This window comes from Virgibacillus sediminis (assembly GCF_042643265.1).
GTDB lineage: Bacteria > Bacillota > Bacilli > Bacillales > Amphibacillaceae > Virgibacillus_O > Virgibacillus_O sediminis.
The window spans coordinates 1-115,343 of sequence record NZ_JBHRRZ010000015.1 but is presented as its reverse complement, the minus strand read 5'-3'; the positions used below and the strand labels follow the sequence as shown (position 1 = coordinate 115,343).

The 115,343-nt window shown below is 43.5% G+C and carries 121 protein-coding genes, 1 other RNA gene, 1 pseudogene, 1 riboswitch and 3 other annotated features; of the genes and pseudogenes, 106 read left to right on the top strand and 17 right to left on the bottom strand.

Annotation, left to right across the window (positions count from 1 at the left end; translation table 11 throughout):
• Window positions 1-18: 18 nt before the first annotated feature.
• Window positions 19-86: a sequence feature (ribosomal protein L21 leader region), on the top strand.
• A 13-nt stretch (window positions 87-99) separates the two neighbouring features.
• The 16 genes and pseudogenes from rplU (at window position 100) to yajC (ending at window position 12,042) form a co-directional block, all read left to right on the top strand.
• On the top strand, window positions 100-408 hold the full coding sequence (gene rplU / locus ACFODW_RS09005) for a 50S ribosomal protein L21 (RefSeq protein ID WP_390305508.1): 309 nt from the start codon (window positions 100-102) through the stop codon (window positions 406-408).
• A gap of 12 nt (window positions 409-420) precedes the next feature.
• Window positions 421-750 (top strand): ribosomal-processing cysteine protease Prp, encoded by a 330-nt coding sequence (locus ACFODW_RS09000; protein WP_390305506.1) that lies wholly within the window; start codon window positions 421-423, stop codon window positions 748-750.
• Window positions 751-763: 13 nt separating this feature from the next.
• Window positions 764-1,054, top strand: coding sequence for a 50S ribosomal protein L27 (gene rpmA / locus ACFODW_RS08995; protein ID WP_390305503.1), 291 nt, complete (start codon window positions 764-766; stop codon window positions 1,052-1,054).
• Between the two features lie 191 nt (window positions 1,055-1,245).
• On the top strand, window positions 1,246-1,773 hold the full coding sequence (locus tag ACFODW_RS08990) for a Spo0B domain-containing protein (RefSeq protein ID WP_390305501.1): 528 nt from the start codon (window positions 1,246-1,248) through the stop codon (window positions 1,771-1,773).
• A gap of 11 nt (window positions 1,774-1,784) precedes the next feature.
• Window positions 1,785-3,065 carry a GTPase ObgE gene (obgE, locus tag ACFODW_RS08985; protein ID WP_390305499.1) on the top strand — a complete coding sequence of 427 codons (1,281 nt, stop codon included), beginning with the start codon at window positions 1,785-1,787 and terminating at the stop codon, window positions 3,063-3,065.
• 47 nt (window positions 3,066-3,112) lie between these two features.
• A complete protein-coding gene (gene pheA, locus ACFODW_RS08980; RefSeq protein WP_390305497.1) occupies window positions 3,113-3,967 on the top strand; it encodes a prephenate dehydratase in 855 nt (284 codons plus the stop codon).
• 126 nt (window positions 3,968-4,093) lie between these two features.
• Window positions 4,094-4,238: pseudogene (safA, locus tag ACFODW_RS18335) on the top strand (SafA/ExsA family spore coat assembly protein); the annotation flags it as partial.
• A 1,111-nt stretch (window positions 4,239-5,349) separates the two neighbouring features.
• Entirely contained in the window at window positions 5,350-6,090 is a 741-nt protein-coding gene (nadE, locus tag ACFODW_RS08970; RefSeq protein ID WP_390305493.1) for an NAD(+) synthase, read from the top strand.
• 101 nt (window positions 6,091-6,191) lie between these two features.
• Window positions 6,192-6,752, top strand: a complete 561-nt coding sequence (locus ACFODW_RS08965; protein WP_390305491.1) for a YhcN/YlaJ family sporulation lipoprotein — start codon at window positions 6,192-6,194, stop codon at window positions 6,750-6,752.
• A 64-nt stretch (window positions 6,753-6,816) separates the two neighbouring features.
• Entirely contained in the window at window positions 6,817-7,548 is a 732-nt protein-coding gene (locus tag ACFODW_RS08960; protein WP_390305489.1) for a YebC/PmpR family DNA-binding transcriptional regulator, read from the top strand.
• A 176-nt stretch (window positions 7,549-7,724) separates the two neighbouring features.
• Window positions 7,725-8,333, top strand: coding sequence for a Holliday junction branch migration protein RuvA (ruvA, locus tag ACFODW_RS08955; protein WP_390305487.1), 609 nt, complete (start codon window positions 7,725-7,727; stop codon window positions 8,331-8,333).
• Window positions 8,334-8,346: 13 nt separating this feature from the next.
• Window positions 8,347-9,351, top strand: coding sequence for a Holliday junction branch migration DNA helicase RuvB (gene ruvB / locus ACFODW_RS08950; protein ID WP_390305485.1), 1,005 nt, complete (start codon window positions 8,347-8,349; stop codon window positions 9,349-9,351).
• Window positions 9,348-9,545 (top strand): DUF2905 domain-containing protein, encoded by a 198-nt coding sequence (locus tag ACFODW_RS08945; protein WP_390305483.1) that lies wholly within the window; start codon window positions 9,348-9,350, stop codon window positions 9,543-9,545. The genes ruvB and ACFODW_RS08945 overlap by 4 nt, the downstream gene beginning before the upstream one ends.
• Window positions 9,546-9,566: 21 nt before the next feature.
• Window positions 9,567-10,595 carry a tRNA preQ1(34) S-adenosylmethionine ribosyltransferase-isomerase QueA gene (queA, locus tag ACFODW_RS08940; protein ID WP_390305481.1) on the top strand — a complete coding sequence of 343 codons (1,029 nt, stop codon included), beginning with the start codon at window positions 9,567-9,569 and terminating at the stop codon, window positions 10,593-10,595.
• A gap of 16 nt (window positions 10,596-10,611) precedes the next feature.
• Window positions 10,612-11,751 carry a tRNA guanosine(34) transglycosylase Tgt gene (gene tgt / locus ACFODW_RS08935; RefSeq protein ID WP_390305479.1) on the top strand — a complete coding sequence of 380 codons (1,140 nt, stop codon included), beginning with the start codon at window positions 10,612-10,614 and terminating at the stop codon, window positions 11,749-11,751.
• 33 nt (window positions 11,752-11,784) lie between these two features.
• Window positions 11,785-12,042 (top strand): preprotein translocase subunit YajC, encoded by a 258-nt coding sequence (gene yajC / locus ACFODW_RS08930; RefSeq protein ID WP_390305477.1) that lies wholly within the window; start codon window positions 11,785-11,787, stop codon window positions 12,040-12,042.
• Between the two features lie 97 nt (window positions 12,043-12,139).
• On the opposite strand, the gene ACFODW_RS08925 is transcribed toward yajC, so the two are convergent.
• Window positions 12,140-12,517, bottom strand: coding sequence for a TIGR04086 family membrane protein (locus ACFODW_RS08925; RefSeq protein ID WP_390305475.1), 378 nt, complete (start codon window positions 12,515-12,517; stop codon window positions 12,140-12,142).
• A 130-nt stretch (window positions 12,518-12,647) separates the two neighbouring features.
• On the opposite strand from ACFODW_RS08925, the gene ACFODW_RS08920 reads away from it, so the two are divergent.
• Window positions 12,648-13,943, top strand: a complete 1,296-nt coding sequence (locus tag ACFODW_RS08920) for an ArsB/NhaD family transporter (RefSeq protein ID WP_390305473.1) — start codon at window positions 12,648-12,650, stop codon at window positions 13,941-13,943.
• A 117-nt stretch (window positions 13,944-14,060) separates the two neighbouring features.
• On the opposite strand, the gene spoVB is transcribed toward ACFODW_RS08920, so the two are convergent.
• Complete coding sequence (gene spoVB, locus ACFODW_RS08915) at window positions 14,061-15,611, bottom strand: stage V sporulation protein B (RefSeq protein WP_390305988.1); 1,551 nt, start codon at window positions 15,609-15,611, stop codon at window positions 14,061-14,063.
• 118 nt (window positions 15,612-15,729) lie between these two features.
• On the opposite strand from spoVB, the gene ACFODW_RS08910 reads away from it, so the two are divergent.
• From ACFODW_RS08910 to ssrS, 11 genes are all read left to right on the top strand, one after another.
• A complete protein-coding gene (locus ACFODW_RS08910) occupies window positions 15,730-16,029 on the top strand; it encodes a post-transcriptional regulator (RefSeq protein WP_390305470.1) in 300 nt (99 codons plus the stop codon).
• Window positions 16,030-16,079: 50 nt separating this feature from the next.
• Window positions 16,080-18,335 (top strand): protein translocase subunit SecDF, encoded by a 2,256-nt coding sequence (gene secDF / locus ACFODW_RS08905; protein WP_390305468.1) that lies wholly within the window; start codon window positions 16,080-16,082, stop codon window positions 18,333-18,335.
• A gap of 113 nt (window positions 18,336-18,448) precedes the next feature.
• Window positions 18,449-18,787 (top strand): LapA family protein, encoded by a 339-nt coding sequence (locus tag ACFODW_RS08900; protein ID WP_390305466.1) that lies wholly within the window; start codon window positions 18,449-18,451, stop codon window positions 18,785-18,787.
• Between the two features lie 61 nt (window positions 18,788-18,848).
• Window positions 18,849-21,164: a single-stranded-DNA-specific exonuclease RecJ gene (gene recJ / locus ACFODW_RS08895; protein ID WP_390305464.1), complete on the top strand. Its 2,316-nt coding sequence runs from the start codon at window positions 18,849-18,851 to the stop codon at window positions 21,162-21,164.
• Complete coding sequence (locus ACFODW_RS08890; protein ID WP_390305462.1) at window positions 21,154-21,666, top strand: adenine phosphoribosyltransferase; 513 nt, start codon at window positions 21,154-21,156, stop codon at window positions 21,664-21,666. The genes recJ and ACFODW_RS08890 overlap by 11 nt, the downstream gene beginning before the upstream one ends.
• A 168-nt stretch (window positions 21,667-21,834) precedes the next feature.
• On the top strand, window positions 21,835-24,036 hold the full coding sequence (locus ACFODW_RS08885; RefSeq protein WP_390305460.1) for a RelA/SpoT family protein: 2,202 nt from the start codon (window positions 21,835-21,837) through the stop codon (window positions 24,034-24,036).
• Window positions 24,037-24,073: 37 nt separating this feature from the next.
• Window positions 24,074-24,523, top strand: a complete 450-nt coding sequence (gene dtd / locus ACFODW_RS08880) for a D-aminoacyl-tRNA deacylase (protein ID WP_390305457.1) — start codon at window positions 24,074-24,076, stop codon at window positions 24,521-24,523.
• Between the two features lie 208 nt (window positions 24,524-24,731).
• On the top strand, window positions 24,732-24,905 hold the full coding sequence (locus ACFODW_RS08875; RefSeq protein ID WP_390305454.1) for a hypothetical protein: 174 nt from the start codon (window positions 24,732-24,734) through the stop codon (window positions 24,903-24,905).
• A gap of 63 nt (window positions 24,906-24,968) precedes the next feature.
• Window positions 24,969-25,187, top strand: a binding site (T-box leader).
• 55 nt (window positions 25,188-25,242) lie between these two features.
• Complete coding sequence (hisS, locus tag ACFODW_RS08870; RefSeq protein ID WP_390305452.1) at window positions 25,243-26,532, top strand: histidine--tRNA ligase; 1,290 nt, start codon at window positions 25,243-25,245, stop codon at window positions 26,530-26,532.
• Window positions 26,525-28,297, top strand: coding sequence for an aspartate--tRNA ligase (gene aspS, locus ACFODW_RS08865; protein ID WP_390305450.1), 1,773 nt, complete (start codon window positions 26,525-26,527; stop codon window positions 28,295-28,297). Before hisS ends, aspS begins: the two co-directional genes overlap by 8 nt.
• A gap of 99 nt (window positions 28,298-28,396) precedes the next feature.
• A non-coding RNA gene (ssrS, locus tag ACFODW_RS08860) (6S RNA) lies at window positions 28,397-28,582 on the top strand.
• A gap of 56 nt (window positions 28,583-28,638) precedes the next feature.
• On the opposite strand, the gene ACFODW_RS08855 is transcribed toward ssrS, so the two are convergent.
• Together ACFODW_RS08855 and ACFODW_RS08850 are read right to left on the bottom strand one after the other, a co-directional pair.
• The gene (locus ACFODW_RS08855; RefSeq protein WP_390305448.1) at window positions 28,639-29,298 is read right to left on the bottom strand and encodes an RsfA family transcriptional regulator; all 660 of its coding nucleotides are present in this window, start codon (window positions 29,296-29,298) and stop codon (window positions 28,639-28,641) included.
• Window positions 29,299-29,386: 88 nt separating this feature from the next.
• Window positions 29,387-30,661, bottom strand: a complete 1,275-nt coding sequence (locus tag ACFODW_RS08850; protein ID WP_390305446.1) for a replication-associated recombination protein A — start codon at window positions 30,659-30,661, stop codon at window positions 29,387-29,389.
• A gap of 170 nt (window positions 30,662-30,831) precedes the next feature.
• On the opposite strand from ACFODW_RS08850, the gene cymR reads away from it, so the two are divergent.
• From cymR to mtnN, 17 genes are all read left to right on the top strand, one after another.
• Window positions 30,832-31,251, top strand: coding sequence for a cysteine metabolism transcriptional regulator CymR (gene cymR, locus ACFODW_RS08845; RefSeq protein WP_390305444.1), 420 nt, complete (start codon window positions 30,832-30,834; stop codon window positions 31,249-31,251).
• Between the two features lie 22 nt (window positions 31,252-31,273).
• Window positions 31,274-32,419: a cysteine desulfurase family protein gene (locus tag ACFODW_RS08840; protein WP_390305442.1), complete on the top strand. Its 1,146-nt coding sequence runs from the start codon at window positions 31,274-31,276 to the stop codon at window positions 32,417-32,419.
• A gap of 15 nt (window positions 32,420-32,434) precedes the next feature.
• Window positions 32,435-33,547, top strand: coding sequence for a tRNA 2-thiouridine(34) synthase MnmA (gene mnmA / locus ACFODW_RS08835; protein WP_390305440.1), 1,113 nt, complete (start codon window positions 32,435-32,437; stop codon window positions 33,545-33,547).
• 11 nt (window positions 33,548-33,558) lie between these two features.
• On the top strand, window positions 33,559-34,221 hold the full coding sequence (locus ACFODW_RS08830) for a tetratricopeptide repeat protein (protein WP_390305437.1): 663 nt from the start codon (window positions 33,559-33,561) through the stop codon (window positions 34,219-34,221).
• A gap of 20 nt (window positions 34,222-34,241) precedes the next feature.
• Window positions 34,242-36,560 carry an SF1B family DNA helicase RecD2 gene (gene recD2 / locus ACFODW_RS08825; RefSeq protein WP_390305435.1) on the top strand — a complete coding sequence of 773 codons (2,319 nt, stop codon included), beginning with the start codon at window positions 34,242-34,244 and terminating at the stop codon, window positions 36,558-36,560.
• A 63-nt stretch (window positions 36,561-36,623) separates the two neighbouring features.
• Window positions 36,624-36,809 carry a hypothetical protein gene (locus ACFODW_RS08820; RefSeq protein ID WP_390305433.1) on the top strand — a complete coding sequence of 62 codons (186 nt, stop codon included), beginning with the start codon at window positions 36,624-36,626 and terminating at the stop codon, window positions 36,807-36,809.
• Between the two features lie 76 nt (window positions 36,810-36,885).
• Window positions 36,886-37,953, top strand: coding sequence for an AI-2E family transporter (locus ACFODW_RS08815; RefSeq protein ID WP_390305431.1), 1,068 nt, complete (start codon window positions 36,886-36,888; stop codon window positions 37,951-37,953).
• Window positions 37,954-38,005: 52 nt separating this feature from the next.
• Window positions 38,006-38,216: a binding site (T-box leader), on the top strand.
• A 51-nt stretch (window positions 38,217-38,267) separates the two neighbouring features.
• Window positions 38,268-40,907, top strand: coding sequence for an alanine--tRNA ligase (alaS, locus tag ACFODW_RS08810; RefSeq protein ID WP_390305429.1), 2,640 nt, complete (start codon window positions 38,268-38,270; stop codon window positions 40,905-40,907).
• A gap of 159 nt (window positions 40,908-41,066) precedes the next feature.
• A complete protein-coding gene (locus ACFODW_RS08805; RefSeq protein ID WP_390305427.1) occupies window positions 41,067-41,336 on the top strand; it encodes an IreB family regulatory phosphoprotein in 270 nt (89 codons plus the stop codon).
• Window positions 41,333-41,746, top strand: a complete 414-nt coding sequence (gene ruvX, locus ACFODW_RS08800; protein WP_390305425.1) for a Holliday junction resolvase RuvX — start codon at window positions 41,333-41,335, stop codon at window positions 41,744-41,746. The genes ACFODW_RS08805 and ruvX overlap by 4 nt, the downstream gene beginning before the upstream one ends.
• A 14-nt stretch (window positions 41,747-41,760) precedes the next feature.
• Window positions 41,761-42,048: a DUF1292 domain-containing protein gene (locus ACFODW_RS08795; protein WP_390305422.1), complete on the top strand. Its 288-nt coding sequence runs from the start codon at window positions 41,761-41,763 to the stop codon at window positions 42,046-42,048.
• 269 nt (window positions 42,049-42,317) lie between these two features.
• Entirely contained in the window at window positions 42,318-43,436 is a 1,119-nt protein-coding gene (gene mltG / locus ACFODW_RS08790; protein ID WP_390305420.1) for an endolytic transglycosylase MltG, read from the top strand.
• 69 nt (window positions 43,437-43,505) lie between these two features.
• Complete coding sequence (locus ACFODW_RS08785; protein ID WP_390305417.1) at window positions 43,506-44,144, top strand: O-methyltransferase; 639 nt, start codon at window positions 43,506-43,508, stop codon at window positions 44,142-44,144.
• Between the two features lie 18 nt (window positions 44,145-44,162).
• Complete coding sequence (gene udk, locus ACFODW_RS08780; protein WP_390305415.1) at window positions 44,163-44,798, top strand: uridine kinase; 636 nt, start codon at window positions 44,163-44,165, stop codon at window positions 44,796-44,798.
• 132 nt (window positions 44,799-44,930) lie between these two features.
• Window positions 44,931-45,407, top strand: a complete 477-nt coding sequence (gene greA / locus ACFODW_RS08775; RefSeq protein WP_390305413.1) for a transcription elongation factor GreA — start codon at window positions 44,931-44,933, stop codon at window positions 45,405-45,407.
• Window positions 45,408-45,627: 220 nt separating this feature from the next.
• Window positions 45,628-46,311, top strand: a complete 684-nt coding sequence (locus tag ACFODW_RS08770) for a YrrS family protein (protein ID WP_390305411.1) — start codon at window positions 45,628-45,630, stop codon at window positions 46,309-46,311.
• A gap of 27 nt (window positions 46,312-46,338) precedes the next feature.
• Window positions 46,339-47,034, top strand: coding sequence for a 5'-methylthioadenosine/S-adenosylhomocysteine nucleosidase (mtnN, locus tag ACFODW_RS08765; RefSeq protein WP_390305409.1), 696 nt, complete (start codon window positions 46,339-46,341; stop codon window positions 47,032-47,034).
• A gap of 46 nt (window positions 47,035-47,080) precedes the next feature.
• Here the strand turns inward: mtnN and sigK are convergent, their stop codons facing one another.
• The 8 genes from sigK to sda form a co-directional block, all read right to left on the bottom strand.
• Window positions 47,081-47,785: an RNA polymerase sporulation sigma factor SigK gene (gene sigK / locus ACFODW_RS08760; protein WP_390305407.1), complete on the bottom strand. Its 705-nt coding sequence runs from the start codon at window positions 47,783-47,785 to the stop codon at window positions 47,081-47,083.
• Between the two features lie 128 nt (window positions 47,786-47,913).
• On the bottom strand, window positions 47,914-48,288 hold the full coding sequence (gene mnhG / locus ACFODW_RS08755) for a monovalent cation/H(+) antiporter subunit G (RefSeq protein WP_390305405.1): 375 nt from the start codon (window positions 48,286-48,288) through the stop codon (window positions 47,914-47,916).
• Window positions 48,269-48,580 carry a monovalent cation/H+ antiporter complex subunit F gene (locus ACFODW_RS08750; RefSeq protein ID WP_390305403.1) on the bottom strand — a complete coding sequence of 104 codons (312 nt, stop codon included), beginning with the start codon at window positions 48,578-48,580 and terminating at the stop codon, window positions 48,269-48,271. Before ACFODW_RS08750 ends, mnhG begins: the two co-directional genes overlap by 20 nt.
• Complete coding sequence (locus ACFODW_RS08745; protein WP_390305401.1) at window positions 48,577-49,053, bottom strand: Na+/H+ antiporter subunit E; 477 nt, start codon at window positions 49,051-49,053, stop codon at window positions 48,577-48,579. The genes ACFODW_RS08750 and ACFODW_RS08745 overlap by 4 nt, the downstream gene beginning before the upstream one ends.
• 7 nt (window positions 49,054-49,060) lie before the next feature.
• A complete protein-coding gene (locus tag ACFODW_RS08740; protein ID WP_390305399.1) occupies window positions 49,061-50,542 on the bottom strand; it encodes a Na+/H+ antiporter subunit D in 1,482 nt (493 codons plus the stop codon).
• Window positions 50,535-50,873 (bottom strand): Na(+)/H(+) antiporter subunit C, encoded by a 339-nt coding sequence (locus tag ACFODW_RS08735; protein WP_390305397.1) that lies wholly within the window; start codon window positions 50,871-50,873, stop codon window positions 50,535-50,537. The genes ACFODW_RS08740 and ACFODW_RS08735 overlap by 8 nt, the downstream gene beginning before the upstream one ends.
• Window positions 50,873-53,194 (bottom strand): Na+/H+ antiporter subunit A, encoded by a 2,322-nt coding sequence (locus ACFODW_RS08730; RefSeq protein WP_390305395.1) that lies wholly within the window; start codon window positions 53,192-53,194, stop codon window positions 50,873-50,875. The genes ACFODW_RS08735 and ACFODW_RS08730 overlap by 1 nt, the downstream gene beginning before the upstream one ends.
• Window positions 53,195-53,461: 267 nt before the next feature.
• Window positions 53,462-53,614, bottom strand: coding sequence for a sporulation histidine kinase inhibitor Sda (gene sda, locus ACFODW_RS08725; RefSeq protein WP_390305393.1), 153 nt, complete (start codon window positions 53,612-53,614; stop codon window positions 53,462-53,464).
• A gap of 407 nt (window positions 53,615-54,021) precedes the next feature.
• Between sda and ACFODW_RS08720 the strand changes: the two genes are divergently transcribed.
• From ACFODW_RS08720 to ACFODW_RS08670, 11 genes are all read left to right on the top strand, one after another.
• A complete protein-coding gene (locus ACFODW_RS08720; RefSeq protein ID WP_390305391.1) occupies window positions 54,022-54,537 on the top strand; it encodes a YqeG family HAD IIIA-type phosphatase in 516 nt (171 codons plus the stop codon).
• A gap of 2 nt (window positions 54,538-54,539) precedes the next feature.
• Window positions 54,540-55,640, top strand: a complete 1,101-nt coding sequence (yqeH, locus tag ACFODW_RS08715; RefSeq protein WP_390305389.1) for a ribosome biogenesis GTPase YqeH — start codon at window positions 54,540-54,542, stop codon at window positions 55,638-55,640.
• Window positions 55,641-55,651: 11 nt separating this feature from the next.
• Complete coding sequence (gene aroE / locus ACFODW_RS08710) at window positions 55,652-56,488, top strand: shikimate dehydrogenase (protein WP_390305387.1); 837 nt, start codon at window positions 55,652-55,654, stop codon at window positions 56,486-56,488.
• A 4-nt stretch (window positions 56,489-56,492) separates the two neighbouring features.
• Window positions 56,493-56,783: a ribosome assembly RNA-binding protein YhbY gene (gene yhbY, locus ACFODW_RS08705; RefSeq protein ID WP_390305385.1), complete on the top strand. Its 291-nt coding sequence runs from the start codon at window positions 56,493-56,495 to the stop codon at window positions 56,781-56,783.
• Between the two features lie 10 nt (window positions 56,784-56,793).
• Window positions 56,794-57,363, top strand: a complete 570-nt coding sequence (locus ACFODW_RS08700) for a nicotinate-nucleotide adenylyltransferase (RefSeq protein ID WP_390305383.1) — start codon at window positions 56,794-56,796, stop codon at window positions 57,361-57,363.
• Window positions 57,350-57,922 (top strand): bis(5'-nucleosyl)-tetraphosphatase (symmetrical) YqeK, encoded by a 573-nt coding sequence (gene yqeK, locus ACFODW_RS08695; protein WP_390305380.1) that lies wholly within the window; start codon window positions 57,350-57,352, stop codon window positions 57,920-57,922. Before ACFODW_RS08700 ends, yqeK begins: the two co-directional genes overlap by 14 nt.
• Window positions 57,923-57,925: 3 nt before the next feature.
• The gene (gene rsfS / locus ACFODW_RS08690) at window positions 57,926-58,282 is read left to right on the top strand and encodes a ribosome silencing factor (RefSeq protein WP_390305378.1); all 357 of its coding nucleotides are present in this window, start codon (window positions 57,926-57,928) and stop codon (window positions 58,280-58,282) included.
• A gap of 3 nt (window positions 58,283-58,285) precedes the next feature.
• Complete coding sequence (locus ACFODW_RS08685; RefSeq protein WP_390305375.1) at window positions 58,286-59,038, top strand: class I SAM-dependent DNA methyltransferase; 753 nt, start codon at window positions 58,286-58,288, stop codon at window positions 59,036-59,038.
• Window positions 59,039-59,138: 100 nt separating this feature from the next.
• Window positions 59,139-59,726: a helix-hairpin-helix domain-containing protein gene (locus ACFODW_RS08680; protein WP_390305373.1), complete on the top strand. Its 588-nt coding sequence runs from the start codon at window positions 59,139-59,141 to the stop codon at window positions 59,724-59,726.
• 61 nt (window positions 59,727-59,787) lie between these two features.
• Window positions 59,788-60,345 carry a ComE operon protein 2 gene (locus ACFODW_RS08675; RefSeq protein ID WP_390305371.1) on the top strand — a complete coding sequence of 186 codons (558 nt, stop codon included), beginning with the start codon at window positions 59,788-59,790 and terminating at the stop codon, window positions 60,343-60,345.
• 18 nt (window positions 60,346-60,363) lie between these two features.
• A complete protein-coding gene (locus tag ACFODW_RS08670; RefSeq protein ID WP_390305369.1) occupies window positions 60,364-62,637 on the top strand; it encodes a DNA internalization-related competence protein ComEC/Rec2 in 2,274 nt (757 codons plus the stop codon).
• Window positions 62,638-62,726: 89 nt separating this feature from the next.
• On the opposite strand, the gene ACFODW_RS08665 is transcribed toward ACFODW_RS08670, so the two are convergent.
• Window positions 62,727-62,861, bottom strand: coding sequence for a YqzM family protein (locus ACFODW_RS08665; RefSeq protein ID WP_390305367.1), 135 nt, complete (start codon window positions 62,859-62,861; stop codon window positions 62,727-62,729).
• A 337-nt stretch (window positions 62,862-63,198) separates the two neighbouring features.
• Here ACFODW_RS08665 and holA point away from each other — a divergent pair, with 337 nt between their 5' ends.
• Window positions 63,199-64,227, top strand: coding sequence for a DNA polymerase III subunit delta (gene holA, locus ACFODW_RS08660; protein WP_390305365.1), 1,029 nt, complete (start codon window positions 63,199-63,201; stop codon window positions 64,225-64,227).
• A 34-nt stretch (window positions 64,228-64,261) separates the two neighbouring features.
• On the opposite strand, the gene rpsT is transcribed toward holA, so the two are convergent.
• Window positions 64,262-64,528, bottom strand: a complete 267-nt coding sequence (gene rpsT / locus ACFODW_RS08655) for a 30S ribosomal protein S20 (RefSeq protein WP_390305362.1) — start codon at window positions 64,526-64,528, stop codon at window positions 64,262-64,264.
• A gap of 217 nt (window positions 64,529-64,745) precedes the next feature.
• Between rpsT and gpr the strand changes: the two genes are divergently transcribed.
• From gpr to ACFODW_RS08470, 37 genes are all read left to right on the top strand, one after another.
• Window positions 64,746-65,846 carry a GPR endopeptidase gene (gene gpr, locus ACFODW_RS08650; RefSeq protein ID WP_390305359.1) on the top strand — a complete coding sequence of 367 codons (1,101 nt, stop codon included), beginning with the start codon at window positions 64,746-64,748 and terminating at the stop codon, window positions 65,844-65,846.
• Between the two features lie 105 nt (window positions 65,847-65,951).
• Entirely contained in the window at window positions 65,952-67,121 is a 1,170-nt protein-coding gene (gene spoIIP, locus ACFODW_RS08645) for a stage II sporulation protein P (RefSeq protein ID WP_390305357.1), read from the top strand.
• Between the two features lie 9 nt (window positions 67,122-67,130).
• Window positions 67,131-67,445, top strand: coding sequence for a hypothetical protein (locus tag ACFODW_RS08640; protein WP_390305355.1), 315 nt, complete (start codon window positions 67,131-67,133; stop codon window positions 67,443-67,445).
• Between the two features lie 162 nt (window positions 67,446-67,607).
• On the top strand, window positions 67,608-69,422 hold the full coding sequence (lepA, locus tag ACFODW_RS08635; RefSeq protein ID WP_390305353.1) for a translation elongation factor 4: 1,815 nt from the start codon (window positions 67,608-67,610) through the stop codon (window positions 69,420-69,422).
• Between the two features lie 116 nt (window positions 69,423-69,538).
• Window positions 69,539-70,702, top strand: a complete 1,164-nt coding sequence (gene hemW, locus ACFODW_RS08630) for a radical SAM family heme chaperone HemW (RefSeq protein ID WP_449366080.1) — start codon at window positions 69,539-69,541, stop codon at window positions 70,700-70,702.
• A 76-nt stretch (window positions 70,703-70,778) separates the two neighbouring features.
• On the top strand, window positions 70,779-71,810 hold the full coding sequence (hrcA, locus tag ACFODW_RS08625) for a heat-inducible transcriptional repressor HrcA (RefSeq protein WP_390305350.1): 1,032 nt from the start codon (window positions 70,779-70,781) through the stop codon (window positions 71,808-71,810).
• Window positions 71,811-71,914: 104 nt separating this feature from the next.
• The gene (gene grpE / locus ACFODW_RS08620; RefSeq protein ID WP_390305346.1) at window positions 71,915-72,505 is read left to right on the top strand and encodes a nucleotide exchange factor GrpE; all 591 of its coding nucleotides are present in this window, start codon (window positions 71,915-71,917) and stop codon (window positions 72,503-72,505) included.
• Between the two features lie 30 nt (window positions 72,506-72,535).
• Window positions 72,536-74,365, top strand: a complete 1,830-nt coding sequence (dnaK, locus tag ACFODW_RS08615; protein ID WP_390305344.1) for a molecular chaperone DnaK — start codon at window positions 72,536-72,538, stop codon at window positions 74,363-74,365.
• Between the two features lie 134 nt (window positions 74,366-74,499).
• Window positions 74,500-75,621 (top strand): molecular chaperone DnaJ, encoded by a 1,122-nt coding sequence (gene dnaJ / locus ACFODW_RS08610; protein WP_390305342.1) that lies wholly within the window; start codon window positions 74,500-74,502, stop codon window positions 75,619-75,621.
• Between the two features lie 66 nt (window positions 75,622-75,687).
• Window positions 75,688-76,632: a 50S ribosomal protein L11 methyltransferase gene (gene prmA, locus ACFODW_RS08605; protein WP_390305338.1), complete on the top strand. Its 945-nt coding sequence runs from the start codon at window positions 75,688-75,690 to the stop codon at window positions 76,630-76,632.
• 19 nt (window positions 76,633-76,651) lie between these two features.
• Window positions 76,652-77,410, top strand: a complete 759-nt coding sequence (locus tag ACFODW_RS08600) for a 16S rRNA (uracil(1498)-N(3))-methyltransferase (RefSeq protein ID WP_390305335.1) — start codon at window positions 76,652-76,654, stop codon at window positions 77,408-77,410.
• Complete coding sequence (mtaB, locus tag ACFODW_RS08595) at window positions 77,410-78,753, top strand: tRNA (N(6)-L-threonylcarbamoyladenosine(37)-C(2))-methylthiotransferase MtaB (protein ID WP_390305333.1); 1,344 nt, start codon at window positions 77,410-77,412, stop codon at window positions 78,751-78,753. Before ACFODW_RS08600 ends, mtaB begins: the two co-directional genes overlap by 1 nt.
• Before the next feature lie 152 nt (window positions 78,754-78,905).
• Window positions 78,906-79,577 (top strand): deoxyribose-phosphate aldolase, encoded by a 672-nt coding sequence (gene deoC, locus ACFODW_RS08590; protein ID WP_390305330.1) that lies wholly within the window; start codon window positions 78,906-78,908, stop codon window positions 79,575-79,577.
• Between the two features lie 148 nt (window positions 79,578-79,725).
• Window positions 79,726-79,899, top strand: coding sequence for a 30S ribosomal protein S21 (gene rpsU, locus ACFODW_RS08585; RefSeq protein WP_163970042.1), 174 nt, complete (start codon window positions 79,726-79,728; stop codon window positions 79,897-79,899).
• An 18-nt stretch (window positions 79,900-79,917) separates the two neighbouring features.
• Window positions 79,918-80,364, top strand: coding sequence for a GatB/YqeY domain-containing protein (locus ACFODW_RS08580; protein ID WP_390305327.1), 447 nt, complete (start codon window positions 79,918-79,920; stop codon window positions 80,362-80,364).
• Window positions 80,365-80,630: 266 nt separating this feature from the next.
• Complete coding sequence (locus ACFODW_RS08575; RefSeq protein ID WP_390305983.1) at window positions 80,631-81,914, top strand: NfeD family protein; 1,284 nt, start codon at window positions 80,631-80,633, stop codon at window positions 81,912-81,914.
• Between the two features lie 32 nt (window positions 81,915-81,946).
• Window positions 81,947-82,939, top strand: a complete 993-nt coding sequence (gene floA / locus ACFODW_RS08570) for a flotillin-like protein FloA (RefSeq protein ID WP_390305325.1) — start codon at window positions 81,947-81,949, stop codon at window positions 82,937-82,939.
• 29 nt (window positions 82,940-82,968) lie between these two features.
• Window positions 82,969-83,457 (top strand): hypothetical protein, encoded by a 489-nt coding sequence (locus tag ACFODW_RS08565; protein WP_390305323.1) that lies wholly within the window; start codon window positions 82,969-82,971, stop codon window positions 83,455-83,457.
• A 106-nt stretch (window positions 83,458-83,563) separates the two neighbouring features.
• The gene (gene yqfC / locus ACFODW_RS08560) at window positions 83,564-83,845 is read left to right on the top strand and encodes a sporulation protein YqfC (RefSeq protein WP_390305320.1); all 282 of its coding nucleotides are present in this window, start codon (window positions 83,564-83,566) and stop codon (window positions 83,843-83,845) included.
• 23 nt (window positions 83,846-83,868) lie between these two features.
• On the top strand, window positions 83,869-85,110 hold the full coding sequence (gene yqfD, locus ACFODW_RS08555; protein WP_390305317.1) for a sporulation protein YqfD: 1,242 nt from the start codon (window positions 83,869-83,871) through the stop codon (window positions 85,108-85,110).
• A gap of 38 nt (window positions 85,111-85,148) precedes the next feature.
• A complete protein-coding gene (locus ACFODW_RS08550; RefSeq protein WP_390305315.1) occupies window positions 85,149-86,108 on the top strand; it encodes a PhoH family protein in 960 nt (319 codons plus the stop codon).
• A gap of 234 nt (window positions 86,109-86,342) precedes the next feature.
• On the top strand, window positions 86,343-86,807 hold the full coding sequence (gene ybeY / locus ACFODW_RS08545) for an rRNA maturation RNase YbeY (protein WP_390305313.1): 465 nt from the start codon (window positions 86,343-86,345) through the stop codon (window positions 86,805-86,807).
• Window positions 86,785-87,162, top strand: a complete 378-nt coding sequence (locus tag ACFODW_RS08540) for a diacylglycerol kinase family protein (protein ID WP_390305311.1) — start codon at window positions 86,785-86,787, stop codon at window positions 87,160-87,162. The genes ybeY and ACFODW_RS08540 overlap by 23 nt, the downstream gene beginning before the upstream one ends.
• Before the next feature lie 163 nt (window positions 87,163-87,325).
• On the top strand, window positions 87,326-88,228 hold the full coding sequence (era, locus tag ACFODW_RS08535; protein WP_390305309.1) for a GTPase Era: 903 nt from the start codon (window positions 87,326-87,328) through the stop codon (window positions 88,226-88,228).
• A gap of 92 nt (window positions 88,229-88,320) precedes the next feature.
• The gene (locus tag ACFODW_RS08530) at window positions 88,321-88,464 is read left to right on the top strand and encodes a YqzL family protein (protein WP_390305306.1); all 144 of its coding nucleotides are present in this window, start codon (window positions 88,321-88,323) and stop codon (window positions 88,462-88,464) included.
• Window positions 88,465-88,533: 69 nt separating this feature from the next.
• Window positions 88,534-89,277 (top strand): DNA repair protein RecO, encoded by a 744-nt coding sequence (gene recO / locus ACFODW_RS08525; protein WP_390305981.1) that lies wholly within the window; start codon window positions 88,534-88,536, stop codon window positions 89,275-89,277.
• Between the two features lie 288 nt (window positions 89,278-89,565).
• Window positions 89,566-90,450 (top strand): glycine--tRNA ligase subunit alpha, encoded by an 885-nt coding sequence (glyQ, locus tag ACFODW_RS08520; protein ID WP_390305304.1) that lies wholly within the window; start codon window positions 89,566-89,568, stop codon window positions 90,448-90,450.
• Window positions 90,451-92,535, top strand: coding sequence for a glycine--tRNA ligase subunit beta (gene glyS, locus ACFODW_RS08515; protein ID WP_390305302.1), 2,085 nt, complete (start codon window positions 90,451-90,453; stop codon window positions 92,533-92,535).
• A gap of 85 nt (window positions 92,536-92,620) precedes the next feature.
• A complete protein-coding gene (locus tag ACFODW_RS08510; RefSeq protein ID WP_390305298.1) occupies window positions 92,621-93,250 on the top strand; it encodes a helix-turn-helix transcriptional regulator in 630 nt (209 codons plus the stop codon).
• Window positions 93,251-93,262: 12 nt separating this feature from the next.
• The gene (locus ACFODW_RS08505) at window positions 93,263-94,069 is read left to right on the top strand and encodes a pyruvate, water dikinase regulatory protein (RefSeq protein ID WP_390305294.1); all 807 of its coding nucleotides are present in this window, start codon (window positions 93,263-93,265) and stop codon (window positions 94,067-94,069) included.
• Between the two features lie 429 nt (window positions 94,070-94,498).
• The gene (gene dnaG / locus ACFODW_RS08500) at window positions 94,499-96,319 is read left to right on the top strand and encodes a DNA primase (protein WP_390305291.1); all 1,821 of its coding nucleotides are present in this window, start codon (window positions 94,499-94,501) and stop codon (window positions 96,317-96,319) included.
• 31 nt (window positions 96,320-96,350) lie between these two features.
• Entirely contained in the window at window positions 96,351-97,472 is a 1,122-nt protein-coding gene (gene rpoD, locus ACFODW_RS08495; protein WP_390305287.1) for an RNA polymerase sigma factor RpoD, read from the top strand.
• Between the two features lie 352 nt (window positions 97,473-97,824).
• A complete protein-coding gene (gene cccA / locus ACFODW_RS08490; protein ID WP_390305284.1) occupies window positions 97,825-98,217 on the top strand; it encodes a cytochrome c550 in 393 nt (130 codons plus the stop codon).
• A 217-nt stretch (window positions 98,218-98,434) separates the two neighbouring features.
• On the top strand, window positions 98,435-99,142 hold the full coding sequence (locus ACFODW_RS08485; RefSeq protein ID WP_390305282.1) for a tRNA (adenine(22)-N(1))-methyltransferase: 708 nt from the start codon (window positions 98,435-98,437) through the stop codon (window positions 99,140-99,142).
• On the top strand, window positions 99,139-100,242 hold the full coding sequence (locus ACFODW_RS08480) for a Nif3-like dinuclear metal center hexameric protein (protein WP_390305279.1): 1,104 nt from the start codon (window positions 99,139-99,141) through the stop codon (window positions 100,240-100,242). The genes ACFODW_RS08485 and ACFODW_RS08480 overlap by 4 nt, the downstream gene beginning before the upstream one ends.
• A 37-nt stretch (window positions 100,243-100,279) precedes the next feature.
• Complete coding sequence (locus ACFODW_RS08475; protein ID WP_390305277.1) at window positions 100,280-101,593, top strand: DEAD/DEAH box helicase; 1,314 nt, start codon at window positions 100,280-100,282, stop codon at window positions 101,591-101,593.
• A gap of 24 nt (window positions 101,594-101,617) precedes the next feature.
• On the top strand, window positions 101,618-102,511 hold the full coding sequence (locus ACFODW_RS08470) for a deoxyribonuclease IV (RefSeq protein ID WP_390305271.1): 894 nt from the start codon (window positions 101,618-101,620) through the stop codon (window positions 102,509-102,511).
• Between the two features lie 37 nt (window positions 102,512-102,548).
• On the opposite strand, the gene ACFODW_RS08465 is transcribed toward ACFODW_RS08470, so the two are convergent.
• Window positions 102,549-102,836: a DUF2624 domain-containing protein gene (locus ACFODW_RS08465; protein ID WP_390305268.1), complete on the bottom strand. Its 288-nt coding sequence runs from the start codon at window positions 102,834-102,836 to the stop codon at window positions 102,549-102,551.
• A 156-nt stretch (window positions 102,837-102,992) separates the two neighbouring features.
• Between ACFODW_RS08465 and ACFODW_RS08460 the strand changes: the two genes are divergently transcribed.
• Window positions 102,993-103,373: a hypothetical protein gene (locus ACFODW_RS08460; protein ID WP_390305265.1), complete on the top strand. Its 381-nt coding sequence runs from the start codon at window positions 102,993-102,995 to the stop codon at window positions 103,371-103,373.
• A 34-nt stretch (window positions 103,374-103,407) separates the two neighbouring features.
• On the opposite strand, the gene ACFODW_RS08455 is transcribed toward ACFODW_RS08460, so the two are convergent.
• Window positions 103,408-103,737 carry a hypothetical protein gene (locus ACFODW_RS08455; RefSeq protein ID WP_390305263.1) on the bottom strand — a complete coding sequence of 110 codons (330 nt, stop codon included), beginning with the start codon at window positions 103,735-103,737 and terminating at the stop codon, window positions 103,408-103,410.
• A 63-nt stretch (window positions 103,738-103,800) separates the two neighbouring features.
• On the opposite strand from ACFODW_RS08455, the gene ACFODW_RS08450 reads away from it, so the two are divergent.
• A complete protein-coding gene (locus ACFODW_RS08450; RefSeq protein ID WP_390305262.1) occupies window positions 103,801-104,433 on the top strand; it encodes an NfeD family protein in 633 nt (210 codons plus the stop codon).
• A 346-nt stretch (window positions 104,434-104,779) separates the two neighbouring features.
• Complete coding sequence (locus tag ACFODW_RS08445) at window positions 104,780-106,402, top strand: Na/Pi cotransporter family protein (protein WP_390305260.1); 1,623 nt, start codon at window positions 104,780-104,782, stop codon at window positions 106,400-106,402.
• Window positions 106,403-106,947: 545 nt separating this feature from the next.
• Here the strand turns inward: ACFODW_RS08445 and ACFODW_RS08440 are convergent.
• Window positions 106,948-107,964, bottom strand: a complete 1,017-nt coding sequence (locus ACFODW_RS08440; RefSeq protein WP_390305258.1) for a DUF3231 family protein — start codon at window positions 107,962-107,964, stop codon at window positions 106,948-106,950.
• A gap of 200 nt (window positions 107,965-108,164) precedes the next feature.
• Window positions 108,165-108,274, top strand: a riboswitch (TPP riboswitch).
• Window positions 108,275-108,359: 85 nt separating this feature from the next.
• Between ACFODW_RS08440 and tenI the strand changes: the two genes are divergently transcribed.
• From tenI to ACFODW_RS08395, 9 genes are all read left to right on the top strand, one after another.
• Window positions 108,360-109,013 carry a thiazole tautomerase TenI gene (gene tenI / locus ACFODW_RS08435; protein WP_390305255.1) on the top strand — a complete coding sequence of 218 codons (654 nt, stop codon included), beginning with the start codon at window positions 108,360-108,362 and terminating at the stop codon, window positions 109,011-109,013.
• Window positions 108,997-110,118, top strand: a complete 1,122-nt coding sequence (gene thiO / locus ACFODW_RS08430; RefSeq protein ID WP_390305253.1) for a glycine oxidase ThiO — start codon at window positions 108,997-108,999, stop codon at window positions 110,116-110,118. The genes tenI and thiO overlap by 17 nt, the downstream gene beginning before the upstream one ends.
• Window positions 110,115-110,318, top strand: coding sequence for a sulfur carrier protein ThiS (thiS, locus tag ACFODW_RS08425; RefSeq protein WP_390305251.1), 204 nt, complete (start codon window positions 110,115-110,117; stop codon window positions 110,316-110,318). Before thiO ends, thiS begins: the two co-directional genes overlap by 4 nt.
• Before the next feature lies 1 nt (window position 110,319).
• Window positions 110,320-111,084, top strand: coding sequence for a thiazole synthase (locus tag ACFODW_RS08420; protein ID WP_390305249.1), 765 nt, complete (start codon window positions 110,320-110,322; stop codon window positions 111,082-111,084).
• Window positions 111,084-112,100, top strand: coding sequence for a thiazole biosynthesis adenylyltransferase ThiF (locus tag ACFODW_RS08415; RefSeq protein ID WP_390305246.1), 1,017 nt, complete (start codon window positions 111,084-111,086; stop codon window positions 112,098-112,100). Before ACFODW_RS08420 ends, ACFODW_RS08415 begins: the two co-directional genes overlap by 1 nt.
• Window positions 112,101-112,199: 99 nt before the next feature.
• On the top strand, window positions 112,200-113,525 hold the full coding sequence (locus ACFODW_RS08410) for a PTS galactitol transporter subunit IIC (protein ID WP_449366163.1): 1,326 nt from the start codon (window positions 112,200-112,202) through the stop codon (window positions 113,523-113,525).
• A complete protein-coding gene (locus ACFODW_RS08405) occupies window positions 113,522-113,800 on the top strand; it encodes a PTS sugar transporter subunit IIB (RefSeq protein WP_390305242.1) in 279 nt (92 codons plus the stop codon). Before ACFODW_RS08410 ends, ACFODW_RS08405 begins: the two co-directional genes overlap by 4 nt.
• A 123-nt stretch (window positions 113,801-113,923) precedes the next feature.
• On the top strand, window positions 113,924-114,484 hold the full coding sequence (locus ACFODW_RS08400; protein WP_390305240.1) for a helix-turn-helix domain-containing protein: 561 nt from the start codon (window positions 113,924-113,926) through the stop codon (window positions 114,482-114,484).
• A complete protein-coding gene (locus ACFODW_RS08395) occupies window positions 114,385-115,314 on the top strand; it encodes an IS3 family transposase (RefSeq protein ID WP_390305979.1) in 930 nt (309 codons plus the stop codon). Before ACFODW_RS08400 ends, ACFODW_RS08395 begins: the two co-directional genes overlap by 100 nt.
• Window positions 115,315-115,343 lie beyond the last annotated feature (29 nt).

The window sequence follows — 115,343 nt, the reverse complement described above, 5'->3', positions numbered from 1 at the left end:
ACGTTATTCATCGTAGCACCAGTGCTACAACCGCTCAGAACAGGTTTAAACTTTCGGGTGCCTGTATGGCGAGTCTGAGTTATCTAAGGAGGTGCAGGTATGTACGCAATTATTGAAACAGGCGGAAAACAAGTTAAAGTAGAAGAAGGCCAAGAAATCTTTGTGGAAAAAGTTGCAGCAGAAGCAGATGAAGCTGTAACCTTTGATAAAGTTCTTTTTGTAGGCGGAGATGATGTTAAGGTTGGTGCCCCATACGTGGATGGCGCTACTGTAACTGCTAAAGTTGCTAAACATGGCCGTCAAAAGAAGGTCACTGTTTTCAAATACAAGCCAAAGAAAAACTATCACCGCAAACAGGGTCATCGTCAGCCTTATACGAAACTAGTAATTGATAAAATCAATCTGTAAGGATTTTAATTTATGATCCAAGTAACTGTATTCCGGTCAAATAACCAAATCGAATCATTTGAGTTATCGGGACATGCTGATTCCGGCCCGTATGGCTATGACTTGGTGTGTGCTGGGGTTTCTGCTGTTTCTATTGGAGCAGTAAATGCAGTGATGGAATTATGTGAAACAGATCTCGAAATTGAACAGGGCGGTGAAGGGGGATACCTCCATGTGGAGATTCCCCGCTCCCTTAAAGGAGAAAAAAGGGAAAAAGCCATGCTTTTATTCGAAGGTATGCTGGTCTCATTAAAATCCATTGAGGCTGAATATGGCCAATTTATCAGATTAGAAAATAAATAAGGAGGTGGAACTTATGCTACGTCTTGATTTGCAGTTTTTCTCTCAGAAAAAAGGTGCAGGTAGTACCAAAAACGGCCGTGATTCCGAAGCTAAACGTCTTGGATCCAAGCGTGCAGATGGACAGTTTGTAACTGGCGGATCCATTCTATACCGTCAGCGCGGAACCAAAGTTTATCCTGGTGAAAACGTAGGCCGCGGCGGAGATGATACTCTTTTTGCCAAAATGGACGGCGTTGTAAAATTTGAACGCTATGGCCGTGACCGTAAAAAGGTAAGTGTCTACCCGGTTGCACAAGAAGCATAATCGTTGATAAAAGCTCCAGCCATTTTGGCTGGAGCTTTTATTATATAAGTGCTTATAGAAGATGGCTATCTTGAGGTTATACATGATACATATGTACGAAAACTTCCTTAAACCGAGACCTGTTAAGAAGGTATGAAATCTTTCAACTTTTCTGTTATACTTTTTCTTAGATAATTGGGGGGAAATGTAAAATGGAGGAGAAAGAAGTCATAAACGTCCTACAGCATTATCGTCATGACTTAATGAATAATCTTCAGGTCGTACAGGGATATCTAACAATGGGGAGACAGGACAAAGTGGAGAAAAAGGTAGGGGAAATGCTTCGTCAATATGGGGAAGAAAGCAAACTGATGGGGTTGAAGGCCCCAGGCTTCACACTTTGGGTTCTCCGCTTTAACCACATTTACAATAATCTCAGGTTAAAATATCGGGTAAAGACAGAAAATAAAAATCTGGCCAGTATTGATAGGGAAGTTACTGAACTATGCAGGAAAACGGTTGAATGGCTAGAAGAAGCTTGTGATGAAACCCAGATGTATGACATAATACTGGAAGTGACCGAAAGCGAGCAATCCCCTGAACTCAAGGTGAAAATCCTGCTTGCCGGGGGGAATTCTGTTCAACTGGACGAACGGGGAAAACATCAAGATAAAAGACTGAGCATCAGTAAAACAGCGAATGGAATTCAATGTGAATTGTTTGTTCCATTTAATATATGAGGTGAACAATTATGTTTGTAGATCAGGTCAGTGTGTATGTGAAAGCTGGGGACGGAGGTAACGGCCTTGTAGCGTACAGAAGAGAAAAGTATGTCCCGAAAGGCGGTCCCGCCGGCGGGGACGGAGGTAACGGTGCAGATATCATTTTTAAAGTGGATGAAGGTTTGAATACGTTGATGGACTTTCGTTATAACCGCCACTTTAAAGGAAAGCGCGGGGAAAATGGAATGAGCAAAAACCAGCATGGAAAGAATTCTGCCCCCCTCGTGATTCCTGTTCCTCCAGGTACCACAGTTATTGACGAGGATACAGAAGAGGTTATAGCAGATTTGACAACCCATGAACAGAAAGCGGTTATCGCTAAGGGGGGCAGAGGAGGAAGAGGCAATTCCCGCTTTGCCAGCCCAAAGAATCCTGCACCCGAATATGCGGAGAACGGAGAACCCGGACAGGAACGCAATATCAAGGTGGAATTGAAGCTATTGGCAGATGTTGGGCTAGTCGGCTTTCCAAGTGTCGGCAAATCTACATTCTTGTCGGTTGTCAGCGCAGCAAAGCCAAAAATCGCTGATTATCATTTCACCACTCTTTCCCCAAATTTAGGGGTGGTCGATACGGGCGATCAGCGCAGCTTTGTCATGGCTGACCTGCCGGGCCTTATTGAAGGTGCCCATGAAGGCGTAGGTCTCGGCCATCAGTTCCTGCGTCATGTGGAACGGACGAGGGTCATTGTACACGTCATAGACATGGCGAGTACGGAGGGGCGCGACCCTTATGATGATTACCGTAAAATCAATGAAGAATTAAAAGAGTATGATGAGAAGCTGATGAATCGGCCGCAGATTATTGCTGCGAACAAAATGGACATGCCAGGGGCGGAAGAAAATCTCCAATCATTCCAAGAAAAGCTGGAAGAAGATTTTCCTGTGTATCGAATCTCCGCAATCACTAAAGAGGGGCTTCGTGACATTCTTTACGCTATTGCAGATACATTGGAACGAATTCCTAAGACAGACCCAGAAGTAGAAGACAGTGAGGAAACGGTGATCTACCGATATCAGAAAGAAGAAACCCCATTCCAGATAACGCGTGACCCGGACGGTGCGTTTGTTTTATCCGGAAATAAAATTGAAAAGCTGTTTAAGATGACAGACTTTAACAGGGATGAGGCTGTCCAGCGCTTCTCACGCCAAATGAGGGGAATGGGTGTGGATGAAGCGCTTAGGGAACGCGGTGCCAAAGACGGAGATACGATAAGATTGATGGATTTTGAATTTGAATTTATTGAGTAGATAAAATCCAATGAAACTGAAAGCTGCAGTAAGGGAGAGGCTGAACTTTGACAAAGACGATAGGATATTTAGGACCTAAGGGCACATTTACAAAAATGGCAGTAGATTCGATATTTAATGGGGAGGATAAGCGGGACTTTGATACAATTCCCGCCTGTATGGATGCAGTAGAATCAGGTGAAATAGATATCGCTGTGGTGCCTCTTGAAAATGCTATTGAGGGAACCGTGCAATTAACAGTGGACTATCTGGTCCATCAAGTGAGATTGCCGGTGGTTGCTGAAGTAGTTGTTCCTATACAGCAACATCTCCTCGTACGTGAAGATTTTGACGGTGGGCTGATGGATATTAGGGAGGTTCACTCCCATACACAGGCTATTGCGCAGTGCCATCAATTTATCCATAAGGAGCTCGCCAACGCAGAGGTGCAATTTGCCTCCTCTACCGCTAAGGCCGCAGAGATCATCAGCACCAGTGATTCGCCGATAGCTGCTATTGCAAACAGGATGGCGGCGAAAGAATATGGGCTGCAGATCATGTCAGAAAACATCCATGATTATCCTAATAATCACACCAGATTCGTAGTGCTGACCAAGAATGAAGATGGTATTTCCATCAAGCATCCAGTAAAGACGGATAGGACTACTCTACTAATTACCTTGCCGAGTGACCAAGCCGGCGCACTTCACCAGGTGTTATCAGCTTTTGCGTGGAGAAAAATGAATCTATCTAAGATTGAATCCCGACCCATGAAGACCGGGCTGGGGAATTACTTTTTCATTATCGATGTAGATCAGCCATATGATGATGTCTTGTTCCCAGGGGTAGAAGCGGAACTGCAAGCATTAGGATGTAAAGTAACCGTGTTAGGTACATATCCGGTTTACCAGGTAGAAATGTAAAAAAATCGTTCCTCCTTGAATAAAGGATGGAGCGATTTTTATATGGATAATCAACTTTTCTCTTTTTCTGCATATGTTGGTATAGAGTAATTAGCCCAGTTTCAGAAATGAGAGGAGTTTTTTGTCTTGAAAATACACATTGTACAAAAAGGGGATACATTATGGGAAATTGCCCAACAATATGGGGTAGACTTTGAACAGTTAAAGGATATGAACTCCCAGCTTTCTAGCCCAGATATGATTATGCCGGGAATGAAAATTAAAATACCAGGCACTTCCAAAGCAGTGAAAAAGGACAATCAGCAACTGAAAGAAACCCAAAAAAAGGAAGTTGAGAAACCAAAGGCTCCTAAGCCTCCAAAGCCACAGCTGCAGCCGGCAAAACAGAAACAGGAGAAGCAGCCTGAGCAGGCTGAAAAGAGCGAGCCGCAGAAACTACCAAAGCACCCATATAAAGACATTTCGGTTAAGCCCTTTCCTGTCCTTAAGGAAGACGACGTGGAAAAGCCGAAAAAAGTAACGCCACAGATGCCCGTTCAGCCTCTGCCTAAGAAAGAGGAGAAGCCTATGGTTGAATTTGACATCAATAAATACACATCCGTAGAGTTTCCTGAAATGCCAAAAGTCCCGGAAACAAAGGTTGAAAAGCAACAAAAAGAATTTAAAATGCCAGAACATAAGGTTAAGGGGGCAATGGATTATCCGGCATCTCCTATTCAGCAGCCGATGCCTATGTGCTGCTATATAGTTCATCCCTGCCATCCACCGATGCCGTTTTCTGTGATGGGCAGCCTACCGGAGGGTTTTAATCCCGAACAGCCGCACCATGCTCATTTTCTGCCACAATATCCAATGGGTCCGGTGAGTATGGGAAATCCACAGTTCCCAATGGAGCCAATGAATATGAAGTTTCCTCATCAATTGCAGGGATCAATGGGGAATGCTTCCCAAAAGAAGGGCTGCGGTTGTCATGGGCCATCTTCACTTCCGCCAACACACTCCTTCCCATATAGAAGCGAATTGCCTGAAAGCCAGTTGTGGCCCGCACCCGATTCCATGCCGGCTCCCGGGGTGTATCCTGGCGTACCGATGCCAAAGGAGCCCCCACATCCGTTCCCTGTTCCTCCAGCACATCCGGAATATCAGCAGAATAACCAAGAAGAGCGCCATAAGAAGGATGCAGAGAAAAAGGAAGAATAGCTTTCTGAGACGATTAATTTTCGTCTCTTTTTTTTTGTCTGAACCGTAATGTTTCAATAAGGTAGGTTAAGGATATAGTTTTAAATAAGCAGGGAAGTGTAAGTCGGATTTATGAAATAGAATGAATTTGTTGTAGAATTAACTCAAGAGATGTAGATTAAAGCAGAAGAGGAGATGTTATCATGGAAAAACAAGTTAATGAGATTGTGGATTGGCTGCGCCAGCAAGCAAAAGATGCAGGGTTAAAAGGCATGGTGGTAGGAGTGAGCGGAGGGCTTGATTCAGCCGTAGTAGCACACTTGATTAAACGAGCATTTCCGGAGAATTCTCTGGGTGTGAAAATGCCCATACAAACAAGCAGTTCCAATTTGGATGATGCGGACCAAGTAATCGAGAGCTGTGGAATAGATTCAATCACTGTGGATTTGACAGAGACACATGAAGTAATGTACACCCAAATCAGAGACAGGATTAAGGAGAAAAAAGAGTTCAGTGAGGAGAATGACCAACTTGCTGGAGCAAATTTGCGTGCAAGATTGCGTATGAGCACCCTTTATACCATTGCAGCAAACTACAATTATCTTGTGGTCGGAACGGATAATGCTGCAGAATGGTATACCGGATATTTCACAAAATATGGAGATGGCGGTGTAGATCTTCTTCCGCTGGTAGAATTCACCAAAGGAGAAGTAAGAGAAATGGCTGCATTCCTCGGCGTGCCTGATCATATTGTCAATAAGGTGCCAAGTGCAGACCTTTGGGAAGATCAGACAGATGAGGCAGAGATGGGCACTACGTACGCGACAATAGACGCATATTTAAAAGGGGAAAAGGTATCAGAAAAAGATAAGGAGATCATTGAAAGTCTTCATCGTAAATCTGCGCATAAACGCGACGATCTTCCTCAATTCCACCGCGGCTGATCGACGAGCGAAGGGGAAATAGGGATGTATTGGAAACTCCATTTTTCTCTTATAATATAACCTTCCTTATCCAAACTAAAGGTTAAGGGAGGTTTTTTATTATGAAAAAAATAATTTTATATACAATTGTATCATATATGGGATTCTTGGCAGGCTGTACTGGAGGAGACGATGTAAACGAGAATCAGAATGCAGAAGGGCTGAACAATCAACCAATCCATTATGATACACAGGGAGAAGACAGGCAGGCGAGTGAGGAAGAGCAGGAATCAATTGGAGAAGAAGGACCGAAAGGGTATCCGCAGAAATATCAGGATCGCGCTAATTCTTCTGAGTATGAACATGGATATTCCGATCCCTATACAAATGAAGATACGGAAGAAATTGCAGAAAACTTGGAAGAACTGGATGATGTTGTCCAAGCCCAGGTGGAAGAAACTAATGACAGATTAATTATCGGGCTGCAGTTAAAAGAACATACAGATCCGGACAGACCGGATGATATTGAAGAACAGGTTAAAGCATTAGTACCTCCAACTGACAAGGAGATCTTCGTCTTTACGGACAAGATATATTGGGACCGTATGAAGAATCTGGACAGTCGTGGAAGAAGTGGGGAAGATATTAATGATTTATTCGAAGATTTTCCGCCACAAGACTAAACCTTTAATTCCGCTTTAATTTTTGGTATAGTAAAAAAGGAAATTCAGAGAGAGGAGAATGTCCATGGCTGGTCATTCTAAGTGGAAGAATATACAAAGAAGAAAGAATGCTCAGGATGCAAAAAAAGGAAAAGTATTCATGAGGCATGCAAAGGATATTTATATTGCGGCTAAACAGGGCGGGGGAGATCCTGACACCAATCCGGCACTAAGGACTGCCATTGAGAAGGCCAAAGCAGATAATATGCCTAATGATAATATCGATCGGAACATTAAAAAAGCCACAGGGACCCTGGATGGGGCAAGTTATGAGGAGATCACGTATGAGGGGTATGGGCCTGGCGGAGTCGCTGTAATTGTTAATGTACTCACAGATAACAAGAATAGAACAGCGGCTGAAGTAAGGCATGCTTTCAAGAAAAACAATGGAAATCTTGGTGAAAATGGCAGTGTTTCCTTCATGTTTGATCGTAAGGGATATATCGTCATCCTTAATGAAGAGGGGCAAGTTGATGAAGATGAACTTACCCTTGAAGCACTCGAAGCAGGAGCGGAAGATATTATAGCGGAAGAGGGCGCATTTGAGATATATACCGAACCGGAAAGCTTCCAGGAAGTCGTAGAACACCTTCAGAGCAGCGGGTATGAAATCGAGGACAGTGAAGTGACTCTTTTCCCTCAGACATACAGCCAGCCCAGCGAAAAAGATGCAGAAAACATGAACAAACTGATTGAACAGTTAGAAGAGAGTGAGGATGTCCAAGATATCCATCATAATCTTGAGGAGTCCAATTAAATTGAACGGACCAGATGGCTTCTATCTCCCTAGAGGGGATAGAAGTTTTTTACACTGCCTGAGATGAAATATTGGCGGCCCATCAGTCAACAACAGAATTCGCTAAGGGGCTGATTAAGTTTTCTTATACCCCTGTGTATGATAAAATGGTTGAAGATGGCAAAGGAGTAAGGATAATGATTGCATATATAAAGGGGAAGCTTACCCATATTCTGGATGAGTCGGTGATTGTCGATGTCCAAGGGGTTGGTTATGAACTAATCTGTGCCAACCCATTTGCATTTCAAGAGTCGCTGGAAGAAGAAGTACAAATAGATACATACCATCATGTCCGGGAAGATGCCCAGGTATTATACGGATTTAAAAATAGAGGAGAAAAATATCTATTCACCAAGCTCATTTCTGTGTCTGGTATAGGGCCAAAAGGTGCTTTGGGAATCTTGGCTACTGTCGATACTGCAGCGTTTGCTGCGGCGATTGAGAGGGAGGATGATAAATTCCTGACCGGCTTCCCGGGTGTCGGAAAGAAGACAGCCAGACAGATAATTCTCGATCTTAAAGGGAAGCTAATCGACTTGGCTGCCCAATCGGATGCTCAAGGCGAGGAATTTGAACATGTTAAGCCAGCGGACAATGATTCTCTAGTAGAAGCATGGGAAGCACTGAAGGCTCTTGGTTATTCAGAGAAGGAGTTAAGAAGCATCCGTCCGGACCTGCAGAAGGAGGATGCAGGTACTGATGAGCTGATAAGGAAGGCCCTTTCCTTACTGATGAAAAATGCATAAAGGGGGGAGAATAATGGAAGAACGCATGGTGACAGGTGAATTGCATGACAATGAAACAACCATTGAACTAAGTCTTCGGCCCGAAAGGCTTGGGCAATATATTGGACAGAGGAATGCCAAAGAAAACCTCCATATATTTATTCAGGCGGCTAAAATGAGGGAAGAACCTTTAGACCATGTGTTGCTGTATGGACCTCCAGGTTTGGGAAAGACTACGTTGGCAGGAATCATTGCAAATGAAATGGGAGTTCAGTTCCGGACCACCTCCGGCCCTGCAGTTGAAAGGGCCGGCGACCTTGCTGCCATTCTTTCCTCTCTGGAGCCCGGCGATGTGTTGTTTATTGATGAAATTCATCGACTCCCCAAAACGGTGGAAGAGGTATTATACCCGGCAATGGAGGACTTTTTCCTCGACATTGTAATAGGAACAGGGCCGAGCGCCCGTTCCGTCCGTATTGATCTTCCACCTTTCACCTTGGTTGGTGCTACGACAAGGGCTGGATTGCTTTCAGCACCGCTTAGGGACCGCTTCGGCGTATTAAGCAGGCTGGAGTTTTATGAAAAAGAAGATTTATGTTCTATCGTGGAACGGACAGCAGATATTTTTGAGACGAGAATATCCAAGGAGGCAGCGATGGAAGTGGCCCGCCGTTCTAGAGGCACCCCTCGGATTGCCAACAGAATGTTGAAAAGGATCCGTGATCTCTCCCAAGTAAAGGGAGAAAAGGAAATTACATTGGAAACAACCGGCCGCGCATTAGACATGCTGCAAGTGGATAAGGAGGGGCTCGATCATATCGACCATAAGCTCCTTAAAGGAATTATAGATGGTTTCCGCGGAGGGCCGGTCGGCCTTGATACAATAGCAGCAACGATTGGAGAAGAATCACAGACGATTGAGGACGTTTATGAGCCTTACCTGCTTCAGATAGGTTTCATCCAGCGTACCCCACGGGGGAGAGTGGCTACGGCCAAAGCATATCAGCATTTTGGGATGAAGGCAGAGGATAATCAATGAACGTAAGCAAGTTTTTCATTGTCATGGGGATCATATTTCTGCTGATCGGCATAATCTGGTCTGTTGTCGGAAAGCTACCAGGGGATATCAGCTTCAAACGCGGCAACTTTTCCTTCCACTTTCCAATTATGACCTCTATCGTGGTAAGCATCATACTTTCCTTGATATTTTTCATCATAGGAAGATTCCGCTAACACAGAACAAGGAGTAAAGCCATGAATATAGAAGATTTTGATTTTAATCTACCAGAAGAATTAATAGCTCAAACCCCACTGAAGGACCGTACTGCTTCCCGCCTGCTTGTACTTGACAGACATACGAGAAGGACGGAGCATAAACACTTTGCTGATATTAAACAATACCTCAGGGAAGGGGACTGTCTTGTATTGAACGATACCAAGGTGCTCCCAGCCCGGCTCTACGGCATCAAGGAAGATACGGGGGCGAAAGTGGAAATCCTCCTGCTTCATCAGCAGGAAGGGGATACATGGGAAGTCCTTGCCAAGCCGGCAAAGAAAATAAAATCTGGCACCCGCTTGATATTTGGCGATGGGGCTCTGAAAGCAGAATGTACCGGAACAAAGGAACATGGCGGCAGGATCCTTCAATTTTCCTATGAAGGAATTTTTTACGAAGTGCTTGATCAGCTTGGTGAAATGCCGCTTCCGCCTTATATCAAGGAACAACTTCCTGAAAAGGAAAGATACCAGACAGTGTATGCCAAAGAAGAAGGCTCGGCCGCAGCTCCGACTGCAGGCCTGCATTTTACTAATGAACTTCTACAAGAAATCAAAGAAATGGGAGTAGAAATCGCCTTTATCACTTTGCATGTAGGACTCGGCACCTTCCGACCAGTAAGTGTGGATGATATTCAGGAACATAAAATGCATGCGGAATTCTACCATATGTCACAGGAAACAGCAGATCAGCTCTCTAACGTACGGAAAAATAACGGGAGAATCATTTCCGTCGGCACCACCTCCACCAGGACGCTAGAGACAATTGTTCGGGATAGTGGAGGGGATTTCCGGGAGGCGAGCGGATGGACGGATATTTTTATCTATCCTCCATATGAGTTCCAGGCAATAGATGGCCTCATTACTAATTTCCACTTGCCTAAGTCCACACTGATCATGCTGGTAAGTGCGTTGACTGATAAAGAAACCATTCTAAAGGCATATAATGAAGCTGTAGAAGAAAGATATCGATTCTTCAGTTTTGGGGATGCCATGCTAATACTTTAATAAAAGGACGAAGGTTATGACAGCTATCACATATGAATTTATCAAAACATGCAAACAGACAGGTGCACGACTAGGGCGAGTTCATACTCCTCATGGATCATTTGACACTCCGACCTTTATGCCGGTGGGTACACTTGCTACAGTTAAAACGATGAGCCCCGAGGAACTGAAGGAAATGGATGCCCGTATTATCCTTTCCAACACATATCACCTATGGCTTCGACCGGGCCATGACATTATCCGGGAGGCCGGAGGGCTTCATAATTTTATGAACTGGGATGGGGCGATCCTCACCGATTCAGGAGGTTTTCAGGTATTCAGTCTTAGTGATATGCGTAAAATCAAGGAAGAGGGTGTCCATTTTCGCAATCACTTGAGTGGTGAGAGAATGTTCCTCTCTCCAGAAAAAGCTATGGAAATTCAGAATGCCCTCGGTTCGGATATTATGATGGCTTTTGATGAATGCCCTCCTTATCCGGCCACCTTTGAATATATGAAGTCGTCAGTCGAGAGGACTTCACGCTGGGCGGAAAGATGTCTGGAAGCCCACCAGCGGCCGGAGGACCAGGGGCTGTTTGGAATCATTCAGGGTGGAGAGTTTGAAGAACTTAGAAAACAGAGTGCAAGAGATCTCGTATCCATGGACTTTCCGGGGTATGCGATCGGAGGGCTATCTGTTGGCGAACCAAAGGACGTAATGAATAGGACGCTGGAGTTCACCACGCCGTGGATGCCGGAGGATAAGCCACGGTATCTAATGGGTGTTGGGTCGCCGGATTCATTGATTGACGGCTCCATCCGTGGAATTGATATGTTTGACTGTGTTCTACCGACCAGAATTGCTCGGAACGGTACGTGTATGACTTCCAATGGCCGACTCGTGGTAAGGAATGCGGCTTATGCACGCGATTTTCGCCCGATTGATGAAAATTGTGACTGTCATGTTTGTAAAAATTACTCGAGAGCATATATACGTCATTTGGTTAAATGCAACGAAACTTTCGGTTTTAGACTAACTACTTATCATAACCTGCATTTTCTGGTAAAATTGATGGAGCAAGTCAGAGCTGCTATTAGTGAAGATCGACTTGGTGACTTCAAGGAAGAATTCTTTGAACAATATGGTTTTAATAAACCGGATGCAAAGAACTTTTAAGCGAGGATAATAGAAGGAAGGAGGGGAAAGAATATGGAAATGTTAATTTCCCTATCACCGATTATTCTGATGTTTGTCATTTTTTATTTCCTGCTGATCCGCCCACAACAGAAAAGGCAGAAGCAGGTAAGACAGATGCAGAATGATCTGCAAAAGGGTGATACCGTCATCACTATTGGAGGATTTCACGGGACGATTCATGCATTGGATGAGAACAGCGTCGTTCTTACAACAGAAAATGGAACAAAGATGACGTATGACCGTTCAGCCATTCGTGAAGTTAAAAAATAAAAGCCTTTTTTAATGTAAGTAATGTGTATGGAATACATACAAGCAATGTAAGAAGGACAATACCCTTGTATTGTCCTTCTTTGTGTTTCAAGTGGGTCTATTCATTTTCCGGTTTGGCGATATTGACACCCAATATACCTCCAATAAGGGCGGCAAGTACATAACCTCCATGATGAAGTGCCTGCTCCAGAGTGAATCCTTGGCTATATCCCAGATATTGGAGAAGAAAAGTGAAGAGGGTAAAGCCTGCTCCTGTGATCCCTCCTATGATCCATCCCTTCTCCTTCCCTTTAACTCCAGCTGCTAGGCCTCCCAGAAAAAGTGAAATAAGGCCAATAACCAAGGTTACCCATGTAAGAGACGGTTCATTGAAAGTTGTAAATCTCAATAACAAAGCAATCAGTACACTTGCAACAAGGATAAGTCCGAAAATAACAGTCCAACCGTACAGCAAAGCGGTAAATTGTTTGCCCACGAGAATCTCCCCCTTTGTCCACCTATTCTGATTGTATTCACGAAATTAAAAAAATAGACGAAAAATAAAGTTTGTCCTTTCTGCATATATATTATTGGTATGTATTTTCGACCATGGAAGGGATGAGAGGATGGACATTGTTTTTGCAGCGGTAATCTTCCTTGTCAGTTATTTTTTTATTATGACGGATAAGGTGAACCGTGCAGTGGTGGCACTTGCTGGGGGAGTGCTTCTGCTCCTGACAGGCATATATACAGCTGAAGAAATGTTTATCAGCCATATTGATTGGAATACAGTGGCACTGTTATTTTCGATGATGGTCCTAATATCCATTACGGATAAAACAGGTTTGTTCAGTTATATTGCCATCCGGCTTGCACAGCATGTCAGAGGTTCACCCATTCCCCTCTTAATCGGAGCAAGCATCCTCACTGCAATCGGCTCTGCATTGCTTGACAACGTAACAACCGTATTAATATTTGTGCCGATTATACTTAGAGTTACAAGAATGCTGAAGCTTCCGGCTTTTCCATATTTGGTTGCCATTATATTCAGTTCCAATATTGGTGGATCAGCAACGCTGATAGGTGACCCGCCGAATATAATGATTGGACAGGCGGTAGAACATTTGACATTCCTGTCATTTATCCAACACCTTGCCCCATTGGCGTTTCTATTATTTCTTGTCATGCTTGTGTTTCTCAGGCTGCTCTTCCAAGATCTACTGAAGAAAGGGCAAGGAGATGTTAGTGAATTGATGAAGATAAATGCTGAGGCATATCTGATCAAATCGCCGATGTTGTATCAATCGGTTGCGGTCCTGCTCATGACTCTTAGCGGCTTCCTTCTCCACAGCTTCCTCCATATTGAACTGACTGTTGTGGCTATAAGCGGTGCGGTGCTATTGCTTCTGCTGACGGAGAAGGAAATTGATGCAGAACAAGTGTTTGAGAAAGTGGAGTGGGTCACCTTGTTTTTCTTTATTGGTCTATTTATGCTGGTGGGCGGCCTGGAAGAGGTGGGCTTGATTGATCGGATGGCAGAAACAATTGTTGCTTCCACGGAAGGGAACTACACCCGGACGGCGTTATTGATATTGTGGGTATCCGGGCTTTTGTCGGGAATTGTGGATAATATTCCATTCGTAGCGGCAATGATACCTGTTATACATGAATTTCAGCATTTTGGGATGACTAATCTCGACCCAATTTGGTGGGCACTTGCCCTGGGGGCGTGTCTAGGAGGGAATGCAACTTTAATTGGAGCATCTGCAAATGTGGTAGTGGCCGGTATGGCCGAAGGAGCCCGGCAGAAAATACCCTTCCTTCGTTTCATGCTTTATGGTGTTCCATTTGTCATCCTATCCTTAATAATTACCACGGCTTATATCTATCTCCGCTATTTACTGCCTTTGGCAGGGAATTAAAAAATGCCGCTATCCTCAGGATAGGCGGCATTTTTTAATGAGTAAGAAAGTGAAAAAACCTTAAGCTTCCTTTCATCTCCATAAGCAAATTGTAACCGCGGAAACACTGGAAGGTATTTAGATCCATTTTTGGAAAAGAGGGATCTGTTTCAATTCCTCTCTAGTAATGAAGCGCAGAAGGATAAGAAAAACGATATAGCATCCAGACAGGGCCACCAATAAAAGAATGAATAATGGAATACTTGGTATATCATGTGTATACATGGACTTAAGCAGGCTTCCGGTGCTCCATGTCAGTAAAATCAATGTCACCATCTTTGAGATATCCAGCAAAGGGATGGAGAATTGTACTGCTTTACGAAGCGTGGCCAGATGCAGGAAAGTTACAAGGATTACACCCACCGACATGGCAATGGCCACTCCCTTGATGCCGAATTCGGGATTGGAAGCAAGTAAAAATAACGTGATGAATTTAAATATAGCGCCGATCAGACTATTCCACATTGCAGGCTGAGCTAAATCCATTGCCTGCAGGGCGGCGTGCAAGGGAGCCTGGATATAAAGCAGCAGATAAAAAGGCGCCATCAATAAGAGCAGATACCCGGCATTTCCAGTGCCATACATATACGTCAGGATGGTTTCACTGAATAAGGTAAGAACAATGGTAGCAATCGCTCCGGAAGCAAAGGAAATCCGTATGGATTGGTGGATGCGATAATGAATAAGCCTGGTTTGATTTTTGGCTGCGGCTTCTGATATAGATGGTACGAGAGCGATAGATAAGGAATGGGTGATGAAAGTCGGCAGAAAGAGAAGCGGAAGTACATATCCGGTCAGTTCTCCATACTGCTTCGTTACCATGGTGCTTGATATTCCTGCTATTGCCATACTTTGGGCTACAATGATAGGCTCCAGAAAATTGGAGAAAGAGCCGATCATCCGGCTGCCTGTGCTAGGAAGGGAAATGGAAAATAACTCTCTGACAGTATCCCCGCTTGCTCTTACATAGGAGAGAAAGTTTGTCCGCAGCTTGATCAGTTTTTTTCTTTTGAAAGTATGCAGCATATACATGAGCGAAACGAATTCACCTAGGATAACACTGAACATAGCTCCAGCCGCAGCGAATTCCACGCCATAAGGAAGAAGCAGATTCACAAAGAATGCAACACATAAAATCCTTACGATCTGTTCAATAACCTGTGCATAGCTCTGAGGCTTCATGTTCTGCTTTCCCTGGAAGTATCCTCTGAGGACAGAAGAAATAGCTACTATAGGGACAATAGGGCTGATCGCAAGCAGGGGGTACATCGTCCTTTGGTCTGTGAGCAGGTGTGATGCAACAAATGGTGCAGCCAGAATCAGGCCGACCGTAAAGAAGATACTGGAGATGGACGTGATCAATAGGGAAACAAGCAGGATTTTTTTTACTTTGACCGAATCGTTTACAGCCTCAGCTTCAGCCACCCTTTTCGAAATAGCTACAGGTAGGCCGAACTGCGTCAGGGTAATAACAAGAAACAGGGTTGGAAGTGCCATCATGTAAAGCCCTACTCCTTCTTCACCCATTAGCCGCGCTACAACGATACGGTTTATAAAGCCTAGGAATCTAGTGATCATCCCCGCAGCAATCAAGATTAGCGCACCTTGCAAAAATGTTTGTTTGGTCATTGCCTGAAGACCTGCCTTCTCAAATAATGGAATTTCAGATACAATGATATATATGCTCAAGAGTAGGCCAAGCATGACAAGAAGCAAATGAATATCCACCTGGGAGGAGGTAGGTCGTTTGGAAGTCATTCAAAAGGCAAGTGAATGGAAAGAAATGGTTGACCCAGCGCTTGAAAGCAAAGCCGGTGAATTTCACTTGATGGGATATGAAAAGGCGACAGGAGAAGATATTTGGAAATGCCTTGTGCAGAAAGTATGGAAGAGAGATCCCGACATGAGGTTATATGAGGTGGTGTCGGATATTTTTCATCTAAGTACGAATATATATTTAAGTTATTTGACTGTAAATGCATATAAAGATGATGATTTGATGGCATCTATTGCTGCGTTGACCGGTGAAGATGCACGTGAGAATTAGATGAATACATAGCTTGTTTGTCCGAACAATCAGAGGGAGGAAATAGTCAGATGAAAAGCAGAGGCAGAATTGTTGCCTTTTTTCTGATTGTCCTTGTATTTGCGGGAACAATCGGAACGACGGTTTCAGGAATCACCAAAGATATTAACTTAGGACTTGATCTTCAGGGAGGATTCGAGGTTCTATACGAAATAGAGCCGATGGAGGAAGATCAGGAGATTACGAGAAGTTTGATGGAAGGGACAGTGTCCACCCTCAATGACCGGGTCAACCGTCTTGGCATCAGTGAAGCGGTAATCAATATTGAAGGGGAAGACCGGATACGAGTACAACTAGCCGGTGTCGAGAATCAATCAGAGGCAAGGGATATGCTGTCAACTTCTGCACAGCTTTCCTTTCGAGACGTCCATGACAATAAACTGCTTGATGGCTCGGATATTCGAGAAGGGAGTGCCAGCCAGGACTTCGACCCCCAAACCAATGCACCTATGGTAACATTACAGCTGAATGATGCCTCCAAGTTTGCGGAAGTAACGGAACAGATCAGCCAGATGCCTTTTCCGGACAACCGCCTTGTAATATGGATGGATTATCAGGAAGGGGACTCCTATAAAGAGGAAGTAACAAAAGAAGATCCAAAATATGTTTCTGCTCCGACAGTCGATGAGGTAATAAATTCCTCCAATGTGCAGATCAATGGAGACTTTACAGTGGAGTCCGCCCAGCAGATGGCAGATATCATTAATTCAGGTTCACTGCCTGTAAAAATGAATGAAATATATTCTACCTCTGTCGGCGCCCAGTTTGGGGAACAGGCTTTGAATAAGACTGTTTTCGCAGCCTTTGTCGGCATAGGGCTGATTTTCCTGTTTATCATTAGTGTCTACCGTTTCCCAGGGCTCATGGCTGCAATTAATTTGAGCATCTATATTTATCTAGTTCTGCTTGTCTTCAATCTGCTGAATGGTGTGCTTACCCTGCCGGGGATTGCAGCACTTATTCTCGGAGTTGGTATGGCCGTGGATGCAAATGTTATTACATTTGAGCGTATTAAAGAAGAATTAAGGGCTGGTAAGTCAGTGATGGCATCCTTTAAGGCGGGAGCTAAAAACTCCTTGTCGACCATTGTAGACGCCAATATCACGACATTACTGGCAGCCGCCATCCTGTTTATTTTCGGGACAAGCTCGGTAAAAGGGTTTGCAACCATGTTGATTATCAGTATTGTACTGAGTTTCCTTACATCCGTATTTGGAACGAGGCTTTTGCTCGGGCTGTGGGTGAAATCCCGTTTCCTGAAGAACAAACAGAGTTGGTTCGGGGTTAAGGATAAAGATATAAAGGATATTGCAGATGACCAAGAGGAAGAGCCTCTATTTATGGGGCGTGAGTGGAATGTAGTAGACCATAGAAAAAAATTCTTCCTGGTATCAATCTTTATGATTATCTTGGGAACCGTGTCCTTCCTCTTGTTCCAATTGAATCCCGGTATTGATTTTACCAGTGGATCACGTGTAGAAGTAGTGGCAGAGGATAGTCTTACTACTGAGGAAGTAGAAGAAGGCCTGGAAGAGCTTGGCATGGAAGCCCAAGCCATTGTCTTGTCAGGTGAGAACAACGAAATTGCTGTTGCCCGGTTCGATACGGTCCTAAGCGAGGACGAAGTTGCGGAAGTTCAGCAATACTTTGAAGGTGAATACGGCATCCAGCCAAGTGTCAGTGTCGTGTCGCCAATCGTGGGGCAAGAGCTGGTGAAGAATGCTATATATGCGGTAGCGATTGCTTCCGTAGGCATGATTATCTATGTAGCGATAAGGTTTGAACTGATTTTCGCCATTACAGCTATACTTACCCTGCTGCATAATGTTTTCTTCATGCTGGCAGTATTCAGCTTTACGCGACTGGAATTCGATGTTACCATCGTGGCAGCTATTCTGACGATTGTCGGTTATTCTATCAATGATACAATTGTTATCTTTGACCGGATCAGGGAAAATCTGCGTAATGAGAAAAAGGTTAAATCTTTCAAAAAGCTTTCAGCTATTGTCAACAAGAGTCTGGTACAGTCGTTCACCCGGAGTATAAATACAACCGTCACCACCATGATTGCAATACTTGCCTTCTTGTTCTTAGGTGCCCAGCCAATAACAGGTTTTGCTATTGCATTGGCGGTTGGATTGTTTGCCGGCTCCTATTCTTCCCTCTTTATAGCAGCCCAATTGTGGCTTGTCTGGAGGGGAAGGAATATTAAAGACAAACCAGTCGACTTTACGAAGAAGAAGCGGGTGGAAGGCCCTCAAGTGTAATTTAATTATGGAAAACCTCTGCTCTAAAGGGAGCAGAGGTTTTTTGGTGTTTTTTTATAATAGAAAAGGGTAGTTTAGGTAATAAGGAAAATATAAGAATGGGAGGTTTCCAATTGAAAGGACAGACATATGTAATTTTGGCAATTATTCTATTGTTCTTCGTGGCTCTATTCGCGGTAGTAAATGTGGAGCCGGTCGAAGTGAATTATATTTTCTGGAGCGGAGAATCTCCCCTTGTACTGATTATTCTTTTCTCGGTGCTTATGGGGGGAATAATAACTGCAGCCGTAGGAGCAAGAAAAATTCTTCAACTCCAAAGGGAAGTGAAAAATCTTCGGCGCCAGAATAACCAGGTTCAAGAGGGGGAGACCCAAGTTAAACCTGACCAAACGCAAGAGCCTGGTGATGTTGAAGAGCGCGATGAATCCACCAAATCAAAAAATACGTTCTAATTAAATCTTGATTGTTCCCCTGGCTTACTATGTGTATAATAGATAAGTCAGGGGTGAACTTATGTTACAAAGCAAGGCTAATTGGAAAATAAAAGAACTTCAGGGCGATATGGATTTGTGGATGGATGATACATTGGACATATCACCCGTTGTCAGGGAATTGCTGCTTCAAAGAGGGATCACCACAGCGGAAGAAGCTGCAATTTTTTTGTCGCCCGATGTAAAGAATTTACATAACCCATCAGACCTTGATTCCATTACAGAGGCATGTGCCCGGGTCTACCGTGCGGTGGAAAATCAGGAAAGAATCCTGGTATACGGTGACTATGATGCGGATGGAGTAAGTTCCACCGCGGTAATGCTAAAGGCATTGAGAGAAATAGGGGCTGACTGTGATTTCTATATACCAAACCGCTTTACAGAAGGTTATGGGCCGAATGAAAATGCATTTAAAGAAGCATACAAAGAAGGATTCCAACTAATTATAACAGTCGATAATGGTATTGCAGGCGTTCATGAAGCTGAAATAATGAAACAACTGGGAGTAGATCTAATCGTTACCGATCATCATGAAGTGCAGGCTGAGCTTCCAGATGCATATGCCATCCTGCACCCTAAGTGTTCTCCCTCCTATCCATTCCAGGAATTGGCAGGAGTTGGAGTCGCCTTTAAATTTGCTGAACAGCTGCTTGGTTATTTCCCCGAAAACCTGCTCGAGTTTGTGGCGCTTGGCACCATAGCGGACCTGGTGCCGCTTGTCAATGAGAATAGGATTCTCGTTTACCATGGTCTGCGTCAATTATCCGTTACGTCGAACCCGGGACTCAGGGCATTGAAACATGTCTGCAAAATAGAAGGCAATGTTACCGAGGAAGATGTGGGATTTTTGATTGCACCACGGGTTAATGCAGTAGGCAGGCTGCAGAATGCAGATCTTGCGGTACAGCTTTTGATGACAGAAGACGATCTAGAAGCTGCCAAGATAGCAGAAGAAATTGACCAGATAAACCAGGAAAGGCAAAAAATAGTGAATAAGATTGCTAAAGAAGCAGAAAAGATGGCAGATCGAAATAGCGGCGTCCTTGTTGTAGCAAAAGAAGGATGGAATGAGGGAGTTCTTGGTATTGTGGCTTCGAAGCTTGTCCGAAAGTTTGACCGTCCTGCTATTGTCCTTGCTGTCAAACCAGAAACTGGCGAAGTCAAGGGGTCGGCAAGGAGTATTCCAGCTTTTGATTTGTTTAAAAATTGCATGGAAATCAGGGGATATTTCACCCACTTCGGTGGTCATGCCCAGGCTGCCGGGATGACACTACCAACAGAGAATCTGCCAATTATTCGAAAGGAGCTGGACAGGCTGATTGCCGAACAGCTTACTGAAGACGACTTTAAACAGGAAATTGAGATCAGCCGGGAACTGACATTACCCGAGATCAGTGAAGAATTGGTAACTGAAGTATCAAGGCTGGCCCCATTTGGAATGAAAAACCCCAAACCTGTCTTCCAAATAAAAGAAGTACCAGCAGATGCAAGGCAGATTGGGGGCGGAAAAGACCATCTTAAGCTCCAATTTAAAAGGGAAAAATATCTATTGGAAACCATAGGGTTTGGCATGGGAAACCTATTTCCTCACATATCACCGGGCACACCAGTAACCGTTGCAGGGGAACTTGGCATCAACGAGTGGAACGGAAACAGGAAGGTCCAACTAGTTATGAGGGATATGAAGATTGAGGAAAGGCAATTATTTGATTATCGTGGGAAACGAAGGAAGGAAATGCTTCCATTCATGGAGGACAGAAAGAATCTGGCTGTTGGAACGAGTGGAAGCCTTCTGCCCCCAGAAGTTGAAGAAATTACTTACCAAGCGAACATGGATGAACTTCCGGATGCAGACGTCCTGTATATCTTCCAGCTCCCGGAAAATTTGGAACAACTGAAAGAAATTGTCCGTACGGTAAAGCCGGATGATATTTATGCTTGCTATCACATAGAAGACAGCATGTATCTCTCATCCTTTCCTACACGCGAAGATTTTAAATGGTTTTATGGTCTCATCCTCAAAAAGAAGATCATTCATCTGGAGGATGACATCCCTGCCATAACTCGAGTAAAAAGCTGGACCAAAGAACGTATACTGTTTATGTCAAAAGTGTTTTTTGAGCTGGGGTTTGTTAAAATGGAAAAAGGACTGATTGAAGCGGTGCCTAACCCCGAAAAGAAAGATCTAAAGGAATCTTCTGCCTATCAGAACAGGCTGGAACGCAGCAATATAGAGAAGATCCTATATTACTCAAATCTTGAGGACTTGAAAAGATGGTTTGAACATTGTATGGATGACGTGGGAAGACCTAAGGAGGAACAGACTTATGGATTATAAAAAATATGTGAAGATTGTGGAAGACTGGCCAAAAGAAGGAATCAAATTTAAGGATATAACTCCATTGATGGCCGACGGAGAGGCATTTAAATCGGCTGTTGATGAGATTGTAGAATATTCCCGGGAAAAAGATATTGATATTGTAGTAGGGCCGGAAGCACGCGGGTTTATCATTGGATGCCCTGTATCATATTCGCTGGGAGTTGGTTTCGCACCTGTCCGGAAGGAAGGTAAATTGCCACGGGAAGTCATAAAAACGGATTACGGGCTGGAATATGGAAACAACGTACTTACTATTCATAAGGATGCAATTAAGCCTGGGCAGCGTGTGCTTATTACTGATGACTTGCTTGCAACAGGCGGTACCATTGAGGCGACCATCAAGCTGGTTGAGGAACTTGGTGGCGTTGTTGCCGGTTGCGCATTCATCATTGAATTGAGCTACTTGAATGGTATGGAGAAACTTGAAGGATACGATGTATTAAAACTAATGAGCTATTAAAAATAAAAACAGAGGTCTGGTAATGCTCTTGGCATTTCCAGGCCTTTTGTCGATTAATTGTACAATTTGTCAAACTTTCAATGCTTTTTCATACATTTCTCCCATGTTTTTTGATAGTATTAGGAAGTATATACCTGAATATATTCAGACAGCGAATAAGGTGATTAAATGGCAAAAGATAATATTTTAACAATAGAAGAAGTTATTGGCCGGGCTGGGGAATTCCTGGGCAAGGAGGAAACACGTCTGATTGAACGTGCCTATGACTACGCAGCGGAGGCGCATAAAGAGCAGTACCGTAAATCCGGGGAGCCGTATATCATCCATCCGGTACAGGTTGCAGGAATTCTTGTGGATCTGGAGATGGATGCAGAAACAATTGCCGGAGGACTGCTGCACGATGTCTTAGAAGACACCAGTGTCACCTTTACTATGCTTGAAGAAGAGTTTAACGAGGAAGTTGCCATGCTGGTGGATGGAGTAACCAAGCTGGGGAAAATTAAATACAAATCCCGTGAAGCGATTCAGGCGGAGAATCACCGTAAGATGTTTGTAGCGATGGCCAAGGATATTCGTGTCATATTGATCAAGCTTGCGGACCGCTTGCATAATATGCGGACGTTGAAACATCTGAAACCGGAGAAGCAGAGAAGGATTTCAAATGAAACCTTGGAGATTTTTGCACCACTTGCCCATCGGCTGGGGATTTCAACCATCAAATGGGAATTGGAAGATACTGCCCTTAGATATTTGAATCCGCAGCAATATTACAGAATTGTACAATTGATGAAACAAAAAAGAGAACAGCGGGAGTCCTATATTGAAGGAGTCATGAAAGAAGTCGACACCCAGCTCAAGGATCTTAACATTGAGGCCGATATGTCCGGCAGGCCGAAGCATCTTTACAGTATCTATCAAAAAATGGTGAAGCAAAATAAACAGTTTAATGAAATTTATGACCTTCTCGCAGTCAGAATAATCGTAGACAGCATCAAGGACTGCTATGCAGTACTCGGGATCATCCATACATGCTGGAAGCCTATGCCAGGGCGATTCAAGGATTATATAGCAATGCCAAAGCAAAATCTTTACCAATCCCTCCATACCACGGTCATCGGCCCCAAAGGCGACCCATTGGAAGTACAGATTCGCACAAAGGAAATGCATGAGATTGCAGAATACGGAATAGCTGCACACTGGGCTTATAAAGAAGGCAGACAGTTAAGCAATGGGAAAAAATCATTTGAGGAAAAACTGACATGGTTCAGGGAAATTCTTGAATGGCAGTCAGAAACAAATGATGCTGAGGAGTTCATGGAATCATTGAAAGTTGACCTTTTCTCCGATATGGTCTATGTGTTCACACCAAAAGGAGATGTCATTGAACTGCCTTCCGGTTCAATCCCTCTTGACTTTGCCTATAAAATCCATACAGAAATAGGTAACAAGACAATTGGTGCGAAAGTGAACGGGAAGATGGAGCCGCTGGACTATAAGTTGAAAAATGGCGATATTGTCGAGGTCATGACTTCCAAGCATTCATATGGTCCGTCTCAGGATTGGCTGAAGATTACTCAAACTTCTCAGGCGAAGAACAAAATCAAGCAATTCTTCAAGAAACAGAAGCGGGAAGAAAATATTCTAAAAGGGAAGGAAGCTGTAGAACATGAGATTCAAGAACTCTCCTTCCATCCTAAAGATGTACTGACACAGGAAAATATTGACCGCGTCTGTGAGAAGTTTAATTTCTCAAATGAGGATGACATGTACGCGGCGGTAGGTTACCAAGGAATAACAGCTGCAGTGATTGCAACCAGGTTGACAGACAAAATAAGGGCGACACGGCAGAAAGAACAGGACCTGGCCCAGACAATTGAAGAAGTCAATACAGATTTCAAGAAGAAGAAAGCACCAAAAGGAGATTCGGGGGTCCGAGTGGAAGGAGTGGACAACCTGCTCGTCCGTTTGGCCAAATGCTGCAACCCTGTGCCAGGTGATGCCATTGTCGGTTATATTACAAAGGGAAGAGGTGTATCTGTACACCGCGCTGACTGTCCTAATGTACAGACGGAGGAAGCGAAGCAACGCTATATGCACGTAGAATGGGAAGGAGCACAGCCGGAGAAGAAACAATATCATGTTGATTTGGAGATATCGGGCTATGACCGGCGCGGATTATTAAACGAAGTCCTTCAAGCAGTAAATGAGACGAAGACCAATATCACTCATGTTAACGGCAGGTCTGACCGCAATAAGATGGCAATCATCCAGATCACCATTCTGATTCATAATACAAGCCATCTAAGAAAGATTGTGGAACGTATTAAGCAGATAAAGGACGTATATACCGTAACAAGAACTATTCATTAGCTAGAGAATCATGCATAGAAGTAAAGGAGCAGCGGTAATGAAGGCAGTTATACAGCGTGCAACGAATGCAAGTGTTTCTGTAGAAAATAGGAAAGTGGGGGAAATCGGGGCCGGACTGGTCATCCTTCTTGGCGTCACCCACGATGATACTCTGGAGGACGCGAAGTATCTGGCCAATAAGGCAGTCAATCTGAGAATTTTTGAAGATGATTCTGGAAAAATGAATCTGTCCCTGAAAGATGTCTCAGGAAGTATTTTATCCATTTCCCAATTCACCCTTTATGGGGATGCCAGAAAAGGCAGAAGGCCGAACTTTATGCAGGCTGCCAAGCCGGAGATGGCGAATGATTTATATGAGAGGTTCAACGAATTTGTCCGCGATGAGAATATCGACGTAGAAACAGGAGAGTTTGGGGCAATGATGGATGTTCAGCTGACAAATAATGGACCGGTAACATTGATACTGGACAGTAAGGAGCAACGCTAGGTGACGGGCAGAGTGTCTTGATGCGCTTCTTTTAAAACCGGCTTTGCAGGGTTGCCGGGTATGCCTTTCTATAGCATCTGTCCAGCTTGCTGGAAACTGGATTCTAATCCTTCTCGGTAATCGATCCGCCGGAACTCTTTTCAGTCGTAATTATAAAATGCCGGGTTGTAGGCAAAGATAAAAAAAACGACAATGGAGGGGATTTCCGGTGAGAATAAATGAAAAACATGGAACTACCATACATGGTGCGGATGTAGCCGGGATTAATTTTCACCGATTCATGGAATTGGAGAATTATGCAAATCATATGGAAATTGCTGAAGAGTTTGGTATATCGTTGGGCGAAGTGCACAAGCTGAAGAAAAAGATAAGTCGCTCTTGACATTCCATCAGGTAAAGATTAACATAATAGTCATTCCAAGCTACTTTTAGATAATATATAAAACGAACACCAATGAAGGAAAGAGTAGTCAATATCCCCTGATAAGAGAGGAAATGCCAGAGGCTGGAAGCATTTCTGCAGCGGGCTTGATGAAAGACATTCCGGAGGATCCATATTGAACCTTTAGTAAATATGGACGTTTTGCAGGCGTTAACTGTGAACGAGCGGATGCTGATGCAGCATCAACTAGGGTGGCAACGCGGGTTAACTCTCGTCCCTTTTATATTAAAGGGACGAGAGTTTTTTATATTCACTAGAGAATCAGGAGGTAGGAAGAATGGCGATAAAAGCACCACGAGGCACCGTGGACATATTACCAGGGGATGCCGAAAAATGGCAGTTCGTCGAATCTAAAATAAAAGAAGTGTGCGACCGGTATCATTTCAATGAAATACGCACTCCTCTCTTTGAACATACAGAAGTGTTTCAGCGGGGAGTTGGTGATACTACCGATATTGTACAAAAAGAGATGTATACATTTGAAGACAGGGGGGGGAGAAGCCTTACCCTTAGGCCGGAGGGTACTGCGTCGGTAGTTCGAGCGTTTGTACAGAACAAATTATTCGGCAACCCTAATCAGCCAGTGAAACTATATTACTTTGCACAAATGTTCCGGTATGAGCGCCCCCAGAAAGGCAGAATGCGCCAGTTGAATCAATTTGGTGTAGAAGTGCTTGGCAGCGACGACCCTGCAGTAGATGCAGAAGTTATTGATTTGGCGATGAGCTGCTATCAGAGTCTAGGACTGAAGTCATTGAAATTGGTGATAAATTCACTTGGAGATAAAGAAAGTCGGGAAAATCACCGCAGAGCGCTTGTAGAGCACTTCACCCCACATAAAGAGGAACTTTGCGGGGATTGTCAGAGCCGGCTGGAAAAGAACCCTCTAAGAGTTCTCGACTGCAAGAAGGACCGCGATCATCCGGCAATGGCAACAGCACCATCTATCCTGGATTATCTGAACAGGGAATCAGAGGATTATTTCAATCAGGTTAAATCATATTTAACAGCGATGGGGATTGAGTATGAAGTAGATAAAAATCTTGTCCGAGGATTGGACTATTATAACCACACTGCATTTGAAATAATGAGTGAAGCTGAAGGTTTCGGTGCAATCACTACCCTTGCCGGCGGGGGCAGATATAATGGGCTTGTCGAAGAGCTGGATGGCCCGTCAACACCCGGAATAGGCTTTGGTATGGGCTTGGAGCGGCTGCTGATGGCATTGGAGGCTGAGAATATAGAAATGCCAATTGATCATCAATTAGACTGCTTCCTAGTAGCAGTTGGTGCAGAAGCTGAAAAAGAATCAGTACGGATACTGCATGAACTTAGGAACAGCGGGATCCAGATTGATAAAGACTATCAGAAACGGAAAATGAAGGCGCAATTTAAAGCGGCAGACCGCAATGCAGCCAAGTTTGTGCTTGTGCTAGGAGAAGATGAATTGCAAAAAGGTGTTATTAATGTTAAATCGATGGAAACTGGTGAGCAGGCTGAATTACCGCTAACCGAGCTTACCGGGCGCCTACAGAAGATACTTAAAGGAGGAAATATCAGTGAGTAATCGGGTTATGGCCGGCACTCTCCGGCAGACACATATAGACCAGCAGGTTTTACTAAAGGGCTGGGTACAGACACGCAGGGATTTAGGCGGATTGATTTTCATCGATTTGAGGGACAGGTCGGGCATCGTGCAAATTGTATTTAATCCGGAAAGTTCCCTTGAAGCATTAAAGGTTGCCGAGACAATACGTACGGAATATGTCCTGGAGGTTAGAGGGACAGTGGTCCAGCGAGAAGAATCGACGATCAACCCTCTACTGGAGACGGGAAACATCGAGGTTGTTGTGTCAGATATCAACATTCTCAATATTTCAAAGACACCGCCGTTCCCCATCAAGGATGAAACAGATGTAGCCGAAGATCTCCGTCTCAAATACCGTTATATAGATCTCAGAAGAAAAGAATTACAGGAAACATTTAAACTACGCCATCGTACAACTCAAGCAATCAGGGATTATCTGAACAAAGATGGCTTTTTAGAAATGGAGACACCGATCCTTACGAAAAGCACCCCAGAGGGGGCGAGGGATTATTTGGTTCCCAGCAGGGTACACCCAGGCGAATTTTATGCATTACCTCAATCTCCTCAGCTTTTCAAGCAGCTAATCATGATGGGCGGGTTTGAAAAGTACTATCAGATAGCACGGTGTTTCCGGGATGAAGATCTGCGTGCTGACCGGCAGCCTGAGTTCACCCAGGTTGATATAGAGACCTCCTTCTTGACCAGTGATGAAATCATGGAAATGACAGAGAAGATGATGCAGTATGTGGTAAAGGAAGTGAAAGGGATTGATATTTCCCTGCCGCTTAAGAGGATGCCATATGATGAAGCAATGGAGCGTTATGGATCAGATAAACCAGATACCCGGTTTGGCATGGAGCTTGTTCATGTTTCAGACGTGGTTGCAGATTCCGGTTTTAAAGTGTTTAAAGGAGCGGTTGACTCCGGAGGCAAAGTTGCTTTACTGAACGCTCGCGGACAGGCCGATAAATATTCACGTAAGGATATAGATAAACTTGCAGAATTTGCGGAAGTTTACGGGGCAAAAGGCCTGGCGTGGTTGAAGGTTGAAGGAGAAGACATTAAAGGCCCAATTGCCAAGTTTCTGTCGACAGAGGAAAAGTCGGGCATACTTGACAGAGCAGAGGCGCAAAGTGGTGATTTATTGCTGTTTGTTGCCGATAAAACGCAGGTCGTCTATGACAGTCTTGGGTCTCTAAGATTGAAGCTTGGAAAAGAGCTCGGACTGATAGACGAGAAAGCATTCAATTTCCTCTGGGTAACTGACTGGCCGCTCTTGGAGTATGACGAAGAACTTGGGAGATATTTTGCCGCCCACCATCCTTTCACTTCGCCAATGGAAGAGGATATGGATATGTTAGCTGATAATCCTGCAGCTGTAAGAGCAAATGCATATGACCTTGTGCTGAATGGGTATGAATTAGGTGGGGGATCGATCCGTATCCATCAAAAACATTTGCAGGAACAAATGTTTAAGGCATTAGGCTTCACGGAAGAGGAAGTAAAGGAACAGTTTGGTTTCCTCATGGAAGCTTTGGAACACGGTGCACCTCCACATGGTGGTGTAGCGTTGGGATTGGACCGTATCATTATGCTGCTGGCAGGCCGTAATAATCTCAGGGACACTATTCTCTTCCCTAAAACTGCTTCAGCTTCTGATCCACTTACAGAAGCCCCAGGGGAAGTTTCAGAGGCCCAGTTGGATGAACTGAAAATCCAGCTGCAACAGAAAGTAGAAAAATAGTAAAATAACGTCGAAAATTCTATTACTATATTTAGATCTTCTCTGTTGAATATGAAGAAACCATGTGTTAATATATATTTACAATCTTAATAATACCAATCAATCCTGATGTGTACGTCTATGAAAAGTATTTTGACCGAACAACCTTAAACTAGGGAGCTCAATGGGTTTTTGTGCTGCGTGCATGCCTCATACCTTTGAGGAAGCACAATATGCACAAAACAGAGCACCCACCTGCCTGGAGCGGGATCAAAACTTCAGATAGACGGCACAATCGGGATTGATGGTATACATAGAAAAATGACCCGGCCACTCGGATGAGCGGCCGGGTCATTTTTCTGCTAGCTTGATGTGCCATTGGCAAGCTGTTCAAGGTTCCCGTTTTTATCCATTTTGAATGCAGGGGAAGACATACCGCCCTGGTCATTCAAAACTGTCATCTTCCTGGCCCGATCCATAATTTGTATGAATGCCTGGTAGTCTTCTTGAATGGTAGACAACTGCTTTTCGGTTTGCTCCAGTTGTTTCTCGAGGTCGGTTACTTGATTTTTCAACGCAAGCTTCTCATTTTCAAGCTGTTCCATCGTCGTTTTTGATTGATTAGAAGCATGATAGTCTTTTTTCAGGTCTTTCAAAAAACGGATGACCATGTCTATTGTCAATTCTGAATCTTCGAAGGCTGGAGAACTAGCCCCTTCTTTTCTACTGTCCGTATTTGCTGGCAGAGTCATAACTTGCTTATTAGCAGGGGACTTTTGTGCTGCCATAGCACGTTTTTTCTCTTTTCGCTGCCTTTTTGCCAGGTCTATAGCATTCTCATACTTCATACGTACCTCCGCATTCCAACGGAAACCGCAAGCAGCCGAAGTACGGTTCAATTTATCCCCAACTTCATCAAAGGCATTCAGTTGGGTGCTTCCTTCCCTTATATGCCGCAATACCGTCTCTGCCAGTAAAAGGTCATCTTCATGTGACCATGCATCTTGTCTCACTTTCACCATTATATTTCACTCCTTCTCCGTTATAGGCAATTAAATAGATTTCGGTGTTTGATCCTAGTGTTGCCCTGGTAAGAAGGAATTATACATTTTACCGCCTCTCTTGCTGGATTTTTTCATAAACTTGTTTCATAGCCTTTTCAAACTTGCCTGTTTCCTTCGGTTGATAATAGTGTCTGTTTTTTATAGAATCGGGCAAATATTGCTGTGTGGTCCAAGCGCCTTCGTAATTATGTGGATACTTGTATTCCAGCCCTCTGCCCAAGGAGGCTGCACCCTTATAATGAGTGTCCTTTAAGTGTGCAGGAATTTCACCGCTCTTGCCGTTGCGGATATCCATAAGGGCGGCATCTAATGCTTTATATGCTGTGTTTGATTTTGGTGATAGTGCAAGCTCCACGATGGCGACCGACAAAGGTATCCGTGCCTCCGGGAAACCGAGCCTTTCCGCGGCTTCTACGGCAGCCAATACACGAGGGCCTGCTTGTGGATTTGCCAGACCAATATCTTCATAGGTTGTCACAACCAGACGTCTTGCAATACTGTCGAGATCTCCTGCTTCGATCAATCGGCCCAAATAATGGAGAGAAGCATCCACGTCACTGCCGCGTATGGACTTTTGAAAGGCGGAAAGTACATCATAATGAGCGTCACCGTCTTTGTCGTGGGAAAAGCTCTTTTTCTGCATACACTCTTCCGCTACGTCTAGAGAAATGACTACTTGGTTATTCTCATTTTCAGGAGTGGATGCTACTGCAAGTTCAATTCCGTTCAAAGCAGCACGAAGGTCACCGTTGGAGCTGGTTGAAAAGTGGTGCAGGGCATCTTCCTCGATGACAATGCTTTTTTTTCCATATCCATCTTTTTCATCTTTTATGCCGCGTTCAATAGCTGTTTTTACATTCTCTTCTGTGAGGGGATGCAGCTCAAACAGGTGGCATCGGCTTCTTATAGCCGGGTTAATGGAATGGTAAGGGTTGCTCGTTGTACAGCCTATCAGCGTCAGCAAATTGCTTTCTAAGTGCGGCAGCAGGAAATCCTGTTTTCCTTTGTCCAGTCTATGTACCTCGTCAAGGACGAGAACCATTTGTCCTTGCATCTTAGCCTCCTCGACTGCAATCTCCATATCTTTTTTCTTATCGGTGACAGCATTTAGGTTTTTCACCGGGAGATTCAGGCTTTTTCCAAGAGCAGTGGCCATAGATGTTTTTCCTGTCCCGGGGGGGCCGAACAAAATCATGGATGCAAGCTTGCCTGCTTGTACCATACGGTGAAGGATCTTCCCTTCTCCTACCAGATGCTCCTGTCCGATAATTTCACTAATATGTGAAGGTCTCATACGAAATGCAAGTGGTTTTTGGTTCATTTTTATCTTCCTTTATATTATAATATTTATTCGTTCATTTTAACGTAAAAGCTGTATCGATAAAATGCAATAACCATGTTATTCATGCTATAATATCATGGATTGTAGCAGATAGTTAAAGAATTTAACCATAATATAAGTAAGACTGATAAATAATAGAGGTGTGAAGGATGAAAATATCCACAAAAGGAAGATACGGTTTAACGATAATGATTGAGCTTTCCAAGAAGTATGGAAAAGGCCCGACTTCGCTTAAATCGATAGCACGGGAAAATGACTTGTCGGAACACTATTTGGAACAACTGGCCTCTCCTCTGAGGAATGCAGGTCTTATCAAAAGCATCAGAGGGGCATATGGAGGTTATATGCTGGCAAGAGAACCGAAGGAGATAACTGCCGGTGATATTATACGCGTACTCGAAGGCCCAATCACCCCGGTTGAAGGGATAGAGGATGAAGAGCCTGCAAAACAGGCATTATGGATCCGTGTTCGAGATGCCGTCAAGGATGTATTGGATACCACTACATTGGAAGATTTGGCAAGTCACAACAATGATGAGCCGCAGGAGTCCTATATGTTCTATATTTAATCAAGCAGGAAGGGAAGATTTTATGGATCACATATATCTAGATCATGCCGCCACTGCTCCCATGCATGAAGATGTATGGAAGGCTATGTATCCTGTATATCAGGAAGTCTTCGGTAACCCGTCCAGTGTGCATGCATTCGGCAGAAAGGCCAGACAGCAGTTGGACCGAGCGAGGCGGGTGCTGGCAGAGAGTATCCATGCCAACGAGAAGGAAATCATCTTTACAAGTGGCGGCACAGAAGCAGATAACATCGCACTATTTGGCACTGCTTCCGCCGTTAAATCCCGCGGGAATCATATTATTACCACGGCACAGGAACATCATGCCGCCCTTCATACTGCGGAACAGTTGGAAAGACAAGGATTTGACGTCACCTATCTGCCGGTGTACGGGGATGGGCAGATTTCCATGGAAGACTTGAAACAGTCGTTGAGGGAGGATACCATCTTAGTATCAGTCATGTATGTTAATAATGAAACTGGGGTCATACAGCCTGTTGAGGAAATAGGAAAGCTGCTAGCTGAGCATCAAGCTTATTTCCATACAGACGCTGTCCAGGCGTATGGCCTGATAGATATTAATACGAAAGAGCTGGGTATAGACCTGTTGACGGTATCGTCCCATAAAATAAATGGTCCGAAAGGGATAGGCTTTCTTTATGTCAGAGAAGGGGTAAAAGTTGAACCACTTCAATTTGGCGGGGAGCAGGAACGGAAACGGCGTCCCGGAACCGAAAACGTAGCGGGAGCTGTAGGCTTCAGCACCGCCGCACAAATAGGAATGGAGGAGAGGGAGCTTAGGAACGAGCTTTATCAGGGATATAAGGACCTCTTTTTAAGCAAACTCGAGAAGCAGGGGATTTCCTTTGAGATAAATGGGGATTATAATCGGTCAATTGCTTCCATTGTCAACGTCAGCTTCCCTGGTACGAATGTGGAAACTCTGCTTACCAATTTTGACCTGGAGGGTATTGCAGCGTCCAGTGGAAGTGCTTGTACGGCAGGTTCGGTGGAGCCTTCCCATGTACTTTCTGCCATGTATGGAGAGAAAAATGAATGTACAACAAATTCCATCCGGTTCAGTTTCGGCCTATTCAATAATAAAGAGAATGTCGAGGAAGCTGCAGATAGAGTGGCAAAAATAATTAAACGCCTAACTTCACTATAAAGGAAAGTGGTATAGATGAAAAATAATAAGGACACACGCGTAGTGGTTGGAATGAGTGGCGGTGTCGATTCTTCCGTAGCCGCTCTGCTGCTGAAGGAGCAGGGATATGATGTGGTCGGCATCTTCATGAAGAATTGGGATGATACCGATGAATTTGGTGTGTGTACAGCTACAGAAGATTTTGATGATGTCGTCCGGGTTTGCAATCAATTGGACATCCCATACTATGCAGTGAATTTTGAAAAGCAATATTGGGATAAAGTATTCACATATTTTTTAGATGAATATAAAGCCGGGAGAACTCCCAATCCGGATGTTATGTGCAATAAGGAAATCAAGTTTAAAGCATTTTTGGACCATGCTCTGTCCCTTGGGGCAGATTACTTGGCTACAGGCCATTATGCACAAGTGAGAGAGAAGGACGGGCATGTAGAAATGCTTCGTGGAGTAGATGATAATAAAGACCAGACTTACTTCCTTAATCAGTTGTCGGAAGAAGTTTTGTCAAAAGTCATGTTCCCTTTGGGCCATCTTCCCAAATCGAAGGTCAGGGAGATTGCTATGGAGCACGGGCTTGCCACTGCCACTAAAAAAGACAGCACGGGGATTTGCTTTATTGGTGAACGTAACTTCAAAGAATTCTTAAGCGAGTATCTTCCTGCACAGCCAGGCGATATGCAGACATTGGATGGAGTGGTAAAAGGGCGCCATGACGGACTGATGTATTATACTCTCGGCCAGCGGCAGGGATTGGGAATTGGCGGTTCAGGCGACCCTTGGTTTGTCATCGGGAAGAACCTGAAGGATAATATCCTTTATGTAGAGCAAGGGTTCAGTAATGATAAGCTGTACTCCGATGGCTTAATTGCAACGGATGTCAATTGGATCAATTCCGATAAGGTAAGCAGCAGCTTCACCTGTACGGCGAAATTCCGCTACCGCCAGCAGGACAGTGAGGTAACGGTGGAATTATTGGATGACAATAAAGTCCATGTAAAATTCGCGGAAAAGCAGCGCGCAATTACACCCGGACAAGCAGTGGTGTTCTATGATGGAGAAGTATGTATGGGCGGAGGCACCATCGATAAAGTCATCAAAGACGACCAGGCTTTGGACTATGTAGGGTAAGGGGTATTATTATGGACAAAAATGCACAGGCAATCCAATATATGAAAGACAATGAATATGAGAAAGCGGCTGAACTGTTCAATGAACTGATAGAAGAGAACCCAGGGGACCCGGTTGGATTTGTCAATTTCGGCAATCTCCTGCTTCATATCAATGATTTTGTCAGAGCCGAACGTTTTTTCAAAAAAGCAATAGAACTTGATGAAAAAACCGCCACCGCCTATTATGGCCTGGGAAATCTATATTATGAGCAGGAAGAGTATGACAGAGCGGAGAAGAACTATCAAAGAGCAATTGAACTAGGATTGGCCGAAAGCGATGTCTATTTCATGCTAGGTATGATCTTTCAGCAGAAAGAACAGTTCAAGCTTGCCCTTCCCTATCTGTTGAGGGCTGTTGAACTATCACCTGATGATTATGAGATTCAATTCCAATACGGCCTTTCTCTTGCACAGGCAGAGTATATAGAAGAAGCAGACAAAGCCTTCAAGGAGGTGCTCAAGAAAAACCCTGAACACAGTGATGCGCATTATAATTCCGGTGTAATCTCCCTCCTTCATGGAGATGCCGAAACTGCTTTGCATCATTTTGAGGAGTCCCTCCGTATTCAGCCGGATCATGTACTCGCTGCCAATGGGAAGAAAAATATAGAAGATATCCTTAAGCAGGAATAGAAGAGCAGGGGTTGTTCTTGATGGACATGGATAGACAGTCGTCGGTAGAAGAAAAAGGATATATAAAAGGTGAGCTTCTGCACACTATCTTTCATAATGAAGAGGAGCGGTTCTCCATTGTGAAAATACGTGTGCAGGAGACCAATGAGGATTTTAACGAAAAAGAGATTGTTGCTAAAGGGTATTTTGCTGGACTGCAAGAACAAACAGCCTATGTTTTCCACGGTGAATTTGAAAGACATCCAAGGTTCGGATTGCAATATAAGGTGAATTCCTATCGCACCTTCATCCCGGATACCAAGGACGGTATCGTTGCCTACCTTTCCAGTGACCTATTTTATGGAGTGGGGCGGAAAACGGCCCAGAGGATTGTTGAGCATCTTGGAGAATCTGCCATATCCCAAATATTAAGTCATCCTGAGGTGCTGGAGGAGGTTCCTCAGATAAAAAAAGAAACAAGGGAACAACTGGCAAAAAGCCTTCAGGAAAACCAGGGGTTTGAGCATATCGTTGTATTTCTTTCCAAATATGGCATCGGGTTGAAGATGGCTCAGAGGATCTACCAGCAGTATAAGGAAGATGCGATAGAGGTGCTTAATGATGACCCCTATAGATATGTATTTGATATAGAAGGGTTTGGCTTCCAAACTGCAGATGAGATTGCGAAACAGAATGGTTTATCAATGACACACCCAAACCGGATTGGTGCTGGGTGTATTTATGTTTTGCAAAAAAGCGTCCAGGGCGGCCATGTCTTTTTGCCTGTAGAAGAATGTATAGAAGAGATGCTGTCATTACTTTCACATGAGTCACTCACCGTTTCCGTCATCTCCGACCACCTGGATGTATTGAACACAGAAAAGACAATCATCATACAAGATGGGAATGTATATCTACCTTCCCTCTACTATGCAGAAGATGGCTTTTCAGCTAATTTAAAAAGGCTGATGGATACCCCTGTCGATCATGAGACTACAGAGGCCGAACTGATGAAAATTATCGGCGATATTGAAGAAGCAGAAGTTCTAAGCTATGGAAAAGAGCAGTTTGAAGCGATTAATCAGGCTCTTCACTCCAAGCTTATGATATTGACAGGAGGCCCTGGTACAGGAAAGACGACTGTTGTGAAGGGGATCATTAAGTCATATGCTGCCGTACATCAAGTATCGTTGGATCCGGATGACTATGACAGTCCGGATGAATACCCATTTATTCTGACCGCTCCGACCGGCAGGGCAGCCAAGCGTCTCAATGAATCGACAGGACTACCTGCCCTTACCATCCATCGCCTGCTTGGGTGGGATGGTAAGGATGGTTTCAATAAAGATCAAAATGAGCAGCTTACTGGTAGATTCTTGATTGTGGATGAGTTTTCGATGGTTGATACATGGCTTGCCAACCACCTTTTCAAAGCCATTCCTGACGATATGCAGGTTCTACTGGTAGGAGATGAAGATCAGCTTCCATCCGTAGGTCCAGGCCAGGTGCTGGCCGACTTGCTGGCAAGTGAGCTTCTTCCGTCGGTCAGTCTTCATGAGGTATATCGGCAGAAAGAGGGATCCAAAATTATACAGCTGGCGCATGAAATTAAAAATGGCAGCGTCCCATCCCTCGGAAATGATAAAGATTTCAGCTTCATTCGCTGTCATGAGCCACAAGTGCTGGAGGCTATTACGCAAATATTTTCAAGTGCCAAAAATAAAGGGCTGGACCTGCGGGATATCCAAGTGCTGGCTCCCATGTACCGTTCTCAAGCAGGGATCACTGCCATTAATAGGGAATTGCAGCAATTGATCAACCCTAAGACACCAAGGAAGCGGGAAGTGAAAACGAGAGATGCAGTATTTCGAGTAGGCGACAAAGTCCTTCAACTTGTAAACCAGCCGGAAAATGGTGTTTATAACGGGGATATCGGCGAGGTAGTGGCAATTTTTAAAGAAGATGAAAATACGGATAATGTGGAACAGCTGGTCATTGAGTTTGAAGAAAAAGAAGTTGTATATGAACGGAAAGACTATGTAAATATCATGCATGCATATTGCATATCTATTCATAAATCACAAGGCAGCGAATTTCCAATTGTGATAATGCCCGTTATTTCTGCTTATCATCGTATGCTGCGAAAGAACCTGCTTTATACGGCTATTACCAGAAGTAAAGATTCTTTGATCATCTGTGGTGAAGAGCAAGCATTTCTGCGTGGAATAAAGACCGAGGATACAAACCGAAGATATACTTCCCTAAAAGAACAACTGGAAGGGAAGATGAATGGGTTATCTATACCTAATCCTCAAGAAATGGATGAGGAGGAAGGCCTTTCCCCATATGACTTTATGTAATGATGTATATTTAACGTTAATTCGGGCAAGCATGTCATAATAACTAATTTCCAGAGGTGTGATGTGATGCGATGCCCGAATTGTCACGGTAAGGACTTAGGCAGGATTGGCTCCCAGCAGTATTACTGCTGGACTTGCTTTATTGAAATGGCAGTGGAAAAAAATAAGCTGAAGGTGCACCAAGTAGAACCGGATGGTTCGTTAAGCTCCCTTGACGACCTTTTCTCCGAAGAGGAAAGGAAAATATAGATCTTTCCATACAGAATAGTATTTTTAAACTGGGATAAAAGGCGCGTATTCTTTTGCTCAGGGGAGAGAGGTCAACATGTTTCATAGTGGAAAGGCGCTAAGCGTCCTGTATTGGCTGATTACCGGTATACTAGTCTTCTTATTTATTTTTCTGCTCTTTCAGCTGTTCCCTTTTTATGGGGCTGTTTTTTCTTTTGCTATCAATCTGCTGGCTCCATTTTTGCTCTCATGCCTGTTGGCATATCTATTATACCCGGTCGTTCAAAAACTTCATAAATGGGATATCCCAAGGACTGCCGCTATATTGTTGATTTATGTTCTCTTTTTTGGAGGTACAGCATATGCAGTTTACCGGGTCTATCCGGCAGCCGTCCATCAGCTTCAGGATTTAAACCAGCAGCTTCCCGTTTTTATTGATATGTATCAGGATTTAATCTATCAACTGTATGAATATACTTCTTTTCTTCCTGAGACAATACATGACAAGATGGATCAATGGATTGCCCGAGTAGAATCCGGGTTGGAGAATCTCCTCGACAAATTGGTTGGTGGGTTTACCAAAATCTTTGATATGATTTTATTTCTGACGGTCATCCCTGTGCTTGTCTTCTACTTTCTAAAAGATTATGGAATACTTACCGGATTTTTCAAGAAATTTATACCTGGAAAATACCGTCCTCAAATCAGCCATATGGCGCATGCAATTGATGAAAGTCTGGGTAATTATATTCGTGGCCAATTGCTGGTTTGCTTATTTGTCGGTTTGGCATCATGGATAGCTTTTCAGCTGCTAGGATTGAAATACGCTTTGCTCCTTGCGATTATCATGGGCCTGACTAACATCATCCCTTACTTCGGGCCGATTATTGGTGCGGTTCCAGCAGTAGCGATTGCACTGACCATGTCTGGCCATCTCGTTATTTTTGCACTGCTTGCCATCTTCGCCATACAGGTGATAGAGGGCAACCTTCTTTCACCTTATATTGTCGGAAAAAGTATCGATATCCATCCAGTGGCCATTATTTTTGTGCTTCTGCTTGGTGGCCAGCTATTTGGGATAATTGGAATGATTATTGCAGTTCCTGCTCTAACGATAGGAAAGGTTATCATCAGTCATTTGTGGGAGTTACGGGATTATCGTTGACAACCATAAAAAAGTTTTCTATAATATCGCTAAGATAAACCACTTGCATATGAAAAACACGCTGAAGGTTATAAGTACATGATGACCGGTTGACAAGAGAGGGATTTTCCAGGCTGAAAAAAATCCTGAATGCTGAATCATGGAAAGCTAAACCAGAGTACGGTTAATCCCCGTCGGTTTCATACCGTTAACATGTATAAGTGATGGACAGGTGTTTCTTGTTCATAATTAGGGTGGTACCGCGATAGAATCTCGTCCCTGCAATATGCAGAGAGGAGATTTTTTTATTTGGATAAAATGAAGGAGGATTTTAAATGAATACATTATCATCTGCCCAGGTCAGGCAAATGTTTATTGATTTTTTTAAGGAAAAAGGACATAGAGTGGAACCTAGCGCCTCACTTGTTCCAAAGGATGATCCTACTTTACTTTGGATCAATAGTGGAGTAGCTACGCTGAAAAAATATTTTGACGGCCGGGTGATTCCCGATAATCCAAGATTGGTAAATGCACAAAAATCCATTCGTACCAATGACATTGAGAACGTCGGATTTACGGCAAGACACCACACGTTCTTCGAAATGCTCGGGAACTTCTCCATTGGCGATTATTTTAAGAAAGAGGCGATCGAATGGGCATGGGAATTCCTTACAAGTGACAAGTGGATCGGATTCGATGAAGAACTGTTATCTGTTACAGTCCATCCAGAAGATGATGAAGCATATGATTTCTGGCTGAATGACATTGGGCTGCCAAAAGAACGCATCATACGTCTGGAGGAAAACTTCTGGGATATTGGAGAAGGTCCAAGTGGCCCGAATACGGAAATATTCTACGACCGTGGAGAGAAGTATGGCAATGACCCCAATGATCCGGAACTTTATCCAGGCGGGGAAAATGAACGTTATTTGGAGATTTGGAATTTAGTGTTTTCCCAGTTTAACCATAATCCTGATGACACGTATACACCGCTGCCGAAGAAAAACATTGATACTGGTATGGGATTGGAGCGAGTGGTCTCAGTCATTCAGGATGTACCGACCAATTTCGAGACAGATCTATTTATGCCGATCATAAGAAAAACAGAAGCCTTGGCTTCCACTTCCTACGGGAAAAGCAAAGAGAGCGATACAGCCTTCAAAGTAATTGCCGATCATATCAGAACGGTAAGCTTTGCTGTTGGCGACGGAGCGGTGCCATCCAATGAGGGAAGGGGATATGTGCTCCGAAGGCTCCTCAGAAGAGCTGTGCGGTTTGCCAAGGAAATTGGGATTGAGAAACCATTTATGTTTGAACTGGTAGAAACCGTGGGTGAGATCATGAAGGACTTCTACCCTCAAGTACTGAAGCAGAAAGAATTCATTGAGAATATTGTAAAAGTGGAAGAGGAAAGGTTCCATGAGACCTTAAATGATGGACTTCAGATTCTTACGACCATCATGGAGAATGAAAAGAGCAAAGGAAGCACAGTCTTTCCCGGAGTAGAGGTATTCCGCCTCTATGACACGTATGGTTTCCCTAAAGAATTGACAGAAGAATATGTTCAGGACCAAGGGTTTACTATTGATGAGCAGGGCTTTCAGGAGGAAATGGAAAAGCAGCGGGAGAGAGCCAGAAATGCCCGGCAGAAAGTGGACTCCATGCAGGTGCAGGATGGAGCTCTAAGTGATATAGAAGTGGAGAGCGAATTTGTCGGTTACGGCAATTTGGAGACGGATACGGAAATTGCTGCTATTGTTGATGGCAAGCAGGAAACGGATAAAGCAGATCCAGGCAGGGAGGTATACCTTTTCCTTAAAGAGACACCTTTCTATGCAGAAAGCGGTGGTCAGATTGCCGATAACGGCTGGATCTATACAGACAGCTGCTCTGCATATGTAAAGGATGTCCAAAAATCACCAAAGGGCCAGCATGTTCATCTGGTAGAGATAAAAGAGGGGTCTTTCAAGACGGGTGATAAAGTTAGAGCTATGGTCGACAGCAAATTCCGGTCTTCGATCATTAAAAACCATACAGCCACCCATCTGTTGCATCAGGCACTCAAGGATGTACTTGGGAGTCATGTAAATCAGGCAGGTTCTCTGGTGACACCTGACCGGCTTCGATTCGACTTCTCCCATTTTAGCAGTGTATCTTCGGAAGAATTGCAGCAGATTGAAGAACTTGTTAATAAGAAAATCTGGAATTCACTCGCACTCAGCATAGATAACAAACGGCTGGAGGAAGCAAAGGAAATGGGGGCGATGGCTCTATTCGGGGAAAAATACGGAGATATTGTCCGAGTGGTGCAGATCGGAGATTATAGTATTGAACTTTGCGGCGGCTGCCATGTCCGGAACACTTCAGAAATAGGAATGTTCAAGATTGTTACCGAGAGCGGAATAGGAGCAGGCACAAGAAGAATTGAGGCAGTCACTAGCAGACAGGCCTATGAATTTATGAACGATAAGCTTAGCTTATTGGAGAAGTCTGCCACTATGGTCAAATCTGCGGAAGAAAAACTGCCAGAACGTATTGAGGCATTATTTGCAGAGATTCAATCGCTTAAGAAAGAAAATGAGTCTCTAAATGCGAAGATGTCCAATTTGGAAGCAGCATCCATCCTGGATCAGGTAGAGGCAGTGGACGGTGTACCTCTCTTGGCACAGAAAGTTAATGTTAAAGACATGAACCAATTGAGAAACATGGTAGATGACTTGAAACAGAAACTCGAGTCCGGTATTATCCTGCTTGCTGCTGAAAACAACCAAAAGGTCCAGCTTGCGGCAGGTGTATCCAAGGATCTTGTGGAGAAAGGATACCATGCAGGAAACCTGATCAAGCAGGCAGCAACCATATGCGGTGGAGGCGGTGGCGGACGTCCAGACATGGCCCAAGCCGGCGGAAAAGATCCCGAGAAAATAAATGAAGCACTTGAGTCTGCTAGGCAGCATATTAGGGAAAATTCAAAGTAAAGTCAGATTATAGGATTTCTGTAAAAACATATAATAAATGCTTGAAACATGTTAAAATAGGGAAAGGAAAATCTTGCCTGTCCTAATCAAGGGCCAGTTGATTCGGTAAACACATCTGATGGCTAAGGATGTCAAGTTATACCAAAAAGAGGTGTCGTAATGAGTTCTATGGACAGAACGATGAAGTTCAACTTTTCGGACGAGCCATTTGACCAGGATATTAAGGAGATCCTGTTTACGGTTCACGAGGCATTGCAGGAGAAGGGGTATAATCCGATTAACCAGATTGTAGGCTACCTGCTATCAGGAGATCCTGCATACATTCCGAGACATAATGATGCCAGAAATTTAATCCGGAAAATTGAGCGGGACGAAGTGATTGAAGAGCTTGTAAAGTATTATCTCGAGCATCAGAAGGAGCATCAATGAAAATAATTGGATTGGATGTAGGTTCCAAAACGATCGGCGTCGCTGTCAGCGATGCATTAGGATGGACTGCACAGGGTCTTACCACCATAAAATGGGATGAAAACAATTTGGAATCTGCAGACGAAGAGCTAAAAAACATCATAGAAGAACATGAAATCGGGAAGGCTATTATCGGGCTTCCCAAAAATATGAATGGTACGATCGGTGAAAGGGGAGAAGCATCCCAAAGGTATGCAGAGCACGTAGAAAAGGTGCATGGAATACCGGTTTCCCTTTGGGATGAACGGCTCACCACAGTAGCTGCGGAAAGAGTGCTGCTTGAAGCTGATATGAGCAGAAAAAAGAGAAAGAAAGTCATTGATAAGATGGCCGCTGTAATGATTTTGCAAGGTTATCTTGATCAAAAATAAAAGGAGTGTATCATATGGCATTGGAAGAAAGGGAAAGAATTGTCATTCCGGACGAAAACGGAGAGGAGCATCTATTCGAGGTCCTGTTTACATTTGATGTAGACAAAACAGGACACTCTTACATTGCTGTCGCACCTGCAGAGCAGGCAGAAGAGGAGGAAGTGGAAGTATATGCTTTCCGTTATGAAGAAAAAAACGAGAACGAAGATGATCTTTCCCTTTTCCCGATTGAGTCTGATGATGAATGGGAAATGGTCGAGGAAATGCTGAATACACTGGCAGATGAAGAAAACGAGGCTTAACAAGGCTTAACATGTCTGTATGAAGGGTTGATGCTGCATTTTTGGCATCAATCCTTTTTTATGGATTCTATTCCATTCGCAAACAGAAATAAACCAGCCCGTTTCGGCGCACCCAATGACCAGCAGGGCTTCCCCAATAGGCTGTATGTACATTGCAAAGCAGGCAGCCATGCCGTTTAAACAGATCACCGTAAACCTCGAGTTTTGTTTCCTGATGGAATATCATGCCGATTTTTAGTATAATGTACCGGACAGGAGGGAGTCAGTGAATGTCAAGGGATAAACGGAAAAAGAAATACATGGTTAACTTTAAAGAACGGACAGAAGAAGCCAAAAAGGTTCGTAAAATTGTATCTATCATTGTTATAACGATCGCTGTTCTCCTTATTGTAGGCGCAGCCTCTCTGTTTTTTTATGTGAATTCGGCGATGAAACCTGTTGATCCAGACAGTGAGGAAGAAGTAACCATTGAGGTGCCTATTGGCTCTTCTACATCCACTATCGCTTCAATACTTGAAGAAAATGGTCTGATCCGCAATGCGCTTGTTTTCCGCATGTATGTGAAATTCCATAATGAAACAGATTTTCAGGCCGGAGAATACACATTTACTCCCTCTATGGAGATGAAAGAAATGGTTGATTCGTTAAAAAATGGTATCGTCATGGCGGAACCAGTACATAGAATTACTATTCCAGAAGGCCTCTCCATGGACCAGATTGCTGAGATATACGCCGACAGTCTTCATTTTACGAAGGAAGATTTTCTTGAAAAAGTAAATGACCGTGCATATCTTGAAGAATTGATGGAACAATATCCGAACCTTCTGACAGAGGACATTCTTGATGAAGAGATAAGGACCCCGCTGGAAGGTTACCTCTTTGCATCCACCTATGATTTCTATAAAGAGGAGCCTGAAATTGAGACTATTGTACAGAAGATGTTGACGGAAACGGAGAAACTGATCACGGAATACAGGGCTGAATTAGATGAACAGGGATGGACAGTTCATGAGTCGATAACGTTCGCATCTTTGGTAGAGAAGGAAGCAGGGGAAGTAGAACAGCGCAATGAAATTGCCGGCGTATTCTATAATCGGATGGAAGAGGGAATGCCTCTTCAAACAGATCCGACTGTTCTATATGCTTTAGGAGAACATAAAGAGCGTGTTTTGTATGAGGATTTGGATATTGAATCACCATATAACACCTATGTAGTGGAAGCACTGCCGATCGGTCCAATTTCCAACTTTGCTGAGAGTTCGTTGGAAGCTGTGGCCAATCCGAAGCAATCGGATTATCTATATTTCCTGCATGATGCGGATGGTAACATCCATTATGCGGAAACATATGAAGAACACCTGAAGAACAGGAATGAACATATGGATTAATCTTTATAGGGAATGTGGACTTAACCACATTTCCCGTTTTTATAATGGATAGGAAAATGGGGTAATATTATGAAAGAATGCATGGCTGATTATTTATTAGGAACATTGCCGAAGAAAGAGGAATGGGTTCTTCAAATGGAAGAGTATGCTGATAATGAGAGAGTTCCGATTATGGATCCTATCAGCATGAACTTTATGATGCAGTTGATAAGGGTGAAAAGGCCTGATCATATTCTTGAGATAGGAACGGCGATTGGCTATTCGGCATTAATGATGGCGCAAGCGCTCCCAGATGCCAAGATTATCTCTATTGAAAAAGACGAGGCAAGGTACCAAATTGCCATGGATAATATAAACAAACAGGGCAAGAAGAATCAGATTCAGGTCATACATGGGGATGCCCGCCATGAATTAGAGATTCTGAGGGATAAAGGGGAGTCTTTTGACCTGATTTTTATTGATGCCGCGAAGGGTCAATACCGGAGCTTCTTTGAGCTGGCTGAAGGATTATTAAAGGCCAACGCAATAATTGTTTCCGATAATGTATTATTCAGAGGGCTTGTAGCCGAACCGGAAAAGGCGACCCGAAGACATAGGAAGATGGTTGAAAAAATCAGAAGCTATAATAAGTGGATTAGTGCTCATCCCGAGTTTGACACTTCCATCATCCCTGTTGGAGATGGAATAGCCATTAGTGTGAAGAAATAAAGAAAGGAAGAAGTTTATATGAGTGAAAAACCGGTCGTCATCGGAGTGGCTGGGGGAAGCGGCAGCGGGAAGACTTCTGTAACCCGATCTATCTCCCATCGCTTTTCCGAGCAGACCATCCAAGTGATTGAACAGGATTATTATTATAAAGATCAGAGTCATCTTCCATTGGAGGAGAGGCTGAATACGAATTATGACCATCCTTTTGCCTTTGACAATGATCTGTTGATTGAACATATACATGAGCTGATCAAGGGAAATCCGATTGAAAAACCGGTTTATGACTACAAGGTCCATACCCGTTCTGATGAAGTCATCAAGGTGGATCCCAGGGATGTTATCATATTGGAGGGAATTTTAATACTGGATGATCCTCGCTTGGTAGAATTAATGGACATAAAAGTATTTGTCGATACAGATGCCGATCTCAGAATCATCCGCAGAATGCTTAGGGACATAAAGGAAAGGGGCAGGACACTGGACTCAGTAATCGATCAATATATCAACAATGTACGTCCGTCACACCTTCAGTTCATCGAGCCTACCAAACGTTATGCGGATATTATTATCCCTGAAGGTGGCCAGAATGAGGTAGCTATTGATATAATGGCGTCTAAAATAGAATCCATTTTGTCTAAAAAACACGAAAGATAATCAGATGAAAAGTATTGAAAACTTCGGCGGATTCTGCCATAGTATTGATTAGTATAATTTCAGCTTTTAGGTGGAAAAGGGCATGGACATGCCCATCCTATATGTGGAGATAGAAAAGGAGTGTAAAATGTCATGGCGACAGAGAAAAGTTATTATATGACTCAAGAGGGGAAAGAGAAATTAGAAGAAGAACTGCGTTATTTAAAGACGGATCGGCGTCAGGAAGTCGTCGAGCGAATTAAAATAGCCAGAGATTTTGGTGACCTCTCCGAAAACTCGGAATATGATGCAGCCAAAGATGAACAGGCTTTTGTAGAGTCGCGGATTTCCCAAGTGGAAACGATGATTCGCAATGCTGTCATCATTGAGAACGACAATGAAGATCCCAATGTAGTGGCACTGGGTAAGTCTGTAACTTTCCAGGAGATTCCTGATGGGGAAGAGGAGACATATACCATTGTTGGAAGTGCTGAGGCTGATCCATTTGAAGGAAAGATATCAAATGATTCACCAATGGCAAAGAGCCTTCTAGGGAAGGAAATTGGCAGTGAAGTCACGGTAGCTACACCTGGTGGGGATATGCAGGTGAAAATCCTCCAAGTGGAATAGGTTGAAGGAGTATCAAAAGGAGCGGATGGTTCTGCTTCATTTGAAAAAACTTGAGAAGAGATGCATCGGCATTCACTACACAATTAGTGAATGCCGAGTTTTTATTATTTGCGCGGTGTTGTAATTATCAATATAATTCAGTTAGACCTTTAAACTTAGGTTTTCTTGGTTGAGGAAATCAGTTGAATTGCAGGGTGAGTACAGGGAGGGGAGTTTCCTAATGGGTAACACAGAACAAGAAAAAAGGACACGTGTGAACAAATTTGAGAAACGAAGAAAAAATACAAAAGCAAGTTCTATCTTATTAGTCTTGGGAGCTATTCTGCTGCTTGTAGTACTGGGTATATGGATTTTTGGAGGGAATGAAGAGAAAACTTCCGAAGAAGCCAGTAACCGGGAATCATCCGACTCGGGGTTTATTATTAATGAAGATGAAAAGGATGGGACCAGCTCTGAGGAAGATGAGAGCAGCGGGGATGGCCAAGAAGGTGAACAGGAACAGACATCTGAGGGAGACCAGTCAAGTAATGAACCAGCAGAAGACGAAGAGGAACGTAATGAACCAGAGCTAGAGCCGGCAGAGCCCTCTGACGGGAATGTAAAAGAAGCATATACGGCCGACTGGGACCCAATCGGCACTGAACAGGAAGGGGACCATACAACTGTTTACCAGGAAGGATCTCAGGACCGTATAGAAATCGCCCGTGCAGCAGCAATGGCCACAGGACTAGATGCGGATAATATGGAAACCTTCTGGGTTGGCAATAACAACCATCCACAAAAAGTGCGGACAACTGTAGCAAATCCAGAGTATACAGAGGTATACAGGGTCTTTCTAACTTGGGTTGATGGAGAGGGATGGAAGCCGACAAAAGTGGAAGAGCTTTATGAACCAGCCAAATAAAGAAGTATAAAAACAGGAGGATATAAAGTGACTATAGGAATAATCGGAGCAATGGATGAAGAAATAGCTAAGTTGATGGAGAACATGAGGGACGTAAAAGAAGAATCTATTGCAAATTGCTTATTTGCTGAAGGAACATTGAAAGGAACAGATGTAGTAGTGCTTAAATCCGGTATAGGAAAAGTAAATGCGGCTATGGCGGCAACCATAATGCATGAACGTTATCACCCTTCCTATGTCATTAACACAGGCTCTGCAGGAGGGCATTCAGCGGAATTGGAAGTTGGCGATATTGTTATCTCCAACAGGGTTGTCCATCATGATGTGGATGTGACAGCTTTCGGTTATGCGTATGGGCAGGTACCTGGTCTGCCGAGCATGTTTGACGCCGATGCTCAACTCGTTTCCATAGCTATAAAAGCTGCAAAGGGGATGGGCCTGCGTTACGCTGAAGGCATCATTGCAACCGGAGATACCTTTATGGAAGACCCTTCTAAGGTGGAGGAGGTTAATAAAAAATTCCCGGCAATGCTCGCGATGGAAATGGAAGCAGCTGCAATTGCACAGGTGTGTTCCCAGTATGAAGTACCTTTTGTGATTATTCGTGCATTGTCAGACATAGCCGGGAAAGAATCTTCCGTTTCCTTTGACGCCTTCTTAGAGAAGGCGGCGGATAATGCAGCAGGGCTAATTATGGAAATGGTGCAAGATATACAGAAGTAAAGGGGATATGAGCGCAGCTGCCAGTAAAAGATGCGCTCATGTTTTTTTAATGCCTTTTTTCCTGGCGGTAATATTCATGGAAAACCTTCATCAATGCTCTTTTTTCGATTCGTGAAACATAGCTTCTGGAGATGGTCAGTTTCTCCGCTATTTCCCGCTGGGTCAATTCTTTCTGGCCATTCAGCCCATAACGGTAAACAATAACCTCTCGCTCACGATCATCTAATACAGAAAAGTAATCCTGCAGTTTAGCAATTTCCATGTTTAATTGGATGTATTCAATAATATTCTCATTTTCAGCTTCAAGAATATCAATCAGGCTTATTTCATTCCCCTCTTTATCCTGGCCAATGGGATCATGCAAAGAAACGTCCTTCTTTACCTTTTTCAATGCACGTAAATGCATAAGTATCTCATTTTCAATACAGCGGGCTGCATACGTAGCTAGTTTTGTCCCCTTATCTGCCGAGAAGCTTTCCACCCCCTTAATTAGGCCGATAGTTCCGATGGAAATTAAATCCTCCAGATCTTCACCAGTATTCTCAAATTTTTTAACAATATGGGCGACCAGCCGTAAATTATGTTCAATCAGTTTATTCCTTGCTTCTTCACTTCCTTTTTGCATTTCTTCAATGTACTTTGCTTCCTTATCCGGCGGCAGAGGCTGAGGAAAAGCGTGGTTTTTTACGTAGGAGACAAAGAATAGAGCTTCCTTGATTAAAAGTGCCAACATACTTAATATTCCGGACATTTATACCACCTCCCATTTGGGCTGAAGCCTATACTACAACTGTATGTTTCGATGGCATGTTTCGTGTCTGTCCAACAGAAAAACAGCCGGAACAATGTCCGGCTGTTTCGCTTTCAGTTCTTTTTATATTAGTCATTCAACTTCCTTTTTTCTAAAGCATCCTGATAAGCGTCTTGTCTATTTCTCAAAACTGGTTTGACTCCAACTGCATGGGCGGCTCTACCCAGCATATGCGCGCCTACCGGAGCTGTCAACAGGATAAATACGATTCCAACGAGCAATTTCCCACTGACAATAGACTCATGAAAATAAAGGAAAAGAAACGCGCCGATGAGAATAGATGATACACCCAGGGTAGCAGCCTTGGTAGCAGCATGAAGTCTCGTATATACATCCGGGAACCGGACAACCCCAATTGCCGCTGATACAATGAAAAATGTTCCGATAAGCAAGGCAATCACGGTCGCGATGTTGATGATAATGTTACTCCAAGTCTCGATCAATAATAACACCCTTTTCCATATATTTTGCAATGGCCAATGTCCCGAGGAAGGCAAGTATACCTATTAGAAGGACAACGTCATTCAGTTTGGAGGTTACCAGGTGGATCCCTGTCAGCCCTGCTAGCCCCATCATATTGATGCCCATTGCGTCTAAGGCGGCAGCTCGGTCTGCCTGAGTAGGGCCTGCTAAAAGCCGATAAAGGAGTAGGGCCAGCGCAACAGCGATTCCAGCGAAACTAATGATTATCGTTATGTCCAACATAACATTGGTGACTTCCAGAATTTCGTTCATCGTGTCACCTCCATAATGGCCTTTTCAAAGGAACCTTTAATAGATTGAATTTCATCTTCCACATTTTCTATATTCATCGCATGGACAAATAATTTAGTGTTATCGTCTGAGACGGCTATTGTCAGGGTGCCGGGAGTTAGGGAAATGAAATTTGCCAGCATATTGATTTCCCAATCAGTAGTTACATCCAGTGGTAATTCAAAAATGCCCGGCTCATTATCCAAGCTTGGTGTATAGATGTACTTGATCATTTCGATATTCGACAGGACCAGTTCCTTTATAAAGAGGAACAGCAGATTCAAGATGCTTATTACCCGCCTGAGATAGAATCTGCCCGGCAGATATCTCCTCAACAGCCACAGCAGGAGCGCACCGAACAGATAACCGGTAATGAAGCTAGGACCAGTATATGATTCACTGAGAAACATCCATAGGGTGGCGACAATTAGATTGATTACAATTTGAAATGCCATATTTCCACTACTCCTTTAATACCGAATCGATATAGATTTGCGGATTTACCAGTTCAGATGCAATCCCCTCAACTAATGGATAGAAGTACTCAGCACCTACACCAAGTATAACGGAAAGTGACAGAAGTATAACGACAGGGGAAATTAGCCCTTTTGTCGATTTTCCCTTGGTATATGCAGTCTGTTCTTCATCTCCCCAGAATCCCCTGATGAATATCTTCACAATAGAATATAAAATCAGAAGGCTGGTCAATAATCCCACCAGCAGTATAACCATTTCTTCTGCTTGGACCGCTCCCTGCAGAAGCAGGAGTTTTCCAATAAAGCCGCTGAAAGGAGGGATGCCTGCAAGTACAAGGCCTGCTAAAAGCACTAGCCATCCGAGCAGGGGATAGTGATGGATCAAACCACCCATCTTCCTTAAGTCTGAAGTACCGGCAACATATACGATAATACCAACCAATAGAAATAGGGCAGTCTTAATAATCATATCATGTACCAGGTAATAAACAGAACCGGCTATACCATCTTGGTTCAATACTGCGATACCAAGCAGTACGTAACCGATCGCCGGGACGATGTTATACGCAATGATTAATTTAATATTGTTGGTGGAAAGAGCACCAATCACTCCGAAAATCATGGATAAACCTGCAATCCAGATGAATAGCTCATGCGTAAGGTCCACCTGGTGAACGAAGATGAGTGTGAATACCCGAAGAATCGAATAAATTCCCACTTTTGTCAGCAGGGCACCAAAAAGTGCTGAAACCACTGGGTTCGGCTGGATATACGAATGCGGCAGCCAGTAATATAACGGGAATACCGCAGCTTTGGTCGCAAATACGAAGAACAGCAAGACTCCAATCGTAGTCAAGATCCCTGTTTGTTCGACCTCTTGGACCCGTTCGGCTATATGGGCCATGTTCAGTGTGCCGACTACACCGTAAAGCAATGCTACAGCTGTAACAAAAAGCATAGACGAGAACAGGTTGATCAAAAGGTATTTTAAGGATTCTCTAAGCTGTGTGCGGCCGCCTCCCAGCACTATCAAAGCGTAAGAAGCCATGAGAAGCACTTCAAAGAACACAAACAGGTTGAATAAATCGCCAGTAATGAACGCACCTGATACACCAGAAATCAGGAAGAAGAAAAACGGATAGAAATAATATTTTTCCTTTTCTCCAAGCCCGGCATGTGGAGCGTAAAAAGCGCAGGTGACTGCTACGATATTCGTAGTGAATACGAGAAGAGCCGCCAGCCCGTCCAACACAAGGATAATTCCATATGGAGCAGTCCAGTCGCCTGTTTCCAAAACAACTGTTCCATTAGTAGCTACATACCATAGTGCATAACCGGTTACTATCAGGCTTATTACGGAGAAAAGCCTGGTCAGTCCACGTGATACAGAGACATTTGAATTGGTAAGTATCAGTATCACCGCGGAGATCAATGGAATGATGATAGGTAGTACAGCTAAATTACTCATTTGATTCTCCCCTTAGTTGTTCCATATTGTCGGTATTATTTTCCTGTGCTGTCCTATAGGAGAGAACCAGCAGCAGGCTGGTGACACCAAAACTGATAACAATGGAAGTTAAAATCAAAGCCTGCGGAAGAGGATCCGTATAATCTGTTACACCCTCAGTCAATACCGGGGGCTGGCCGGTCTTTAATTTACCCATAGTAAAAATGAATATATGGGCTCCATGAGTTAACAGGACTGTTCCGATGATGATTCTCAGCAGCTGCTTTTGCAATAGGTTATAGACGGCAGTTGCAAATAATATTCCTGCCAGTATGGAAGTTATTATCTCCATTATTCGGCCTCCTTACCTTTTTTTAATTTGATGAGGCTGAAGATGGCCAATGCTGCGATACCCAGTACTGCAACTTCAAACAAGGTATCCAGTCCCCTCATATCTACAAGTATGACATTGACGACGTTGTCCCCACCGCCTAATTTATACGAGGTTTTCAGGAAGTAATCGGAAATTACATCGAAACCATTACTGCTGTGTGCCGAAATGGCAATTAACGTCATCATCAAGCCGAACCCGATGGAAATGACAGACTTGACGACCTTTTCTCCTACAGATTCCGACCTTTTTCGCAGTTTTGGCAAATGATAGAAACAGAGGAGGAACAGTGCTACTGTTACTGTCTCAATCACGAACTGTGTCAGGGCAATATCAGGAGCTCCATAGATGACAAACAGCATGGCAACACCGTAACCAACAACACCGACAACTATTATTGCCGCCAGATTATTCCTCGTAAAGATGGTGGCAATTGCTGCAATACTCATGATAATAACGATGGACGTTTCTATCACGGTAATATCTGCCAGGTTATTGAAGCTTATAGTGAATCCGTCAGTGATAAACATAAAGGCCATGGTAACGACCAATGTAGCCGTTAATATGATAACCATATATGTTTTCAACGAACCTGTCATATAGGAATCAGTGACCTTAGCAGAATAGGTGTCGATCTTTTCCATGATCATATCGTAGACCCGGTTGAAACTGAGCTTTCCAGGAAGCACATTATATATTCCTGCCCATTTCTCCCTGGTCACATATAAGGCGATACCCGCTCCTACGACAATAAGTGACATAATCATCGGAGGATAATTAAGGCCGTGCCAGAAATATACTTCATGAAATTCAACCTGATTGTTTACGGCCTGTGCAGCATGAACTAGAAATGGAGCGTTCACCATATTAGGGAACAGACCGATCAAAATGACTCCAAGCACTAGTATGAATGGTGAGATAAGCATTCCTACTGGAGCTTCATGAGGCTTCTTCGGCAACTGGTCCAGTTTTTTTGGCCCTGTAAATACCCCAAAGAAGAAATACATGGAGTATACAAAAGTAAATATGCTTCCTAACACCGCCAAGTAAGGTATAGCTTGGCTTAACAGATTAGCATTCTCTAATCCTAGGGTGGAGTCGAAGAATAATTCTTTACTATAGAAACCATTTAAGAACGGTAGCGGTACACCGGCCATGGAAAAGGTTGCGAAGGCGGCCAGTGTGGCGGAAATCGGCATCAAAGTCATAAATCCGCCAAGTTTTCGAATATCTCTAGTACCCGATTCGTGATCAATAATCCCAGCAATCATGAACAGGCTTCCTTTAAAGGTCGCATGGTTGAGGATGTGGAAAACAGCCGCAAAGACAGCCGCCTCTGTTCCGAAGCCGAGCATGGCCATAATCATTCCAAGCTGGCTGATCGTTGAAAATGCTAAGATGGCCTTTAAATCAGTCTGTCTTACTGCCATATAGGAGCCCCAGCAAAGGGTTATTATTCCTGCAAGGCTGACAGTTATGAAAAACCACTCATAAAGACTGAGAATAGGTGAAAAGCGGGCAATCAGATAGATTCCTGCTTTAACCATGGTTGCAGAGTGCAAGTAAGCACTGACAGGTGTTGGAGCTTCCATGGCATCCGGCAGCCAGATATGGAAAGGAAACTGTGCAGACTTGGTAAATGCACCGAGCAGAAGCAGGACAAGCACGAGCGGTAGGTAATTGCTTGCCAGAATTGCATCAGTTTGGGCAATCATTTCCTGTATGCTTGCTGTACCGGTAATGACGTATAAAAGGATGAAGGCACCCAGCATACTTAAACCACCAAAAATGGTAATCATCATTGACTTAAGTGCTCCGTACCTGGACCTTTCTTTGAAATGCCAATAACCAATCAGCAAGAATGAGGAGATGGATGTCAGTTCCCAGAAAGTGTAAAGAACGAACACGTTATCAGATAGAACAACGCCCAGCATTGCGGACATGAACATTAATAAGTAAACATAGAAATGACCTAAGTTTTCTGCCTTATCGAGGTAAAAGATGGAATATAGCACGACTAGAGAGCCGATGCCGCTGATCAGAAGGACAAACAATAAACTTAAACCATCCAGAGTGAAATCAAAATTAATATCAAGTGAGGGTATCCAGTTGATCGACTGATGAACAGTTGTAAAATCATTTCCAACAAACTGGATAAAGAAAAGAAATATTACAAAGGGAACAAAAAACACGAAGTATCCTGTATGCAACTTGTGCTTCACTTTACTTATTATAGGAATGAAACAAGCTGCAAGGAGCGGAGCTAACACTGCAAATATCATCGGGTGGGATTCCTCCTTAAATGTCGTTAACTATTTAGGTCTAGTTTAATACTAACTCTCCGAACAATCCGCAAGTTCCACTGCGATTTGGCTGCTGATCTGCATAGCGATTTTCACTCTATGTATACAGGCATTTCACAAAAGAATTTGCCCAAGAGATAGTTTATCATAAGAATTGAAGGAGAAAAATAAATAACCCCTATGATATAGGCAATCATAGGGGTTTTTTTCGTTTCTTCCTATTAACTAGATGGGATAAAAAAATTTTTAGTTTGATGTGGAGACAGTTTCATCCAACTTGTACCATAAACCACGCTTTTGTATTTCTTCTTCCATCAATAATAGAAAATCAGGGCTTAAATTTAATTCATTTGCTTTATAGTAAGATTCCAGTAATAACTCGTCCGACAAATGTTTCATAATTGGCGCCCTCCCAAATTTCTTCAGTTCGTTCAGAAGTATATATAACTTAACATGATTACAAAAACCAGACAAGGCGGAACTTATCTACATACAGATGTAGATAACCTGTGCACAAAAAGAGGGATTTGTATGAATATTCGACGTCGGGGCGTGTGATTTTGTGCATAAAGTTATCCACAACTTATGCTTTGTGGGAATTTGTCGAACGATTCTTGCATATGCCATTGTTTTACAGAGTACGTAATATGATGTCAATATATTCCATTATTGGTGAGGTTTTTTAAACCACATAAGCAGAGAACGGTAGTTTTGCTTTATTAATGGAGCGAGTTATTATAGGATTAGGTTAGGAATTTCAAGAAAAATATGGATGCGAATGGATGCTATTATTGAGGTGTTATGAATTGTTAAAGTTATTTTTGCCGGATGAACATGTAAAAAGTATATTTGATATTCATCCTGCGGTTCTCAAGGAGAAAGGAATCAAAGGAATCATTACAGATCTGGACAACACACTGGTCGCCTGGGATGTAAAGGATGCCACTCCTGAAGTAATACAATGGTTCAAATTGATGAAAGAACATGATATAAAAGTGACCATCATCTCCAATAATAAACAAGAGAGGGTCAAGATTTTTTCGGAACCATTGGAAACCCCCTTTGTATTCAGCGCCAGAAAACCGCTCAGCCGTGCATTTAAGACAGTGGCAGAGCGGATGGATCTGAATAAAGATGAGGTTGTGGTAATTGGTGATCAAGTACTTACAGATGTCCTTGGCGGGAACTTCGCAGGGTTTTATACGATACTTGTAGTGCCTATTGTACAAACTGATGGAAAACTTACCAGGATTAATCGTAAAATTGAGCGTCGGATTTTAAGCTATATGCGTAAAAAAGGTAAAATCAGCTGGGAGGAATAGAGATGGAGGAAATATATTGTCAGGGTTGTGGTGCACAGATCCAGACGACCGCCCCTGGGGAAGCCGGTTATACACCGGCATCTTCCTTGGAGAGAGAAGAAGTTTTATGCAAGCGGTGCTTCCGTTTAAAACACTATAATGAAATTCAGGATGTTGCCATGACCGACGATGACTTCTTGAAGATGGTGAGCAGTATAAGAGACGCTGAAGGACTGGTGGCCCATGTCATCGACATATTTGATGTAGAAGGCAGTTTGCTTAAGAGCCTGCCGCGCATTGTAGGCAATAATCCAATTGTGCTTGTAGGAAATAAAGTTGATCTGCTGCCAAAGTCGGCTAATAAGAGAAAATTGTCACAGTGGCTTAGAACTCAGGCTAAGGAAGCTGGTCTGAAAGTCAAAGATGTCTATTTGATTTCATCCTCAAAGGGATATGGCATGGATGAGCTGGCAGAAGGGCTTGAGCAGTACAGGGGTGGAAAGGATATTTATATAGTAGGAACCACTAATGTCGGGAAATCCACGTTTATTAATCGTCTGATCAGGCAGACAAGCGGATTGGAAGAAGTCATCACCACCTCCTACTTTCCGGGGACCACGCTGGGATTTATTGAGATTCCGTTAGATGATGACACAGCTCTCATTGACACACCGGGAATTGTTAATAAGCAGCAGATGGCCCATTATGTCTCCTCCGCGGATTTGAAGCTGATTACACCGAATAAGGAAGTCAAACCACGGACTTATCAGCTTAATGAACAGCAGACGTTGTTTTTTGGGGGGCTGGCCCGACTGGACTTTGTCAATGGAGAAAAGGAGTCCTTTGTCTGTTATTTCTCCAATCAGCTTCCTATTCATCGGACGAAACTGGAGAAAGCTGATGACTTATACGCCGGGCATCTTGGCGAGCTGCTTTCCCCGCCGGATAAAGAGACTATGGAAAAGCTTCCTGATTTGAAGAAAAGCACATTTCGTATTACCGAGGAAAAAACGGATATTGTTTTTCCTGGTCTGGGTTGGGTGAGCATTACGGGTAAAGATCTGTCTGTGACTGCCCATGCGCCTGAAGGGTCTGCTGTATCCATCAGGAAATCATTGCTATAGGAGGAATATTTATGGATTATAATTTTGCTTTGATAGGATCCCCGATCCAGCATTCCCTCTCCCCATGGATACATCAGCAATTTCTGGAAAAAGCAGGTTTAGAAGGGGAATACCGGTTGTTTGAAATCCTACAGGAAGAATCGTTCGAGGAGAGAATCAGCAAGCTAAAAGGTATGGAATTGGACGGTTTTAATGTTACTATTCCATACAAACAGAAGATCTTTCCATTTCTCGATGAATTGGATGATAATGCGATAAAAGCAGGAGCGGTTAATACAGTAGTAAATCGTAACGGCAAGTGGATCGGTTACAATACGGATGGGGCCGGCTATCTGCGTTCATTGGCAGCATATTTTGCCGACCTCGATTCCTCCATGCGAGTGCTTCTTATAGGAGCCGGGGGTGCAACCAGAGGAATCTATTACGCCATGGCGGCTGAGGGCTATGAAAACATTGATATAACAAACCGGACGATAAAAAAAGCGGAAGAAATAGCCCTATTAAGCGACAGAGCTGGCACCACCCAGGTATTGGATTTACAGGAAGCCCAAGGTCAACTTGAAAAATATGATGTCATCATTCAGACTACCTCCGTCGGTATGAATCCGGACACTGAAAAGACGATTATGCCTTTGGAGGGTATTCGTAAGGACACGATAGTCAGTGATATTATTTACCGGCCGCTGGAAACGGAGTTTCTCCGTCAGGCAAAAGCACATGGAGCCAGAATTCACTATGGACATACTATGCTTTTATATCAAGCCCAACAGGCTTTTGAAATCTGGACTGGGAAGAAAGTACCGATCAATGAAATGGACGAAAAACTAAAAAAGGTTCTGGAAGGATGATACAATGCTGACAGGAAAACAAAAAAGATATTTGCGGGCACAAGCCAATCCCATTAAGCCAATCTTTCAAGTGGGCAAAACGGGTGTAAATGAAAATATGGTGGAACAGATTGGAGAAGCCTTGGAAAAGAGAGAATTGCTGAAAGTGAGTATTCTGCAAAATTGTATGGAAGATAAGGATACGGTTGCTGAACAGCTTGCTGAAGGCACTGGTGCGGAAATCGTCCAGATTATCGGTAACAATATCGTATTATACAAAGAATCAGAAGAAAATAAGCAAATTGAACTACCCTAAGGAGAAATGTATGAAACGAGTTGGAATTTTAGGAGGCACATTTGATCCTCCTCATCTTGGCCATTTAATCATTGCTGAAGAAGTGCGCCTCTCCTTAAGCCTTGAGGAAATATGGTTTATACCATCCTATACACCACCACATAAAGATGAGGCCAAATCAAGTCCCGAACACAGAAAAAAAATGCTTGCCCATGCAATAGAGGGGAATAAGGCTTTCAAAATGGAGGCTTTAGAAATAGAAAGGTCCGGCAAATCATACACTGTGGATACAATGAAAGAATTGTCCGAGAGATATCCTCAGACGGAATTCTTCTTCATCATTGGAGCGGACATGGTAGAGTACCTTCCTAATTGGCATCGGATCAATGAACTCATCCATCTGGTGACATTTGCTGGGGTGAAAAGAAGTGGATATAAGCTGGACAGCCCGTACCCCGTAGTGGAGGTGGAAGTGCCTACCATTGATATTTCCTCTACGTTTATCAGGAGAAGGGTTAAGGAAGGTAAAACCGTCAATTACTTCATACCTGAATCAGTCTATGCTTATATGAAGGAGAACAAGTTGTATGAAAATAAGTGAAGCAAGAGAAAAAGTAAGACCTCACTTGACCAAAGAAAGGTATGATCATTCCCTGCGCGTTGCAGAGGTTGCTGTAGAGCTGGCAGAAAAGTTCGGGGAATCTGCTGAAAAAGCAGAATTGGCTGCAGTCTGGCATGATCATGCAAAATATCGCTCGAAAGATGAATTAAAACGGTGGATTATCTCCAGCAGGCTTCCGAAAGATTTGCTGGATTACCATCATGAACTTTGGCATGGACCGGTAGGAGCCATTCTGCTGGAGAGGGAATATGGACTGAAAGATAAAGATATTCAAAATGCGATCCACTATCATACGACCGGGAGAGCAAACATGACGAAGATGGAAATGATTATTTTCCTGGCGGATTATATTGAGCCGGGGAGGGCATTTCCTGGAGTAAAGGAGGTTAGGGAAACGGCCAAAACAGATTTAACCCGAAGCTGTTGGATGGCAGCCAGGAACACCATCCAGTTTCTGACAAATAAACAAACGCTCGTTTACCCTGATACCTTCCATGCATATAATGACTTAACTAGAAAATTAACTGGAGGGCTTTAATTAATGAAAAATGAACAAATTATCCAACTGGTTGCTGAGGCCTGTGACGATAAAAGAGCAGAAGATATTGTTGCTTTAGATATGAATGAGGTCTCGTTGGTTGCAGATTATTTCCTCATCTGCCATGGCAGCAATGAACGGCAGGTTCAAGCAATTGCCAGAGCAATCAAAGATACAATGGATGAAAACAATATCAGCGTGACAAGAATTGAGGGGCTGGAGCAAGCGCGCTGGGTACTTGTAGACATCGGAGATATTGTATGCCACATTTTTCATAAAGATGAGCGACATTATTATAACCTTGAACGTTTGTGGGGAGATGCGGCGCCTGTAGCGTTGCATGTCAGTCAGGAAGGATAGAGTATGGCTTACCAACAAATGGCCTATCTCTATGACAGGCTGATGGAACATGCCCCGTATGACCAGTGGCTTGAGTTCACCGAAGAAGCATTCAGGCTGTACGGAAAACCGGCCAAAAGAGTAATCGATCTGGGCTGCGGTACCGGAGAAATTACGATCCGCCTAGCAGAAGCAGGGTATGAAGTGACGGGAGTGGATAATTCTGAGGATATGCTCACATACGCTGAACACAAAGCTTCACACCCTCATTCAATCCAATGGATATGCCAAGACCTTAGAAGTCTGAAAGGACCAGCCGGGTATGATGCAGCAGTAAGCTATTGCGATGTCATCAATTATATAACAGAACCCGGCGAACTTAAGGAGGTCTTCCATAACGTTTCTGCTCTACTTAATGAGGGCGGTCTCTTTTTATTCGATGTTCATTCCTTAAATCATGTAGAAAATGATTTGATCAATAATACGTTCGCTGATGTGTTGGATGATGCTTCATATATTTGGTTCTGTTCAGAAGGTGAAAACCCTGGGGAAATGTATCATGACCTTACTTTTTTTGCCGCAGCCGGGGATAACAAGTATGAACGGTTTGACGAATACCATCACCAGCGTACGTATTCGGTTGATTTTTTCACAAAACTTTTGGCAGCTTCTGGGTTTGGAAACATAAAAGTCTACGGTGATTTCAACTTAAAAATGGAAAACACCCTAGAAAATGCAGAGAGAATTTTCTTTTCAGCTGAAAAGAGGCCGGGATAATTTCCATATCCCGGCCCTTCCTATGTGAGAGGATTTTATTAATATCTGTCGAATAATATAATTACTCGCTGTTATTATCAAAACAAAAGGAAGTGTCCCCATGCTGACCCAGCTGAAAAAAGGTTCCATTTTCCTCATTTTCTCCGTTTTTCTGCTTTTGTTTTTTCTTATCATGAATTATCCTTCCGATGAATCGAAGGAAGAAGAATTTCAAACAGCCGCTCCTCCGGCTCTTAAGCCGGCAGAAGGCGCGGAGGAGAGTTCGGCAGGCATTGCCGTCGTTGATGTGAAAGGGGCAGTCGCAGAACCGGGTGTGTATGAAATATCTGCTGATTCCAGGTTGAACGACGTCATACAGATGGCCGGGGGATTTTCGGAACAGGCAGATCAAACACAGGTAAATCTAGCCCAGAGAGTTACGGACGAAATGATGGTGCTTATTCCAATAATTGATGAGCATCCTTCCGGCGGGGAAAGTATGCAGACTGCGGCTGACAGATTAAGAATTAATTATGCATCCTTGGAGGAAATCCAGGGCCTAAGTGGCATTGGACCGGCAAAAGCAGAGGCAATTGTACAATACAGAGAAGAGAATGGCATGTTCCAGTCGGCCGAAGATCTCCTGGAGGTTTCTGGAATAGGAGAGAAGACATTAGAGGGACTTCTCGACCAAATCCAGGTGCCCTAGTTCTTGGATTGACCAGCGGCAAAATGACCATGTAAACTATAAGAAAAAGAGGAGAATACATATGGAGCGAATTTCTTGGAATCAATATTTTATGGCACAAAGTCATTTGCTTGCCTTAAGGAGCACATGTACGAGGCTCATGGTAGGCGCTACGATTGTTAGGGACAAGCGGATAATTGCTGGAGGATACAATGGAAGTGTCACTGGCAGTATACACTGTGTAGATGAAGGATGCTATGTGATAGACGGTCATTGTGTCCGTACCGTACATGCTGAAGCCAATGCATTGCTGCAATGCGCCAAGTTCGGGGTCCCAACGGAAAATGCTGATATCTATGTCACCCACTTTCCATGTCTGCAGTGCTGTAAACAATTGATTCAAAGCGGTATTAAAACAGTATATTACGCAGAGGACTATCACAACCACCCGTATGCAGTCGAGCTTTTTGAAGAGGCTGGCGTAGATACGATCAAGGTTGAATTGGATTACTTGGCGGTGGATACGCATTATGTGGAAAAAAAGGAATTAGTGCAATCATTGCTTAAAAAGATATCCAGCAATAATGATGACGATTCAGAGGAATTGAAAAGAGAAGCTGAATCGCTGTTTAAGTTATGATGCTGAGGAGACAGTAAGATGAAGGGCTATTGGCATATTGCAGCCGGTAGTGGTCTGGCTGCAGCTTTTGGAGCAGGACAAGATAACTATTGGCCGGTTGCAGTATACCTTCTATGGGTGTTTTATTTGCATCTGCGAGGGCGTATCGGCAGGCTTCCTACTGCTATTGCTCTCGTTTCGATGGCTTTTTTCCTCGTTTACCTCCCATCCCCACAAGGTTTACCCGACACAAAGGATATTCCCGCTTCCCCTTACATAGGTGAGATTGCAAGTGCGATTACTGTCACGGAAAGTAGACTGGAATTCCTGTTTAGGGAGGCGGAAGCAGGATCGCTTGTCTCCGTCACACAATTCAATCGATCTCCTACAGATGGCCTTCCCTCTGAAATAAGATACGGTGCTTCTTGTGTAATTGCAGGCAATATGGAAATCCCTTCACCTAGTTCCAACCCCGGACAATTTGATTATGCCAATTATCTTTATTCCAATGGCATTTCTTATCAATTGTTGATCAACTCAAGCGAAGCTATCAGGTGTGAAGGAGGGAGCGGTGTGGCCGCCGCTCTTCTTCATTTCCGTCATACATTGCTTCAACTGGTAACTGATAACCTTGGAGACAATATGGCTGCCTGGACAAGCGCCTTGGTGTTGGGAGATGATTCTTTAATCCCCGAGGAAACGGTCAAATTATTCCAAAGGTGGAGCCTTTCCCATGTCTTGGCTATATCGGGACTGCATGTCGGTCTGCTTGCAAGTTTCATTTATATGTTTTTTGTAAAGTTGAATATCACTACTAAAGAAAAAGCTGAATGGTCTTTGCTCATCTTTTTCCCATTTTATGTCCTTATGGCAGGAGGAGAGCCATCCGTATTAAGAGCAAGTATGATGATCTGTACTCTTGTTCTGTTAAGGAAAATCGGATGGAAACTGCATACTGCTGATATTCTAAGTATTGCCTTTATCCTACTAATATTATGGGACAGGTATGTGATTTATCATGTCGGCTTCCAATTGTCTTTCGCCGTCACTTTTTCATTGATTCTGTCAGCGGGATGGTTTTCCCAAAGCGAATCCCGTTATTTTCAAATACTTAACATCAGTGTAGTTGCGCAATTAATGATTCTCCCACTATTATTTACGTATTTTAATTATTTCCAGCCCCTGTCAATCCTGCTGAATTCACTTATTGTCCCTTATTTTTCCCTGTTCGTTATCCCATTTTCATTTCTTTCCTTTCTTCTCATCCCTTTACCTAATTCAGTTGTGCATAAGATAGATGCCTGTTTCAGCTGGCTGCACTTTCACATGCTTGACCTAATTCATTGGGTGGACAACCAAGCCTCCTTCCCGCTAGTTATGGGTGAATGGCCATTGTGGCTGATGGTGGCATATTATGTAACCCTTATTTTATTCATGATGGGAATAGAGCTTGGAAAGAAAAAAGAAGCAGTCATATACAGCTGTTGTTTGGTTTCTGTCATTTTATACCCTGCTCTGCAACCATATTTTTCTCCAGAAGGGAAGATCACCATGCTGGATGTGGGTCAAGCCGAAGCAATTATTGTGGAACTCCCATACAGAAGAGGAGTGTTCATGGTGGACGCCGGCTCGCATTTCTCCTACTCCGATATGGAGGCAAGTGACCATGTATTTGAACGGGTCATTAAGCCTTATTTATATTCTCATGGGATACAGAAGCTCGATGCGGTGATCGTAACCCATGAAGATACAGATCATAGCGGATCACTTGATTTTATGATGGATCAAATTAAAATGGAACAAGTTATAACTAGCCCTTTTTATGTTGTGGAAGAGGGAACGCTGTCCATCTGGCAGAGAAAAGGTATCGATCATACAATGGCGAAGGGCGGGGACACTATCCGGATAGGAGGCCAGACACTGCATATTTTAGCACCTATTGAGGATAGGGGAAGTGTTAATCAGAACTCCCTTGTGTTCTATACACAGGTCGGAGGGAAATCCTGGCTGTTTACAGGGGACATAACAGCAGAGGAAGAGAAGGAGATGCTGAAAAGATATCTCTTGCTTAAGGCAGATGTACTAAAGGTAGCTCACCATGGGAGCAATACCTCTACAAGCATGGAATTTGCAGTTCAGATTGCCCCAGAATATGCTCTGATCTCTGTAGGCAGAGATAATAGATACGGCCATCCCGCACCAGATGTCATCGATACTCTTTCCCAAACGACTGTACTGCGGACGGATACACATGGTGCTATACAATTCCGTTTCCATGGAAAACGGGGAACTTTTTACCGTTACTTGCCATAGGCTAAAGTAGTCAGATAGCAGAAAAAAAGAGACTGATGCCAGTCTCTTTTATAAGAAATTATTCAATAATTCCTAAGTATGTGTAGAGTTTAACGGCCAACTACACTGATAACTACACCGATCGCAAAAATCAGGGAAAAGAAAATAAATGAAGTAGCAAAGCCTATAATGGAATCAGATACATCGTGATTTTGTGATTGCGGATTTTTTTCGAATTCGTTCACTTTAACCCCTCCTATGTCATCCTAAGTATAAAATAAATGTTAAAAAAAATCTACCACGCAGGCTTATTTGTTCCATTTTATAGAAACACAGCTGCAGAATTTGCTTCCCATATGTTCTCCATTTCTAGAAAGAGTTGTCATCTATACTTTTGTACGGGAAGGGAAAATATATAGGTAAGGAAAAAACATCGTTTTCGGTGGGGTTTCTAGAGCTCCACTGGAAGCGTTCATATAGATCATAGGGGGAACGGGTGCACATTCCCCCTTTCCATTTAAATCTTGCCAATCCGCCTCAGACGATTTACCATTATTACTATATCTAATTGGAGTGAAGCGGATGTCATACATGGAAACATTGACCAAGGTAAAAAAAGGGCAAATTTCTCCGGTATATTTACTATATGGTACGGAGTCATATTTTATACATAATTTAGAGAAGATGATCAGCAGCAAAGTGCTTCAGGGAGAACAAGAAAATCTTTCCGTATACGATTTGGAGGAGGTTTCCATTCAGGAAGTGATCGGAGATGTCGAGACATATCCCTTTTTTGGGGAGAAAAAGCTGGTTATTGCCAATAATCCGGTTTTTTTAAAGGCAAGACCTGATAAAGTGGCGGCCGAACATGATTTAGGGGAACTGGAACGTTATTTAGATGCACCGGTTGACTATAGTGTTCTGATTCTGACTGCACCCTATGAAAAATTCGATGAGCGGAAAAAAATCTCCAAACTCTTGAAGAAAAATGCCGAAGTGGCTATTTGCAATCCAATCAAGGAATATGAGGTTCCTAAATGGATTAATGAGTTATCGAAACAGCTGCATATTACCATTGCCGAGGATGCCTACGAGATTTTAGAAACGGAATTGTCATCAAACTTGCAGCTTTTAGAGAGTGAGTTGGGTAAACTGGCTCTTTTTGTAGGGGAAAATGGGACAGTAACCCGGGAAATAGCAGAGCAGTTGGTATCCCATACGTCGGATGCATCTTCCTTGAGGTTGGTTGATGCGGTAATTGAACGAAATTTGGCCAAAGCAATTTCGATCTATAAAGACCTAGAGAAAATGAAAGAAGAGCCAATTGCCTTAATTGGTTTGTTGTCTTTTCAGTTTCGGACTATTCTACGAGTTAAACTGCTTAAAATGAAAGGGTACAGCCAGGCCCAAATGCAAAAGCAATTAGGTGTTCATCCTTATGTTATCAAAATTGCAGTAAGCCGGGAGAAGCAATTCAGTATAGAGGGGCTGAAAGCGATTATTAATGAATTGGCAACTGCGGACGCCCGTATGAAACAGGGGGGGATGGAAAAGGGGCTGGCATTTGAGCTGTTGTTGTATCAGTTGATTCATCCCTTAAAAAAAGCATAATAAAAAAACGATCCAGTTCTGGATCGTTTTTTTATTATGCACTGATGCTGTTGACCTTTTGAGCCAAACGGGATTTTTGACGGTTACCGCTGTTTTGGTGGATAAGACCTTTTTGAACAGCTTTGTCAATTTGCTTCATTGCAGTCTGCAGCTGAGCTTTTGCGTTTTCAGTGTCTTTTGCATCTACTAATTTCTCTAGACGTTTAATTTGAGAGCGCATTTCTGACTTGAATTTTTGGTTGTGAGCACGCTTCTTGTTATTTACATCAACACGTTTGATTGCAGATTTGATATTTGCCATGATTTCACCTCCTGAAGAGCTGATTATAAGCTTTCATTTTATTCTCCTAGGAGCAATAAAAAGCATATCGCAGCTTGTCTGTGGACAAGAGACATTTTACCAGAGGAAGGCAACCTTTTCAATAACTTTATCATCTTCACGTCCATTTTGTATGTTTTCTCCTCCTTTGCAGATTCTAATTATAGACTGTAAAAAACATTCAAAGGGTGAAATGTATATGGAAGATAAGGAAAAAGTATATCAGGTTAGAACCGACCTTGCTGTAGAAGCGAAGGATATGTACGTGGAATCGGATACGAGCCAGCAGGAAAGCAAATTGAAGGGTGTAACCATAAAAGAGCGGGAAGTAAATGAGATTAAAATTTCCTATGTTGATATAGACAAGGAAGGAGAAAAGCTTCTCGGCAAGAAAGCTGGATCTTATGTAACTATTTATGCAGACGGCGTCAAAAAGCAGGATACGAAGCGGCAGGAAAATGCTGCAAAGGTGCTTGCTAAAGAATTGGAACAACTGATTTCCAAAAATGGTATTGATAAGGATGGGACAGGTTTGATCGTCGGACTTGGGAACTGGAATGTGACTCCGGATGCCCTTGGGCCAATGGCAGTTGAGAAAGTCCTTGTCACCAGCCATTTATTCAAAATGGAGCATGAGACAGTCTCGGATGGGTATCGGCCTGTAGCAGCGGTAACCCCAGGGGTGATGGGGGTAACAGGACTTGAAACAAGTGATATTATTTTCGGTATCGTGGAAAAATTCAAGCCCGACTTCATCATTGCTATTGATGCATTGGCATCCCGTTCGATTGAAAGGGTGAATGAAACCATCCAACTGTCAGATTCCGGCATCCACCCTGGATCGGGCGTAGGGAATAAAAGGAAAGAGCTGAGTGAGGAAACGCTCGGTATTCCGACGTTGGCAATAGGCGTTCCGACTGTAGTTGATGCGGTAACGATTACCAGTGACACCATTGATTTTCTATTGAAGCATTTTGGACGTGAATGGGCAGAGAAGGATAGGCCATCCAAATCATTGGTCCCGGCTGGCATGGCATTTGGGGAAAAGAAGTATACCGAAGAAGATCTTCCAGATGAAGAAAAAAGAAGAACCTTTCTAGGCATGGTAGGCGGCTTGTCGGAAGAAGAAAAAAGGAAGCTCATATCGGAAGTATTGACTCCTCTTGGACATAATTTAATGGTAACCCCTAAGGAAGTGGACGGATTCATGGTAGATATGGCAACAGTGATAGCAAACGGAGTAAATGCGGCATTACATGAACAGGTGGATGTTGATAATTTCGCCAGTTACTCGAGATAACTCTCTTATATGCTCTATTAGGTGAGGGGAATGAAAGATTTGGTTCTAGTTAACGCATTCTCCTCATAGAGTTTATTAAAGGATGAGCAGAAGGAGGAGCGGAAAATGCTGGTTAGGAATAAAAATGATCAACGAGGCAGAGCCCTTCTGAAGAAAAGTTCAATATACCTGCTGTCTATATTTTTACTGTTTATTTCTATAGGAACTTTGACAACAATTCAACCGGCCTACCGTTTATCCTCCAATATGATCACAGAATGGACAAGCGATGTCGATGGATCCGTTTTTCTTTATTTGCTAGGGATGGAAAACCGGAGTTTCCAGAATGCGTTTCCGGAAGACCAAATGTTTCCGAAGCTTCACACATCACTTCTTCAAATTGCAACGAGCATACGCCCCAATGATCCCAGAAGCCTAGTTGGAAATGAACTTCCTGGTTTTTCTATCTTTAACAATCATATCTTGATTGCAGGTGAAGGCACAGACTATACCAATCTTCCACATGAGTCGTCTCCACCGCTTGAAGAGGTGCTTAAGGAACGGGAAGCCGTTGTTGATGAGGGGAAGCCGGATAAGGAAGATGAACCAACAGCGGATAGGTCGGGAGCTGCTCCTACAACGGGGAATAAAGATATTGTCTTTTTGTATAATTCACATAACAGGGAGTCGTTCCTGCCGCATCTGCCAGATATCTCTGACCCAAATAAAGCTCACCATCCAGAGGTAAACATTACCAATGTAAGTGAGCGGCTTGCCGAGCAGCTGGAGGCAAGAGGGATTGGTACACAGGTCGATACTACCGATATCATGAGTGTCCTGCAGGAAAGGGAATTGGATTATGGAGCCTCTTACAACGCATCCCGGGAAGTAGTCCAGGAGGCATTTGCCAATAATAAGGACATTCAATATGTTTTTGATCTGCACCGTGACTCCCTTTCAAGGGAGAATACTACGAAAGAAATAAATGGGGAATCGTACGCTCGAGTTATGATTGTAGTAGGGGCCGAATTTGAGACATATGAACAGAACCTGGAATTCGCCACAGAACTTCATTATTTAATAGAAGAGAAGTACCCTGGACTAAGCAGGGGGGTACTGCCGAAAAAAGGTGCCGGTACAAATGGGGTATTTAACCAAGATTTATCGGAAAATGCATTGCTTCTGGAATTTGGTGGTGTAGAAAATAATATGGAAGAATTATACCGATCTGCCGACGCACTGGCAGAAGTATTCAGTGACTTTTACTGGGATGCAGAAGCAGTGGACGGAAATTAGTAAGGGGGGATGGAATTGCGCACGGTCATTGTCATTTTATTACTCGCCGTTTTCTTTATGGGTGGAATGGTTTATGGAATGGAAAGATCCAGTTATTCTGAACCAGTACAAAAACAAGAGGAATTTAACTACGTGGCGGAAGGGGAGGTGATTGAAGAAAATCAGCCTGACAAGTACGTTCACACTCCGGGTAGAGAAGCACTGAGTATGGAAGAGCCTGAGCATTTCACCCACAGAGCTGCTTCGGTACTCGAGGTGGCGGTTCGTGGTTTTTATGAGGCGATCGTTGCCATTATGTATGGGATTTCCGAATTATTTGTTTAGATTTTCAATAACTGCTAAACGGTCCATCGACTGTCCAGGCTATCTCTTTTCATTGAATAAAGCCGGTTCTATTGCTATAATCATTCCTAGTATGAACCTTGTTAAAAATGAGCCTTCCACCATCACGGACAGGAGGAAGGTAGGCAGGAGTGAACAGCACGGATGGTAAAGAAACAACGAAATGTACGTAATTTTTCGATTATAGCACATATTGACCACGGTAAATCTACCCTCGCTGATCGGATTCTTGAAAATACCAAGTCACTGACACAGCGGGAAATGAAGGAACAATTTCTTGATTCTATGGATTTGGAACGGGAAAGAGGCATCACTATTAAGCTGAATGCTGTTCAGCTTAAATATATAAACAAGGACGATGAAGAGTTTATTTTTCATCTGATTGATACTCCAGGACATGTTGATTTTACATATGAAGTATCAAGAAGTCTTGCAGCTTGTGAAGGTGCCATATTAGTCGTAGATGCGGCTCAAGGAATTGAGGCCCAGACATTGGCTAATTTATACCTGGCATTGGACAACGAATTGGAAATCATTCCTGTTATTAATAAGATTGATCTGCCAAGTGCAGATCCAGATAGAGTAACAGAAGAGTTGGTGGATGTGATCGGGATTGATCCGGAAGATGTAATCTTGGCATCAGCCAAGTCCAATATCGGTATTGAAGAAATACTTGAAAGGATAACAGAGGCTATCCCTGCACCTGCAGGAAACCCAGAGGAACCTCTAAAGGCACTGATTTTTGATTCTCTATATGATTCCTATCGCGGGGTTATCGCCTATATTTGTGTCAAAGAAGGGTCGGTCAAAGTCGGCGATAAAATCAGGATGATGGCTACGGGAAAAGAGTTCGAGGTGAATGACGTAGGGGTGTTTACGCCACAGCAAGTCAATAAGGATGAACTGACTGTTGGGGATGTCGGATATTTGACCGCCTCCATCAAAAATGTAGGAGATTCCAGAGTGGGTGATACAATCACCCATGTTGATCAACCTGCAGAAGAGCCGCTACCTGGCTATCGCAGACTCAATCCCATGGTGTTCTGCGGACTGTATCCAGTCGATTCAAACGATTATAACGCTTTGAGGGATGCATTGGAACGTTTGGAATTGAATGATTCCTCCTTACAATATGAAGCAGAGACCTCCCAAGCATTAGGGTTTGGCTTCCGCTGCGGATTCCTGGGTCTTTTACACATGGAAATTATCCAGGAAAGAATCGAACGAGAATTCGATATTTCATTAATTACTACAGCCCCAAGTGTTATTTATGAGGTAGAAAAAACGGACGGAGAAATAATCCACGTAGATAACCCATCAGAAATGCCGGATCCTCAGGTCATCAATGAGGTACGTGAACCATATGTAAAAGCGACCATCATGGTGCCGAATGAGTACGTAGGATCTGTAATGGAGTTGTCTCAGAAGAAACGCGGTCAGTTTGTAGATATGGAGTACCTGGATGATATACGGGTAAATGTCATTTATCATATTCCTTTAGGGGAGATAGTATACGACTTCTTTGATCAGCTGAAATCCCATACAAAAGGGTATGCCTCTTTTGATTATGAAATAATTGGCCATCAGCCATCGAATTTGGTCAAAATGGATATTCTTCTAAATGGTGACACCATTGATGCTCTGTCTTTCATCGTTCACCGGGACTTTGCCTATGAACGGGGCAAACAGATTGCCGAAAAACTGAAAGGGCTTATACCAAGACAACAGTTTGAGGTACCTGTTCAAGCCGCTATCGGTAATAAGATAGTAGCCAGGTCCACTATTAAAGCAATGCGGAAGGATGTTACCGCCAAACTGTATGGCGGGGATGTTTCCCGTAAACGGAAGTTGCTGGAGAAACAGAAAGAGGGCAAGAAAAGAATGAAGATGGTGGGGTCTGTAGAGGTTCCCCAGGAAGCATTTATGGCTGTTCTACAAATGGATGATGATAATAATTAAAAGCATGGGAGAACCTGGATGCTTCAGTGGCTGACGGGTTTTCCCTTTTACTTCTGTAATAATCCAGTTCTTCAGCTACTGAATAAACCATCAATCTAAAACAGGGGGACCAGGATTTGAACCAAGTGAAATCCGCATATATTCATATTCCTTTTTGTTTACAGATCTGCTATTACTGTGACTTCGTAAAATTCATGTACAAGGAGAAGAGAGCCGAGGACTATCTGGAAGCTTTAGCAAGTGAAATGGAACAGTATCTACCTGGAGAACATCATGAGTTAGACACCATTTTTATTGGAGGAGGCACTCCTACTGCACTGAATGCACAACAATTACAGCAATTGTTCGCTCTTATCCATCGCCGGATTAATGTGCCGGCACTAAAAGAATTTTCAATTGAAGTAAACCCTGGGGACTTAGATGATGAAAAGGCGGCTATTCTTAAGGATAATGGTGTCAGCAGGATCTCCTTCGGGGTTCAGGTAATGGATGATCAATTCCTGAAACAGCTAGGAAGGCATCATAGGGTACGCGATGTTTATGAGACAGTCGACATTCTTACCAGGAATGGGCTCCACAATATTAGTCTGGATCTGATTTATGGTCTGCCAAATCAGACAGTTGACCATTTTAGGAGATCATTGGAGGAGGCACTGGAATTTAACCTCCCACATTATTCTACTTATGCTCTGCAGATAGAACCTAAAACCGTCTTCTACCAGAGAAGGAAGAAGGGTCAATTGATGCTGCCTGCAGAGGAAGAGGAAGTGGAGATGTACCATATTCTGAGGGAAACGATGCATAAGCACGGAAAAGTCCAATATGAGATCAGCAATTTTGCCAAGCCCGGCTATGAAAGCAGACATAACCTGACCTATTGGAAAAACGAGCATTACTACGGATTCGGTGCTGGGGCACACGCTTATCTTCCTGGGGAAAGGGTTGCCAATATAGGTGCACTTCCGGCATATATTAAACAAGCCAAGGAGAATGGGGAGCCGGTTCTGCAACGAGAGAAAATAGGATTGAAAGAGAGAATAGAAGAGGAAATGTTCCTCGGACTACGCAAAATACAGGGTGTGGATAAAAGCTGTTTTAAAGATAAATTCGGCTTTGATCTGGAGGAGCTATACGGGCAGGCCATTCGTAAAATGACAGCCAGGGGGCTTATGACGGAAACAAGACACGCACTTCAGTTAACTGAAGATGGTCTCTTGCTTGCAAATAGTGTGTTTGAAGAATTCATGTTGGAGCAAAAAGATTTGGAGCTTGTTAATTGACAATGAATAGGTGATTTGATAATTTATTATTAGATTTAGCACTCAATACTTTCGAGTGCTAACAGAGGTGATTATCATGCTAACAGAAAGGCAGTTGTTAATCCTACAGGTTATAATTGACGACTTTATTGAAACGGCGCATCCAGTAGGATCACGTGCGATTTCTAAAAAAGATGATATAACCTATAGTGCAGCGACCATTCGGAATGAGATGGCTGACCTTGAGGATATGGGCTATTTGGAGAAGACACATTCTTCTTCCGGAAGGGTTCCCTCAGAAAAAGGGTATCGCTATTATGTGGATCACCTGATTAAGCCGGCATCCATGAATGAGGGGATCAAAGTCATTCGGAATTTCATAAATGAGGGTTTTTTTGAGTTTGAGCAGCTCGTTCAGACGTCAGCGGAAGTATTGTCCGAACTGACGAATTATACATCCATTATTCTTGGGCCGGAACTGGTAGAAACCAAACTTAAGCAGCTCCAGATTGTTACTTTGTCGCAGCACACAGCGGTGGCAATTCTGATTACAAATACTGGGCATGTGGAACATCGCACTTTTTCTGTTCCAGCTGAAATAAATCCGGCTGATCTGGAAAAGATGGTTAATATTCTAAATGAAAGGCTCCAGGGAGTGCCACTGATCAATCTCCCTGATATGTTCAATGCAGAAATTAACCTTCTTATGAGGAGTTATTTACAGGATTATGAAAAATCCCATGACTATTTAAAAGCCATATTCCAGCATGATCATCCAGTCAAGTTGTACATTGGCGGAAAGTCGAACATACTGATGCAGCCGGAATTCAATGATGTGGAAAAAATCAGAGCATTCTATTCCTTGATGGAACAAGAGGAGGAAATTGCCAGCCTTCTAAAAAAGAAGACTGACGGATTGAATGTATCCATTGGTACAGAAAATCCAGTGGACGCCATAAAGGATCTCAGCCTGATCACCTCGGCCTACCATTTGGGTGAGGGGCAGGTGGGCACGATTGCATTGCTCGGTCCCACCCGTATGGAATATAGAAAGGTAATTACGTTAATGAATGTGCTTTCCAATGAAATGACCGATGCCTTTTACAAGTGGTATCAGAAGAACGACTGACACAGGATGGGATGGGGTGGACTGCATTATCCGGTATCATATTAATTGAAAACCCCGAACAATTTATTCTATGATAATGACTGTGTATATTGGAGGTGGAACGTGTGGAAGAACAGGAGAAAAATGAACAAATAGAAGAACAGCAGGACCAGAACGGTCAACAAACCACCCAAACATCCGAGGATGTTGAAGTAATCGATAATGATGATTCTTCGGTGGAGGCCGATGATAAAAATGCTGCTTCATTGAAGAAGGAAATTGAGCAGCTCAGGCAGGACAAAGAGGAAGCCAGGGATCGCGTACTACGTCTTCAAGCTGAGTTTGACAATTTCAAGAAGCGTACACAGAAAGAAAAAGAAGCAGCCCGTAAGTATAAATCGGAAGAGTTAGTGAACGAACTGCTTCCTGCATTGGACAACTTTGAAAGAGCGCTGCAGGTGGAAGTTACTGAGGCAACATCCAGTCTGGTAGATGGGATAACTATGGTGTATAGGCAGTTAGTGGATGCACTTGCCTCCCAAGGGGTCGAAGTGATTGAGACCGAGGGGAAAGAGTTTGATCCCAATCTTCATCATGCAGTGATGCAGACAGAAGATGAAAATGTCGGCTCCAACATAATTGTAGAGGAACTTCAAAAAGGGTACATGTTGAAAGACAAAGTTATCAGGCCAGCAATGGTAAAGGTAAATAAATAATCTGCTGAGTTGTTAAGGAGGAAATGAGCTATGAGTAAAATAATCGGAATTGACTTAGGAACAACAAATTCATGTGTGGCTGTCATGGAAGGTGGGGAATCTACCGTTATCCCTAACCCCGAAGGCAATCGAACAACTCCTTCTGTTGTTGCTTTTAAAAATGGTGAAAGACAGGTAGGGGAAGTTGCTAAGCGACAGGCAATCACCAACCCTAATACCATCCAGTCCATTAAGCGGCATATGGGGACAGATTATAAAGTTAAAATTGAAGATAAAGATTACACACCACAAGAGATTTCAGCTATTATTCTGCAGCACATTAAATCTTATGCAGAAGATTATCTTGGAGAAAAAGTGGAAAAGGCCGTTATCACCGTTCCTGCATATTTCAATGATGCAGAACGCCAGGCAACCAAAGATGCCGGTAAAATTGCCGGTTTGGAAGTAGAGCGTATCATCAACGAACCAACAGCAGCAGCTCTTGCTTACGGTATCGATAAAGAGGATCAGGACCAAACGATTCTCGTGTATGACTTGGGCGGGGGAACCTTTGATGTATCAATCCTTGATATTGGCGACGGTACATTCGAGGTGGTTTCCACTGCCGGCGACAACCGTTTAGGTGGGGATGATTTCGACGAAGTCATCATCGATCATATGGTAGCGGAGTTCAAAAAAGAAAACGGAATCGACCTTTCCCAGGATAAAATGGCAGCTCAGCGCCTAAAAGACGCTGCTGAGAAAGCGAAAAAAGACCTTTCCGGCGTAGCACAGACACAGATTTCACTGCCATTTATCACGGCAGGAGAAGCTGGCCCATTGCACCTGGAAATGAACCTAACACGTGCTAAGTTTGAGGAGCTGTCTTCCCACTTGGTTGAGCGTACTATGGTACCGACCAGAAAGGCGCTGTCTGACGCAGATCTTTCTGCAAGTGAAATTGATAAGGTCATTCTTGTAGGGGGTTCTACTCGGATTCCTGCAGTTCAAGAAGCGATCAAAAAGGAAGTTGGCCAAGATCCATCCAAGGGAGTTAACCCTGACGAAGTAGTGGCCTTAGGGGCTGCCATTCAAGGTGGTGTGCTGCAAGGTGATGTAAAAGATGTGGTACTGCTTGACGTGACACCTCTTTCCCTTGGTATTGAAACGATGGGTGGAGTAACAACGAAACTAATCGAGCGTAACACTACTATTCCAACTAGTCACTCTCAGGTATTCTCAACTGCCGCTGACAATCAAACAGCCGTTGATATCCATGTTCTCCAAGGGGAACGCGAGATGGCTGCGGACAATAAAACCCTGGGACGCTTTCAGTTGACAGATATTCCACCCGCACCACGCGGAGTGCCTCAAATCGAGGTTTCCTTCGATATCGATGCAAACGGCATTGTAAATGTACGTGCGAAAGATATGGGTACGAATAAAGAACAATCTATCACCATTAAATCTTCTTCAGGTCTATCGGATGAAGAAGTGGATAAAATGGTACAGGAAGCGGAAGAAAATGCAGAAGCGGATAAAAAACGCCGTGAAGAAGTGGAACTTCGCAATGAAGCAGACCAGCTCATCTTCACCACCGATAAGACTATTAAAGATCTAGAAGACAAGGTCACAGAAGATGAAAAGCAAAAGGCTGAAGATGCAAAAGAAGAATTGAAGAAAGCTATCGAATCAGATGATCTCGAACAGATTAAAGAAAAGAAAGAAGCATTGCAGGAACAAGTCCAACAGCTTTCTGTCAAACTTTATGAGCAAATGCAGCAGCAACAAGCTCAGCAGCAGGGTCAGGAAACAGGCGAAAGCGGAGACGACGTAGTAGATGCTGATTATAAAGAAGTAGACGACGAAGATAAAAAATAATTATTGATCCGGTAAAAAGTCAAAGTCAGGATTTCCTTGGCTTTGGCTTTTTTACGAAAATCGAGTTGCTATCAATAAAGGAATGATGATAAGATAAAATTTATGCATAAGTGTAGTGGGAGAGTGATTCACAAGTGAGCAAACGCGACTATTATGAGGTGCTTGGTGTCGAGAAAGGCGCTTCTAAAGATGAAATAAAAAAAGCTTACCGAAAGCTTGCCAGAAAATATCACCCGGACGTAAACAATGAACCAGATGCAGCTGACAAATTCAAAGAGGCAAAAGAAGCGTATGAAGTATTAAGCAATGAGCAGAAGCGAGCCCAGTATGATCAATTCGGCCATGCAGGAGCTCAAGGTCAGGGCTTTGGTGGATTCGGCGGAGGAGCTGAAGATTTCGGCGGATTTGGAGATATTTTCGATATGTTCTTTGGCGGCGGAGGACGCAGGAGAGATCCGAACGCCCCTAGGCAAGGTGCTGATCTTCAATATACCATGACGCTTGAGTTTGAAGAGGCTATTTTTGGAAAAGAAACGGATATTAAAATTCCTAAGGAAGAGACCTGTGATACATGTAACGGGTCTGGGGCAAAACCTGGTACAAAGCCAAAAACTTGCTCACACTGTAATGGCTCTGGCCAAATGAACATGGAACAGAATACACCATTCGGCAAAGTGGTTAACCGCAGGGTATGCCAGCATTGTAATGGCTCGGGCAAAATCATTGAGGAAAAATGCACGACCTGCCACGGAAATGGAAAAGTTAAGACTCAGAAGACCATTCATATAAATATTCCTGCTGGTATTGATGAGGGACAGCAGATCAGAGTGGCCGGCAAAGGCGATTCCGGGGTCAATGGAGGTCCTCCAGGGGATTTGTTCGTCGTTATCCAAGTCAAACCGCATGACTTCTTCGAGAGAGAAGGAGATCATATCTATTGTGAACTTCCTCTGAATTACGCACAGGCTGCTTTAGGAGACGAGGTGGAGGTTCCCACCGTTCATGACAAAGTGAAATTGAAGATACCTGCAGGAACCCAGACAGGCAAAACCTTCCGCCTCAAAGGAAAAGGTGCTCCGAATGTAAGGGGTTATGGCCATGGGGACCAGCATATCATCGTCAAAGTTGTAACACCTACAAAACTGACTGACCGCCAAAAAGAATTGCTCCGTGAATTCAATGAAATAGGGGGCAATGATTCTACGAATGAACAGGACAGTTCCCTGTTCCAAAAATTCAAGAATGCCTTTAAATAAGAGAAAGCGATGCTGGACTTCCAGCATCGCATTACATATAAGTCTTCAAAAAGGATGGATGCCGGAATGAAATGGTCGGAAATATGTATTCACACAACCAATGAGGCAATTGAGCCGATTGCTAATATACTGCATGAAACAGGTGCAAGTGGGCTTGTGATAGAGGATCCTCTCGATCTGGAGAAGGAAAGGGATACCTTTTTTGGAGAAGTTTATGAACTCAATCCGAATGAATACCCGGATGAAGGTGTTTATGTGAAAGCGTATTTGCCGGTCAACAGCTTTCTTGGGGAGACCGTCGAGCAAATCAAGCAAAATATCAATAACTTGATTATTTATGATATAGATATTGGCAAAAATGATGTCACCTTAAGTGAAATAAACGAAGAAGAATGGGCGACGGCATGGAAAAAGTATTATAAGCCTGTTAAGATTTCGGAGAAAATCACCATCATTCCGACCTGGGAAGAATATACCCCGACAGACACTGATGAAGTCATTATAGAGATGGATCCGGGAATGGCGTTCGGGACCGGTACACATCCGACTACAGTTCTCAGTATACAAGCTTTGGAGCATTATATTCAAAAAGGGGATAAGGTAATTGACGTTGGTTCAGGATCGGGAGTCCTGAGTGTTGCGTCGGTACTGCTCGGAGCAAAAGAAGTACACGCTTTTGATCTGGATGACGTCGCCGTGAAAAGCACTGAACTGAATGTGAAGCTGAACAAACTTGAAAACCAGGTGACAGCCAAGCAGAACAACCTCCTGAACCATGTGAACATGAAGGTGGATATCATTGTATCTAACATTCTTGCAGAAATCATTGTCCGATTCGTCGGAGATGCATGGAATAATCTTGCTGACGGTGGGCTGTTCATAACTTCAGGGATTATTCAAAATAAAAAACAGTTGGTAATGGATCAACTGGAGCAGCAGGGATTTAACATTATCGAAGTAAACGAGATGGAAGAGTGGATCTCTGTCATCGCTCAAAAAGCAGGTATTTAGTCAAAAGTAGGTGTTTGCCATGCAACGTTATTTTGTTCCAAATGAAAATTGGGCAGGAGAACATGTTATCTTAACGGATGACGATTTTCACCATGTAGTGCGGGTTATGAGATTCAAAGAAGGGGATAAAATCATTTGCAATCACCCGGAAGGGCAGGCTTCCATCTGTGAGATAACACAAGTGGAAAACAACCGGGTAATTGCGATGATCCTAGAGAATCTAGAAGGTTCTGCTGAGCTTCCGGTAAATGTTACCATTGCACAAGGGCTCCCAAAAGGAGATAAAATGGATTTGATCATACAGAAAGGGACCGAGCTCGGCGCTTCGTCTTTCATTCCTTTTCAAGCTGACAGGTCTGTCGTGCTCTGGGATTCCAAAAAAATGGAGAAAAAGTTGGTGCGCTATTCTAAAATAGCTAAAGAGGCAAGTGAACAGAGCCATCGCAACAAAATACCCTCTATTCATCCGGCCATGCAGATCTCGGAGCTACTTGAGGAAAGTTCCCAATATGAGTTGAAAATTTTCCCCTATGAAGAGGAAGCCAAAGGAAAGCAGAGCCCGTCTCTAGGGGATATCCTGCAAAAGGCTGAGCCAGGACAAAAGATATTTGTATGTATCGGGCCGGAGGGAGGCTTTTCCTCCGAAGAAGCCGAAAAACTGATACAACAGGGATTCCACCCAGTTAGACTGGGGCCGAGAATATTAAGGACGGAAACAGCTGCATTATATACGCTTGCAAGCATTTCCTACCATCTTGAAGAATTGAGGTGCCAATAATGCCAACCGTAGCATTTCACACTTTGGGCTGTAAGGTTAACCACTATGAAACAGAAGGAATTTGGCGCATGTTCAAGGAGCATGGTTATGAACGGGTGGAGTTTGACCATGACTCCGATGTCTATGTGATCAATACATGCACCGTTACAAATACGGGCGACAAAAAAAGCCGGCAAACGATTCGGCGTGCTGTACGAAAGAATCCAGATGCGGTTGTCTGTGTAACTGGCTGCTATGCCCAGACCTCTCCGGGTGAAATTATGGAAATACCGGGCGTGGACATAGTTGTTGGTACTCAGGATCGCAAACAAATGATTCAATATATTGAAGAGCATAAAAGCACAAAGGAACCAATCAATGGTGTTTCCAACATTATGAAAAATCGTGTGTTTGAAGAGATGGATGTTCCAGAATTCACCGACCGCACCCGTGCTTCCTTGAAAATCCAAGAAGGGTGCAATAACTTTTGCACGTTCTGCATTATTCCATGGTCGAGAGGCCTTCTGCGTTCCAGAGATCCAGAAAATGTAGTTTCCCAGGCGAAAAAGCTGGTGGAGGCAGGGTACAAAGAAATCGTGCTCACTGGCATTCATACTGCAGGGTACGGTGAGGATATGACTGATTATAATTTTGCTATGCTGCTGAATGATTTGGAGACAAAAGTAGATGGGTTGAAACGTATTCGCATCTCTTCCATTGAGGCCAGTCAGATAACAGATGAAGTTATTGAAGCATTAAATAATTCAGACAAGATTGTAAGGCATCTGCATATTCCTCTTCAATCAGGATCTGACACTGTACTTGCCAGAATGCGTAGAAAATATTCCAGTGACTATTACAAAGAGAAAGTGGAGAAGATTAGGCAGGCGCTGCCTGATTTGGCCATTACCTCTGATGTTATAGTTGGTTTTCCAGGTGAAACAGAGGAAGAATTCCTGGAAACTTACAACTTCATCAAGGAAGTCGGTTACTCTGAACTGCATGTGTTTCCATTTTCCCGCCGTACCGGAACACCGGCAGCTATGATGAAGGATCAAATTGATGAAGAAATCAAAAATGAACGTGTACAGAAAATGATTGAACTGTCTAACCAGCTTGCTGAAAAGTATGCATCCAGGTATGAGGATGAGGTTCTTGAAGTCATTCCCGAGGAAAAAGGGGAGGGCGGATTGTTAGTCGGTTATACGGATAATTATTTAAAAGTCCGTTTTGAAGGTACCGTGGATATGATTGGCAAAATTGTCCGCGTGAAGATTACCCAGTCGGGATACCCATTCAATGATGGAACTTTCGTGCGCATTATGGAGAATGCCACACACGCTCAAATTGCCGCTAATAACTAATATAACAAGACCCAGCCAGGCGGCTGGGTCTTGTTTAATGTAACGGTTAAATAAAAACAAGTGGCATAAACTATCTCTCGCCATAGCTTTTTATAATTCACCATGCTATCATGGATAGAGGTACGTACATCTAATTTTCGGGAGGCATTCAAATGAGTAAGGATTTAGCTAAATATATTGACCATACACAGTTAAAGCCGGAAACGGCAAAGGAAAAAATTGAACAGATAGTGAATGAAGCAATAGAGCATGAATTTGCATCTGTTTGTGTCAATCCTCATTGGGTTCCTTACTGCTACAGCAGATTGAAGGATACTTCTGTGAAGGTATGTACAGTAATAGGATTTCCTCTTGGTGCTACCTCCACTGCTACGAAAGAGTTTGAAACAAGGCAGGCCATCAAAGATGGCGCTACAGAAGTTGATATGGTAATTAACGTGGGAGAACTGAAATCAGGCAATGAGGATGCTGTAAAAGACGATATAAAAGCAGTTGTAGAAGCTGCCAAAGGACAGGCATTAACCAAAGTTATTATTGAGACTTCCCTCTTGTCCGAACAGGAGAAAGTCCGTGCGTGCAAATTAGCGAAGGAAGCAGGCGCGGATTTCGTAAAAACTTCAACAGGATTCTCCGGTGGAGGGGCAACAGTGGAAGACATCAAATTGATGCGGGAGGCAGTAGGAGAAGAGATGGGTGTAAAAGCCTCAGGTGGTGTAAGGGACTATCAGACAACCCAAGCAATGATCGATGCAGGCGCTACAAGAATAGGAGCGAGTGCAGGCATAGATATCATAAAAGGCGGCAAAGGATCTTCCGATTATTAGTATCGATGGCGATACTTTCCTTGAATTAAATAGAATGGAATATGCAGTTGACCCCAGGGACATTTTATATTATACTTTATGAAGGCATATGATAGTTTACATATGCTTTCATAATTCTGTTTTGTGCTTCGGAGGGAGGGAAATTAGCATGTCAAATACAACTCGCGTTCGTAAAAACGAGTCTCTTGAAGATGCTCTTCGTCGCTTTAAGCGTAGTGTGTCAAAAAGTGGTACACTATCTGAATATCGTAAGCGTGAATATTACGAAAAACCTAGCGTTCGTCGTAAAAAGAAATCTGAAGCTGCTAGAAAGCGTAAATAGTGAAGAAGGTGCAGGAGCATGACATTACTTGATCAGCTGAACCAGGATATGAAGCAGGCGATGAAGAATAAAGAGAAAGAAAAACTCAAGGTAATTCGCATGGTCAAGGCTTCATTACAAAATGAGTCAATTAAACTTGGTAATGATACTCTCTCTGAGGATGAAGAACTTACCGTCTTGTCCAGAGAGTTGAAACAACGGAAAGATTCCCTCCAAGAATTTAAAGCAGCTGGACGCGATGATCTTGTTCAAGATCTTGAGACTGAAGTAGATATTTTACAAAAATATATGCCTGATCAGCTCACAGATGAAGAGCTGGAAATGATTGTTCAGCAGGTGATTCAGGAAGTCAATGCCACTTCCAAAAAAGATATGGGTAAAGTGATGAGTGCTGTCATGCCAAAAGTTAAAGGCAGAGCAGACGGCTCTCAGGTAAATAAGCTCGTACAGAAAAATTTAGGTTAATAGTAAACAAAGGGTCCTTGTCATAGACTGTGGCAAGGGCTTTTTATAATATCAAATGACCTACAAGCGAAGAGCTGACTATTTGCCACTACTGCTTTCACTAAAAAGTATCATTGTAGAACTGCTTTATGGTAAGATTTAAAAAGAATTCTTGATGTAGACGGAACCAATTTACGAGTTAATCGTATATGTAGGTGCAGCCGATAAGGGGGGTGAATCATTTGCCGGTATACAAAGGGAAAAACTACATATTTTTATTGGCAGCTATGTTAGTTCTTGGCACCTTTGGGTGGACGGGAACAGTCGAAAGTGAGGAAGGAGCTGGTGAACTAGTATACGTTATCCCTATTGAAAACGAAGTTGAACGAGGACTTCAAGCTTTCCTTGAACGGGCGACTGAAGAAGCTGTAGAGGCAAATGCCGACCACATCATTTTTGAGATTGATACCCCAGGTGGAAGAGTGGATTCGGCTGGACAAATTGCCAGTATGCTGCAGAAATTGGATATCCCAACAACTTCCTTTATCGTCAATCGGGCATTATCTGCTGGTTCATATCTTGCATTGAATACGGATAATATTTATATGCGTCCACAAGCTACAATGGGGGCAAGTGGTGTGATCACGCAGGATGGAAATGCGGCCGATGAGAAAGCCCAATCCGCTTGGTTGGCAGCTATGAGAAGTGCAGCAGAATCAAAGGGGAGAGATCCTCAATATGCCGCCGCCATGGCTGATCCGGATATAGATATGCCTGAATACGGAGCACCAGAAGGGGAGTACCTTACACTGGGCCCTTCCGAAGCTGTAGAGGTAGGATATGCGGAAGGGGTAGTAAATCACCGGGAAGCATTGATGAATCAACTGGGTCTGTCTGGAGCCTCTATTGTAGAGACGGAGACTAGTCTGGCAGAAGAGGTTGCCCGTTTTTTGACAAATCCGGTAGTGATTCCTATTCTTCTATCTGTAGCTAGCCTCGGATTGGTTGTCGAATTGTATTCCCCTGGATTCGGTGTTGCAGGTACGATGGGCGTTGTAGCCTTGGTTCTCTTCTTTTACGGGCATATTGTTGCTGGGCTTGCTGGGATGGAGGCAGTCATCCTTCTTGTAATAGGGATTGCCATGATAGTAGCTGAATTCTTTGTAGCGGGCGGAATTCTTGGTTTACTTGGAATAGGAGCGGTTGTCGGTTCCTTATTTATGTCCGGTTATGATTTGGGACATATGTCCATGAGTGTAGGAATTGCGTTTTTAATTGCCTTAATAGCAGCTATCATCTTATTTCGCAGAATTGGCGCAGATAAAGGTGTTTTCCGTCATATAATCCTGAAGGACAGCACAGCAACAGAAGAAGGGTATGTGTCTTCTGCCAATCGGCTGGAGCTTGTTGGCAAAGAAGGGATAGCAGAAACCCCCCTAAGGCCTGCTGGAACCGGCATCTTTGAAGGAGAGCGCCTGGATGTTGTATCAGAGGGTAGTTTCATTGGCAAAAATGAAAAAATAAAGGTTGTTAAAGTCGAAGGTTCCAGAATCGTGGTCAGACAAATCTGACCTGAAATAAATAATATAGGAGGATTTTGTACATGGGATTATCTGAATTGATGCCGCTGATTATTATAGCGGTCATATTGATTGCTCTTGCAGTATTATTTACTTTTATACCTGTTGCCTTGTGGATCAGTGCACTTGCAGCAGGCGTTAAGGTGAGCATTTTTACTCTTATCGGGATGCGGCTCCGTCGAGTCGTGCCGAACAGGGTAATTAATCCATTGATTAAAGCACATAAAGCCGGGTTAGGAGTCAGGATTAATCAGTTGGAAAGCCATTACCTGGCAGGTGGAAATGTAGACAGGGTGGTAAATGCACTAATTGCAGCTCACCGGGCGAACATTGATCTGCCTTTTGAACGAGGCGCTGCTATCGACCTGGCTGGCCGGGACGTCTTGGAAGCAGTCCAAATGAGTGTAAATCCTGAAGTGATTGAAACTCCTTTCATTGCGGGGATTGCAATGGATGGTATTGAAGTAAAGGCAAAAGCAAGGATAACAGTTCGCGCAAATATTGATCGCCTCGTCGGTGGGGCCGGTGAGGAAACGATCATTGCTCGTGTAGGTGAAGGGGTTGTAAGTACAATAGGTAGCTCAAAGGCACATACACAGGTATTGGAGAACCCTGATTCTATCTCCCAGACCGTATTAGGCAAGGGCCTTGATTCCGGTACTGCTTTTGAAATTCTTTCCATAGATATTGCCGATGTGGATATCGGCAAGAATATCGGTGCCATTCTGCAGACAGACCAGGCGGAAGCTGATAAGAATATTGCCCAGGCGAAAGCGGAAGAACGTCGTGCAATGGCCGTAGCACAAGAGCAGGAGATGGTAGCACGTACACAGGAAATGAGAGCAAAAGTGGTGGAAGCAGAAGCAGATGTTCCACTCGCGTTGGCAGAGGCATTACGTTCAGGCAACTTGGGTGTTATGGATTATATGAATTATCGTAATATTGATGCCGACACGGATATGCGTGATTCCATCGGGAAACTCTCTGATGAAAACACGGATGAGAATGATAAGTAATTTGCATACGCCCTTAAGGGAGGGATTCCATGGGGAATTTGATTGAGTTCATTTTTGGTAACTTCTTCCTGATCATCATGGTCATTGCCGGATTGATGGGCTTTTTACGTAACAACAAGCAGGAAGAAGAACAGTCGCCCCGCGAGCGCCCCGTTTCTCGGCCGGCTCCCAGACAGCCAGCCCCACAGCGGCAGAGCGGGGAGCGCAAGAGCAAGGAAAAGAATGTCGTTATCGCTGAGTCAATAGAAGATCAGCAGAACAAACAGATGGACCGTCTCGCAGATCGGCTGCATGCCCATACAAGCAGTAACACAGATTTTCGGGGTGCAGAAACGCTAGAGAATCCTCTCCGTGAGCCGGAAAAGGGCCTAACGAAAAAACAGGAAGAAACTAGAAGCGACATAAAAAGGAACTTATCTAAAAAAGGCCTGATAAATGGCATTGTGATGTCTGAGGTGCTAGGACCGCCACGTTCCAAGAAACCTTACCGTTCTGTTTTGACCCAGCGGAGAAAATGATAAAAAACCATCAGCACAAGCATGTAGCTTGCTGCTGATGGTTTTTTATTGTTCTTATGCCCATCGTCCCCTCATACATATATAGGAGAGAGAGGGGGCTGCATGAATGAGTTCAATACATCAGCGGATTAGGCCATGGCTGACTAAATATCTTTCCCTGCCATCTGATGTAGTTCTGGAGTTGCCTCGTATTACCATGATTGGCCAATTACATGTCTATATAGAAAATCACCAAGGGTTAGATATCTATACCGACACAGAACTCCGATTGAAAACTAATAATGGATTTATTGTGATAACCGGCTCTTCTTTCGTCATTAAAATGATGGTGCAAGAGGAGATGCTGCTGGAAGGGAAAATCAGCGACGTTAAATTTATTTCTGATTAATATTTCCAGGGGAGGAGGAACAAATGAAGCATAATCAAGGTATATCAATGGCAGGGTATATAATAATTGAGGTTCGCGGCGAAAGACCTGAAGCTTTTTTTCAGTTATGCAGCCAATCGAATATTCAAGTATGGAACATCCGCAGAACAGGAACAGATACTTGTGAAGGATCCATAAAGTTAAGGGATCTACAGCAAATCAAAAAGATCAGGAGAAGAACCGGTTATAAAATTAGATTTAGGGATAGAAAAGGCTTTCCTTTCCTGTTGAAACAATTTCTAGGAAGAAAAACTCTTGTCACGGGATTAGCTGCCGGTTTATTTTTCCTCCTCTTCCTTTCCAATATCCTTTGGAATGTAGAGATTACAGGCCTTCCCAAAGACTTAGAAGAGAAGGTGGGTAAACAATTGGAGGAATATGGTATTGAACGAGGAGCCTGGATTTTTAAACTTGAATCTCCCAACCAAATTCAACAGCAGTTGATCAAGGATGTTCCAGAGTTGCTTTGGGTAGGCGTGGACCAACAGGGGACAACCTTTCAATTGGAAGGGGTGGAGAAGATAGTAGTAAAGGAAGAAGAGGAACCAGCACCCCAGAACCTTGTCGCAGCCAAGAAAGGTGTCATTACCGATATGTACGTTGCAAAGGGGAGGCCTCGTGTGCATGTAAATGACTATGTTGAGGCAGGGGATGTTTTGGTTTCGGGACGGATTGACGATGGCGGTAAAGAAGATAAAGAAGATAAAGAAGGTGAAGAAGAAGAGGACACTAATGCAGAATTAGTTGCAGCCCAGGGGAAAGTGACAGCCGCCACCTGGTATGAAATCACGGTGACAATCCCTATGGAGCGTTCTACAGAGCAGCTGACTGGAGAGCGGGAAAAGAAATACCATCTTAAGATAGGGGAAACAATGCTTCCTATCTGGGGGTTTGGCGATCCCGGCTTCGAGGAAGAGCATAGAGAAGTGGAAGAGGGAAGTCTTTACTTCTTAAAATGGGAACTCCCTGTGAAATTTGTGACTACTACCATCAGTGAAAAGGAATCCGTACAGGAAAAACTAACAGAGGAGGAAGCGGCCGAAGCGGGGATTGAACAGGCTAAGAGAGACCTGAGGTTGCAGTTGGAACCTGAGGCCGTGATTGTGTCTGAAAAAATTTTGCAAGAATCCATGGAGAATGGTAAAGTTAAAATAAACTTATATGTAAGCGTAGAAGAAAATATAGCAAAAGCAGAACCAATCAATCATAGCCCTCCAGCGGATTGATTGGAAGCCAGTGATTACACCAACCAAGGAGATTGATTATGTCGGAAAATCTTAAAACAATTGAATTGGAATTAACCAACCCTAATGAAGCATTGTCTTTATTCGGCACAAATGATAAATATTTAAAGCAAATAGAATCGAAAATGAATGTCTCTATTGTCACAAGAGGAGAGCAGGTAGGGGTTTCAGGAACAGAAGAAGACATCGCCCTTGTCGAGGAAATCCTCTTGGCTATGCTTTCTGTAATCAGACGGGGCTTGTCTATTACGGAGCGGGATGTTGTCTATGCGGTTGATTTGGCTAAAGCCGGGAAAATTAATCAATTTGAAACATTGTTTGAAGATGAAATAACCAAAAATGTTAAAGGGAAATCGATTCGTGTAAAGACACTTGGCCAAAAAGGATATGTCAATGCAATTAAGAATAAGGACCTTGTATTCGGCATAGGCCCAGCCGGCACGGGAAAAACTTACTTGGCTGTAGTAATGGCAGTCAATGCATTGAAGAATGGACAAGTTAAACGGATCATTTTGACCAGGCCGGCTGTAGAAGCTGGAGAGAGTCTAGGCTTCCTGCCAGGGGATTTAAAAGAAAAGGTTGATCCTTATCTTCGCCCACTGTATGATGCATTGCATGATGTATTGGGGGCCGAGCATACGCTGAGGTTAATTGAAAGAGAAACCATTGAAATAGCCCCTCTTGCTTACATGAGAGGTCGTACACTGGACGATGCGTTTGTCATTTTGGATGAAGCGCAGAACACAACACCGGAACAGATGAAAATGTTTTTGACCCGACTGGGATTCGGTTCAAAAATGGTCATTACCGGCGATATTACCCAGATTGATCTGCCAAAAGGCATGCGTTCCGGGTTACAGGTGGCTAAGCAGCTTCTCCACTCTGTCAACGGCATTTCATTTATTCATTTGGATCCGAGTGATGTTGTCAGACATCCATTGGTACAGCGAATTATTGAAGCCTATAACATCGATAAATAACAGGCTATGATGAAGACCCGAATTAACGGGTCTTATTTCTGTTCATGGGAATAATAAATTCAGGCAGGGTAGGTTATATACCTGCTGTGAGAGGCACGACTGCTTGTTTCAAGTCTGGTGCAAAAGGGAAAAATTACACAACGGAAAAACCGTCTTTGTTCACACACGAGGGTTCATTAGAATACTTTATATCTGCAAGGGCAGATCTATAAATGTTGTAAGGAGGAAAAAAACATGCATATAGACTTTCATGACTCGACAAATACCGTAGAACCTGATCACTTTGATCTGCTGCAAAGATTACTCGATTTTACTGCGGAAAAAGAGGATATTCCCCAAGAAGCGGAAATCTCAGTCAATTTTACAGGGAATGAAGAAATACAAGAATTAAATCGTAATTATAGGCAGAAAGATAAGCCTACTGATGTTATTTCTTTTGCTCTCCAGGAAACGGTGGAAGGTGAGCCGGAAATCTCTGGGGATGATGGGCCATTGATTTTAGGGGATATCGTCATCTCTATTGACAAAGCTAAAGAACAGGCAGAGGAATATGGACATTCTCTTGAAAGAGAATTAGGCTTCTTAGCGGTTCACGGTCTGCTGCATTTGTTAGGCTACGATCATATGGAGAAAGAGGATGAGAAGAAAATGTTCTCCAGGCAGGAAGAAATACTGGGTGAGTTCGGTGTGGAACGATAATAAAAAGGGGATAGGCTTTTCCCATGCATGGGCAGGTATCCGCCAAACGTTGAAAACGGAAATGAATTTCCGTTTTCATCTGGCAGCGGGATGCATTGTCATATTCAGTGGTTTTTTGTTCAAGGTCACGCGGTTTGAGTGGATGGCGCTAATACTATCCATAGGACTGGTATTGGCCTCGGAAATAATAAATACTGCTATTGAGAAAATGGTGGATTATATCAAGCCGGATATTCATCCATCTGCTAAAGCGATCAAGGATATGGCAGCAGGAATGGTGATGATATCCGCGGCAACTGCTGCTATTATTGGATTAATTGTCTTTGTTCCACGGATAGGTGTGCTGCTTCAGTAAGTCCTGTGAAGTGGTTGCAAAAGGACTTCTATTTATTCCCTGCGGTTTCAATTGTACAACTATCCATAATAAGAGCATTTTTTTAAAGGTTTTGTCGTATTTGTGAAATAAGGAATTATTTGTAGTATCATTAGGATAAACGAGGTTATCACGGAGGATATATATGGAAAACAATTATAAATCAGGATTCATTGCAATTATAGGCAGGCCGAATGTAGGCAAATCCACCTTTATGAACAGGGTTATTGGTCAAAAAATAGCTATAATGAGTGATAAGCCCCAAACAACAAGGAATAAGATACAGGGGGTTTTGACCGAAAAAGATGCCCAAATGGTCTTTATCGACACTCCCGGGATTCATAAGCCTAAGCACCGGCTCGGAGATTTTATGGTAAAGGTAGCAGAGGATACATTAAATGAAGTGGATGCGATCTTGTTTATGATAAATGCGCAAGAAGGGTATGGCCGTGGCGACCAATACATCATAGATCGCCTGCAACAGGTGAACCGTCCTGTTTTTCTCATTATTAACAAAATTGATCTTATCCACCCCGATGATCTATTTACCATGATTGCCGAGTATAAAGAGAGATATGACTTCAAGGAAATTATCCCTATTTCCGCCTTGGAAGGGAATAATGTGGAACGCCTTCTTGATGTTCTTAAAGGGTATTTGCCTGAAGGCCCGCAATATTACCCAGAAGATCAGGTAACCGACCATCCGGAAAGATTTGTCATCTCTGAACTTATCAGAGAAAAGGTTCTTCACCTTACAAAAGAGGAAATTCCGCATTCTATTGCTGTGGTGATTGAAAATATAGAGGAGAGGGAGTCTGAGAAGATACTCATCCAAGCTACAGTTGTCACAGAGAGGAAATCACAAAAAGGCATTTTAATCGGAAAACAGGGAAGTATGCTTAAGCGGATCGGCCAGAACGCCCGTAGGGATATAGAAGCATTGCTGGGCTCCAAGGTTTATTTGGAATTATGGGTCAAAGTGAAGAAGGACTGGAGGAACAGGGAAAATCAGCTGCATGAGTACGGTTTTAGAAGTGACGAATATTAACCTTGGTAAATTTTAATATTCATTGTTTTCGACTCTGAGGGAAATCTAAAGATGTGAACATTTTCAAACAAAAATGAAAGGTGGGGTTTCTTGTGATTGATACTTGGAAATTTTTCAGTCAAACGGGAAACATTGAAACCTATTTGCTCATGAAGGAAATGGAGAATTCATCTTCATCCGATGAATGGCAGCAAAGTGAAAATGAAGAAGCATCCACAGAGGAAACAAACGTATAATCATGCGCTGGCGTCCTTTAGGGGGAAGTGTTCAGTCATTAGAACTGACTGGAAAGGAAGGGAAGCATGGTGCTTGAAAAAATTGACGGGATCATCATAAAAACTACTGATTATGGAGAGACGCATAAAATAGTCACGATTATGAGTAAAAAGATAGGGAAGTTTTCAGCAATCGCAAAAGGGGCAAAAAAGCCTAAAAGCAGAATGGCAGCTGTTACCCAACCGTTTATTTACGGACAATTCTTTGTATACCTCAACAAGGGATTAAGCACCCTGCAACAAGGTGAAATCATTCATTCCTTCCGTCCAATCCGGGAAGATATTATAAAGACAGCATACACAGCGTATATCACTGAACTAACGGAAAAACTGATGGATTCCCAAATACCCGATCCTTCCTTATTTGATCAACTTCACTACACTATGGAGTGGGTGGAGAAAAATGAAGATGTTGAAATACCTGTTATGATGTATGAAATGAAGCTCTTTGCCAGAGGGGGATTCGCCCCGTCCGTGAGCAGATGTGCCAATTGCGGAGGGAATGAGCCCCCCTTTTCCTTTTCCATTGCAGAAGGAGGACTGCTGTGCAGCAAATGCAAAGGCCTGGATCCAGATGCAATCCCATTATCGGAGTCTGTAGCAAAGCTGCTGTATATTTTCGCCAAAATAGGACTGGAACGTGTAGGAAGGATTTCGGTAAAACCAGAGAACCAGCGATTGCTGCGCAGAATTCTAGATGCCTATTATGATCAGTATGGAGGATATTATTTAAAATCAAAAAAGTTCCTTGGACAACTTGATAAGCTGAGGTAGTCTACTATTGACAATTTTTCCGCAGATGCGTAAGATATTGTACATATGAATAAGTGTTGCTGTGAAGGGGAAGAGTACTTGCTGCACTCCATTTAGAGCGAGTCCGGGATAGTGGGAGCCGGATGATGGACCAGCTTGGAAGGCGCTCTGGAGCAAACCTGTTAAAGCGGCCCTTGCTGTGTAAGGGCAAATAGGGTGGAACCGCGGGTAGAACCCGTCCCTATGTCTGTAAAGGTACAGACATAGGGACGGGTTTTATTATTAAAAAAATTTATGGAGGTTAAACATATGAATATCCAGGAAATGATATTAACGCTTCAACAGCATTGGTCTGAGCAGAACTGTATTCTAATGCAAGCCTATGATGTGGAAAAGGGAGCAGGTACTATGTCGCCAATGACTCTTCTTAGAAGCCTTGGGCCGGAGCCGTGGAATGTAGCATATGTAGAGCCGTCGCGACGGCCTGCAGATGGACGTTATGGAGATAATCCCAATCGTCTGTATCAACACCACCAGTTCCAAGTGATCATGAAGCCATCCCCGGACAATATCCAGGAGCTTTATTTGGAATCCTTGAAAAAGTTGGGAATTGATCCTCTGAAACATGATATCCGTTTTGTAGAGGATAACTGGGAAAATCCAACACTTGGTGCTGCTGGGCTTGGCTGGGAAGTATGGCTGGATGGTATGGAAATAACTCAATTTACTTATTTCCAGCAAATCGGCGGTCTGGAAGCGAACCCTGTATCTGTAGAGATAACATACGGAATTGAACGTCTTGCTTCCTATATACAAGACAAGGAAAATGTGTTTGATCTAGAATGGACAAGCGGAGTCACTGTTAGCGACATTTTTTACCAGCCGGAGTATGAGCATTCCAAGTATACGTTTGAGGAATCAGACACCGATATGCTCTTCCAGCTTTTTTCCATGTATGAAAAAGAAGCGGAAAAGACCATGGAAAAAGGCCTGGTCTTCCCCGGATATGACTACGTTTTAAAGTGCTCCCACACCTTTAATCTGCTTGATGCAAAAGGAGTCATTTCGGTAACGGAGCGTACCGGCTACATATCCAGAATCAGAAACTTGGCCAGAAATATTGCAAAGGCGTATGTTGCCGAAAGAGAGAGACTTGGTTTTCCTATGCTGAAAGAGAAAGAGGAGGAGATGTAAATGGCGAAGGATGTCTTATTGGAAATCGGCTTGGAAGAGTTGCCAGCACGATTTGTAGATGACGCAGAGAATCAACTGGCAGTAAAAACGGAGAAATGGCTGGATGATTTAAGAGTCGACCATGGCCCTGTAACTTCTTTTTCAACCCCAAGACGTCTGGCGGTGCTGGTCGAAGATGTAGCTGAAGAGCAGACATCCATAAGGGAGGAAGCAAGAGGGCCTGCTGAAAAGATTGCTAAAGATGAGAAGGGAAATTGGACAAAGGCTGCCATAGGTTTTACCAAGGGGCAAGGCAAGACAGTAGAAGATATCTATACTAAAGAAGTGAAAGGCACGACCTATATTTTCGTGGAGAAGCATATCGTGGGGATGGATACAGCTGAACTTTTGCCAGGCTTGCGGGACGTCATCACCTCTATCCAGTTTGGTAAAAATATGCGATGGGCGGATCAAACATTAAAGTATGCAAGACCGATCCGCTGGATGGTGGCATTGCATGGAAATGAGATCATTCCATTTGAATTGACCGGGGTACGGACTGGAAACAGGACATACGGACATAGGTTCCTCGGACAGGAGATTACAATTGGCCAACCGGCGGAATATGTAAATGCCTTAAGAGATGAACACGTTATCGCCGATGCCAAGGAGAGGGAACAGCTTATACGGGACGGAATCAAAGAGATGGAGAGAAAAGAAAATTTCCGCATTCCTATCGACGAGGATTTAATGAACGAAGTGAGGAATCTGGTAGAATATCCGACGGTATTCAAGGGTTCCTATGAGGGCCAATTTCTTGAACTCCCGCCTGAAGTGCTTATTACTTCCATGAAAGAGCATCAACGCTACTTTCCAGTAAAGTCTGTAGAAGGGGAGCTGCTGTCGTATTTCATTGGTGTTCGGAATGGTGACGAACGGTTTTTGGACACAGTTTCCAAGGGTAATGAAAAGGTGCTGCGTGCCAGATTGTCGGACGCCAGATTCTTTTTTGAAGAAGATCAAAAAAACTCGATAGATTTCTATCAAGAAAAGCTTAAGCGGGTAGTATTCCAAGATAAATTAGGAACCTATCACGATAAGGTGGTACGAATTGCGGAGATCACAGCAAAGCTAGCAGAATTGTTGGAGCTGAATGAAGAAGATACACAAGCTGCTGTCAGAGCAGCTGAAATCTGCAAATTCGACCTGATGACCAATATGGTTAATGAGTTTACCGAACTCCAAGGTACGATAGGAGAAAAATATGCTCGCAATCTAGGTGAAGAAGAGCAGGTTTCGAAGGCAATCGGCGAACATTATATGCCAAAACAGGCTAATGGAGAACTCCCATCAACGATACCAGGCTCAATAGTAAGTCTTGCTGACAAACTCGATACCATTGTCGGCTGCATATATGTTGGCCTGGTACCTAGCGGCAGTCAAGACCCGTATGGCTTGAGGCGCCAGGCGGCAGGAGTGTTGCGTATTTTGAAACAAAGGCAATGGGATGTCTCAGTAGAGAGTTTGCTGGCACTCACTCGAACGCTGTACCAGTCACTGGATTTGAATCTTGAGAATGAAGAAAACGCCGCTGCGGAATTAGAAGAATTCTTCAAACTGCGTGCATCCTACTTGCTGAGGGAAATGGATGTCGAACAAGATGTTATTCAGTCTGTCATTCATAAGGAAATTGGTGTTATTGACTATACGTTTGCCAAAGCTGCTATCCTCTCTGATAAAAGGACAGACGAAGAATTCAAAGTAGTTCAGGAAGCATTGACGCGTGTACTGAACCTTGCAGGGAAGACCTCAGAAACCGAAGTGGATCCAGCTGGCTTTGAAACAGAATCGGAGCATGTGTTGTACGAGAAGGTTCTCCAGATTACTGATCCTTATAAAAGGGCAAATAAAGAAAAAGATGCAGAAAAAGCGATGAACCTGCTAGCAGAATTGGCCGAACCTATCCATGCTTTCTTTGATCATAACATGGTCATGGCGGAGGACGAGCGGGTGAGAAGCAACCGTCTTGCTATGGTGAATGCTATTGCTGTATTGGTAAATGAATATGCTGACCTGAGAGCGATCGAATGGAAGCAAAGCTTTTAAACGACCAATACTTCCCTTTTCCCTCCTGTATAGGATATAATAATTATGAATAAGTATGTCATATTGCTCGTTGGGTGGTGAAAAGGTGGAATTATCAAATAGGCAGGAACAGATTATAGAAATAGTTAAAGAGAATGGCCCGATTACTGGGGAAAAGATTGCTGATCACCTCAGTCTTACCCGAGCTACGTTAAGACCGGACTTGGCTATTCTGACAATGGCCGGATTTCTGGATGCACGGCCAAGGGTGGGTTATTTTTACACCGGTAAGACAGGTTCCGAGCTTCTAACAGAGAAAATTAAGAAATATAAGGTACATGAGTTCCAGCATGTACCTGTTGTGGTCAAGGAGAATGTATCTGTTTATGATGCAATCTCTACTATGTTTTTAGAAGACGTGGGAACTATATTTGTGATTGATGAACATTCCTGTATAACTGGTGTTTTATCACGTAAAGATTTATTAAGAGCCAGTATCGGCCAGCAGGATTTAAGTGCTGTACCCGTTCATATTATCATGACAAGAATGCCGAATATTACGGTATGCAGGAAGGAAGATCTGCTGATTGAAGTTGCCAATCAGCTCATAAATAAACAGATTGATGGAATACCAGTGGTCAAAGATACGGAAAAAGGCATGGAGGTTGTAGGGCGTATAACGAAAACGACAATCACCAAAGTTTTTGTCGAATTAGTTACAGACGATCAGGTTTAAGGGGGAGATGGTATGGTGACAGAAAAACCGGTTGTTTACGTTCTGTCGGATTCGGTAGGGGAGACGGCGGAACTTGTAATAAAAGCTGGGCTGAGCCAGTTTAATAGTGGTGACTTTAAAATAAACCGAATTCCATATGTCGAAGATAAAGCGACTATTGATGAGGCTATTCAGATGGCGGGCGAGCGCAATGGTGTAATAGGCTTTACTCTTGTCGATCCCGACTTGCGCCAATACTTGAATGAGCAGGCAGCGGAGAAGGATATAGAAGTAATCGATATTATGGGGCCAACACTGGAGGCCATGGAGCGAGTATTTAATAAGTCCCCGAGGCTGGAAGCTGGTTTGGTTCATAAGTTGGATGAAGATTATTTCAAGCGTGTTGAAGCGATTGAATTTGCTGTAAAATATGATGATGGACGGGATTCCCGAGGTATTGCCAGGGCGGATATCGTTCTGATAGGTGTATCGAGAACCTCAAAAACTCCTTTGTCCCAATATCTTGCACACAAGCGTTTGAAAGTGGCTAATGTCCCAATTGTTCCGGAGGTCGACCCTCCTGAAGAATTATTCGAAGTGAACCCGGAAAAGTGTATCGGGCTCCGCATCAGCCCGGAAAAGCTGAATGAGATACGAAAAGAGCGTTTAAAGGCACTTGGGCTTGGGGATCAGGCCACCTATGCAAATATAAAGAGAATTGAACAGGAAATAAGTTATTTCAATGAAGTGGTTAAAAGAATCGGTTGTGAAGTAATTGATGTATCCAACAAAGCAGTCGAAGAGACGGCAAATATTATTATGCAGACCATTCATAGGTAGTATGTGATCGTACTGCATGTAAAAATGCGCAGAATACATTCCTTGAAGCAGGGTTGTTTTCTGCGCTTATTATTTTATTTTATTTTATTGGCATTTTTATCTTGTTTGTATTATAATATGAATTTGTGCAAAGATATTAGTGGCAGAAATAGTGTATTTGTTTTCAGGTTGGTATTCTGAAAAATAAAACATTCATCAGCAAGAAGGAATTTCATCGTTTCATGTAGAATTAAGGTGTATAAGCTTTCTGCAAACGCCCAAAAGCTCGACCTTTTGAAAATATAGACTTTGGGTAAGACTGCTATTAACACAACCTTAAAAACAACTGAAGGGATGTCCATAAGTTTTTCGCACATAAAGAAGAAAATTGTCGAATAAAGAAGGATTTTCTTCAAACATCTTGAATAATAGTATAGTATGGTGGTTATTATGGCCAATCAGGTTCCTGATGAGGTAATTGAAGAGGTTCGAAAGGCGAACGATATTGTCGATGTCATTGGTGAGTATGTTCAATTAAAGAAGCAAGGCAGAAATTACTTTGGTCTATGTCCTTTTCATGGAGAAAAGACACCTTCCTTTTCGGTAACTCAGGAAAAACAGATTTTTCATTGTTTTGGCTGTGGAAAAGGCGGTAATGTTGTAACTTTTCTAATGGAAATGGAAAGCTATTCTTTTTATGAAGCTTTAAAACACCTGGCAGACAGGAGCGGTGTTCAGTTACCGGAAGAGGGCATTCGAAAGGAAACGTCCCTCTCCACGGAGAGTCAGAGCATTCTTTCAGCATATGAATGGCTTGCAAAGCTTTATCACCATTTGCTCCGTCATACAAAGGACGGTAAAGAAGGATATACTTATCTGAAAGAAAGAGGGCTCCACGATGATACCATTGACACCTTTCAACTGGGTTTCGCACCGAACATAACGGATTTCACTACGGAGTTTCTTGAAAAAAAGGGGTTTCACCAGCAATTAATGGTGAAAGCAGGTTTACTATCCCAGAAAGATGATAATAGTGTAAGTGACCGTTTCAGTGGCAGGGTCATTTTTCCTATACGTAATCATCTGGGAAAAACGATTGCTTTTAATGGCCGTGCGATCAATGGACAAGGGCCGAAATATCTGCATAGTGCAGAGAGTGAACTTTTCCGAAAAGGAAAGACCTTGTTTAATTTTGACTTGGCCAAGAAACATATCCGGAAAGAGAATGAGGCCGTCTTATTTGAAGGATCCATGGATGTAATCTCAGCATATCAGGCTGGTGTCAAAAACGGAATAGCTACATTGGGCACTTCCTTGACGGATAGTCAAGCAAAGCTGCTCAAACGCTATGTCGACACGGTGATACTCTGTTATGACGGAGACAGAGCGGGCATGGATGCTACTTATAAGGCAGCCCAGCTGCTTCAGAATGTCGGCGCTTATGTTAAAATTGCCCGGTTATCCGAGGATATGGATCCCGACAGCTTTATCCGGCAGTATGGGGGAGAAGCTTTTATAGATCAGGTCATTAAACCGAGCACCACCTTTATGGGCTTCTACATGCGGTATGTAAAAAAAGACTTTAATCTCAGCCTTGAAGGAGACCGTATAAAATATGTAGAAACCGTGCTTCGGCAGGTTGCGGTGATTGACAGTCCAGTGGAACGGGAATATTATCTTAAAGAGCTCAGCAATGAATATAATATATCCATGGATACCTTGACCGAAGAAATCCATCAATATAGGCAGAAAAGCGGCAGCCGGGAGGATAAGAGAGAGAAGTACAGTAATACTAATAAGAAAGCAGAGCCGTCGTTCCACAGCAGAAAAAGACTTTTGCCGGCTTTCCAGAATGCAGAAAGACAGCTTATCTCCTACATGTTGCAAAACTCTTACATTGCAGAAAAGGTGCAGGAGGAAATAGGGGCCGCATTCAATCTGGATGTTCATAAAATCATTGCTACCCATCTGTATGCTTTTTATGAAGAAGGGCATACTGCAGACCCGGGCCTCTTCATGGAAAGGCTTGATGATGAGAAGGCCAGACAGGTCGTAGCAGAGATTTCCATGCTTCCTGTGAAAGACGATATCAGTGACAGAGAAGTTAACGATTATATACGAACCATCCTCTCCGAATCCGGTGACAGGATGAGTATCAAAGCACTAAAGGAACAGCAAAGATTGGCAGAGCAGCAAAATGATCCGCTTAAAGCCGCCCAAATTGCCATGCAAATTATCGAAATTCAAAAACAGTTGAAGAATACCAACTGATCTATAAAGTAGTCTGGAAGGAGGGGAACTCATGGCCGAAAACAAATCTTCACAAGTAAAACAAAACGCAACCGAGCTTACGCTTGATCAAGCAAAAGAGCAATTGCTTGAGATGGGTAAAAAACGCGGTGTTTTGGCATATGAAGAAGTGGCAGACCGCTTATCCAGTTTTGAATTGGAATCTGACCAAATGGATGAGTTTTATGAGTACCTGGGAGAACAAGGTGTGGAAATTATTGGTGAATCGGAAGAAGATCCGAACATGCAGCAAATTGCGAAAGAAGAGGAATTCAACCTAAATGATCTAAGTGTCCCGTTAGGAATAAAGATTAATGACCCCGTACGGATGTATCTGAAAGAAATTGGCCGTGTTGATCTTCTGTCTGCTGCAGAAGAAATTGATCTTGCCACCCGTATCGAAAAGGGAGATGAAGAAGCTAAGCGCCGGTTGGCGGAAGCAAACCTTCGTCTTGTGGTAAGTATTGCCAAAAGGTATGTAGGGCGTGGCATGCTTTTTCTTGATTTGATTCAGGAAGGAAACATGGGCCTGATTAAGGCAGTGGAAAAATTTGACTATCGGAAAGGGTTCAAATTCAGTACGTATGCAACTTGGTGGATTCGTCAAGCCATCACCCGGGCAATTGCCGACCAGGCAAGGACTATCCGAATACCTGTCCATATGGTGGAGACCATCAATAAATTGATCAGAGTACAAAGGCAATTGCTGCAGGATCTTGGCAGAGAACCGACCCCAGAAGAAATCGGTGAAGAGATGGAATTGTCACCGGATAAAGTTAGGGATATCCTGAAAATTGCCCAGGAGCCTGTTTCTTTGGAAACGCCTATTGGTGAGGAAGATGATTCCCATCTCGGTGATTTCATTGAGGATCAAGAAGCAGTCTCTCCATCTGATCATGCTTCCTATGAACTTTTAAAAGAACAGTTGGAAGACGTATTGGATACGCTGACTGACAGGGAAGAGAATGTTCTTCGATTACGGTTCGGCCTTGATGATGGACGGACTCGTACTTTGGAAGAGGTTGGCAAAGTGTTTGGCGTTACCAGGGAACGGATCCGCCAAATTGAGGCTAAAGCGCTTCGCAAACTTCGTCATCCAAGCCGCAGCAAACGTCTAAAAGATTTTCTTGATTAAATTAGGAGTCATTGCACACTCTGTAGTGTTCAATGGCTTTTTCTATAGCAGGTCCAGTCAGTTTCACCAGCAGGTGAGGCTGGACTGCTCTTTGTGTTACCGTTTTCATCGTTTGTCTATATTTTACTTAATCTCTCCTCATTTTGCAAATCCTTGGGTGAGGATTGTTTAAATAAGTTTAATTGTCATAATGGTATGGTCTATCCGTCAAGGTCAAGCTGTAAGGTGGTAAAAACTTACATAATTTTGCTTTTTCCTGCCTTTTTTCTTTAAACTCTTGAGATTTTGGAGTAAAATATATATAGTCTTATAATGCAGTACAAATTGGGGAAATACATAAGGAGGAATCATTATGAAAAATCCAGTAATCCCTTATGCAATTATTGCTGTTGCCGGGATTCTCACCGTCATTGTCTTTTCTCTGATTGGTGTGAATCAAAGAGAAGCAATCCAAGAAGAGCATAACGGGGAGCAAACAGAAGAATCAGAAGGAAATGCTGAAGAATCAGGAGAAGGGGAAACTACCGCTGACCCAGCTGCGATTTTTGAAGCAAACTGTGCAAGCTGCCATGGTGCAGACCTGTCAGGGGGAGCAGGCCCTGATCTGACAGAAGTGGGAAGCAGGCTTTCTCAAGAGGAAATTAAGGATATCATCATTAACGGTCAGGGAAGCATGCCGGCAGGGATGGCTACCGAACCGCAAGCCGAGGTTCTTTCCCAATGGCTGGCAGAAGAGTATCAATAAAGTGATTCATATACTTAAAAACCGGTGGGAACCGGATGCAGGGGAAATCTATGGCTCTCTCCATGTGTAGAGCAGAATGGAATTCTTATTACCCCATGCAAAAGAAAAGCTTTCTGCTCAAACAGAAAGCTTTTCTTTTTCTGCACAATCATGTGTTATAACTGGAATTTTTACAAATTCTATATAGAAAGACGATCTTAGGAAGTGGAGAATTTTTATGGGTAATAGAATCAACTTATCGGAAAGATTGAAAACGGCGGCTTCCTATCTACCTGCAGGGGCGGTCTTTGCAGATATAGGTTCTGACCATGCCTATCTGCCATGCTACATATGTCAGAAGGATGATCAAGCTAGGGCGGTTGCGGGTGAAGTAAGAGTGGGCCCTTATAACAGTGCCGTATCTACCGTAAAATTTCATGGGCTGACAAATAAAGTGGATGTACGGCTAGGTGACGGGTTGGAAGTTCTCAGTCCTAATGAAGTAAATCAGATAGTTATTGCTGGGATGGGCGGCTCTTTGATCCAGTCCATTCTCCAGAAAGGGATAGATAAACTTGGTACCGTAGAGAGAATCATTGCCCAACCGAATGTCAACGCCCGAAATGTACGCAGATGGCTCAGAAGAAATAACTATATGATTGTAGATGAACAGATTGTTGAGGAAAATGGGCATATTTATGAGGTACTTGCAGCTGATAAATACGCGGAAGACCCCTTTGAAGAGGAGTTATTGGAACAGCAACTGTTGTTTGGGCCAATTTTGTTAGAGAAAAAGCCATCTGCCTTTTATTATAAATGGGAACATGAATTGGCCAAGCTTGAAAGAGTCATCGATGAGATGAAAAAAGCCAGTGAGAAAAATATGGATAAGATTAGCCAATTCGAAATGGAATCAGCTTGGATAAGGGAGGTACTTGGAAGATGACCACATTCTGTAGCGACATTTTTGAATTGATTGAGAAATGGACTCCGAAACAATTGGCTTATGACTGGGATAATGTAGGTTTGCAAGTGGGTTCGCCCCATAAAGAAGTCAAAAAAATAATGGTTACATTGGATGTTCTGGAATCGGTAGTGGACGAAGCAATTGAAAAAGGTGCTGACCTGATTATCGCCCATCACCCCTTGCTGTTTAAGGAGTTAAAAGAGATAGACACCAGTACTCCTAAAGGAAGGGTGGTAAAGAAGCTTATTCAGCATGACATATCTGTCTATGCTGCACACACAAACTTGGATGCGGCTCACGGGGGGATTAATGATTTGTTATGTGAAGCGCTAAGCGTCCATCCGGATGAGGTGTTAGTCGAAACAGGTAGGCAGCGTTATTTGAAGATGGCTGTTTATGTGCCTGAGTCCCATGCAGATGACATTCGGAATGCCTTCCATAAGGCAGGAGCTGGCCATATCGGAAACTATAGTCATTGTACTTTCCAGACCCATGGTGTGGGAACGTTTAAACCGTTAGAAGGTACAAACCCATATATCGGCAAACACAATGAACTGGAATTTGCGAAGGAAATGAAAATTGAAACGATCATGCCAGAAGAAAAAACAGACCAAGTTATTGATGCAGTAATAGACGCACATCCATATGAAGAGCCTGCGTATGATATTTTTCCACTCGAGAACCCGGGAGAGGCTATTGGCATTGGCAGGGTTGGTAATTTAGCAAGTGAGATGAGTTTGCGTGAACTCTGTGCTAAGGTGAAGGATGCTTTCGGGTTGGAGGGCCTTCGAGTGACAGGTGATCTGAACAGAAAGGTGAAAAAGGCAGCGGTACTTGGAGGAAGCGGGGAAAAATACATTCATGCGGCCAAACAAAAAGGCGCAGATGTTTATATCACAGGTGATATGACTTTCCATATGGCTCAAGATGCTATGGAAATGGGACTTTCTGTTATTGATCCTGGGCATCATATAGAACAGATCATGAAAGGGGCAGTGAAAAATTATTTAGATGATGAACTCGCAAATATCGATGTTTTCATTTCTGAAAAGGAAACAGAACCATTCCAATTCCTCTGATTAATCTTTCAACAGCTTTAAAAAAGGAGTATAACTGATGACAGACAATAATTTTAGAGATTTTTCATTTCAGCCGATGATGGAGCAAATTATCCGGGGCCTCCAATTCAGAAAGCCAACAGAAATTCAACAAGAAGTAATTCCTGCGGCGTTAGAAGGAAAAAGTGTGATCGGGCATTCTAGGACCGGATCAGGGAAGACGCATGCATACTTGCTGCCTCTTTTTAATAAATTGGAGGAGGATAAACGGGAAGTTCAATTTGTTATCACTGCTCCTACCCGTGAACTGGCAACCCAGATTTATGATGAAGTCAGGAAAATCATTCGGTTTTCCGATAAAGAGCATACCTGGACAGCCAAACTTCTGGTTGGAGGGACAGACAAACAGAAAATGGCCGAGAAATTAAAACAGCCTCCTCACATTATAGTGGGAACTCCTGGAAGAATATTGGACTTAGTAAAAGAGGAAGCTGTTTCCATTTATACAGCTCGTTCTTTTGTCATTGATGAAGCTGACTTGATGCTGGACTTGGGTTTTATAAATGATGTAGACCAACTATTGGTCCGATCGAACCCTGGTGTTCAACTGCTTGTTTTTTCCGCTACTATCCCACAACGCTTAGAACACTTTTTCAAGAAATACCTGGAGAACCCTTATTATGTAAAAATAGACGACCATTTTTCTCCAGAAAAAATGGAACATCGGCTGATCGATGTAAGGCATCGTGATCCAGCTGATATAATATATGAAATATCCCAAACCATCCATCCATATCTGGCAATTATCTTTGCAAACGGAAAGGAAGCTGCCAATCAATTGGCTAATTCCCTTTTAGAGAGAGGACTTCAACCCGGCCTCATACATGGAGGGCTCTCCCCTCGCGAACGGAAGCGGGTATTGAAGGATATTCAGAATCTGAAATTCCAATATGTGGTAGCTACCGATCTAGCTGCCAGGGGTATTGACATTAAGGGAGTCAGTCATGTCATAAATGCACAGCTGCCGAAAGAGGAAGACTTTTATATTCACCGTGTAGGAAGGACTGCAAGAGCAGGGATGGAGGGGACTGCAGTCAGTCTATATGGAGAAAATGATGTAAAGCTTATCGAAAAGCTGGAGGATAAAGGGTTGAACTTCATTTATACAGATGTAAAAAATGGAGAATGGCATGAGGCAAAACCATGGAACGAGAGAAACCTCCGGACGAAAGTTACCACCGATATGGATAAAGAAGCGTGGAAACGAGTAAAGAAAAAGAAACAAGTAAAGCCAGGCTATAAGAAAAAGATGCAAAGGCAGCAAGAGTCAATTAAAAGGCAGTTGGCTAAAAAGAATAAACGTCATAAATAGCACATTGCAGGAGAGGTGTACACATTGTTAAGAATAGGATCACATGTATCCATGAATGGGAAGAAAATGCTGCTTGGTTCCAGTGAACAGGCGGCTTCCTACGGGGCAAATACATTTATGATTTATACCGGTGCCCCGCAAAACACAAGGAGGAAACCAATTGAGGAATTGAACATCACAGAAGGCAAAAAACATATGGAAACGAATGGAATGGAAGATATAGTGGTCCACGCACCTTATATTATTAATATAGGGAATTCCGTAAAGCCAGAGACATTTGAGCTTGGTGTAGATTTTCTTCGGAGTGAAATGGATCGTACGGTTGCATTAGGCTCCAGCCAGATTGTTCTTCATCCTGGTTCCCATGTTGGAGCAGGTGCAGAAATCGGTATCCGTAAAATAATTGAAGGTCTGAATGAAGTTCTGGAAAAGGACGGAGATGTACAGATAGCGTTGGAAACGATGGCCGGCAAGGGGTCTGAAGTAGGCCGTACATTCGATGAACTCGCGAAGATTATTGACGGAGTGACTGAAAATGATAAATTGTCCATTTGTCTGGATACCTGTCATATTCATGATGCTGGATATGATATTGTCAATGACTTTGACGGAGTCCTTAATGAATTTGATAAAATTATTGGGCTGGACCGCCTGAAAGTCATCCATGTTAATGACAGTAAAAATGAGCGCGGAGCCCATAAAGACCGCCATGAAAATATAGGATTTGGCCATATCGGCTTTGAGGCGCTACATTACGTCATTAATCACCCTCAATTGGAGAATCTGCCGAAGATATTGGAAACACCTTTTGTTGGTGAGGATAAAAAAAATAAAAAGCCACCATATAAGTTTGAAATTGATATGCTGCGTGAAGGGAATTTCGACAGCAGCTTGAAAGAAAAAATTGCCCAGGCATAAGAAAAAGGAATAACACTACCTGTGTTATTCCTTTTTCTTATTTCTCAAATAAATGTTCTACACCATAAGAGCGGATGATTTCATGGAATAACCGCTGTGCTTTTTGTGCGGTTGCTTGATCGGTAATCTTAGCAAGCTCCTTCCACATTCTCCGGCGATCTGTGGCATTAAATGGATCATATGAATGTTTCCTTAAATAATCAGCGATCTGGTTTGCTTGCGCTTTAGTAATGTTGAATCCATATTGTGCTCCATACCGGCCTATTTCCTCAGCTGTAAGCTGTCTTAGCTTATTACGAATCAGCTGAGCGATAAATTCGGACATATACATACTCCTTTTATAATGATTTCTTTTTTACTATATGCAGAACTCGGCAAATGTTCTACAGCAGGCCGCTTCCAGAATGTAACATCATTAGAAAGGCTGAAAATCCATAAACTATGACCGCACCTCAATAAGAAAGAAAAGGAGGTACGATAAATGGATCCTCGAGATACCAGGAACGGAGTTGAGACTCCACCCGAACATGGTGAAAACCATGGAGAAACCCGAAAAAATCAGGATTTTATCGGCATTGAGCCGGATAGTTCCCGAAACGAAGAATATGCTGAGGAATTTACCGCAGATAATGTGTTGGATGATAATCAAGCGAATGAGGACGAGGTCAATAGCATGTATGGTTGGATTGGAATTGCACTATCAGTCATTTCCTTTTTTATCTGGCCAGTGATATTAGGCGGTGCAGGGATTGTTTTAGGCTTTATTTCCAGAAGTCGCGGAGCAGACTCTCTGGGCAATATAGCAATCGCTGCTGGTGCAATCTCCATTTTAATCACCCTTTTCATATTGCCCTTCGTGTAGAAAAAGGAGGCTGATCTGTGAATCAGCCTCCTTTTTAATTCTCTTGATAAAGTGGGAAATAGTAATAGTTGGAGGGAATGAGGGTATAAGGGTCACTGGATGGGTTCATTGTCCTCCAATCATCCATAATCTGGTCTATATCCAAAGATTCGGTACGGCCGCCGTTAATGTTCTCAACCACAGAAAGTATAGTATCACCGGACCCTACTTTCCTTTGAACAACTTTATACTCTGCCAGCTCATCCGTATAAAGGATATCCTCCTTTTCGGGATGATTAGATTTACCAGATAATAAATCTTGATATATACTTAAACACAGAAGCATAATAATAATGTAAACAAAACCTCTTTTTGCAAAATACATAAATTTCACCCCTTTTGTGTGACGAGCGGTTTAATACATTTAGAAAAAGAGGAGGGAAATTGAATGGATATATTTGATCTATCATGGATAAGCTTTGTTATTACCTTTCTCGGAACATTATTTTTAATAGGTGAAGTTCTGGTTAATGCACGAGGGCTTTTTGCTCTCTTGGGTCTTGGGTTTATAACTGTCTACTTTTCAGCATATGTGGAAACGAGCTCGTTTATCCTTATGCTTATTATTTATTTTGTCGGTTTATTCCTTATCGTCCTTGACGGCAAGGTCGTCAATGATGGGACGTTGGCAACCCTTGGGCTCTCGGCCATGTTGATTTCTGTTGCCCTGGCGGCGCCAGACTTTGTAACCGGCCTATATGCTGTATTAGGTGTGTTGGTTGGAGCAGGCGGATCACTTTTCTTTTTAAAAGCCTTCAAACGAAGAGAGATGTGGACGAAGATAGCCCTTACTGATCAATTAACCAAAGAAGCCGGATATAGTTCCATGAATAAGGAATATGAAAAAATGGTTGGATTGGAAGGCGTCACCCTAAATACATTACGGCCGGTCGGTACCATAAGAATTGGCAATAAGGACTATAGTGCGGTATCTGACGGCCGATGGATAGAAAAAGGTGCCACAGTGAGAGTCGTACATGTCGATGGCACAAAGATACTAGTGGAAAAAGTGGCAGATTAGCCAGAAAACCTTTATGGAGTGGGTTCCATAAGGGTTTTCTATTAGTGGCTCTACTTCATCTGTGGGGAGGATCTCACGGGGGAGCTTAAGCGGCAACGGTTAGAGAGAACTCTTTCATTTCCGTACCTACCCGTACACAGCTAAGCGGAAGATCAGCGGTTTTTATGGATATACCAGGGTAAGAGAGGAAATATTTGGGAAGTGAATAGACAAAGATACCTTCTAGGAAAAAAAGATTGTAAATTTAATGTTAAGTTTCTTTTAATATCTTTACAAAAACCTAAAGTTCATTTAATAATAGTAGAGGCATGTGACAAACTTCGACTTTGAAGGGCAGGTATAAATTTTGGATATTGATGTGCAAACGCTGATTTTTGAATTCATTGGAGGGCTGGGTATATTCCTTCTAGGTATCAAGTATATGGGAGACGGACTGCAAAAAACAGCAGGTGATCGACTCCGAGACATTCTTGACAGGTTTACCAGCAATCCATTTATGGGAGTGCTTGCTGGTATTGTTGTCACTATATTGATACAGTCCAGTACCGGTACGACAGTACTGACAATTGGGCTGGTAAATGCCGGGTTCATGTCCTTTAGACAGGCTATCGGCGTGATTATGGGAGCGAATATAGGTACAACGGTTACTGCATTCATTATCGGTATTGATATTGGTGAGTATGCTCTGCCAATAGTGGCGGTGGGTTCTTTTCTTCTTTTCTTTTTTAAAAACTCTAAAGTTAACCATATCGGCCAGACCATCTTCGGCTTTGGTGCTTTATTCTTAGGACTGGAATTCATGAGCAGTGGTATGTCTCCATTACGTGAATTGCAGGCTTTCCAAGATTTAACGGTAAGTATGAGTTCCAATCCGATCCTTGGTGTGGTCATTGGTACGGTTTTCACTGTAATAGTACAAAGCTCCTCTGCGACCATTGGTGTGCTCCAGGGTCTGTTTTCACAAGGGGCAATCTCATTGGATGCTGCATTGCCGGTATTGTTCGGAGATAATATTGGAACAACAATTACAGCTGTACTAGCCTCATTGGGAGCTTCTGTAGCAGCTAAAAGAGCGGCACTGACCCATGTCACTTTCAACTTGATCGGTACGGTTATAGTTCTGACCTTGCTGGGCTTTTACACACAGTTTATCGATTTTCTGCAGGCCCAGTTGGAGCTGACGCCGGAAATGACTATCGCTTTCGCGCATGGAAGCTTCAATATTGCGAATGTGATCATTCAGTTCCCATTCATTGGAGCATTGGCGTGGTTTGCAACGAAATTGATTCCAGGTGAGGATGTTATGGTTGAATATAAGCCGAAACACCTCGATCCCATCTTTATCCAGCAGTCTTCCACACTGGCATTGGACCAGGCAAGAGAAGAGGTTGTCCATATGGGGGACTATGCTGCAAAAGGTTTGGAAGAGACGAATCTATACCTGACAACAAATCTGCAGAAACACTCCGAAATTGCGATGCAGATTGAAGGCGCCTTGAATAATCTTGACAAGGAAATTACCAATTATCTTGTGAACATTTCTGCTGAATCGCTGTCGGAAGCGGATAGCGCCCGGCATACAGCTTTAATGGACTCCGTACGCGATATTGAACGGATTGGGGATCACTTTGAGAATATCATTGAATTGGTTGACTATAAAAAATCGCATAAAGTGTATTTGACTGAACAGGCAATGCAGGACCTTAATAATATGTTTGATTTGACCATATTGACAGTCAAGCAGGCAATCAAGGCGTTAAACAATATGGATAGGGAAGAAGCTCTTGCTGTCGTACAAAAAGAGGACCAGATTGATGATATGGAAAGGGATTATCGCAAAAAGCACATCATTCGTATGAATGAGGGGTTATGCACAGGAACAGCTGGCATCGTATTTGTCGATATGATCAGTAACCTGGAACGCATCGGAGATCATGCTGTAAATATTGCAGAAGATGTATTGGGTTAGTAAAAAATGAGGGGGGTTGGGACAAAACTAAATTGCTTTACTCAAAAGGTGAACAATGAACTGAATTAGCTGAGGAAATATACGTAGACTCCAACGGGGGGGGGAAGGCCTAGGTGAGACCCCGAAGTGCGATAGCACTCGGAGGCTCAGCAGCCGCCCGTAGAAANCCTTTCGTATTATAGCTCTGATTTGGCATTGGTTAGTAATTCAGTATTACCAAATTAACCTACGTTGTTACGAATAGGAGCTAGTTTCGTTCATGATAACTTCGCTTTCCACGGGCGGCTGCTGAGCCCCCGAGTGCTACGCACTTCGGTGTCTCATCTAGGCCTTTCCTCCCGTAGGAGTCTGCGTATATTTCCTCCGCTAATTCAGTGCATTGTTCGCCTTTTGAGTTATACAGTTTAGTTTTGTCCCATCTCGACCTTGCCGTCAGTTGTTCAAAACCGAGAATTATATCCCACACCCTCTTCAACCAACGAGAGGAGGAAACGCAGGCCCAGCATTTCCTCCTCTTGCATTTTTCCAAGCACCCGGTATGTTCGCTATTTCCTTTTCGTTTTGGCAATTTCAATGTTGTCAATGGAAGCAGGAGGCTTTTCCATCCAGCCATGTTCAATCATGAGGTTGGCCCCATCTTCTGCATATTGGACACCTTCCAACAAAATACGGATGAATTTTGACCCTAAATCACGCCTGGCGACCGTTCCTAATGCTACCCCATAATAGCCCAGTGACAATCCGGATAACATGGATACCTGATACATCATCAATTTATCCGAAAACGGAGGCGTGGTCGATTTGAGAACTTCTGAATCCAAGGTCGGTGATTGTGACAGGTTCTCCTGTGATAATATATTTGCCATAAACTCCACAACCTTGCTGGCGATATGCACTCCTCTGACCATATAATTGCTTATCTCTTTCAAGCCGCTCGTTTGGGCGAAACCTAACAGCAGTGCTTTTCCGACAGCATTTCGGTCCATGTTATTATAGAAATGCATGATTTCTATGGCATTCATCGGCCGCCTTTCACCAAACCATCCTGTCAAATACCCCTGCTTTTCCACAAACTCGACTTGATCTGGTATCGGAATCGAAGCAGCTCTGTTATATAATCCTTTCTCTAACGCAAGCTGTAATGACTCGATATATAACTTTCTTGTCAGGTCGATGGCCTTAGAGTTAAGTTCCATCATATCCGGACGTGAACTTCCGGCAAAAGAAGCCCCATAAGAGGTCATGCCATGCTTCGCCATATTATGAACGAACCTCAGGTGGAATATATCCGTATATAGTGCGGGCGCATGCAGATTGACATCCTCGCTCACATTAAAAGCGACAGGGATGGCATGGTTTTCCTTTTCGTAAATGGCTTTGATGTCATTCAGGATCGATTCAGAAAATTCCATAGCAAGTTCGATTACTGACCTGATTTCTGTGTCCTGCGTCTTTTCTTTAAAATACTTCAGGATGCAATAAGACATGCTGTTGTTCATATAGGCAGTCCACAGGGAAGCGATTTCCGGTGATGTGAGACGAATATTGTGTTCGGTTTCCATAAGTATATAATCTAATCCTTTCAGATTGGAGTTGTTCCCACTTAATATGCCCAGAAAGTCTGATAATATTTATTGGTTTGCTTTAGAGAGATGTGGCTGGTTGGCAGATGAGTTTTTTTCCAGTGTTGGGGCGAGATAATTTTTCGACTATTGACAATTCACTCGCAGATGTTAAAATTGGAATTATCAATTAAATAATAACCATTCACTAGGGGTGCCTTTCAAAAAGGCTGAGATCAAAGTATGGACTTTGGGACTCTTTGAACCTGATACGGTTGAGGCCGGCGTAGGGAAGTGAACGAATCGGCAGCCTATTTTTGTCGTTCCAACCACTTTCCCTGATCCAGGAAAGTGGTTTTTTTAGTTGATCAGAATTTCTGAAGGAGTTGCTGCCTATGGACAATCAGACCGATCATGGCAAAAAGCGAGGAGAATTGCATATCATCTCGACCGGCCGCCAATCACCGGAAACATTTGCATCGATTGCCGCAGAAATAAATGAATATGTAGATGTATTCCATCTCCGGGAAAAAGCGTGGTCCGACCGGGACATGGTTGAAGCCATTGAATTGCTGCAGTCCAAAGGAATACCGCCAGAAAAAATCGTGGTCAACAATCGTACAGATGTCGCACATGTCACGGGAGTGAGGGGAGTGCAATTAGCCCATCACAGTATCGATGTCTCCTCCGTCCGCAGCGCTTTTGGCCATTTGTCGATTGGCTGTTCCGTCCATTCCGTGAAAGAAGCTGTTTCCGCTGCGGACCAAGGTGCCGACTATTTGTTGTTCGGCCACGTATATCCCACCTCTTCGAAGCCCGGGTTGGCACCCAAGGGACTCACAGGACTCCGCCAAGTTGTGCGAGGTGCCTCTGTTCCCGTAATTGCAATTGGCGGCATTACACCTGAAAACACCCGGGGGACCATTCAGAACGGGGCAAGCGGAATTGCCGTATTGTCTGGTGTTCTGCTCGCTGAGGATCCAGTAAAAAAAGCTAAAGCATACAAGGAGGAAATAAGAAGGGTGGCTGAAGATGAACAAACAGTATGATTCCATTGTTGTCGGAGGAGGAGTGATTGGCTGTTCGATTGCATTTCAGCTGAGCAAGCGTGGACACCGCGTATTGGTGGTGGAAAAGGATAGAATCGGCCAAAAAGCTTCCAGTGCCGCGGCAGGCATGCTGGGGGCGCAGAATGAAATCAAGGAAGACAGTCCGCTGCTTTCGATGGCAAAGGAAAGCAGGGCTATATTCCCGGAGTTGGCCGAAGAGCTGAGAGAGCTTTCCCATATCGATATAGAACTTATCCAAAGCGGGATCCTCCGGGTGGCTCGATCGGAACGGGAAATGGCCGAGCTGGAGGCAGCGGCCGCCTATCAGCAGGCAATGGGTGAAACAGCCGAATATCTGGATGCAGTGCAGGTGAAAGAAAAGGAACCCGAGATTTCCAGCGCTGTTATCGGCGGTTTGTACATGCCGAACGACGGCCAGATCTCACCACCGCTCTTGACCGAAGCATTGGCACGGTCGGCAGCTGTTCTCGGTACAGAATTTATGGAGTATACAGAGGTTGTCGCGTTTATCGAGGATGATGGCAAGATCTCCGGTGTACAGACGGGAGCAGGTACTTTCCATGCCGATTCCGTCATTGTGGCCGGAGGTGCCTGGAGCAGGCAACTCATTGAAAAAATCGGCCTCTCCTTGGATGCCCACCCGGTTAAAGGGGAATGCTTTTCCGTCCGGCACCATAGCCAGCTGGTCACATCGAGCATTTTTTCCTCTTCGGGCTATATCGTACCGAAAGCAGGCGGCAGATTGATTATTGGTGCAACGGAGCAACCCGGCACTTTTGACGAATCCGTCCAATTGGAGTCGCTTCATCAAATGATGGACTCGGCCATGGAGATTATCCCGCGCTTAAAAGAAGCCAAGTGGGAAAAGTGCTGGGCAGGCATCCGGCCGCAAACAGGGGATGGGCTGCCATATCTCGGAGAGCATCCGTCAATCAGTGGCCTGTTCCTTGCAACTGGCCACTATCGGAATGGGATGTTATTGGCGCCAATAACAGGGCTATGGATGGCCGACCTGGTAGAAGGTAAGAAGGCGGATGACAGGTTTCGAGTAGATAGACTGCCTTACAAGGAGGTAAATATATGAATCTGCTAGTCAATGGGAACGAGCTTCAATTACCTGCCAATGTAGACACCATTGCAGATGTAGTTTCCTATTTTTTCACAAACCAACCGGTTGTTATTGTCGAGCACAATGGAGAAATTCTGGACAGGGATGCCCATCCGACGAGGAAAGTCGCTGATGGGGATAAAATTGAACTGGTAAATTTTGTAGGAGGTGGCTGATATGCTTAAGATTGGAGAAAAAGAATTCAATTCACGATTGCTTTTGGGAACAGGGAAATATCCGAATTTTGATATACAGAAAGAAGCTATCGAGGTGTCTGAAACAGAAATACTGACATTTTCGGTGCGCCGGATGGATGTGTTTGAACCGGACCAGCCGAACTTTTTGGAAAAGCTGGACCTTGCTCAATACGACCTGCTGCCGAACACAGCAGGTGCCAAGACTGCCGAGGAAGCTGTCCGGACGGCCAAACTGGCTAAAGCATCCGGGCTTTGCGACATGGTCAAGGTAGAAGTGATTGGGTGCGACAAGACATTGCTGCCTGACCCGGTGGAGACCCTTCGTGCAACAGAGCAATTGTTGGAAGAAGGGTTCATCGTCCTTCCATATACATCAGATGATGTGGTCCTGGCCCGAAGACTGGAGGAGCTTGGTGCGCATGCCATCATGCCTGGAGCCAGTCCGATCGGCTCCGGACAAGGCATCGTCAATCCGCTCAACTTAAGCTTGATCATCGAGCAGGCAAATGTGCCAGTGATCGTGGATGCCGGCATCGGCTCTCCCAAGGATGCAGTGACTGCGATGGAGCTCGGGGCGGATGGCATATTACTGAACACGGCCGTTTCTGGCGCGAAGGATCCTGTTAAAATGGCCGAGGCCATGAAGCTCGCGATCGAGGCGGGGCGGCTAGGATTCCAGGCAGGGCGGATTCCGCAAAAACGCTATGCAACGGCAAGCAGCCCGGTAGAAGGGATCAGTGTCTAATGAACGATCGATATTCCCGGCAGATTCTATTTTCCCCTATCGGCCAGGAAGGGCAGGATCAGTTGAAGGAAAAACATGTGCTGCTGATTGGTGCTGGGGCACTTGGCACGAGTAATGCCGAGATATTGGTCCGGGCCGGTGTGGGGAAAGTGACGATTGCCGACCGTGATTATGTGGAATGGAGCAATCTGCAGCGCCAACAGCTGTACACCGAAGAAGATGCAGCCAATGAAATTCCTAAAGCAGTTGCCGCGAAAAAGAGATTGGAATCCATCAACAGGGAAGTGGACATTGAAGCGGAAATTCTCGATGTCACCCCGGTAGAAATGAGCCGGCTCATTGATGGGGTGGATCTCATTATCGATGCCACCGACAACTTTGATATTCGCATGATCATCAATGATACCGCGCAAAAGTATGGCATTCCTTGGATCTATGGAGCGGTTGTCGGCAGCTATGGCCTCAGCTATACGATTATCCCGGAGGAATCACCATGCCTGCATTGCCTGATGAAACGGGTGCCGATGGATGGGGCCACCTGTGATACGGTGGGGATTATTAGCCCTGTTGTCCAGCTCGTTGTCTCCCACCAGTCGGCGGAAGCATTGAAAATACTCACAGGGAATCGGGAGGCATTGAGGAAAAAACTGATTTCCTTTGACATCTGGTCCAATCAGCAGTCTGCCATGGACGTTGCGGCCCTGAAAGATGACAGCTGTCTGTCATGCGGACAGGCACCAACATTTCCATTTCTGGACTATGAAAGCCAGACAAAAACGGCGGTGCTGTGCGGAAGAGATACCGTCCAGATCCGGCCGGTATCAAGGGAGAAGAGGAATTTACAAGAAGTGGCCGCCAATCTTTCCAAAATGGCCGAAGTGAAGCATAATGAGTTCCTTTTATCCTTCAAGAAGGATCCATACCGCTTCGTCATGTTTCAAGACGGACGGGTACTGGTTCATGGAACGAATGATGCCCAGCATGCCAAAACGCTGTACCACCGCTATTTAGGATGAATGAACAAGCGTGAAGGTACTGGGACAAATAAAAAATGCTCCGCCATGGGCCAGAGCTATTATTACAACGACAGATAAACGGGAGGGAGCATGTTGGGCGTGTTTGAATGGTTTGTCGACTTGGGAGCCAGTGTGATGCTTCCCATCATCATTTTCATTTTTGCCTTGGCACTTGGCACCAAACTAAAGGATGCATTCCTTGCCGGGCTTATGGTAGGGATCGGCTTTGTCGGCTTGAATCTGGTCATTGAGCTTTTGACGACCAGTCTGGGACCAGCTGCACAATCGATGGTCGGCCATTTCGGCTTTGAACTTCAGACGATTGATGTCGGCTGGCCGGCAGCCGCAGCCATCTCCTATGGAACCGCGCTTGGCAGTCTTGCCGTGCCGATTGGGATTGGGGTGAATCTTTTACTGCTGGCAGCGGGATTAACAAAAACATTGAATGTGGATATCTGGAATTATTGGCATGTGGCATTTACAGGATCGCTTGTCTTTGCCATCACCAATGATTTTGCGTTAGGCCTGTTTACGATTGCCGTTCATGTATTAGTCATTTTATTATTAGGAGATCTGCTGGCAGCGGATATTCAAGCCTATTTCGGTTTTAAACAGCTGACCTTCCCGCATGCCGCTTCTGCCCCGTCCTATTTTTTGGCAAAGCCGCTCAATGCCATGTTTGACCGGGTTCCAGGATTCAACAGGCTCAAGGCGGACCCGGATGCCATCCAAAAACGGTTCGGGATTCTGGGAGATTCAAGTGTCTTGGGGCTAGTTTTCGGTTTCATCATCGGAATGCTGGCGGCATACAGCATCAAGGACGCTATGCAGCTGGCCATACAGACAGCCGCCATCCTGTTCCTGATGCCTAAGATGGTCAAATTATTAATGGAAGGTCTGAATCCGATCTCCGAGGCGGCCGGTAATTTAATGAAGGAAAAATTCCCGGATCGGGACCTCTATATCGGTATGGACAGTGCACTGGCCGTTGGGCATCCGGCTGTGTTGTCTGCTTCCTTATTGTTGATCCCAATTACCTTATTTCTGGCAGTTGTCCTGCCTGGAAACACGGTGCTGCCGTTCGGTGATTTGGCAACCATCCCATTTTTGATCTGCTTGATGGTCCCCGTGTTCAAGGGAAACCTGATCCGGACGGTCATCGCAGCCACCATTTACATAGCTGTAGGATTATACATTGCCACATGGATCGCTCCATTATTCACCGAAATGGCGATGGCCGCTGATTTCGACATGGGGGGTCATGCAAGCATCTCCGCACTGGTTGATGGAGCAGTCTGGACAACGATCGTATTTACCGGGCTTGGAAAATTGCTGAGCTGGTACGGAATCGGCCTGATCGGCATCAGTGTGCTTGTCGGATTAATTTACATCAATAAATTTAAAAACAGGGGAGAAGAAACATGAAAAAAGTGTTAGTCATTTGCGGTACCGGAATTGCTACATCCACCATCGTCATCGAAAAGTTGAAGAAATGGCTGGTGCAGGAAAATTTGAATGACCAGGTGGAGCTGCATCAAGGGAAAGTTGCGGAAGCGGTCGATAAACAGAAAGACTATGATTTTATCGTATCCACTACCATCGTGCCGGATCATATGAAGGAAAATGTGATTGATGGTGTGCCGTTATTGTCGGGTATGGGGGATGATGAAGTGTACCGAAGTATAAGGGAGAGGATTTGAAGGGGGGAACTGGGAACTAACTTAGAAATTTTGGATAGCTGAGAGATTCGCTTCGGAAATATGCTTCGCTTTTGACCTGACCCCCATAAGTTAGAGTAAAAATAATTTATGGGGGTTAGGTTTATGGAAAAATACAGTGAAAAGTTTAAGTTAAAGGTCGCAAAAGAGTATCTTGAAGGGAATTTAAGTTATAGGCGGTTAGCGGAAAAATATGAAGTACCACCGACTACACTTCGGGGTTGGGTAAGGATTTATAAGTACCATGGAGCAAGTAAATTAGTACAAAATGAACAAAAACAAAGCGTTTACTCTGTTCAATTCAAGTTAGATGTATTAAGCTTTATGAAGAGCACAGGTGCTTCCGTATCCGACACAGCACTTCAGTTTGGAATAAAGAACCCATCTAAGATTTCCAGGTGGCGAAAAACATTCCTTGAAGGCAATTTGGGAGCCCTGGATAAACAGAGGGGACTGCTTTCTATGGCTGACAAACCTAATAATGAAGCGAAGAAAAAACTAAATAATAAAGAAGAATCTCTTCACAAATTAGAAAGAGAAAATGAACTTTTACGTTTAGAGGTGGCATACTTAAAAAAGTTGCGGTCTTTTCAGGAAGATCCGGAATCCTTTCTAGAAAAGCACAAGCAGCGTTATCACTCGAACTCAAAAAAGAATTCCGACTAAAAGATGTCTTAAAAATAGTTGGTATACCTGAATCTAGCTATCATTATCATGGGAAGGCTTTAAAAGAAAATGTAGACCCCGATGCGGAAATGAAAGAGCTTATTCAAGCTAAATTTGAGGAACATAACGGTAGTTACGGTTATCGTAGAATCACAGACGAATTGAGGCTCGATGGACATACCATCAATTATAAAAGGGTTCAGCGTCTCATGAAAGTGCTGGATATAAAATGTACGAAATTTGGTAGAAAATCAAGAAAGTATAATGCTTATAAAGGAACAGTAGGTAAAGTAGCCAAGAATCGCATGAAGCGCCGTTTCAACACATCTATCCCGCTTCAAAAATTATCGACAGACATTACTGAATTTAAATGTTTAGGCGGGAAGAAATTATATCTCAATCCAGTTTTGGATTTGTTTAACGGAGAAATATTATCTTATGGTGTTAGTAACAGTCCCACCTTAGATTTTGCATTAGAACCACTGGAAGAAACCCTGGATATCATCAAAAACGCAACGTATAGAACAACCATTCATACTGATCAAGGTTGGCATTACCAACACGATAAATGGGTGAAAAAACTTAAGAAGCACAAAGTGTTCCAAAGCATGTCACGTAAGGGGAATTGTATAGACAATGCGCCTGTAGAAAGCTTCTTTGGTATCCTGAAGCAAGAAATATATCATGGGGAACCTCTCTGTACCTACGAAGAATTAAAAAGTAAAGTGGAAGAATATATTTATTATTACAATAACCAACGTATTAAAGGAAGATTGATCGGCATGAGCCCACTTCAATACCGACTTCATACCGATCTAATCGTTGCCTAATAAAACTCCAACTATTGGGGGTCACACCA

Coding starts and splice junctions, on each gene's coding strand:
- glyS (WP_390305302.1), top strand. CDS start 90,451: ATGGCGAAGGATGTCTTATTGGAAATCGGCTTGGAAGAGTTGCCAGCA.
- ACFODW_RS08420 (WP_390305249.1), top strand. CDS start 110,320: ATGCTTAAGATTGGAGAAAAAGAATTCAATTCACGATTGCTTTTGGGA.
- ACFODW_RS08460 (WP_390305265.1), top strand. CDS start 102,993: ATGGATCCTCGAGATACCAGGAACGGAGTTGAGACTCCACCCGAACAT.
- ACFODW_RS08640 (WP_390305355.1), top strand. CDS start 67,131: ATGGAATTGCGCACGGTCATTGTCATTTTATTACTCGCCGTTTTCTTT.
- rsfS (WP_390305378.1), top strand. CDS start 57,926: ATGAAAAATGAACAAATTATCCAACTGGTTGCTGAGGCCTGTGACGAT.
- ACFODW_RS08965 (WP_390305491.1), top strand. CDS start 6,192: ATGAAAAAAATAATTTTATATACAATTGTATCATATATGGGATTCTTG.
- secDF (WP_390305468.1), top strand. CDS start 16,080: ATGAAAAGCAGAGGCAGAATTGTTGCCTTTTTTCTGATTGTCCTTGTA.
- ACFODW_RS08730 (WP_390305395.1), bottom strand. CDS start 53,194: ATGATATTTGCAGTGTTAGCTCCGCTCCTTGCAGCTTGTTTCATTCCT.
- ACFODW_RS08815 (WP_390305431.1), top strand. CDS start 36,886: ATGTTTCATAGTGGAAAGGCGCTAAGCGTCCTGTATTGGCTGATTACC.
- thiO (WP_390305253.1), top strand. CDS start 108,997: ATGAACAAACAGTATGATTCCATTGTTGTCGGAGGAGGAGTGATTGGC.
- ACFODW_RS08505 (WP_390305294.1), top strand. CDS start 93,263: ATGGTGACAGAAAAACCGGTTGTTTACGTTCTGTCGGATTCGGTAGGG.
- ruvB (WP_390305485.1), top strand. CDS start 8,347: ATGGAAGAACGCATGGTGACAGGTGAATTGCATGACAATGAAACAACC.
- holA (WP_390305365.1), top strand. CDS start 63,199: ATGTCATACATGGAAACATTGACCAAGGTAAAAAAAGGGCAAATTTCT.
- ybeY (WP_390305313.1), top strand. CDS start 86,343: ATGCATATAGACTTTCATGACTCGACAAATACCGTAGAACCTGATCAC.
- spoVB (WP_390305988.1), bottom strand. CDS start 15,611: ATGACCAAACAAACATTTTTGCAAGGTGCGCTAATCTTGATTGCTGCG.
- recD2 (WP_390305435.1), top strand. CDS start 34,242: ATGGACATGGATAGACAGTCGTCGGTAGAAGAAAAAGGATATATAAAA.
- ACFODW_RS08450 (WP_390305262.1), top strand. CDS start 103,801: ATGGATATATTTGATCTATCATGGATAAGCTTTGTTATTACCTTTCTC.
- ACFODW_RS08750 (WP_390305403.1), bottom strand. CDS start 48,580: ATGAACGAAATTCTGGAAGTCACCAATGTTATGTTGGACATAACGATA.
- tgt (WP_390305479.1), top strand. CDS start 10,612: ATGACAGCTATCACATATGAATTTATCAAAACATGCAAACAGACAGGT.
- recJ (WP_390305464.1), top strand. CDS start 18,849: ATGTTACAAAGCAAGGCTAATTGGAAAATAAAAGAACTTCAGGGCGAT.
- dtd (WP_390305457.1), top strand. CDS start 24,074: ATGAAGGCAGTTATACAGCGTGCAACGAATGCAAGTGTTTCTGTAGAA.
- ACFODW_RS08990 (WP_390305501.1), top strand. CDS start 1,246: ATGGAGGAGAAAGAAGTCATAAACGTCCTACAGCATTATCGTCATGAC.
- ACFODW_RS08785 (WP_390305417.1), top strand. CDS start 43,506: ATGAAAGAATGCATGGCTGATTATTTATTAGGAACATTGCCGAAGAAA.
- greA (WP_390305413.1), top strand. CDS start 44,931: ATGGCGACAGAGAAAAGTTATTATATGACTCAAGAGGGGAAAGAGAAA.
- ruvX (WP_390305425.1), top strand. CDS start 41,333: ATGAAAATAATTGGATTGGATGTAGGTTCCAAAACGATCGGCGTCGCT.
- ACFODW_RS08770 (WP_390305411.1), top strand. CDS start 45,628: ATGGGTAACACAGAACAAGAAAAAAGGACACGTGTGAACAAATTTGAG.
- yqfD (WP_390305317.1), top strand. CDS start 83,869: ATGAAGCATAATCAAGGTATATCAATGGCAGGGTATATAATAATTGAG.
- ACFODW_RS08855 (WP_390305448.1), bottom strand. CDS start 29,298: ATGGTGAAAGTGAGACAAGATGCATGGTCACATGAAGATGACCTTTTA.
- ACFODW_RS08415 (WP_390305246.1), top strand. CDS start 111,084: ATGAACGATCGATATTCCCGGCAGATTCTATTTTCCCCTATCGGCCAG.
- yqfC (WP_390305320.1), top strand. CDS start 83,564: ATGAGTTCAATACATCAGCGGATTAGGCCATGGCTGACTAAATATCTT.
- deoC (WP_390305330.1), top strand. CDS start 78,906: ATGAGTAAGGATTTAGCTAAATATATTGACCATACACAGTTAAAGCCG.
- ACFODW_RS08580 (WP_390305327.1), top strand. CDS start 79,918: ATGACATTACTTGATCAGCTGAACCAGGATATGAAGCAGGCGATGAAG.
- dnaG (WP_390305291.1), top strand. CDS start 94,499: ATGGCCAATCAGGTTCCTGATGAGGTAATTGAAGAGGTTCGAAAGGCG.
- ACFODW_RS08700 (WP_390305383.1), top strand. CDS start 56,794: ATGAAACGAGTTGGAATTTTAGGAGGCACATTTGATCCTCCTCATCTT.
- ACFODW_RS08830 (WP_390305437.1), top strand. CDS start 33,559: ATGGACAAAAATGCACAGGCAATCCAATATATGAAAGACAATGAATAT.
- ACFODW_RS08680 (WP_390305373.1), top strand. CDS start 59,139: ATGCTGACCCAGCTGAAAAAAGGTTCCATTTTCCTCATTTTCTCCGTT.
- yqeK (WP_390305380.1), top strand. CDS start 57,350: ATGAAAATAAGTGAAGCAAGAGAAAAAGTAAGACCTCACTTGACCAAA.
- hisS (WP_390305452.1), top strand. CDS start 25,243: ATGGCGATAAAAGCACCACGAGGCACCGTGGACATATTACCAGGGGAT.
- dnaK (WP_390305344.1), top strand. CDS start 72,536: ATGAGTAAAATAATCGGAATTGACTTAGGAACAACAAATTCATGTGTG.
- rpsU (WP_163970042.1), top strand. CDS start 79,726: ATGTCAAATACAACTCGCGTTCGTAAAAACGAGTCTCTTGAAGATGCT.
- ruvA (WP_390305487.1), top strand. CDS start 7,725: ATGATTGCATATATAAAGGGGAAGCTTACCCATATTCTGGATGAGTCG.
- rpsT (WP_390305362.1), bottom strand. CDS start 64,528: ATGGCAAATATCAAATCTGCAATCAAACGTGTTGATGTAAATAACAAG.
- gpr (WP_390305359.1), top strand. CDS start 64,746: ATGGAAGATAAGGAAAAAGTATATCAGGTTAGAACCGACCTTGCTGTA.
- sda (WP_390305393.1), bottom strand. CDS start 53,614: ATGAAACATTTGTCGGACGAGTTATTACTGGAATCTTACTATAAAGCA.
- era (WP_390305309.1), top strand. CDS start 87,326: ATGGAAAACAATTATAAATCAGGATTCATTGCAATTATAGGCAGGCCG.
- prmA (WP_390305338.1), top strand. CDS start 75,688: ATGAAATGGTCGGAAATATGTATTCACACAACCAATGAGGCAATTGAG.
- alaS (WP_390305429.1), top strand. CDS start 38,268: ATGAATACATTATCATCTGCCCAGGTCAGGCAAATGTTTATTGATTTT.
- ACFODW_RS08400 (WP_390305240.1), top strand. CDS start 113,924: ATGGAAAAATACAGTGAAAAGTTTAAGTTAAAGGTCGCAAAAGAGTAT.
- ACFODW_RS08735 (WP_390305397.1), bottom strand. CDS start 50,873: ATGGAGATAATAACTTCCATACTGGCAGGAATATTATTTGCAACTGCC.
- sigK (WP_390305407.1), bottom strand. CDS start 47,785: ATGTCCGGAATATTAAGTATGTTGGCACTTTTAATCAAGGAAGCTCTA.
- hrcA (WP_390305350.1), top strand. CDS start 70,779: ATGCTAACAGAAAGGCAGTTGTTAATCCTACAGGTTATAATTGACGAC.
- ACFODW_RS08890 (WP_390305462.1), top strand. CDS start 21,154: ATGGATTATAAAAAATATGTGAAGATTGTGGAAGACTGGCCAAAAGAA.
- floA (WP_390305325.1), top strand. CDS start 81,947: ATGGGATTATCTGAATTGATGCCGCTGATTATTATAGCGGTCATATTG.
- ACFODW_RS08485 (WP_390305282.1), top strand. CDS start 98,435: ATGGGTAATAGAATCAACTTATCGGAAAGATTGAAAACGGCGGCTTCC.
- ACFODW_RS08675 (WP_390305371.1), top strand. CDS start 59,788: ATGGAGCGAATTTCTTGGAATCAATATTTTATGGCACAAAGTCATTTG.
- ACFODW_RS08745 (WP_390305401.1), bottom strand. CDS start 49,053: ATGGCATTTCAAATTGTAATCAATCTAATTGTCGCCACCCTATGGATG.
- yqeH (WP_390305389.1), top strand. CDS start 54,540: ATGGAGGAAATATATTGTCAGGGTTGTGGTGCACAGATCCAGACGACC.
- queA (WP_390305481.1), top strand. CDS start 9,567: ATGAATATAGAAGATTTTGATTTTAATCTACCAGAAGAATTAATAGCT.
- spoIIP (WP_390305357.1), top strand. CDS start 65,952: ATGCTGGTTAGGAATAAAAATGATCAACGAGGCAGAGCCCTTCTGAAG.
- rplU (WP_390305508.1), top strand. CDS start 100: ATGTACGCAATTATTGAAACAGGCGGAAAACAAGTTAAAGTAGAAGAA.
- aroE (WP_390305387.1), top strand. CDS start 55,652: ATGGATTATAATTTTGCTTTGATAGGATCCCCGATCCAGCATTCCCTC.
- ACFODW_RS08805 (WP_390305427.1), top strand. CDS start 41,067: ATGAGTTCTATGGACAGAACGATGAAGTTCAACTTTTCGGACGAGCCA.
- ACFODW_RS08920 (WP_390305473.1), top strand. CDS start 12,648: ATGGACATTGTTTTTGCAGCGGTAATCTTCCTTGTCAGTTATTTTTTT.
- udk (WP_390305415.1), top strand. CDS start 44,163: ATGAGTGAAAAACCGGTCGTCATCGGAGTGGCTGGGGGAAGCGGCAGC.
- rpoD (WP_390305287.1), top strand. CDS start 96,351: ATGGCCGAAAACAAATCTTCACAAGTAAAACAAAACGCAACCGAGCTT.
- ACFODW_RS08600 (WP_390305335.1), top strand. CDS start 76,652: ATGCAACGTTATTTTGTTCCAAATGAAAATTGGGCAGGAGAACATGTT.
- ACFODW_RS08550 (WP_390305315.1), top strand. CDS start 85,149: ATGTCGGAAAATCTTAAAACAATTGAATTGGAATTAACCAACCCTAAT.
- ACFODW_RS08960 (WP_390305489.1), top strand. CDS start 6,817: ATGGCTGGTCATTCTAAGTGGAAGAATATACAAAGAAGAAAGAATGCT.
- thiS (WP_390305251.1), top strand. CDS start 110,115: ATGAATCTGCTAGTCAATGGGAACGAGCTTCAATTACCTGCCAATGTA.
- ACFODW_RS08670 (WP_390305369.1), top strand. CDS start 60,364: ATGAAGGGCTATTGGCATATTGCAGCCGGTAGTGGTCTGGCTGCAGCT.
- ACFODW_RS08795 (WP_390305422.1), top strand. CDS start 41,761: ATGGCATTGGAAGAAAGGGAAAGAATTGTCATTCCGGACGAAAACGGA.
- ACFODW_RS08455 (WP_390305263.1), bottom strand. CDS start 103,737: ATGTATTTTGCAAAAAGAGGTTTTGTTTACATTATTATTATGCTTCTG.
- tenI (WP_390305255.1), top strand. CDS start 108,360: ATGGACAATCAGACCGATCATGGCAAAAAGCGAGGAGAATTGCATATC.
- ACFODW_RS08465 (WP_390305268.1), bottom strand. CDS start 102,836: ATGTCCGAATTTATCGCTCAGCTGATTCGTAATAAGCTAAGACAGCTT.
- cccA (WP_390305284.1), top strand. CDS start 97,825: ATGAAAAATCCAGTAATCCCTTATGCAATTATTGCTGTTGCCGGGATT.
- ACFODW_RS08475 (WP_390305277.1), top strand. CDS start 100,280: ATGACAGACAATAATTTTAGAGATTTTTCATTTCAGCCGATGATGGAG.
- ACFODW_RS08480 (WP_390305279.1), top strand. CDS start 99,139: ATGACCACATTCTGTAGCGACATTTTTGAATTGATTGAGAAATGGACT.
- mnmA (WP_390305440.1), top strand. CDS start 32,435: ATGAAAAATAATAAGGACACACGCGTAGTGGTTGGAATGAGTGGCGGT.
- cymR (WP_390305444.1), top strand. CDS start 30,832: ATGAAAATATCCACAAAAGGAAGATACGGTTTAACGATAATGATTGAG.
- ACFODW_RS09000 (WP_390305506.1), top strand. CDS start 421: ATGATCCAAGTAACTGTATTCCGGTCAAATAACCAAATCGAATCATTT.
- mtaB (WP_390305333.1), top strand. CDS start 77,410: ATGCCAACCGTAGCATTTCACACTTTGGGCTGTAAGGTTAACCACTAT.
- obgE (WP_390305499.1), top strand. CDS start 1,785: ATGTTTGTAGATCAGGTCAGTGTGTATGTGAAAGCTGGGGACGGAGGT.
- ACFODW_RS08405 (WP_390305242.1), top strand. CDS start 113,522: ATGAAAAAAGTGTTAGTCATTTGCGGTACCGGAATTGCTACATCCACC.
- ACFODW_RS08840 (WP_390305442.1), top strand. CDS start 31,274: ATGGATCACATATATCTAGATCATGCCGCCACTGCTCCCATGCATGAA.
- glyQ (WP_390305304.1), top strand. CDS start 89,566: ATGAATATCCAGGAAATGATATTAACGCTTCAACAGCATTGGTCTGAG.
- ACFODW_RS08575 (WP_390305983.1), top strand. CDS start 80,631: ATGTTAGTTCTTGGCACCTTTGGGTGGACGGGAACAGTCGAAAGTGAG.
- ACFODW_RS08565 (WP_390305323.1), top strand. CDS start 82,969: ATGGGGAATTTGATTGAGTTCATTTTTGGTAACTTCTTCCTGATCATC.
- ACFODW_RS08740 (WP_390305399.1), bottom strand. CDS start 50,542: ATGAGTAATTTAGCTGTACTACCTATCATCATTCCATTGATCTCCGCG.
- ACFODW_RS08885 (WP_390305460.1), top strand. CDS start 21,835: ATGGCAAAAGATAATATTTTAACAATAGAAGAAGTTATTGGCCGGGCT.
- ACFODW_RS08685 (WP_390305375.1), top strand. CDS start 58,286: ATGGCTTACCAACAAATGGCCTATCTCTATGACAGGCTGATGGAACAT.
- yajC (WP_390305477.1), top strand. CDS start 11,785: ATGGAAATGTTAATTTCCCTATCACCGATTATTCTGATGTTTGTCATT.
- nadE (WP_390305493.1), top strand. CDS start 5,350: ATGGAAAAACAAGTTAATGAGATTGTGGATTGGCTGCGCCAGCAAGCA.
- ACFODW_RS08440 (WP_390305258.1), bottom strand. CDS start 107,964: ATGGAAACCGAACACAATATTCGTCTCACATCACCGGAAATCGCTTCC.
- rpmA (WP_390305503.1), top strand. CDS start 764: ATGCTACGTCTTGATTTGCAGTTTTTCTCTCAGAAAAAAGGTGCAGGT.
- ACFODW_RS08945 (WP_390305483.1), top strand. CDS start 9,348: ATGAACGTAAGCAAGTTTTTCATTGTCATGGGGATCATATTTCTGCTG.
- lepA (WP_390305353.1), top strand. CDS start 67,608: ATGGTAAAGAAACAACGAAATGTACGTAATTTTTCGATTATAGCACAT.
- ACFODW_RS08850 (WP_390305446.1), bottom strand. CDS start 30,661: ATGAACCAAAAACCACTTGCATTTCGTATGAGACCTTCACATATTAGT.
- yhbY (WP_390305385.1), top strand. CDS start 56,493: ATGCTGACAGGAAAACAAAAAAGATATTTGCGGGCACAAGCCAATCCC.
- mltG (WP_390305420.1), top strand. CDS start 42,318: ATGTCAAGGGATAAACGGAAAAAGAAATACATGGTTAACTTTAAAGAA.